Source organism: Chromobacterium amazonense (assembly GCF_001855565.1).
Classification (GTDB): domain Bacteria; phylum Pseudomonadota; class Gammaproteobacteria; order Burkholderiales; family Chromobacteriaceae; genus Chromobacterium; species Chromobacterium amazonense.
The window spans coordinates 57363-167700 of record NZ_MKCR01000006.1; the positions used below are offsets into that span (position 1 = coordinate 57363).

General features: G+C 62.5%; 88 protein-coding genes and 2 pseudogenes (1 of these 90 running past the window's edge). 47 read left to right on the plus strand and 43 right to left on the minus strand.

The features are described from left to right. Positions 1 to 780, plus strand: partial view of an amidohydrolase gene (locus BI343_RS04905; RefSeq protein WP_071108877.1) — the end only. Its footprint begins 1140 nt before the window's first position; 780 of the gene's 1920 nt are visible here — the last part of the coding sequence; its start codon lies beyond the left edge, outside the window; its stop codon occupies positions 778 to 780. Positions 781 to 874: 94 nt separating this feature from the next. Here BI343_RS04905 and BI343_RS20260 read toward each other — a convergent pair whose 3' ends face one another. After that, positions 875 to 2218 (minus strand): peptidylprolyl isomerase, encoded by a 1344-nt coding sequence (locus BI343_RS20260; RefSeq protein WP_244886568.1) that lies wholly within the window; start codon positions 2216 to 2218, stop codon positions 875 to 877. 164 nt (positions 2219 to 2382) lie between these two features. Between BI343_RS20260 and BI343_RS04915 the strand changes: the two genes are divergently transcribed. The 3 genes from BI343_RS04915 (at position 2383) to BI343_RS04925 (ending at position 17476) form a co-directional block, all read left to right on the plus strand. Continuing rightward, positions 2383 to 4512, plus strand: coding sequence for a type I secretion system permease/ATPase (locus BI343_RS04915; protein WP_339375037.1), 2130 nt, complete (start codon positions 2383 to 2385; stop codon positions 4510 to 4512). Continuing rightward, positions 4509 to 5909, plus strand: a complete 1401-nt coding sequence (locus tag BI343_RS04920) for an HlyD family type I secretion periplasmic adaptor subunit (protein ID WP_071108879.1) — start codon at positions 4509 to 4511, stop codon at positions 5907 to 5909. The genes BI343_RS04915 and BI343_RS04920 overlap by 4 nt, the downstream gene beginning before the upstream one ends. A gap of 473 nt (positions 5910 to 6382) precedes the next feature. Next, on the plus strand, positions 6383 to 17476 hold the full coding sequence (locus BI343_RS04925; RefSeq protein ID WP_139165646.1) for a PA14 domain-containing protein: 11094 nt from the start codon (positions 6383 to 6385) through the stop codon (positions 17474 to 17476). A gap of 346 nt (positions 17477 to 17822) precedes the next feature. Here BI343_RS04925 and BI343_RS04930 read toward each other — a convergent pair whose 3' ends face one another. After that, positions 17823 to 19691 (minus strand): bifunctional diguanylate cyclase/phosphodiesterase, encoded by a 1869-nt coding sequence (locus BI343_RS04930; protein ID WP_244886569.1) that lies wholly within the window; start codon positions 19689 to 19691, stop codon positions 17823 to 17825. 61 nt (positions 19692 to 19752) lie between these two features. Beyond that, entirely contained in the window at positions 19753 to 20577 is an 825-nt protein-coding gene (locus BI343_RS04935; RefSeq protein ID WP_244886570.1) for a transglutaminase-like cysteine peptidase, read from the minus strand. Here BI343_RS04935 and BI343_RS04940 point away from each other — a divergent pair. Beyond that, positions 20565 to 22172, plus strand: coding sequence for a TolC family outer membrane protein (locus tag BI343_RS04940; RefSeq protein WP_083340811.1), 1608 nt, complete (start codon positions 20565 to 20567; stop codon positions 22170 to 22172). The genes BI343_RS04935 and BI343_RS04940 overlap by 13 nt on opposite strands. 11 nt (positions 22173 to 22183) lie before the next feature. Here the strand turns inward: BI343_RS04940 and BI343_RS04945 are convergent, their stop codons facing one another. Continuing rightward, on the minus strand, positions 22184 to 22516 hold the full coding sequence (locus tag BI343_RS04945; RefSeq protein WP_043625118.1) for an SMR family transporter: 333 nt from the start codon (positions 22514 to 22516) through the stop codon (positions 22184 to 22186). Positions 22517 to 22519: 3 nt separating this feature from the next. After that, positions 22520 to 22969: a multidrug/biocide efflux PACE transporter gene (locus tag BI343_RS04950; RefSeq protein ID WP_071108883.1), complete on the minus strand. Its 450-nt coding sequence runs from the start codon at positions 22967 to 22969 to the stop codon at positions 22520 to 22522. Positions 22970 to 23059: 90 nt separating this feature from the next. On the opposite strand from BI343_RS04950, the gene BI343_RS04955 reads away from it, so the two are divergent. Together BI343_RS04955 and BI343_RS20540 are read left to right on the plus strand one after the other, a co-directional pair. Next, a complete protein-coding gene (locus BI343_RS04955; RefSeq protein ID WP_071108884.1) occupies positions 23060 to 23959 on the plus strand; it encodes a LysR family transcriptional regulator in 900 nt (299 codons plus the stop codon). Positions 23960 to 24046: 87 nt separating this feature from the next. Then, positions 24047 to 24181, plus strand: coding sequence for a hypothetical protein (locus tag BI343_RS20540; protein WP_280513315.1), 135 nt, complete (start codon positions 24047 to 24049; stop codon positions 24179 to 24181). A 162-nt stretch (positions 24182 to 24343) separates the two neighbouring features. Here the strand turns inward: BI343_RS20540 and BI343_RS04960 are convergent, their stop codons facing one another. From BI343_RS04960 to BI343_RS04975, 4 genes are read right to left on the minus strand one after another with little or no spacing between them, the layout of a single operon-like run. Beyond that, positions 24344 to 26053 (minus strand): ABC transporter ATP-binding protein, encoded by a 1710-nt coding sequence (locus BI343_RS04960; protein ID WP_083340812.1) that lies wholly within the window; start codon positions 26051 to 26053, stop codon positions 24344 to 24346. 22 nt (positions 26054 to 26075) lie between these two features. After that, positions 26076 to 27137 (minus strand): ABC transporter permease, encoded by a 1062-nt coding sequence (locus BI343_RS04965; protein WP_071108886.1) that lies wholly within the window; start codon positions 27135 to 27137, stop codon positions 26076 to 26078. Positions 27138 to 27147: 10 nt separating this feature from the next. Beyond that, entirely contained in the window at positions 27148 to 28089 is a 942-nt protein-coding gene (locus BI343_RS04970) for an ABC transporter permease (protein ID WP_071108946.1), read from the minus strand. A gap of 54 nt (positions 28090 to 28143) precedes the next feature. Further along, on the minus strand, positions 28144 to 29940 hold the full coding sequence (locus BI343_RS04975) for an ABC transporter substrate-binding protein (RefSeq protein WP_071108887.1): 1797 nt from the start codon (positions 29938 to 29940) through the stop codon (positions 28144 to 28146). Positions 29941 to 30233: 293 nt separating this feature from the next. Between BI343_RS04975 and BI343_RS04980 the strand changes: the two genes are divergently transcribed. The 3 genes from BI343_RS04980 to BI343_RS04990 all read left to right on the plus strand — a co-directional run bounded on the left by BI343_RS04980 (position 30234) and on the right by BI343_RS04990 (position 34826). Next, positions 30234 to 33071, plus strand: a complete 2838-nt coding sequence (locus tag BI343_RS04980) for a diguanylate cyclase domain-containing protein (RefSeq protein ID WP_071108888.1) — start codon at positions 30234 to 30236, stop codon at positions 33069 to 33071. Positions 33072 to 33147: 76 nt separating this feature from the next. Next, positions 33148 to 33567 carry a LexA family protein gene (locus BI343_RS04985; RefSeq protein WP_071108889.1) on the plus strand — a complete coding sequence of 140 codons (420 nt, stop codon included), beginning with the start codon at positions 33148 to 33150 and terminating at the stop codon, positions 33565 to 33567. Next, positions 33564 to 34826, plus strand: coding sequence for a Y-family DNA polymerase (locus tag BI343_RS04990; protein ID WP_071108890.1), 1263 nt, complete (start codon positions 33564 to 33566; stop codon positions 34824 to 34826). Before BI343_RS04985 ends, BI343_RS04990 begins: the two co-directional genes overlap by 4 nt. A gap of 5 nt (positions 34827 to 34831) precedes the next feature. Here the strand turns inward: BI343_RS04990 and BI343_RS04995 are convergent, their stop codons facing one another. Beyond that, entirely contained in the window at positions 34832 to 36292 is a 1461-nt protein-coding gene (locus BI343_RS04995) for a cytochrome P450 (protein WP_244886571.1), read from the minus strand. A 163-nt stretch (positions 36293 to 36455) separates the two neighbouring features. Between BI343_RS04995 and BI343_RS05000 the strand changes: the two genes are divergently transcribed. Continuing rightward, positions 36456 to 37295 carry a helix-turn-helix domain-containing protein gene (locus BI343_RS05000; protein ID WP_211269384.1) on the plus strand — a complete coding sequence of 280 codons (840 nt, stop codon included), beginning with the start codon at positions 36456 to 36458 and terminating at the stop codon, positions 37293 to 37295. Positions 37296 to 37302: 7 nt separating this feature from the next. Here the strand turns inward: BI343_RS05000 and BI343_RS05005 are convergent, their stop codons facing one another. Further along, the gene (locus BI343_RS05005; RefSeq protein ID WP_071108893.1) at positions 37303 to 37944 is read right to left on the minus strand and encodes an SOS response-associated peptidase; all 642 of its coding nucleotides are present in this window, start codon (positions 37942 to 37944) and stop codon (positions 37303 to 37305) included. Positions 37945 to 38078: 134 nt separating this feature from the next. Here BI343_RS05005 and BI343_RS05010 point away from each other — a divergent pair, with 134 nt between their 5' ends. Continuing rightward, on the plus strand, positions 38079 to 38780 hold the full coding sequence (locus BI343_RS05010; protein ID WP_071108894.1) for a glutathione binding-like protein: 702 nt from the start codon (positions 38079 to 38081) through the stop codon (positions 38778 to 38780). 55 nt (positions 38781 to 38835) lie between these two features. On the opposite strand, the pseudogene BI343_RS05015 reads toward BI343_RS05010, so the two are convergent. Next, a pseudogene (locus BI343_RS05015) lies at positions 38836 to 40148 on the minus strand (aerolysin family beta-barrel pore-forming toxin). A gap of 503 nt (positions 40149 to 40651) precedes the next feature. Next, positions 40652 to 42154, minus strand: coding sequence for an alanine/glycine:cation symporter family protein (locus tag BI343_RS05025; RefSeq protein ID WP_071108897.1), 1503 nt, complete (start codon positions 42152 to 42154; stop codon positions 40652 to 40654). 262 nt (positions 42155 to 42416) lie between these two features. Here BI343_RS05025 and BI343_RS05030 point away from each other — a divergent pair, with 262 nt between their 5' ends. After that, positions 42417 to 42743: a hypothetical protein gene (locus BI343_RS05030; protein ID WP_071108898.1), complete on the plus strand. Its 327-nt coding sequence runs from the start codon at positions 42417 to 42419 to the stop codon at positions 42741 to 42743. A 15-nt stretch (positions 42744 to 42758) separates the two neighbouring features. Here BI343_RS05030 and BI343_RS05035 read toward each other — a convergent pair whose 3' ends face one another. From BI343_RS05035 to BI343_RS05045, 3 genes are all read right to left on the minus strand, one after another. Continuing rightward, positions 42759 to 43526, minus strand: a complete 768-nt coding sequence (locus BI343_RS05035) for a substrate-binding periplasmic protein (protein WP_083340814.1) — start codon at positions 43524 to 43526, stop codon at positions 42759 to 42761. Beyond that, the gene (locus BI343_RS05040) at positions 43523 to 44464 is read right to left on the minus strand and encodes a substrate-binding domain-containing protein (RefSeq protein WP_071108900.1); all 942 of its coding nucleotides are present in this window, start codon (positions 44462 to 44464) and stop codon (positions 43523 to 43525) included. Before BI343_RS05040 ends, BI343_RS05035 begins: the two co-directional genes overlap by 4 nt. Positions 44465 to 44581: 117 nt before the next feature. Next, complete coding sequence (locus tag BI343_RS05045; protein WP_071108901.1) at positions 44582 to 45376, minus strand: outer membrane protein assembly factor BamD; 795 nt, start codon at positions 45374 to 45376, stop codon at positions 44582 to 44584. On the opposite strand from BI343_RS05045, the gene rluD reads away from it, so the two are divergent. The 9 genes from rluD (at position 45375) to BI343_RS05090 (ending at position 51798) form a co-directional block, all read left to right on the plus strand. Beyond that, a complete protein-coding gene (gene rluD, locus BI343_RS05050; protein WP_071108902.1) occupies positions 45375 to 46469 on the plus strand; it encodes a 23S rRNA pseudouridine(1911/1915/1917) synthase RluD in 1095 nt (364 codons plus the stop codon). The genes BI343_RS05045 and rluD overlap by 2 nt on opposite strands. Then, complete coding sequence (pgeF, locus tag BI343_RS05055) at positions 46459 to 47196, plus strand: peptidoglycan editing factor PgeF (RefSeq protein WP_071108903.1); 738 nt, start codon at positions 46459 to 46461, stop codon at positions 47194 to 47196. Before rluD ends, pgeF begins: the two co-directional genes overlap by 11 nt. Before the next feature lie 139 nt (positions 47197 to 47335). After that, on the plus strand, positions 47336 to 47944 hold the full coding sequence (locus BI343_RS05060) for a type 1 glutamine amidotransferase family protein (protein ID WP_071108904.1): 609 nt from the start codon (positions 47336 to 47338) through the stop codon (positions 47942 to 47944). Further along, on the plus strand, positions 47941 to 48786 hold the full coding sequence (locus BI343_RS05065; protein ID WP_139165647.1) for a GNAT family N-acetyltransferase: 846 nt from the start codon (positions 47941 to 47943) through the stop codon (positions 48784 to 48786). Before BI343_RS05060 ends, BI343_RS05065 begins: the two co-directional genes overlap by 4 nt. Before the next feature lie 78 nt (positions 48787 to 48864). Further along, a complete protein-coding gene (locus tag BI343_RS05070) occupies positions 48865 to 49518 on the plus strand; it encodes an HD domain-containing protein (protein WP_043628084.1) in 654 nt (217 codons plus the stop codon). Between the two features lie 24 nt (positions 49519 to 49542). Further along, entirely contained in the window at positions 49543 to 50265 is a 723-nt protein-coding gene (locus BI343_RS05075) for a metallophosphoesterase (RefSeq protein ID WP_071108906.1), read from the plus strand. Between the two features lie 53 nt (positions 50266 to 50318). Continuing rightward, entirely contained in the window at positions 50319 to 50720 is a 402-nt protein-coding gene (locus BI343_RS05080) for a hypothetical protein (RefSeq protein WP_071108907.1), read from the plus strand. Positions 50721 to 50773: 53 nt separating this feature from the next. After that, positions 50774 to 51172 (plus strand): VOC family protein, encoded by a 399-nt coding sequence (locus BI343_RS05085; protein ID WP_071108908.1) that lies wholly within the window; start codon positions 50774 to 50776, stop codon positions 51170 to 51172. After that, entirely contained in the window at positions 51169 to 51798 is a 630-nt protein-coding gene (locus BI343_RS05090) for a nucleotidyltransferase family protein (RefSeq protein ID WP_244886572.1), read from the plus strand. Before BI343_RS05085 ends, BI343_RS05090 begins: the two co-directional genes overlap by 4 nt. A gap of 185 nt (positions 51799 to 51983) precedes the next feature. Here the strand turns inward: BI343_RS05090 and BI343_RS05095 are convergent, their stop codons facing one another. Both BI343_RS05095 and apaG read right to left on the minus strand, forming a co-directional pair. Next, the gene (locus tag BI343_RS05095) at positions 51984 to 53771 is read right to left on the minus strand and encodes an ABCB family ABC transporter ATP-binding protein/permease (RefSeq protein WP_071108909.1); all 1788 of its coding nucleotides are present in this window, start codon (positions 53769 to 53771) and stop codon (positions 51984 to 51986) included. Between the two features lie 171 nt (positions 53772 to 53942). Continuing rightward, complete coding sequence (apaG, locus tag BI343_RS05100) at positions 53943 to 54323, minus strand: Co2+/Mg2+ efflux protein ApaG (RefSeq protein ID WP_071108910.1); 381 nt, start codon at positions 54321 to 54323, stop codon at positions 53943 to 53945. A gap of 103 nt (positions 54324 to 54426) precedes the next feature. On the opposite strand from apaG, the gene rpe reads away from it, so the two are divergent. The 4 genes from rpe (at position 54427) to trpE (ending at position 58229) form a co-directional block, all read left to right on the plus strand. Further along, a complete protein-coding gene (rpe, locus tag BI343_RS05105) occupies positions 54427 to 55110 on the plus strand; it encodes a ribulose-phosphate 3-epimerase (RefSeq protein WP_071108911.1) in 684 nt (227 codons plus the stop codon). A gap of 40 nt (positions 55111 to 55150) precedes the next feature. Continuing rightward, positions 55151 to 55903, plus strand: a complete 753-nt coding sequence (locus tag BI343_RS05110; RefSeq protein ID WP_071108912.1) for an SDR family oxidoreductase — start codon at positions 55151 to 55153, stop codon at positions 55901 to 55903. 60 nt (positions 55904 to 55963) lie between these two features. Next, positions 55964 to 56632: a phosphoglycolate phosphatase gene (locus BI343_RS05115; protein ID WP_071108913.1), complete on the plus strand. Its 669-nt coding sequence runs from the start codon at positions 55964 to 55966 to the stop codon at positions 56630 to 56632. A gap of 130 nt (positions 56633 to 56762) precedes the next feature. Further along, positions 56763 to 58229 carry an anthranilate synthase component I gene (gene trpE, locus BI343_RS05120; protein WP_071108914.1) on the plus strand — a complete coding sequence of 489 codons (1467 nt, stop codon included), beginning with the start codon at positions 56763 to 56765 and terminating at the stop codon, positions 58227 to 58229. A gap of 83 nt (positions 58230 to 58312) precedes the next feature. Here the strand turns inward: trpE and BI343_RS05125 are convergent, their stop codons facing one another. Further along, positions 58313 to 59521: an MFS transporter gene (locus tag BI343_RS05125; RefSeq protein ID WP_071108915.1), complete on the minus strand. Its 1209-nt coding sequence runs from the start codon at positions 59519 to 59521 to the stop codon at positions 58313 to 58315. A gap of 111 nt (positions 59522 to 59632) precedes the next feature. Continuing rightward, positions 59633 to 59956 carry a hypothetical protein gene (locus BI343_RS19555; RefSeq protein ID WP_139165648.1) on the minus strand — a complete coding sequence of 108 codons (324 nt, stop codon included), beginning with the start codon at positions 59954 to 59956 and terminating at the stop codon, positions 59633 to 59635. A gap of 107 nt (positions 59957 to 60063) precedes the next feature. On the opposite strand from BI343_RS19555, the gene BI343_RS05135 reads away from it, so the two are divergent. The 7 genes from BI343_RS05135 to BI343_RS05165 all read left to right on the plus strand — a co-directional run bounded on the left by BI343_RS05135 (position 60064) and on the right by BI343_RS05165 (position 68400). Continuing rightward, on the plus strand, positions 60064 to 61029 hold the full coding sequence (locus BI343_RS05135) for an IS5 family transposase (protein WP_083340712.1): 966 nt from the start codon (positions 60064 to 60066) through the stop codon (positions 61027 to 61029). 388 nt (positions 61030 to 61417) lie between these two features. After that, the gene (locus tag BI343_RS05140) at positions 61418 to 62317 is read left to right on the plus strand and encodes a sensor domain-containing diguanylate cyclase (protein WP_052246681.1); all 900 of its coding nucleotides are present in this window, start codon (positions 61418 to 61420) and stop codon (positions 62315 to 62317) included. A gap of 26 nt (positions 62318 to 62343) precedes the next feature. After that, positions 62344 to 62715 (plus strand): response regulator, encoded by a 372-nt coding sequence (locus BI343_RS05145; protein ID WP_071108917.1) that lies wholly within the window; start codon positions 62344 to 62346, stop codon positions 62713 to 62715. 32 nt (positions 62716 to 62747) lie between these two features. Further along, complete coding sequence (locus BI343_RS05150) at positions 62748 to 63656, plus strand: substrate-binding periplasmic protein (RefSeq protein WP_071108918.1); 909 nt, start codon at positions 62748 to 62750, stop codon at positions 63654 to 63656. Positions 63657 to 63681: 25 nt separating this feature from the next. Further along, positions 63682 to 64584 carry a transglycosylase SLT domain-containing protein gene (locus tag BI343_RS05155; protein ID WP_083340816.1) on the plus strand — a complete coding sequence of 301 codons (903 nt, stop codon included), beginning with the start codon at positions 63682 to 63684 and terminating at the stop codon, positions 64582 to 64584. A gap of 3 nt (positions 64585 to 64587) precedes the next feature. Next, complete coding sequence (locus tag BI343_RS05160; protein ID WP_083340817.1) at positions 64588 to 67677, plus strand: ATP-binding protein; 3090 nt, start codon at positions 64588 to 64590, stop codon at positions 67675 to 67677. A 543-nt stretch (positions 67678 to 68220) separates the two neighbouring features. Further along, entirely contained in the window at positions 68221 to 68400 is a 180-nt protein-coding gene (locus BI343_RS05165) for a hypothetical protein (RefSeq protein ID WP_071108921.1), read from the plus strand. Positions 68401 to 68537: 137 nt separating this feature from the next. Here the strand turns inward: BI343_RS05165 and BI343_RS05170 are convergent, their stop codons facing one another. From BI343_RS05170 to BI343_RS05195, 6 genes are all read right to left on the minus strand, one after another. After that, positions 68538 to 69962, minus strand: coding sequence for a cytochrome P450 (locus tag BI343_RS05170; protein ID WP_339375038.1), 1425 nt, complete (start codon positions 69960 to 69962; stop codon positions 68538 to 68540). Between the two features lie 206 nt (positions 69963 to 70168). Next, on the minus strand, positions 70169 to 71179 hold the full coding sequence (locus BI343_RS05175; RefSeq protein ID WP_083340818.1) for a BMP family lipoprotein: 1011 nt from the start codon (positions 71177 to 71179) through the stop codon (positions 70169 to 70171). A gap of 244 nt (positions 71180 to 71423) precedes the next feature. Next, complete coding sequence (gene ddlA, locus BI343_RS05180; protein WP_071108923.1) at positions 71424 to 72530, minus strand: D-alanine--D-alanine ligase; 1107 nt, start codon at positions 72528 to 72530, stop codon at positions 71424 to 71426. A gap of 70 nt (positions 72531 to 72600) precedes the next feature. Then, positions 72601 to 74151: a DNA recombination protein RmuC gene (locus BI343_RS05185; RefSeq protein WP_071108924.1), complete on the minus strand. Its 1551-nt coding sequence runs from the start codon at positions 74149 to 74151 to the stop codon at positions 72601 to 72603. 114 nt (positions 74152 to 74265) lie between these two features. Beyond that, the gene (gene recJ, locus BI343_RS05190) at positions 74266 to 75954 is read right to left on the minus strand and encodes a single-stranded-DNA-specific exonuclease RecJ (protein ID WP_071108925.1); all 1689 of its coding nucleotides are present in this window, start codon (positions 75952 to 75954) and stop codon (positions 74266 to 74268) included. A gap of 6 nt (positions 75955 to 75960) precedes the next feature. Further along, positions 75961 to 76959 carry a hypothetical protein gene (locus BI343_RS05195; RefSeq protein ID WP_071108926.1) on the minus strand — a complete coding sequence of 333 codons (999 nt, stop codon included), beginning with the start codon at positions 76957 to 76959 and terminating at the stop codon, positions 75961 to 75963. A 200-nt stretch (positions 76960 to 77159) separates the two neighbouring features. Between BI343_RS05195 and BI343_RS05200 the strand changes: the two genes are divergently transcribed. From BI343_RS05200 to BI343_RS05220, 5 genes are all read left to right on the plus strand, one after another. Continuing rightward, positions 77160 to 78497: a peptidoglycan DD-metalloendopeptidase family protein gene (locus BI343_RS05200; protein WP_071108927.1), complete on the plus strand. Its 1338-nt coding sequence runs from the start codon at positions 77160 to 77162 to the stop codon at positions 78495 to 78497. Next, positions 78497 to 79600 carry an anhydro-N-acetylmuramic acid kinase gene (locus BI343_RS05205; RefSeq protein WP_071108928.1) on the plus strand — a complete coding sequence of 368 codons (1104 nt, stop codon included), beginning with the start codon at positions 78497 to 78499 and terminating at the stop codon, positions 79598 to 79600. The genes BI343_RS05200 and BI343_RS05205 overlap by 1 nt, the downstream gene beginning before the upstream one ends. Positions 79601 to 79657: 57 nt before the next feature. Next, positions 79658 to 81961 carry a DNA translocase FtsK gene (locus BI343_RS05210; RefSeq protein ID WP_071108929.1) on the plus strand — a complete coding sequence of 768 codons (2304 nt, stop codon included), beginning with the start codon at positions 79658 to 79660 and terminating at the stop codon, positions 81959 to 81961. Positions 81962 to 82009: 48 nt separating this feature from the next. Further along, entirely contained in the window at positions 82010 to 83098 is a 1089-nt protein-coding gene (hemH, locus tag BI343_RS05215; RefSeq protein WP_071108949.1) for a ferrochelatase, read from the plus strand. 287 nt (positions 83099 to 83385) lie between these two features. Then, positions 83386 to 84588, plus strand: a complete 1203-nt coding sequence (locus tag BI343_RS05220; protein WP_043623016.1) for a branched-chain amino acid ABC transporter substrate-binding protein — start codon at positions 83386 to 83388, stop codon at positions 84586 to 84588. A 212-nt stretch (positions 84589 to 84800) separates the two neighbouring features. Here BI343_RS05220 and BI343_RS05225 read toward each other — a convergent pair whose 3' ends face one another. Genes BI343_RS05225 through BI343_RS05235 form a run of 3 tightly spaced genes read right to left on the minus strand, consistent with a single transcriptional unit; the run spans position 84801 to position 86740 of the window. Beyond that, positions 84801 to 85616, minus strand: coding sequence for a crotonase/enoyl-CoA hydratase family protein (locus BI343_RS05225; RefSeq protein WP_071108930.1), 816 nt, complete (start codon positions 85614 to 85616; stop codon positions 84801 to 84803). Beyond that, positions 85613 to 86125: a DUF4442 domain-containing protein gene (locus BI343_RS05230; protein WP_043623023.1), complete on the minus strand. Its 513-nt coding sequence runs from the start codon at positions 86123 to 86125 to the stop codon at positions 85613 to 85615. Before BI343_RS05230 ends, BI343_RS05225 begins: the two co-directional genes overlap by 4 nt. Positions 86126 to 86155: 30 nt before the next feature. Next, entirely contained in the window at positions 86156 to 86740 is a 585-nt protein-coding gene (locus BI343_RS05235; RefSeq protein WP_071108931.1) for a TetR/AcrR family transcriptional regulator, read from the minus strand. Positions 86741 to 86884: 144 nt separating this feature from the next. On the opposite strand from BI343_RS05235, the gene BI343_RS05240 reads away from it, so the two are divergent. After that, entirely contained in the window at positions 86885 to 88927 is a 2043-nt protein-coding gene (locus tag BI343_RS05240; RefSeq protein WP_139165649.1) for a site-specific recombinase, read from the plus strand. A gap of 174 nt (positions 88928 to 89101) precedes the next feature. Then, entirely contained in the window at positions 89102 to 89470 is a 369-nt protein-coding gene (locus BI343_RS05245) for a CZB domain-containing protein (RefSeq protein ID WP_071108932.1), read from the plus strand. A gap of 87 nt (positions 89471 to 89557) precedes the next feature. Here BI343_RS05245 and BI343_RS05250 read toward each other — a convergent pair whose 3' ends face one another. Genes BI343_RS05250 through BI343_RS05260 form a run of 3 tightly spaced genes read right to left on the minus strand, consistent with a single transcriptional unit; the run spans position 89558 to position 93115 of the window. Then, a complete protein-coding gene (locus BI343_RS05250) occupies positions 89558 to 91168 on the minus strand; it encodes a GMC family oxidoreductase (RefSeq protein WP_071108933.1) in 1611 nt (536 codons plus the stop codon). Beyond that, on the minus strand, positions 91165 to 91683 hold the full coding sequence (locus BI343_RS05255) for a twin-arginine translocation signal domain-containing protein (protein WP_071108934.1): 519 nt from the start codon (positions 91681 to 91683) through the stop codon (positions 91165 to 91167). The genes BI343_RS05250 and BI343_RS05255 overlap by 4 nt, the downstream gene beginning before the upstream one ends. Before the next feature lies 1 nt (position 91684). After that, on the minus strand, positions 91685 to 93115 hold the full coding sequence (locus tag BI343_RS05260) for a coniferyl aldehyde dehydrogenase (protein ID WP_139165650.1): 1431 nt from the start codon (positions 93113 to 93115) through the stop codon (positions 91685 to 91687). Positions 93116 to 93298: 183 nt separating this feature from the next. Here BI343_RS05260 and BI343_RS05265 point away from each other — a divergent pair, with 183 nt between their 5' ends. The 3 genes from BI343_RS05265 to BI343_RS05270 all read left to right on the plus strand — a co-directional run bounded on the left by BI343_RS05265 (position 93299) and on the right by BI343_RS05270 (position 95422). Next, complete coding sequence (locus BI343_RS05265; RefSeq protein ID WP_071108935.1) at positions 93299 to 94495, plus strand: vWA domain-containing protein; 1197 nt, start codon at positions 93299 to 93301, stop codon at positions 94493 to 94495. Positions 94496 to 94610: 115 nt separating this feature from the next. Then, positions 94611 to 94748 carry a hypothetical protein gene (locus tag BI343_RS19960; protein ID WP_169828984.1) on the plus strand — a complete coding sequence of 46 codons (138 nt, stop codon included), beginning with the start codon at positions 94611 to 94613 and terminating at the stop codon, positions 94746 to 94748. A 194-nt stretch (positions 94749 to 94942) separates the two neighbouring features. Further along, the gene (locus BI343_RS05270) at positions 94943 to 95422 is read left to right on the plus strand and encodes a hypothetical protein (protein WP_211269385.1); all 480 of its coding nucleotides are present in this window, start codon (positions 94943 to 94945) and stop codon (positions 95420 to 95422) included. A 69-nt stretch (positions 95423 to 95491) separates the two neighbouring features. Here the strand turns inward: BI343_RS05270 and BI343_RS05275 are convergent, their stop codons facing one another. The 8 genes from BI343_RS05275 to BI343_RS05310 all read right to left on the minus strand — a co-directional run bounded on the left by BI343_RS05275 (position 95492) and on the right by BI343_RS05310 (position 103801). Then, the gene (locus tag BI343_RS05275) at positions 95492 to 98653 is read right to left on the minus strand and encodes a DNA translocase FtsK (RefSeq protein WP_071108936.1); all 3162 of its coding nucleotides are present in this window, start codon (positions 98651 to 98653) and stop codon (positions 95492 to 95494) included. A gap of 164 nt (positions 98654 to 98817) precedes the next feature. After that, complete coding sequence (locus BI343_RS05280; protein WP_071108937.1) at positions 98818 to 99318, minus strand: phosphatidylglycerophosphatase A family protein; 501 nt, start codon at positions 99316 to 99318, stop codon at positions 98818 to 98820. Next, on the minus strand, positions 99302 to 100252 hold the full coding sequence (gene thiL, locus BI343_RS05285; protein ID WP_071108938.1) for a thiamine-phosphate kinase: 951 nt from the start codon (positions 100250 to 100252) through the stop codon (positions 99302 to 99304). The genes BI343_RS05280 and thiL overlap by 17 nt, the downstream gene beginning before the upstream one ends. Positions 100253 to 100321: 69 nt before the next feature. Continuing rightward, positions 100322 to 100771: a transcription antitermination factor NusB gene (gene nusB, locus BI343_RS05290; RefSeq protein ID WP_043625360.1), complete on the minus strand. Its 450-nt coding sequence runs from the start codon at positions 100769 to 100771 to the stop codon at positions 100322 to 100324. A gap of 71 nt (positions 100772 to 100842) precedes the next feature. Further along, positions 100843 to 101310, minus strand: coding sequence for a 6,7-dimethyl-8-ribityllumazine synthase (gene ribH, locus BI343_RS05295; protein WP_043625362.1), 468 nt, complete (start codon positions 101308 to 101310; stop codon positions 100843 to 100845). 61 nt (positions 101311 to 101371) lie between these two features. Further along, positions 101372 to 102616: a bifunctional 3,4-dihydroxy-2-butanone-4-phosphate synthase/GTP cyclohydrolase II gene (gene ribBA, locus BI343_RS05300; protein ID WP_422614100.1), complete on the minus strand. Its 1245-nt coding sequence runs from the start codon at positions 102614 to 102616 to the stop codon at positions 101372 to 101374. Beyond that, positions 102525 to 103187 (minus strand): Dph6-related ATP pyrophosphatase, encoded by a 663-nt coding sequence (locus tag BI343_RS05305; RefSeq protein ID WP_244886574.1) that lies wholly within the window; start codon positions 103185 to 103187, stop codon positions 102525 to 102527. The genes ribBA and BI343_RS05305 overlap by 92 nt, the downstream gene beginning before the upstream one ends. Then, positions 103184 to 103801, minus strand: coding sequence for a riboflavin synthase (locus BI343_RS05310; RefSeq protein ID WP_071108954.1), 618 nt, complete (start codon positions 103799 to 103801; stop codon positions 103184 to 103186). Before BI343_RS05310 ends, BI343_RS05305 begins: the two co-directional genes overlap by 4 nt. A 170-nt stretch (positions 103802 to 103971) precedes the next feature. Here BI343_RS05310 and BI343_RS05315 point away from each other — a divergent pair, with 170 nt between their 5' ends. From BI343_RS05315 to BI343_RS05325, 3 genes are all read left to right on the plus strand, one after another. Next, positions 103972 to 105582, plus strand: coding sequence for a peptide chain release factor 3 (locus BI343_RS05315; RefSeq protein ID WP_071108940.1), 1611 nt, complete (start codon positions 103972 to 103974; stop codon positions 105580 to 105582). Between the two features lie 6 nt (positions 105583 to 105588). Then, positions 105589 to 106434, plus strand: a complete 846-nt coding sequence (locus BI343_RS05320; RefSeq protein ID WP_071108941.1) for a mechanosensitive ion channel family protein — start codon at positions 105589 to 105591, stop codon at positions 106432 to 106434. A 69-nt stretch (positions 106435 to 106503) separates the two neighbouring features. After that, positions 106504 to 107160: a TetR/AcrR family transcriptional regulator gene (locus BI343_RS05325; protein WP_043625371.1), complete on the plus strand. Its 657-nt coding sequence runs from the start codon at positions 106504 to 106506 to the stop codon at positions 107158 to 107160. Positions 107161 to 107216: 56 nt separating this feature from the next. Here BI343_RS05325 and BI343_RS05330 read toward each other — a convergent pair whose 3' ends face one another. After that, positions 107217 to 107570 (minus strand): hypothetical protein, encoded by a 354-nt coding sequence (locus BI343_RS05330; protein ID WP_071108942.1) that lies wholly within the window; start codon positions 107568 to 107570, stop codon positions 107217 to 107219. A gap of 346 nt (positions 107571 to 107916) precedes the next feature. Then, complete coding sequence (locus BI343_RS05335) at positions 107917 to 109122, minus strand: amino acid aminotransferase (RefSeq protein ID WP_071108943.1); 1206 nt, start codon at positions 109120 to 109122, stop codon at positions 107917 to 107919. A 10-nt stretch (positions 109123 to 109132) separates the two neighbouring features. On the opposite strand from BI343_RS05335, the gene BI343_RS20265 reads away from it, so the two are divergent. Continuing rightward, positions 109133 to 109666 carry a hypothetical protein gene (locus BI343_RS20265; RefSeq protein WP_244886575.1) on the plus strand — a complete coding sequence of 178 codons (534 nt, stop codon included), beginning with the start codon at positions 109133 to 109135 and terminating at the stop codon, positions 109664 to 109666. A 46-nt stretch (positions 109667 to 109712) separates the two neighbouring features. Here the strand turns inward: BI343_RS20265 and BI343_RS05345 are convergent. Next, a pseudogene (locus BI343_RS05345) lies at positions 109713 to 110338 on the minus strand (SLC5/6 family protein); the annotation flags it as partial.

Below are 110338 nucleotides of genomic sequence, written 5' to 3' on the forward strand. Positions count from 1 at the left end.
AAAGACGGCGTCAACCACAGCGTGCCGGGTGTGCCGGACACGGGGCTTTACAACTTCAGGCTGCCGCCAGCGAGCTGCTGCGAAGGCAATCATCAACAAAACAGTCCTTTGAATGCCTATTTGCAGCTAGCCATGAGCCAGGGATGGCCGGTGTTGGTGCATGCAAATGGCGACCAGGGCATGGAGCTGGTGCTCGATAGCTACCAGCAGGCAATCGAAATCACCGGGGCGGATGTGGCGCGGCTGCGCCCCCGCGTGGAGCATGCCTCATTGATGAGCACCTCGACCATTCACCGCATGGCAAAACTGGGCATCTCGCCCAGCTTCCTGATTGGCCATGTCGGCTACTGGGGCTACACTTTCCAGCAAAACGTGCTGGGCGAGGCCCGATCGCAATTGCTTGATCGCTGTAAATCCGCGCTGGAGGCCGGCATGAGAATCAGCCTGCATTCCGACCACTTCGTTTCCCCGCTGGGGCCGCTGCGCATGGCGGAACAGGCAATCTACCGCAAGATGGAAGGCGCCCCTGGCGAGGAAAAACCCGTTTTGAACGAAGAGGAAAGGATTTCACGCCTGCAAGCGTTGAAGGCGGTGACGCTGGATGCCGCTTGGCAGTGCCACATGGATCATCTGATCGGCTCCCTAGAACCTGGCAAACTGGCTGACTTGGTGCTGCTAGCCGGAGATCCTTTGAATGAAACCATAGAAAACGTGCGAGACATTCCGGTGCTGGCCACCTGGCGTGGAGGCACACAGGTTTATGCTTATGATAAGCATTAATGCTTGATCGCCATGAAAAAGCCTGCCCGTCTCCGGGCAGGCTTTTATTCATCCGCCGCGCCGCCAACCATGCGCAGGCAGGGAGGCCCGCCGCTTACTCGACCTTGGCCTTGCCCTTCAAGTCCTGGATCATCTTGTCAAAGGCCGTGCGCTGCATTTCCTGCTGCAGTTGCGGCTTCACGTCTTCAAACTTGGGGCCTTCCGCCTCGCGCACGCCTTCCAGCTTGATGATGTGGTAGCCATATTGGGACTTTACCGGCGTTTGAGTGATTTCGCCTGGCTTCAAAGCGACCATGGCGTCTCCGAACTCCTTCACGTACTGGCCAGGATCGCTCCAACCCAGATCGCCGCCGCTGTTCTTGCTGCCCAGATCGTTGGATTTGGCCTTGGCCAGCGCATCAAACGACTTGCCCTTCTTCAACTGCGCCAGAATGGCGTTGGCTTCTTTTTCGGTTTTCACCAGGATATGGCGCGCGTGGTATTCCTTGGACGGCGTAGCCGCTTTCAGTCGGTCATATTCTGCCTTGAGCTGATCGTCGGAAATCACGTTGCTTTTGAGGAAATTCTGCTGGAAGGCGTTCAACAGCACGCCGCGCTGCGCCATTTCCAGCTCTTGCTTGACCGAATCGCTCTTGTCGATGCCTTGTTTCTTGGCCTCTTGAACCAACACTTCATTGGTGACCAGGAAATCGCGGATCTGCTGGCGCAGCTCCGGGCTGTCCTTGGCGCCGTGCTCTTCCTGCGATTTCAGGATCAGGTCCATTCTGGATTGAGGAATGGCGACGCCGTTTACCGTGGCCACCGGCGCGTCAGCGGCAAAGGCCGCCGGCGCGGCGAAAAGCGCAAGCAGGCAGGCGGTCAGGGCAAGGCGGGAAGGCTTGTGCATGAGTGTTTCCTTGTCTGGATATGCATTTGGATTGTCTTGCAGTAGGTGCATTGTGCCAGAGCCGGCCAACAGCGCAAGTGCGGCTTGGATTGATTGGCCATCCGCTGGCAATACCGCCGTAAATCTACGCGACGGCCATCCGTCCATCATGTTCATCCCGTTGCGATAAAGCAAGCCTGGCCATGCCCGCATACGCAACTCGGCCAAAGCGACAAGCCTCTCCATGCTTTCCTGCCGCCGCATGAAGACGGCGCCGCACGACTCGCGCTGGAGTATCGCGCCGGCGCGCTGCGCGGCTTTATTGGCGGCGCACAGCCCGCGCGCCGATTGGTCCAGTTCCGCATACGGCAGTTGAAAAATTTCTCCTGTCCTGCGCATTCCATACTGTATTGAATTTGGCAGCGCATTTTGCGACCTGCTTGCCATCTCCAAAACTTGAATCCAGATGAAGCGCTTTTTATTGCGCCTTATTTGCCCTCCCTTGTCTTTTTTAAGCGCGCCCGCCTCGGCGACCGCGCCGCATCGCACCATGCCACCGACACGAAGCGCCAATTAAAACAAAGGCATAAGCCGGATCAAAAGAATGTTTCGCCGCGATTCAAACTAGCTATAGTCAGAAAAAGGCTGGACATACTATCTGTCGGGGAGTAGTCACCATGCCGCCCGAGGTGAAAATGCAAAACATTAGTCAAGAAATACCTAATGGGGGATTGCATTTGCAAGCCACCCATCTTGATCCTTTGCTGGACTGCTTGTTCGCATTGGCCAGGCAGTACGGCATCAATGCCACCCGCGAATCGCTGGTGGCAGGGATTCCTTTGCAAAACAACCGGCTGACGCCGTCTATGTTTTCGCGCTCGGCGCGCCGCATCGGCTTGACGTCGCGCGTGGTCAGAAAGCCGTTGCCGCAGCTGCCGCAAGCGCTGCTGCCGGCGGTGCTGCTGCTGAAAAACGAAGAGGCCTGCATCCTGCGCGGCATCGACGTCAAGGCCGGCATTGTTCGCTTCAGCCATTCCGAGCTGCCGGAATCGGAAGAGACACGCTCGCTTGAGGAGTTCGCCGCCTTGTACAGCGGCATCGCCATTCTGGTGCGCCCGCGTTTCCGCTATGACAGGCGGGCGCCGGAAATGGGCAATATCCGCTCCCGCCACTGGTTCTGGCACGCGGTCATCGGCGGACTGCCGCTGTATCGGGATTCCTTGCTCGCCTCTTTGATGATCAATGTGTTCGCCTTGGTGCTGCCGCTGGTTTCGATGAATGTGTACGACCGGGTGGTGCCCAACTTGGCCATTTACACCCTGTGGGTGCTGGCGGCCGGCGCGATTTTGTCCCTGGTGTTCGATTTCCTGCTGAAAATGACGCGCGGCTATATGCTGGACCTGGCGAGCAAGCGCATCGACATCCAGCTGTCTTCTTTGATCATGGAGCGCGTGCTGGGGGTGCGGATGTCCGCCAAGCCGGCGTCAGTAGGCGCTTTTGCCGCCAATCTGCGCTCGTTCGAAACCATACGCGACTTCATCGCCTCCGCCTCCATCACCGCGCTGATCGACCTGCCCTTCGTGCTGATCTTTCTGGCCGCGGTGGCATGGATTCAACCGCTGCTGATGCTGCCCATCCTGATAGGGGGGGCGATGATGCTGATCTTCGCCCTGCTGATACAGGAAAAAATGAAAGCGCTGACGGAGGCGACGCTGCGCTCTACCGCGCAACGCAATGCTCAACTGGTGGAAACCCTGAGCGAGCTGGAAAGCATCAAAATTCTGGCTGCGGAGGGCCAGCAGCAAGGCCGCTGGGAGGAGGCAACCGGCTATTTGGCCCATATCGGCGCCAGGCTGAAGATGCTGGCGGCGTCGGCCAATCATTTTTCCGGCCTGATCCAGCAAAGCGTGACCATCGCCGTGCTGGTGATAGGCGTCTATGCCATCTTCCGCGGCCAGGCCTCGCAGGGCGGCGTCATCGCCGCGGTGATGCTGTCCGGCCGCGCCATGGCGCCGCTGGGCCAACTGGTGGGCCTGCTCACCCAGTACCATAACGCCAAGCTGTCGCTGAAGTCTCTGGACACCTTCATGGAGATGCCGGTGGAGCGGGAAAAGGACGCCAACTTCTTCCACCGCACCAGTTTCAAGGGCGACATCGAATTCCGCAACGTCGATTTCCAATATCCGGACAACCCGGCCAGCGCGCTGCGCAATGTATCGTTCCATATGAAGGCCGGGGAGCGGGTGGGCATCATCGGCCGCATCGGATCAGGCAAGTCAACGCTGCAGCGGCTGATCATGGGCCTGTACCACCCGGACCAAGGCTCGGTGCGGATAGACGGCATCGACATCCACCAGATCGACCCCACCGAACTGCGCCGCAATATCGGCCATGTGCCGCAGGACGCCTCGCTGTTTTACGGCACCCTGCGCCAGAACATCGCCATGGGTTCGCCCCATGCCTACGACGCCAGCATCGAGGCCGCCGTGGAGCTGGCGGGCTTGTCCGAGTTCGTCAACGGCCACCCGCAGGGCTACGACATGATCATAGGCGAGCGTGGCCAGTCCCTGTCGGGCGGACAGCGCAAGGCCGTGACCATCGCCCGCGCCCTGCTCAACGCGCCGCCCATCCTGCTTCTGGATGAACCCACCAGCAATATGGACAGCGGCGCCGAAGCGCATATCAAACAGACCCTGGCCAAGATCATGCCAGGCAAAACAGTGGTGCTGATCACCCACCATGCCGCGCTGCTCGAACTGGTGGACCGGCTCATCATCATCGAAAACGGCGCCATTGTGGCCGACGGCCCGAAAGCGGAGGTTATCCAAGCCCTGCAGCAGGGGCAAGTTTCCAGGGGAAAAGCATGAAGCAGCCGTTCTGGCAACGCTGGGTGGAACAAGGCCAACGCAAAACCTCTCCATACTGGGAGCGGGTCATGGACTGGGCGGAGGCGCGCGACTTGCAGGAGCATGTCGATTTCGCCACCGATGCCGATTGGGCGATTTTGCAGCAAAGCCCAGGCCGCCCCCGCGTCTTCATCTGGACCATGGCCGGCTTGATTCTGGTGGCCTTCATGTGGGCAGCCTTCGCGCAGATAAACGAGGTGACCAAGGGCCAAGGCAAAGTAGTGCCCACTTCGCAGATCCAGCACATCCAAAGCCTGGATGGCGGCGTGGTGGCCAAACTATGGGTGCGCGAGGGGCAGATCGTGCAACAAAACCAGTTGCTGCTGAGCATAGACAACACGCGCTTTGTCTCGTCGCTGCAGGCCAATCAGGCTCAATATCTGGCGCTGCTGGGCAAAGCGGCGCGGCTGGGCGCGATTGCCCACGGCACGCCGCTGGCCATTCCGGCGCAAGTCAGCCAGCAGGCCCCGGACATCGCCCGCCAAGAGACGGCGCTGTATATGGCCAAAAAGCAAGAACTCGACAACAACTTGGCCATCGCCCGAGGCGAGTTGGCTCAACGCGCTCAGGAAATGAACGAAATGAAAGCGCGGCGGCAGCAGGCGGACCAAAGCTTCCAGTTCACCAGCAAGGAGCTGGAGCAAACGCGCCCGCTGCTGGACTCCGGCGCCGCCTCGGATGTGGACTTGCTGCGGCTGGAGCGCGAGGTTTCCCGCTTCAAAGGCGACCGCGACATGGCGCAGGCGCAGATTTCACGCCTGCAAGCCGCCATAGAGGAAGCCAACCGCAAGATTCAGGAAAACGAACTATCGTTCCGCAACCAGGCCAGCGCCGAGCTTTCCGACACCATGGCCAAGATCAACAGCCTGTCCGCCGACACCTCCGGCCTGGCCAATAAGGTAAAACTGTCAGATGTGCGCTCTCCGGTGCACGGACAGGTCAAGCAAATCTACGCCAACACGATAGGCGGCGTGGTGGCGCCGGGCAAAGACATCATGGAGATTGTGCCGCTGGGCGAATCGCTGGTGGTGGAAACGCGCATCCTCCCCCGCGACATCGCCTTCATCCGCCCTGGGCAGCGCGCCACCGTGCGCTTCACCGCCTACGACTACACGATTTACGGCGGCATGGAGGGCGTGGTGCAGGACGTAAGCGCCGATACCGAAACCGACGAGCGCGGCAATTCCTTTTACCTGGCCAAGATAAAAACCAAGCAAGGCACGCTGGGAGAGCGCCATTTGCCCATCATTCCCGGCATGGTGGCCCAAGTGGACATCATGACCGGCACCAAGAGCATTCTGTCCTACCTGTTGAAGCCCGTGCTGCGCGCCAAGTCTGAAGCCTTTACCGAGCGATGAGGCCGCCGATCTACCATAGGTTAACAGGCATCAAAACCCAAAACGCCAGTCCCGCAAGCCTAACGGCAGGCACACGCAAGTCTTTGGCTCGCGGGCTCGATCACCCTGTTCCACATCCATGCGAACACAAGCTCCTCTCATTGCCGGCATCACCAAATGGGATTCGTCACCGCAACCTCATGTTTCAGATAGGTATTTCTAGCAATAACTTTATTAATTGCTACAGTTAAAACTGCCTGTAGTCCATCCATCATATAGAGCCGCTAACCGACCAGGAAGAACCCCGCCGAAGCAGACAGCACATGTCATACGACAAGCGCGCGCAAGGAAGGGCCAAGGTGAGAGCGACTCATAGCGCAGCCTACAAAGCTTGCTTCGCGCTTTTGCAAGGCGCTGAAATCAAGCGGCCGCACTACAAAGAGATGCACGCAGGGACAGGGATTCATGCGCGATGATACGGTCGGGAGATGTCGATGGCTGCCAATACAACACTATCCGGGAAGATCGGCACTCTTAAGGGAACGGTTAAAGTCATCGACTCTCAAGGGCAAGAACATATCCTGAAAGTCGGTGATGTCATCCACCCGAACGATCATCTGATATTCGAACAGGGCGCCTCGCTGCTGCTGAACCAAGACGGCGGGCAACAAGTGGAGCTGTCCGATACGAAGGAAACCGGCGCGCCTGCTGCCGGCAATGCAGCTCCGCAAACGACAACGCCAAGCGACGCCAGCAATCCAGCCGTGCCTGGCTGGAACGTCACGACCAATGGCCAGCCGCCGCAACCCGGCCAAGACGGCAACACCGCCAATGCCAATACCGAGGCGCAATCCGTGCTGGCCAGCTTGGCAAATGGCCAGGATCCGCTGGCGCAGCTGGAATCCGCCGCAGCCGGCCTAACCGACTCCGGCGGCGCCAGCGCAAACATTGATCACACCTTTATCGATCTGACAGGCAACACCAACACAGCAGGGACCTTGGGAACGGGTTTTACCCCCAGTGTCGGCCCCAATGCAACTCACTCCACCTTCACATCAATTTCAACCGCGCCGCTTAACGCATCGTTCACCCCTGCTCCCGCGCCGCCGGTAACGCTGACTTTCAACAATGTAGGCCTGACCAACCATAGCGAACCAATACTCCAGGGCACTGGCTCGCCGGGCCTGACCGTCACCGTTTCCGAGGCGAACGGCACAGTACTGGGCAACACCGTAGTCGGCGCCGATGGCAGCTGGTCGCTCACCCCTAGCCAGCCGCTGTCACAGGGCGCCAGCACGCTGATCGCGACCTCCAGCAATAACGCCGGGCAAAGCACCCAATCCACGGCAACCGTAACGGTAGACACCATTTCACCGCTTACGCCAGCCATCCATATCTCACAACATGCGGACGGAACAGGCAGCGCGGCGATCAGCCAGACGGATCTGGTGAACGGCGCCGTGCGCGCCACGGTGCAACTCGACGCTAATGATTTACAGCAGCAAGGCCTCGCCAGCATCACGCTTACCGAAGGCGGCCAGCCTACCACGTTAACCGTGCATAGCGATGGCAGCATCACCGGCCTGACTGCCGGCATCCAGGCCAGTTACGCCAATGGCTTGGTTACGCTGACCATACAGCCAGCTCGCTCGGGCACACTACTGCAAATCGCGGCCAGCCAGACCGATGCAGCCGGCAATGTTTCCAGTTCGGCCAGCGACCAAGGCATCGTCAGCACTGCGCCGCCGCCGGCGCCGCAAATCACCATCGTGGATCACGCAGGCACTATCGCCAGCGGCGACATCCATAATCAGCAAGTCAGCGTACAGATCGCCTTGAATAATCCTTTATTGCAGGCCGGCACCACACTGACCTTGGCCAGCAATACAGGTGCGGCGTACAACCACGTTTTGACTACCGCCGACTTGCAAAACGGCAGTCTGGCATTGAATATCCCGGCAGCAGCCAACGGTCAAAATCTGACCCTGAACGCGCAATTCACAGACAGCATCGGCAACCCATCTGCCACAAGCACGCTGACAGCAACGGTAAATACCACGCCGCCGGCCACGCCTTCGGTAGCGATCACCGAACACAGCGGCCAGCAAATCGCCAGCGGCGATGTCGCCAATGGCCAGGTATTGGCGACGGTCAGCCTGGATGCCGGCAACCTCGCCAATGGCGGCAGCGCCCAGGTGTCGATCAGCGATGGCGGCGCGAGCAGCAGCGTCACCGTCCATAGCGACGGCTCGGTGAGCAGCAGCAACCCGGCCGTCACCGCCAGCTACGCCAATGGCGTGCTGAGCCTCGGCATTCCGGAGCCGGCCAACGGCCAGGCGGTCAGCGTGTCCGCCACCCAAAGCAACGCCTTGGGCAATGTGTCCTCCACCGGCAGCGCCAGCGGCACGCTGAATCTGACGCCGCCGGATGCGCCCACCGTCGCCATTGTCGAACACAGCGGCCAGCAGATCGGCAGCAGCGATCTGGCGGGCGGCCACGTCCAGGCCACCGTCAACCTCAGCGCCGCCAATCTCAGCGCCGGCGGCAGCGCCCTGGTCACCATCAGCGACGGCAGCGCCAACAGCAGCGTCACCGTGCATAGCAATGGCACCGTCACCAGCAGCAGCGCGGCGGTTTCCGGCCATTACGCCAATGGCGTGCTGAGCCTCGGCATCCCAGAGCCGGCCAATGGCCAGGCGGTCAGCGTGTCGGCTACCCAGACCAATGCGCTGGGTAATGTGTCCAACCCCGGCAGCGCCGGCGGCACCCTGAACCTCACCGCGCCGGCCGTGCCGACAGTTTCCATCACGGAACATGCCGGCCAGCAAATCGCCAGCGGCGATGTCGCCAATGGCCAGGTGCAGGCGACGGTCAGCCTGGATGCCGGAAACCTCGCCAACGGCGGCAGCGCCCAAGTGTCGATCAGCGATGGCGGCGCGAGCAGCACCGTCACCGTCCACAGCGACGGCTCGGTCACCAGCAGCAATCCGGCTGTCACCGCCAGCTACGCGGGTGGCGTGCTGAGCCTCGGTATTCCGGAACCGGCCAATGGCCAGGTCGTCAGCGTCTCCGCCACCCAAACCAATGTCTTGGGCAACACCTCGGCCGCTGGAACGACGGGGGGCACCTTGAACCTCACCGCGCCGGCCGCGCCGACGGTTTCCATCACGGAACATGCCGGCCAGCAAATCGCCAGCGGCGATGTCGCCAATGGCCAGGTGCAGGCGACGGTCAGCCTGGATGCCGGAAACCTCGCCAACGGCGGCAGCGCCCAAGTGTCGATCAGCGACGGCGGCGCCAGCAGCACGGTCAGCGTCCACAGCGACGGCTCGGTCACCAGCAGCAACCCGGCCGTCACCGCCAGCTACGCGGGTGGCGTGCTGAGCCTCGGCATTCCCGAACCGGCCAACGGCCAGGCCGTCAGCGTCTCAGCCACCCAAACCAATGCTTTGGGCAACACCTCGGCCGCTGGAACGACGGGGGGCACCTTGAACCTCACCGCGCCGGCCGCGCCGACGGTTTCCATCACCGAACATGCCGGCCAGCAAATCGCCAGCGGCGATGTCGCCAATGGCCAGGTGCAGGCGACGGTCAGCCTGGATGCCGGAAACCTCGCCAATGGCGGCAGCGCCCAGGTCTCGATCAGCGATGGCGGCGCCAGCAGCACCGTCACCGTGCACAGCAATGGCAGCGTCACCAGCAGCAGCTCCACCGTGTCCGGCCACTATGCCAACGGCGTCTTGACCCTCAGCTTGCCGGAGCCGGCCAACGGCCAGCAGGTCAGCGTGTCGGCGACGCAAACCAATGCGCTCGGCAATGTGTCGAACGCCGGCAGCGCCGGCGGCACCCTGAACCTGACGCCGCCTGACGCGCCGACTGTCTCGATTGTCGAACACAGCGGGCAGCAGATCGGCAGCAGCGATCTCAGCGGCAATCATGTCCAAGCCACCGTCAACCTCAGCGCCAGCAACCTCGCCAGCGGCGGCAGCGCCCTGGTCACCATCCATGACGGCAGCGCCAACAGCACCGTCACCGTGCACAGCAATGGCAGCGTCACCAGCAGCAGCGCCACCGTGTCCGGCCACTACGCCAACGGCGTCTTGACCCTCAGCCTGCCGGAACCGGCCAATGGCCAGCAGGTCAGCGTGTCGGCGACGCAAACCAATGCGCTCGGCAATGTGTCCGCCGCCGGCAGCGCCAGCGGCACCCTGAATCTGACGCCGCCTGACGCGCCGACTGTGTCCATCGTCGAGCACAGCGGCAAGTTGATCTCCAGCCCCGACCTGGCCGGCGGCCACGTCCAGGCCACGGTGAATTTAAGCGATAGCAATCTGAGCAGCGGCGGCATCGCGCTGATCACCATCAAGGATGGCAACGCCAACAGCACGGTCACCGTCCACAGCGACGGCTCGGTCACCAGCAGCAATCCAGCCGTCACCGCCAGCTACGCGGGTGGCGTGCTGAGCCTCGGCATCCCGGAGCCGGCCAATGGCCAGCAGGTCAGCGTGTCGGCGACGCAAACCAACGTCTTGGGCAATGTGTCCGCCGCCGGCAGCGCCAGCGGCACCCTGAACCTGACCGCGCCGGCCGCGCCGACAGTTTCCATCACCGAACATGCCGGCCAGCAGATCGGCAGCAGCGATCTCAGCGGCAATCACGTCCAGGCCAAGGTCAATCTCAACGCCAGCAACCTCGCCAATGGCGGCAGCGCCCAGATTTCGATCAACGATGGCGGCGCCAGCAGCACGGTCACCGTGCACAGCGACGGCTCGGTCACCAGCAGCAATCCGGCTGTCAGCGCCAGCTACGCCAAAGGCGTGCTGACCCTCGGCATTCCGGAGCCGGCCAACGGCCAGCAGGTCAGCGTGTCGGCGACGCAAACCAATGCGCTCGGCAATGTGTCGAACGCCGGCAGCGCCGGCGGCACCCTGAACCTGACGCCGCCTGACGCGCCGACTGTCTCGATTGTCGAACACAGCGGGCAGCAGATCGGCAGCAGCGATCTCAGCGGCAATCACGTCCAGGCCACCGTCAACCTCAGCGCCAGCAACCTCGCCAGCGGCGGCAGCGCCCTGGTCACCATCCATGACGGCAGCGCCAACAGCACCGTCACCGTGCACAGCAATGGCATCGTCACCAGCAGCAGCGCCACCGTGTCCGGCCACTATGCCAACGGCGTCTTGACCCTCAGCTTGCCGGAGCCGGCCAATGGCCAGCAGGTCAGCGTGTCGGCGACGCAAACCAACGTCTTGGGCAATGTGTCCGCCGCCGGCAGCGCCAGCGGCACCCTGAACCTGACGCCGCCTGACGCGCCGACCGTATCCATCGTCGAGCACAGCGGCAAGCTGATCTCCAGCCCCGACCTGGCCGGCGGCCACGTCCAGGCCACGGTGAATTTAAGCGATAGCAATCTGAGCAGCGGCGGCAGCGCGCTGATCACCATCAAAGATGGCAGCGCCAACAGCACGGTCAGCGTCCACAGCGACGGCTCGGTCACCAGCAGCAATCCAGCCGTCACCGCCAGCTACGCGGGTGGCGTGCTGAGCCTCGGCATCCCGGAGCCGGCCAATGGCCAGCAGGTCAGCGTGTCGGCGACGCAAACCAACGTCTTGGGCAATGTGTCCGCCGCCGGCAGCGCCAGCGGCACCCTGAACCTGACCGCGCCGGCCGCGCCGACAGTTTCCATCACCGAACATGCCGGCCAGCAGATCGGCAGCAGCGATCTCAGCGGCAATCACGTCCAGGCCAAGGTCAATCTCAGCGCCAGCAACCTCGCCAATGGCGGCAGCGCCCAGGTCTCGATCAGCGACGGCGGCGCCAGCAGCACGGTCACCGTGCACAGCGACGGCTCGGTCACCAGCAGCAATCCGGCCGTCACCGCCAGCTACGCCAAAGGCGTGCTGACCCTCGGCATTCCGGAGCCGGCCAATGGCCAGCAGGTCAGCGTGTCGGCGACGCAAACCAATGCGCTCGGCAATGTGTCGAACGCCGGCAGCGCCGGCGGCACCCTGAACCTGACGCCGCCTGACGCGCCGACTGTCTCGATTGTCGAACACAGCGGGCAGCAGATCGGCAGCAGCGATCTCAGCGGCAATCACGTCCAGGCCACCGTCAACCTCAGCGCCAGCAACCTCGCCAGCGGCGGCAGCGCCCTGGTCACCATCCATGACGGCAGCGCCAACAGCACCGTCACCGTGCACAGCAATGGCAGCGTCACCAGCAGCAGCTCCACCGTGTCCGGCCACTACGCCAACGGCGTCTTGACCCTCAGCTTGCCGGAGCCGGCCAATGGCCAGCAGGTCAGCGTGTCGGCGACGCAAACCAACGTCTTGGGCAATGTCTCCGCCGCCGGCAGCGCCAGCGGCACCCTGAACCTGACGCCGCCTGACGCGCCGACCGTATCCATCGTCGAGCACAGCGGCAAGCTGATCTCCAGCCCCGACCTGGCCGGCGGCCACGTCCAGGCCACGGTGAATTTAAGCGATAGCAATCTGAGCAGCGGCGGCAGCGCGCTGATCACCATCAAAGATGGCAGCGCCAACAGCACGGTCAGCGTCCACAGCGACGGCTCGGTCACCAGCAGCAACCCGGCCGTCAGCGCCAGCTACGCCGGCGGCGTGCTGAGCCTCGGCATTCCGGAACCGGCCAATGGCCAAACGGTCAGCGTGTCGGCGACGCAAACCAACGTCTTGGGCAATGTCTCCGCCGCCGGATCGGACAGCGGCACGCTGGATGTGGTGCCGCCGGACGCGCCGGCCATCTCCTTCCAGCCCAATGGCCTGACCGCCCTGCTGTACGGTCTCAACGACAGCCACATCTCCAGCCCCGCCAGCGGCCAGACCGCGCTTTCCACCGTGCTGGCAGACCTGACCAACCACAGCCCCACCGCCAGCTTCGTCGCCACCAGCCTGAACTTCGGCGACCAGAACGGCGTCTGGCACGGCAGTACCGACTTCGGCAACAACCTCGGCAATTCGCTGGCCAACCTCAACGCCTTCCTCGGCGGCAATGCCAGCAATCTGCAGCTGGCCAGCGCTTACGGCGTCACCACCCAGTCGATCCTGACCTTGAACGGCGCCTTCAGCGCCGCCGCCGGCAATTACACGCTCAACGTCAATGCCGACGACGGCTTCCAGATCATCGTCGACGGCAAGGTGGTCAGCCAGTTCACCGGCAATGAGGCGCAAACCGAGCATGATGTGGCGCTGACCCTTGGCGCCACCGCCGGCAATCTGCACGCCATCCAGATCGTCTATTGGGATCAGGGCGGCAACGCCGTGCTGCAGGTCGGCCTGACGCCGGCGGGCGCTCCGGCCGGCGCCACGCCGACGCCGCTGACGCTGTCGTCCAACACCCTGGTAGGCAGCGTGACGCTGGACAGCAATGATCAGCAGGCGCTGAGCAACCACGGCAGCCTGACGGTGACGGAAGGGGCCAGCCAGTTGCAGCTGTCGCTGAACGCCAACGGCCAGCTGGTCGACGGCGGCGGCACCGTCTACGCCTATCAGAACGGCGTGGTGTATCTGCCGCTGAGCGGCAACGCCGCCACGCTCGCTGCCACCGTCACCGACAGCGTCGGCAATGTCTCGCTGAACGCCTCCGCCAGTTACGCGCCGCCGCCGGCCCCGACTGTCACCCTGATCGAGCACACGGCCCAAGGCGATCAGATCGGCGCCGGCGACTTGGCCGGCGGCAAAGTGCAGGCTACCGTCGCGCTCGATCCGATCAGCCTGGCCAATAACGGCTTCGCCACGCTGACCATCCACGACGGCGGGGCCAGCAGCACCGTCACCGTCAACAGCGCCGGCGTGGTCAGCAGTTCGTCCAGCGCCGTCAGCGCCAGCTATGCCGACGGCACGGTCACGCTGGCCATCGCCGCGCCGGCCAATGGCCAGGCGGTCAGCATCAGCGCCACCCAGACCGACAGCCTCGGCCATGCTTCCAGCAGCGGCAGCGCCAGCGGCACCCTGAACCTGACGCCTCCCGCCGCGCCCATCGTCACCGTGGCCGAACACTTCGACCCCAATGGCTGGATCGGACCAACCGACCTGGCCCATGGCCAGGTGCAGGCCACCGTCGCGCTGGATTCGAACAGCCTCGGCAACGGCGGCAGCGCCCAGGTTTCGATCAACGATGGCGGCGTGACCAGCAGCGTCACCGTGCACAGCGACGGCTCGGTCACCAGCAGCAATCCAGCCGTCACCGCCAGCTACGCGGGTGGCGTGCTGAGCCTCGGTATTCCGGAACCGGCCAATGGCCAGCAGGTCAGCGTGTCGGCGACGCAAACCAACGCCTTGGGCAATGTCTCCGCCGCCGCGTCGGACAGCGGCACGCTGGATGTGGTGCCGCCGGACGCCCCGGCCATCTCCTTCCAGCCCAATGGCCTGACCGCCCTGCTGTACGGTCTCAACGACAGCCACATCTCCAACCCCGCAAGCGGCCAAACTGCCCTGTCCACCGTGCTGGCCGATCTGACCAACTACAGCCCCACCGCCAGCTTCATCGCCACCAGCCTGAACTTCGGCGACCAGAACGGCGTCTGGCACGGCAGTACCGACTTCGGCAACAACCTCGGCAATTCGCTGGCCAACCTCAACGCCTTCCTCGGCGGCAACGCCAGCAATCTGCAGCTGGCCAGCAGTTACGGCGTCACCACCCAGTCGATCCTGACCCTGAACGGCGCCTTCAGCGCCGCCGCCGGCAATTACACGCTCAACGTCAACGCCGACGACGGCTTCCAGATCATCGTCGACGGCAAGGTGGTCAGCCAGTTCACCGGCAATGAGGCGCAAACCGAGCATGATGTGGCGCTGACGCTCGGCGCCACCGCCGGCAATCTGCACGCCATCCAGATCGTGTTTTGGGATCAGGGCGGCAACGCCGTGCTGCAGGTCGGCCTGACGCCGGCGGGCGCTCCGGCCGGCGCCACGCCGACGCCGCTGACGCTGTCGTCCAACACCCTGGTCGGCAGCGTGACACTGGACAGCAATGATCAGCAGGCGCTGAGCAACCATGGCAGCCTGACGGTGACGGAAGGCGCCAGCCAGATCAGTCTGTCGCTGAACGCCAACGGCCAGTTGGTCGATGGCGGCGGTACCGTCTACGCCTATCAGAACGGCGTGGTGTATCTGCCGCTGAGCGGCAACGCCGCCACCCTCGCCGCCACCGTCACCGACAGCGTCGGCAATGTCTCGCTGAACGCCTCCGCCAGTTACGCGCCGCCGCCGGCCCCGACTGTCACCCTGATCGAGCACACGGCCCAGGGCGATCAGATCGGCGCCGGCGACTTGGCCGGCGGCAAAGTGCAGGCTACCGTCGCGCTCGATCCGATCAGCCTGGCCAATAACGGCTTCGCCACGCTGACCATCCACGACGGCGGGGCCAGCAGCACCGTCACCGTCAACAGCGCCGGCGTGGTCAGCAGTTCGTCCAGCGCCGTCAGCGCCAGCTATGCCGACGGCACGGTCACTCTGGCCATCGCCGCGCCGGCCAATGGCCAGGCGGTCAGCATCAGCGCCACCCAGACCGACAGCCTCGGCCATGCTTCCAGCAGCGGCAACGCCAGCGGCACCCTGAACCTGACGCCTCCCGCCGCGCCCATCGTCACCGTGGCCGAACACTTCGACCCCAATGGCTGGATCGGACCAACCGACCTGGCCCATGGCCAGGTGCAGGCCACCGTCGCGCTGGATTCGAACAGCCTCGGCAACGGCGGCAGCGCCCAGGTTTCGATCAACGATGGCGGCGTGACCAGCAGCGTCACCGTGCACAGCGACGGCTCGGTCACCAGCAGCAATCCGGCCGTCACCGCCAGCTACGCCGGCGGCGTGCTGAGCCTCGGCATTCCGGAACCGGCCAATGGCCAAACGGTCAGCGTGTCGGCGACGCAAACCAACGTCTTGGGCAATGTCTCCGCCGCCGGATCGGACAGCGGCACGCTGGATGTGGCGCCGCCGGACGCGCCGGCCATCTCCTTCCAGCCCAATGGCCTGACCGCCCTGCTGTACGGTCTCAACGACAGCCACATCTCCAGCCCCGCCAGCGGCCAGACCGCGCTTTCCACCGTGCTGGCAGACCTGACCAACCACAGCCCCACCGCCAGCTTCGTCGCCACCAGCCTGAACTTCGGCGACCAGAACGGCGTCTGGCACGGCAGTACCGACTTCGGCAACAACCTCGGCAATTCGCTGGCCAACCTCAACGCCTTCCTCGGCGGCAATGCCAGCAATCTGCAGCTGACCAGCGCTTACGGCGTTACCACCCAATCGATCCTGACCTTGAACGGCGCCTTCAGCGCCGCCGCCGGCAATTACACGCTCAACGTCAATGCCGACGACGGCTTCCAGATCATCGTCGACGGCAAAGTGGTCAGCCAGTTCACCGGCAATGAGGCGCAAACCGAGCACGATGTGGCGCTGACCCTCGGCGCCACCGCCGGCAATCTGCACACCATCCAGATCGTCTATTGGGATCAGGGCGGCAACGCCGTGCTGCAGGTCGGCCTGACGCCGGCGGGCGCTCCGGCCGGCGCCACGCCGACGCCGCTGACGCTGTCGTCCAACACCCTGGTAGGCAGCGTGACGCTGGACAGCAATGATCAGCAGGCGCTGGCCAACCACGGCAGCCTGACGGTGACGGAAGGCGCCAGCCAGTTGCAGCTGTCGTTGAACGCCAACGGCCAGCTGGTCGACGGCGGCGGCACCGTCTACGCCTATCAGAACGGCGTGGTGTATCTGCCGCTTGGGAGCGCCAGCGAAGCGGCCACTGTGGCGGCTACCGTGACGGATGGCGCGGGAAATGTTTCGCTAAATGCCTCGGGCAGTTACACCCCGTTAGGGATGCCGCAAATCACGCTGGGCGAGCCGGGCAACAACCATCAAGAACAGGCTTCGGTGGGGCTCGACGCCAACAGCCTCGCCAATCATGGCTATGCCAGCATCGTCGTCAGCGAAGCCGGCGCCAGCACCACCTTGGCCGTGCATAGCGATGGCAGCATCACCGGCTCGACCGCCTCGGTGACGGCCGCTTATGCCCAGGGCAATGTCAATCTCTCCATCGCCACACCCGCCAATGCGCCGGATGTGACCGTGACCGCTACGGCGACAGACGGCTATGGCCACAGCAACACAGTCAGCCAGATGCAGGTCTTTGCCGCGCACGGCAGCCCGGTGACGGCGATAGCCGGCGTAGAAACCTTCAAATTCGAGGCCTCGTTCAATGGCCACGCTGGCACGCCTTCGGTGGAAACCATCCAGCAATTCAATACCGGGACCACTCCATCCGGCGCCCCCGCTGATGTGCTGGACTTGCGCGATCTACTAGTAGGCGACAGCCACAATGGCGCGGATCCATCATCGATAGGCAATCTGGCCAACTATCTGCACTTCAGCACCGTCAATAACAATGGCACCGTGAGCACGGTGATTCATGTCAATGAGAATGGCGCCATCAACGCCAATAGCCCGACATCCGACACGGCGCAGATCGTGCTGCAGGGAGTGGACCTGACACATTCGGGCAGTACGCTGCTGAGCGACCAGGCCATCATTCAAAAACTACTCGGCAGCGGCCAGCTGCACACGGACTAGGGGCTGTTGACGTTTGGTGAGTGGATCGCGTTTGCGCCGATTTGGGCCGGAAGCAAGGCGCACAGTCCGACGCATAGTCATTCTATGCAAGGACTGGGCAACGTGGCTTCCGGCCCAAAGCGGCCAAACCCGCAGGGCCGGGCGCCTTTCGCGCCGACTCTTCGTTGTTCCGCGCTGGCAGAGAATGACTATGCGGCGCGCGAAACGCCTCGATTCGGCGCGAAATGCCCTCCGGCGCGACCGCCCACCAAACGTCAACAGCCCCTAGAGCCGGCTAAAAACGCAGCGGGGGCGCTCAAGCGCCCCCGTTTTCCTATGCACAAAGCTGACAAATCGTTGATGGCCGTTACTTTACCGCAGGACCCGTCAATAGCTGGACGCCAATCTCGATCAAGGAGGCTTTGTCCTGCAGGGTTGCCACGCCTTTGGCCTCCAACTCCACCACCATCAGGCTTGCCATGCGCAGCATGCCGCGCAATAGAGCCTCCCTCCCCTGGTCCTGATGGATATTGTGGGTCAGCGAGTGATCAAGAACCAGATAATCGATTCCGGCCTCATGCAACCGCGCGACCAGCTCCATATTATGCCCCTGGATTTCCACTGCGACTCGATGCCCAGCCCCCCTGACGCCGCGGGCAAACGCGACAAATGCCTGCCAGTTGTCTGCCAGACCGGCCTCATCGAATTCGAAGTGAATCCTGCGTTTGGGATGCTTGCCCAGCAACTGCTGGGTCTGGGGCAGAAAATCAGCGGCGCTCAAGGAGGCAGGGGAAACATTGATGGCCAGCCGCCCGTCCGGCCCCTCGCGCAGAGCCAGCGCGAGCGTTTTGAGATCCAATGCCGCGCTGCGTCCCAGGCGCAAGGCCTGCGCCACCAGCCTCATCGCGCTCATTTGCGGCAAATGCTCAGTCTGGACCCGATACAACATGCCTTCCTGCCAAGCAAAGGATCCGTCGGCCAGACAAACCGGATACCAGCGCAAGCGCAGGGCATGGTCATCACGGATGCTGTCAAACAGGTTTTGCCAGTTGAAATCCGCCATGCCATCCGGCGCGGCGCCGGCGCGGCTATCCATTTCCCAAGCATTGCCCCCTTTCGCTTCGGCCAGGGAAAGCGTCTGATTGGCCTGAGTCAGCAACTGATGACGGCCATCTCCGCTATGGAACGGCACAATCGCCAGATTGGCCACGCCGGGACGGTCTATCAGATCCATCCCCTGATAACGGCCCCAGCAAGCGCATAGCTCATCGGCCAACTTGCACGCCTCGCGGCTATCGATCTCCGGGCACAACATCGCAAAATCGGCGCCGCGCAAGCGGGTGGCCATCCAACCGGGATGAGGCTGGCAGCGCTGCGACAGATCATCCGCAAGACGCTTGAGCAAGGCGTCGGTCTTGCTGCCGCCCAGCCTCTGGTTCAGCTCCATCAGATTGGCCACCCTGACCAAGAACAGAAAGCCGCGCACCGGGTCTTCCTCTTCTTTCAAAAGCCCCCCCAGGCGCAATTCAAATGCTTCCCTATTGGGCAAACCCGTCGAGTTGTCGGTCAGGATTTTCTGCCGCATCAGGTCCAACTCGTCGCGCAAACCATCCAGATAGCGCTGCAGCCGGTCCACCATATGATTCATCGCCAAGGCCACTTCCGCTAAATCCGGAATGCCGGGGATGGGGATTTTGTGAAAGCGTCTTTCGCTGATGGCCTGAGCCTGCCGCACCACGCTGGCGAGTTGTCGCTTCATCTGACGAATGTCCAACGCGCCAATCAAGGCCGCGACGATCCCGATTGCGCACAACCAGTACACAGTATGCAGCGCGCCTCGCCACAACGAGAGGTAGGCGTAGTTGGGCTGAGATTGCACGATGATCCGCCCGGCTTGCATCCAGCCATTGGAAACCTGAGCCGTGCCAGGAGAAGGCTCCAGCGGCAAAAGGCCGCGAAACCATGCCGGCACCTCGCTTTCGGGGCGGGGCGACGCCAAATTCACCAGCGGCTTGTGATCCACCCCCTCCCAACGGACCAGGGAAAAATGCCCTTGGTCGAAGCTGGAATTCAGCAAGGTTTGCGCCATGACCGGGTCGGCGTGATATTGGGTCAACATCAGCGCCAGGCCATGCGCGGTATCGACGCTTTGGGCATTCAGCTGTTGTTCCAAATAGCTGCGGGCATGCAGCAGATTGGCGATCAGAGCGCCCCCAATCGAAAGGAATACAACCAATCCGATCAATGCGGATAGCCGCTGTATCAATGATAATTTTTTTTTGCTCACGGGCATTGCCTCAAAATTCAAAGCCTTCAGCTTTTAATTTAGTCAACAACTGTTTCCACCGTCCAAGTCTATCCACCTCATTGCTGGTCTTGCCGCCCACTACGATATTTTCCATATTGAAACTGAAAACCGGGATCAAATCCGGGCGCCGCGAAGCCGGCTCTATGCTATCGATCAAATTATCCAGAATCAGCGGCTCTGACGTCGGCGTCGGGTAATAAGCCAGCACCATATGCGCCTGGGTGATATGGCTGGCTCCGCCGCCTATCTGGGCTTTGACATACACCAGGCGCAGCTTTTGCGGCGCGATGCCCAATAAGCGGAAAGACACGTATTTATTGATGACGAAGCTTTTGCAGTCTCCGGCTCCCTTGCCGAAGGTCTCCAATGGCGTTGCCCAATAATCGGCCTGATTCCATACCGATTCGTTCTCGGCGTACTGAATGCGCCGATTGAAAAACACATTGATGTTTTTCAACGCCTCGGCATCCGGATGATTGGCCAGGGATTGCAGCAGAGACTGCCATTGATGAAACAGCCGTTGCGCCTTGGGCCCATAGCGGGCGACCGTCTGCTCCGAAGGAAGGGTGCTGGCGGACAGGAAAGGCTGCGCCAGCAAACAGCAGGCCAGAAACAGACATCGGAGCCAAGCCATCACTCTGGAGAATTTGAAGGACCGCGCAGGGGCCGGAGGAGTCAGGACGTCGACCGATGCCATCTGTCCTCCTCCAGAAAGGGAATCGTCTACTATTCCTTTAGAAGGATAGTAGGACGCAAAAAAAATGCATTTGCGGCAGTTACATAATTTAGGGGCAGTGACCGATGAACCAGACAATGCGCATCATCCGTCTATCACTGGCAATGACAGCAGCTGCCGCTTGGTCTGGCGCCTGCCAGGCTTACACCCTGCGGGAAGCTGTGGGCCTGGCGGTATTGAACAACCCGGAAGTGCTGTCCAAACTGCACGATTACAGATCGTCGGAAGACGATGTGCGCGCCGCGAAAGCGAACTACTACCCAACGGTCGACCTAAACTACGAAAGAAACCGGCAAGTTTTCGACTATCCCCCCAATACCGTCGCCTCACAGCGCTATACGACCAAGGGCTGGACCGTAAACCTCAATCAAAGCCTGTTCAGCGGCCTGCAAACCTATAATCAGGTCAAAGAGCAAGGCTATGGCAGCCTGGCCCGCTATTTCGACTTTCTGCAAACCTCGGAAAACATCGCGCTGCAAACCACTCAAGCCTACGCCGATGTGTTGATGTACCGGCAATTCGTACAGATCGCCAAGGATAACTATGCCTTGCACAAGGGCATTCTCGGCCAGATTCTGCAACGGGTTCAGTCCGGCGTGGGACGACGGGTGGACCTGGAACAGGCCAATGGACGGATGGCCGAGGCCGAATCCAACCTGATTGTCGACAACACCAATCTGCTGACCGCCACCTCGCGCCTGGCTCGGTTGATCGGCCCCTTGCCGCAGGAGGACATGGCGGACTTGCCCAGCCTGGATGGCGCGCTGCCGCCGCCCCAGCAACTGATGCAGCAGGCCATCGGGCACAGTCCGGCCTTTCTGGGTGCCCTGGCCTCGCTCGACGCGGCCCATGCCGAAGTCAATGCGCGCCGAGGCGCTTTCTCACCTACCGTATCGCTGCAGCTGAGCAAAGCGCCCACCGAGAATTACGATGGCTATCCGGGCACCACCCATCAGTCTTCTGTCGCCATCATTTTCGGCATCAACCTGTTCCGTGGCGGCGCGGACCGCGCCCAGTTGGCGTCCGCATCGGAAAAATACAATTCGGCGCTGGACCAGACCGAGCTGGCCTGCCGCAACCTGCGGCAGAACCTCGAGCAATCCTATGCGACGCTGGTGCGCTATCGCGCGCAGCTCTCCCCGCTATTGCAGCACCAGCTGTCCACGGAAAAAGCGCGGAATGCCTATCGCAAACAATTCGACATCGGCCAGCGCACGCTGCTGGATGTGCTGGATAGCGAGAACGAGCTATTCAGCGCGCGCCGCAACTACATCAACGCGCAAATCCAGCTTTCCGTCGCCCAGGCATCGGTATTGGCCTATTCCGGCGCGCTGCTCGACGCGCTTCAGTTGAAGGCCATGGATGACCGCGCCGACAAGGACTTGCTGCGACATATGAGCAGGCAGGAATGCGGCGGCGGCATGCAAACGCCGACGCCGGTTGACGTCAACGCCATTCCCGGGAAATTGATCTTCGATCCGCCCTCCGGCTCAAGCATTCGCATGCCGGCCACCATGAGTTCGGATCAAGCGCAGCAGCCGGATCAATCGGCAAGCAAAAAGCCGGGATGGCAGGCCGCCGCTCCCGCGCAGGACCCCGCCCGCAAAAACAATGACAACGCGCCCGCCCAGACGGACGCGGCGCCGCGCGTCATCATCCGCCAGGCGCCGTGAACGCCGCGGGCTCAATGCGCCGCGCTGTTGGAAAACAGATTGATCACCGCCACGCCGGCGATGATCAACCCCATGCCGACGATTGCCGCCAGGTCCAGCTTTTGGCCGTATAGCAGCCAGGCGATCAGCGAGATCAGCACGATGCCGATGCCGGACCACAAGGCATAAGCGATGCCCACCGGGATGTGCCGCAGCGTCTGCGACAACAAGTAGAAAGCCACCATATAGCCGCCCGCGGTCAGCAGCGACGGCCACAGCCGGGAAAAACCGTCCGACGCCTTCAGCGCCGAGGTGGCCACCACCTCGGACAGGATGGCCCCCATCAGAAACAACCATACTTTCATTGATTACTCCATGGCCGCCGCCAGCGCGCGCCGCTCGATGAGCCTGGCGCGCAGATGGTCATACAGCCAGTTGAATACATAGGTGTAAGGCAGGAAAAACGCGAAGAAGCCCAAATCCAACAAGAACGCCTGCCAGTAGCTCACATTCAGCCACCAGGCTGCCAAGGGCACCAGCATCACGACCAAGCCGCCCTCAAACAGCAAAGCGTGCGCGCAACGCACCACCACCGTGCGCTTCAGGCCCCTGGCGCGTTCAAAACGGTCGAATAAAGCGTTGAACAGCATATTCCACAACATGGCCGCAGTAGACATCATCAGCGCCAGCGCCCCCATGTGCAGCACGCTTTCGTTCATCAGCAATGAGGCCAGCGGCACCAGCAGGGCCATCGCGCAGGCCTCATACAGCACGGCATGCAATACCCGTTCGCCCAGTTTTTTATCTGTCGCGTTCATAGACGTCTCTCATCAGCAAAAAGTGCAATGCACGCGATTATGATTGGGAAATCGGATACGATAAAAATATCATCAATCGGAAATACCGATATGTCTATCTCGCTCGACGCGCTCACCGCCTTCGTCTACGCCGCCGACCTCGGCTCCTTCTCCGCCGCCGCGCGCCGGCTGGGCAAAAGCCAGTCCACCATCAGCGAAGCCATCGCCAACCTGGAAATCGATCTGGGCAGCAGCCTGTTCGACCGAACCGCCCGTCAACCTAGCCTGACGCCTGCCGGCCAATTGCTGCTGCCGCAGGCGCGCCAAATCATGTCCGCCAGCCAGGCCATGCAGCAACAGGCGGCGCAATTGAGCGCCGGCGTGGAAACCCGGCTCACCCTGGTGCTGTCCGACACCTTCCAGTCCCACACGCTGGAAAACGTGGCCAGCCGCCTGGAAGCGCGCTATCCGCTGCTGGAACTGGAGTGCCTGGTCGGCGAGCAGGAAGACGTGTTGGACCTGATTTTGTCCGGCCGCGCCCAATTGGGCCTGGCGGGCGCCATGGAGGGCTATCCGCCCGACATCGCCCACCGGCGCCAGCGCGACTCCAGCGAGCTGGCGCTATTCGCCGCCCACCGCCATCCGCTGGCCACGCAGAGCGCCATCGACGAAACGCAGCTGAGCCAGCATCGCCAACTGCGGCTCAATACCTATGGCGACAAAACGCCGCCGCGCTGCGGCCAGCGCCAATGGTATGCGCCCAGCTACCTGATGCTGCTGGACATGGCGCGCCTGGGGGTGGGTTGGGCCGAACTGCCATGCTGGCTGGTCAAAAGCTTTGGCGGCGGCGAACTGAAGCAATTGGACGTAGCCGGTTGGCCCAAGCGCATGCCGGTCGATTTGGTGTGGGCGGCGCGCCGGCCGCTGGGCGCCGCTGCGGGGTGGTTGCTGGAGCAGCTGGCTGGCACCGGCTCCGTCCACTCTGCGCCCTCACCAATCAATACTGACTAAAAGATCAGTCCAAGCCGCTGATCCAAATAAATTTTCCTATGCCTCCCGGGCCGGACCACCATCAGGCCCCAACCGCAGGAGAGCGATATGAGCCATCCCGTCGTGACAGTAAAAAATCACTCCAGCCGCCACGTCTATATCGAAGGCGATCCCAATTGGGACGACCAAGTGCTGCTGGCGGGGGCAGATCAAAGTCACAAAAAAAAACCGGCCTCGCGGTAATGCCGTTCACTTAAGAGAAAAGCACCGTCTCCATGCATGGGAAACGGTGCTTTTTTTGTGGATTCCTGTGCTCTCAAGGCCAGAAAAGTCGCCCGAAAATCCTTAAGTGAACGGCATTAGGCCTCGCGGGCCGGTTTGCCTTGATGCCGATCAGACTTGCGCTCAGGCCAGCGCCAGGGCCGGGTTCCACCCCTGCGGAATCGCCCCCAGCAGCTTCTTGGTGTAGCTGTCCTGCGGCGCGCGGTAGATCACATCCGCGTCCGCCTGCTCCACCACCTGGCCTTTGTTCATCACCAGCACCTGGTCGGAGATGTGCTTCACCACCGCCAGGTCGTGCGAGATGAACAAATAGGACAGCTTGAACTCGTCCTGCAGGTCCTGCAGCAGGTTCAGCACCTGCGCCTGCACCGACACGTCCAGCGCCGACACCGATTCGTCGCAGATCAGCACTTCCGGCTTCAGCGTCAGGCAGCGCGCGATGGCGATGCGCTGGCGCTGGCCGCCGGAGAACTCATGCGGATACTTGGCCAAGGCGCCGGCCGGCAGTCCCACCTTGTCCAGCAGGTCTTGCGCCAGGCGGCGCCGTTGCCCGGCGTCCTGGCCGATGCCGTGCAGCTGCATCGGCTCGGTCAGGATCTGCTCCACGGTGAAGCGCGGGTTCAGCGACGCGTACGGGTTCTGGAAGATGATCTGGATGCGCTTTTTGTAGGCGTGGAATGCCTTGGCGCTCATCCCGATCAGGTCTTGGCCGTGGAACAGCGCGCGGCCGGCGGTGGCCTGGTGCAGCCGCACCAGGGTCAGCCCCACCGTGGTCTTGCCGGAGCCGGATTCGCCCACGATGCCCAGGGTCTTGCCCCGCGCCAGCTTGAACGAGACGTCCTTCACCGCATGGAACTGGCGCTTGCCGAACAGCCCTTCGCGGATGTCGAAACTTTTGCACAGGCCCTGTACGTCCAGCACGATCTCGTCGTCCGCCGCGTAGCCGCGCTGGCGGTGCGGCGGCTCGGCATACGGCTCCGGCTTGAGGAAGTCGTCGATCACCGCCAGCCGCGCCGGGCGGCGGTCCAAGTGCGGCCGGCACGACAGCAGCGCCTTGGTGTAGGCGTCCTGCGGGTCTTCGAAGATCTGCTTCACCGTGCCCTGCTCGCGGATCACGCCGTGGCGCATCACGATGACTTCATCGGCGAATTCGCCCACCACCCCCAGGTCGTGGGTGATAAACAGCACCGACATGCCGTGTTTCTTCTGCAGATCGGCGATCAGCTGCAGGATCTGCTTTTGTATCGTGACGTCGAGCGCGGTGGTCGGCTCGTCGGCGATCAACAGCTTCGGTTCGCAGGCGATGGCGATGGCGATCATCACCCGCTGCTGCTGGCCGCCGGACAGTTCGTGCGGGTAGGCCTTGATCCGCTTCTCCGGCTCCGGCAGCCCCACTTCGCGCAGCAGCTCCACCGCGCGCTTCCACGCCGCGCTCCGGCTCAGCCCGGCGTGCAGCGTCAGCGTCTCGACGATCTGCTCGCCCACGCTGAACACCGGGTTCAGGGAACTCATCGGCTCCTGGAAGATCATCGCGATGTCCTTGCCGCGCAGCCGGCGCAGCTCGGCCGGGCTCAGCTTCAGCAGGTCGCGCCCGTCGAAGCGCAATTCAGACGCCGGATCGATCTCGCTCGATTGCGGCGGCAGCAGCTGCATAATGGCCATCGACGTCACCGATTTGCCGGAGCCGGACTCGCCCACCAGCGCCACCGTGCGGTGGGCCGGGATATCGAAACTGACGCCCTTCAGCGCCTCGAAACGGCCGCCGTCTTCCTGGCGGAAACGCACGCGCAGGTTGCGCACCGACAGCAAGGTATTGTGGTTTGGATTGCTCATGATTGGTTTCTCCTCGTCCCGCTCACTTCGCCGCCGCGCGCGGATCCAGCGCGTCGCGCAGGGCGTCGGTCAGCATGCTGAAGGCGGTGACTAGCACGGACATGAACACCACCACCATGGCCAGTTGCCACCAATAACCCTGCAGCAACTCTTCCGGCACCTCGGCCAGCATGGAGCCCCAGCTCACCTGGCGCACGTCGACGCCGAAGCCGAGGAAGGACAGGATCACTTCATACTTGATCAGGCCCACCATCAACAGGGAAAACTGCACCAGCAGCAGGTGGGAGATATTGGGCAGGATATGGACGAACATCCGGCGCGCGCTGCTGGCGTCGATGGCGTCGGCAGCCAGTACGAACTCGCGCGAACGCAACTTGATGAACTCGGCGCGCACCAAGCGGAACGTGCCAGGCCAACTGGTCAGCGACAGCACCAGAATCACCGTGCCCAGGCCACGGCCGGCCACCGCGGCGAAGGCCAGCAGCAGCAGCATGTCCGGCATGGCGGTGAACACGCTGTAGAACCACATCAGGAAGTCGTCGATCTTGCGGCCAAAGAAACCTGCGCAGGCTCCCAAGGCGGCGCCTATCACTACCGACAACAAAGCGCCAAAGAATCCGACTGACAAAGATGTGGAAGTGCCTTTGATCACTTTATCCAGCAAGTCGCGGCCACGGATATCCGCGCCAAAAGTCAGCGATGACTCTTTTTTCACCTCCGGCACAACATACTTGTCTCGGTTCTTGTAGGCTGCTTTGGTTTCCGCCCAAATCGGATCTTCCTGAGGCAGCAGACGCTGCGCTTTGGATTCGCTCGACGCTTGATTCGCCGAAGCCGGTGCCAACTTATGCTCTTGCTGATAAAGAAAGGTGGGCGGTGCATAAGACACGGCGATCTCATCGTTCCAGCCGCGCCCAACCAAGCCAGCCCAGCTGGCCAGGGCCAGGGCGATAAAGCCCGCCACAATCCACAGGCAAGCAAACCCGATGCGGTCTCGCTTCAGGCGTTGCCATCCCAATTGCCACAGGCTGCGGGAAGAAGTGGCTGCCTGCGCAACGCTGGCGGTATTTTGCAAAGTCGTCATCACATCTCCCTTATTTCAACTGAACGCGCGGATCGATCTGCTTGTACAGCAAATCGGCCAACAAGTTGAACACCATGGCAGCAGCGGCAATGGTGATGGTAATGGCCTTGATCACCGGGAAATCACTCTTGTCCACAGCATTCAGCAGCTCATTGCCCATGCCGGGAATGCCGAAGAAGCGTTCCAGCAGCATAGAGCCCAGCATCAGGAAAGGCAGCGACATGGTGATGTTGGTGACCACAGGAATTAGCGCATTACGCAGCACATGCTTGAAGAGAATCTTGGGCTCGGACAAACCCTTGGCTCGAGCAGTGCGCACATAGTCGTGATTGAGCTCTTCCACTACAAAACTGCGGTAGAAGCGCACACTGGGTGCCAACGCCACCAATAGACCCAGCAGCAGTGGCAGTGGCAGATAGACCAGAAGATTGGTCAGACCGCTGTTGTCGTCCCAACCCATTACAGGGAACAAATCCCAGGCAAATGCCAGTTGATATTGGCCGACGATGATGTAAACCAGAGAACTGATGGACATAGCTACGGTGCAGATCATCGTGACCAGACGATCAGTCAAGCCACCGCGAAAGTAAGCTACAGCTACGGCGATAGGCAGTGCGGTCAACAACTCCAGCAGCAGCAGGCTGCCAGCCAGCATCACCGAAGGCCCAACGCGGTTGGCCAGGGTGGCGCTCACCGACTGCTGGGTTGCCCAAGAGTTGCCAAAGTCATAAGTAAGGACCTGTTTGACGAATAGCAGAAACTGCTCCGGCAGGCTCTTATCCAACCCGAGCTGAACCCTGATGTTGGCCAACATTTCCGGCGTCAGCCTCTTGCCTTCTAGAATGAAAGTTGGGTCGCCACCCACCCAATTGAACAGCACGAACACCAGCAGCATCACCCCTAGCATAGTAGGAATCATCTGCCACAGGCGACGAATAAAATATGCAATCATGATCATCCTTCCTTCGCATCCAAACACCAAAAGCGAAGCTGTATGAGGTGAGGCCTAATGTTTGTTCACGTCTACGTAACGCCAGAATCCGCCTATTGAATAAATGGGATGGCGCTTGAAGCCGACCACATAGCCTTGGGTCAGTTCGTTGTACATGCGAGTCACGTTGAAAATCACCGGCTGATAGGCAGCGATCACACGGTTCATTTTCTCAAACTTAGCCTCACGTTCTGGCCCGTCGGGTAGTAGACGCGACTCCTCGAAAGCACGATCGAATTCGGGACGGCTGAATGCGGGTAGATTGCTACCACTTGGAATAGATTTGGACCATAACTCCACCATGCTGTCATCCCCATCGGGCATGGAGGCAGAGCCGCCAAGTGACCACATTTGTAACTTGTGGGCATAGGCGCTTTTCAAATTTTCGCTCCATTTGGCCACTTTGAATTGAACGCGTATCTTCAAACTGTCAAAGGTTTTCTGCCAAACTTGGTTGAATTGTTTATCCAGCGCTGATGCTTGAGTCGCCTGCACGATGACCAGCGGCTTGCCATCGGGCAAGGTACGATAGCCGTCGGGGCCGATCTTATATCCGAATTCGTCCAGTAAGGCATTTCCCAGTGCAGGATCAAACTTGACCCGGCCGTCAAAATTCGGACTAGAGCCTGGGATGCCTTGCGTGACATAAGTTTGCATTGGAATCGCCTGATTGGCATACAACAGTGGAATTACTTCCTTTTCCACCGGATACGCTAGGGCGATGGCGCGGCGCAGGGCGATTTTATCCTTGGTATACCCGCCCACAACGGGGTCAAGCATATTGAAGAATGCATAGGTGACATCTAACGCCTGAGTATGAGATAACTGGATGCCGCGCTGAAGCAGCGCCGGGTTCAATTTGGCAACTTTTGGATTGTCACTATCCACATGCAATGCCGTCTTCACCGCCGATTTCGGCAGTACAATCCAATCCTGCTGCTTGTTAAGGAAAGACAACCAGCGTGGCTGCTCTTCCTCAATAATGCGAACTTCTACCCGCCCCACCTGCGGCAGTGTTTTGCCAGCCAAGAGCTTAGCGATTTTCTGATCTTCCGGATTGTCACCCGGCTCGCCATCAAATACTTCCTTGCGATAATTTGGATTGGCCGCCAGCACGATCTTATTGCCTGGTTTCCATTCTTTCAGGATGAATGGACCTGTGCCAACTGGATGCGACATGGTGTCTTTGCTATAAGCCTCGACCACCTCGCGCGCCACTGCGCCGAACTGCTTGGCAGCTAGCGTGTAATTGAAAATGTAATTGGGTTTGACCAGCGTCAGCCGCAATGTATAGCGATCCAGCACTTGGAGACCCGGAATCGGCGCTTCGTAATCGAACTTGCCGGTTTTGCCCGCTTTTTTACCCGCTTCCTCCAGACCAGCAATCCAATCCGTCATCATATTAGCAACTGGCGAGTTGACCACAGGATCAGCAAATCGCTTGAAGCTATAGGCGTAATCGGCAGCAATCAGCTCGCGTTTCTTGCCTTTGAAAGCCGGATCATCGGAGAAGTAAATGCCAGGCTTGATCTTGATGGTATAGACCTTGCCATCTGCCGAAACTTCAGGCATGGCGGCTGCAGTGCCAGGTTTCACCTTCAGGGGCCTAGCCAGGTAGTCATACCTAAGTAGCGTGTCAAAAATGTTCTCGTTTACAGCCAACGAGTAGACATCATTCACTTTGGCTGGGTCGAAGCCGGTTTCTGCGATAGGAAAGGCCACCCTCAGCACTTTAGCCGGGTCCGCCCCATGCGCAAAAGGCATGAGCGAGGCGCCCACCAGCAGCATGGGCAACCATTTGAGGTGCTTCATCTTGTTCTGTTCTCCTTCGTAGCCGGAAGGCCTGCGTGGGCCTTCCCTTGTTCTCCTCGCCATGGTCATGAGCCATGACGGGCGGGAATGAATGTAAGGCCAATCGGCCACCAGGATCAACAAGAAAATATCAAGACGGCATCAAAAAAATGAAATTGTCCGCCGCGCCGGTTTGCCGCGCCGCCGCAAATGCCATGGGCACGTGAAGATACGGATATTTGTCCTAACATGGGAAATAAGGACTTTCCACTTTTCTTGGCAGAACGTGGCCTGTGCAAAACAACCATTCCGTGATGTCCCAATATTCGTCCCGCCTCTTTCGCAGCCGCTACAGGCTGCTGACGGGGCTGGCCAGCCTGGTCTTGCTGGCTCTGGGATGCGATGTGCTGGCCGGCTGGCTGTGGCATGTCGAATCGGCCGTGCCGGAAAACATCCATATGGTGATTTCCACGGCCGCCTGCCTGGCTCTGTATGGGGCGGCGCTGGCGCTGGCCTTGTGGCGTCCGCGGGGGCAGACTTATCGCCTGCTGGCCGTGATGGTGATCGGCATAGCCTGCCTGGCATTGCTGGAGCACGCCACCGGCCAGAGCACCGGAGTAGACTTCCCCAATCTGCACGCTTGGCGGCACGACATGCTGCCCAATTCAGGACGGATGGCGGCTCTGACCGCGACCGCGCTGCTCGCGCTGGGCGTGGGCATGTGTTGGCTGCCGGCCGCCACGCCAGCCAGAACGCGAATCGTCCAGGTTTGCGCCGCGATTCCCTTGCTATGCGGCCTGCTGGGGGGCATAGCGTATCTGGTGGACTTGGAGCTGCTGTATAGCTGGGGCGCCGCGGTGCGCATGGCGCTCTCCACCGCGGTGGGGCTGCTGACAGCCAGCGCCGGCTTGTATGGATTGGCCGCGCGCGACCAGTCGCGCCGCCTGCGCTCTCAGGACATGGCAAACTCGGTCTTCGCCACCGCATGCATTCTGCTGATCGTCATCGCCGGAACAACCGGACTGTTGATCTATCGCCTGGCCAGCCACGCGCATGAGCAGAGCCTGCAAACGGTGATGTCCTACAGCGCCCGGCAACGCGCCGCGCTGCTCAGCGCGCAGTTCGATATCAGCAACGACACGGCTCGCCAGCTTTACCAGCACCCGGCGATGCAATCGCTGCTGGAGGCGGCTTCCCATGGGCAGTTGAAGCAGGCCGATGCCGCCGCGGTGCTGAGCATGCAGAACAACCGCAGCTTCAATGGCATGGCGATCCAGGATGGCGCGGGCAGGACCTTGGTGCAGGTCGGTTATTTCGTCAACCGGCCGCTGCAGGCCGTTGCCTTGCGCTCCCCGCCTGGCGCGATCTTGCTATGGGATGGCAGCTATTCGTACCGGACTACCCATGTCTACCGGACATCGGCAGGCTCGGCCCGGCTGCTGCTGGAGCAAAGGCTGGACATGTTCAACCGAATTGTCCAGGACACTGCGCCGCATGATGGCTTGAGCGGCATCTACTCGCTCTGCGGCCATGATGAGCGATACCTGCATTGTTTCTCGCAATCGCCGCAGGACAAGGGTTCCACCATCCCCCTGGCGGGCAATATCCATCATTTCACCGTGTGGCCGGCCTTTTCCGGCCAGCGCGGCACCATGCATACCATAGACTTCTCGCACCGCAACGTGATCGGCGCCTACGAGCCGGTGCCCGACACCGGCCTGGCCTTCAGCTACAAGATAGAAGTCGGCAAACTGCTGGCGCCCATCCGCCGCGATCTGGAAGTGGGCCTGTTCGTCATGTCGGTGGTCATCGCCCTCGGCGCCCTGCTATTGCGTTGGCGCACCTACCCCCTGCTGCGCGAGGTGCAGCAGTCCAACCTGATGGCGGAGCTGGCGGCGGAACGATTCCGCAACGCTGCCGAGGCCAATATGGACGCCTTTGCCATCATGGAAGCCCTGCGCGGCGGCGATGGCCGAATCGAGGACTTCCGCGTGGTCTATATCAACGCCGAAGCCGAGCGCATGTGGCAGATCAGCCGCCGCGAGGCCATCGGCAGCCCGTTCCGGCAACTCGGCATTGCCCTGCAAATACCGGATTTTTTCGACAGCTGCCGCCGCGTGGTGGAAAACGGCCAGGCGATATCCGAAGAAATTCCCATGGCCTTCAATATCGATCACCCTTCCTGGATGCATCATGAAATCGTCAAGGCCGGCGACGGCGTCAGCGTCAGCATGCGCGACATCACCCAACGCAAGTTGGCGGAGCTGGACCTGGCCTTGCGCGAGGCGCTGCTGAAAACCGTAACCGATTCCATCCCGGCGCTGGTGGCCTTCATCGACCGCGAGGAACGCTACCGTTACTGCAACAAGTCCTATATGCGGCTGTTCGGCATCCGGCCGGAACAGATCATCGGCGTGCATATGCGCGACTTCCTGGGCGACGAGGCCTATCAGCAGCAGCGCCCGGAAGTCGAGCAAGCCTTGTCCGGACAACCGTCATCGTTTGAACGCGACATGTCGGTGCGCGGCGAGAATCGTTACGTAGAGGGGCGTTATATTCCTCAGCAACATGCCGATGGCTCGGTTTCCGGCTTTTACGTGATGATCTGGGACATTACCCAATCCCGGGCGCGCGAGCTCGAGCTGCGCAACAAGATCACGCTGGACGGCATGACCGGCTTGCTGAACCGCTCCGCCTTCATGGATATGCTGGACGACGAAATCAAGCACCACTATGTGAAACGGCTGGCGGTGGCGCTGCTGTTTCTGGACATCGACCACTTCAAGCAGGTGAACGATACCCTGGGCCACGCCGCCGGCGATGAACTGATCCGGGAGTTCGCCCGCCGTCTGCGCAGCCAGGTGCGCGCCACCGATCACGTGGCGCGGCTGGGCGGCGACGAGTTCGTCATTCTGCTGGCCGGGCTGGAATCGGAACACACCGCCGCCGGCGTGGCGGAAAAGCTGCTGGAAGCGGCGTCTCATGACGTCGAGCTGGCCGGGCAGCGACGCAAGCTGTCCACCAGCATAGGCGTGGCCTACGCCGCCGTGCCAGACATCACTCCTGAACGCCTGCTGCAAATCGCAGACGAGGCGCTGTACCAGGCCAAAGCCGCAGGGCGCAATACCTACCGCCTGCATCGCGTGGGATAAAAACGGCTTGCCGCGGCATCGCCTATCCGGGCAAAATGGCCTATCTTGAATTTGTACCATTTCAAAAAAACGCATCATGATTTCTGCCCACGCCTCCGGCCTCGCGCCGCCCATCCTGCCGCTGGCGCTATCGCCCGTCCGCGCCGGTTTCCCCTCGCCGGCGGAAGACCGCATGGAGGCCGGCATCGACTTGCAGGCCTATCTGGTGGCGGATCCGTTGGCCACGTTTCTGGTTCGGGTAGCCGGCGATTCGATGCGCGACGCCGCCATTCAGGAGGGAGACATCCTGGTCGTCGACAAGGGCCTGGCGCCGCGTCACGGCGACATCGTGATCGCGGCGATAGATGGCGAATTCACCGTCAAGCGGCTGCATGTCCAAGGGAGACGCTGCATGCTGCTGGCGGCCAATCCAGACTATCCGCCCATCGTGCCGGCCGGCGATCAGGAGCTGCAAATCTGGGGCGTGGTGACGGCCTGTGTGAGGAAATTCCGGTGACAACCTATGCGCTGGTGGACGGCAACAATTTCTACGCCAGCTGCGAGCGTGTGTTCCGGCCGGACCTGGAAGGCCGGCCCATCGTGGTGCTCAGCAATAACGATGGCTGCGTGGTGGCGGCCAGCGCGGAAGCCAAGGCGCTGAACCTGAAAATGTTCGGACCGTTCTTCGAGATCGCCGGCCTGTGCCGCCGGCATGGCGTAACGGTTTTCTCCAGCAACTACACGCTGTACGGCGACATGAGCCGGCGCATGATGGCCATCCTGGCCGAATATGCGCCGGGCCAGGAAGTGTATTCGATTGACGAATGCTTTCTCGATCTGAGCGGCGTGAGCGACATCGAGACGCTGGCGCGGCGCATGCGCGACGACGTGCGGCGGCGCATCGGCATTCCGGTCAGCGTCGGCATCGGCCCCAGCAAGACCCTGGCCAAGCTGGCCAACCATGTCGCCAAGCGGGTGCCGGGCTGGGACAGCGGCGTCTTCGACTGGAGCTGGCTGTCCGAGACGGAGCGCGACTCGCTGCTGGGGAAGCTGGCCGTCGGCAAGATTTGGGGCGTGGGGCGCAAGCTGGCGGTCCAGCTGGAAAAAATGGAAATCGACACCGCGCTGAAGCTGAAGCGGGCCGATCCGCGCGCCATCCGGCGCCAGTTCAGCGTGATGCTGGAACGCACCGTGGCCGAGCTCAACGGCGTCAATTGCCTGGAGCTGGACGACGCCGCGCCGGAACGGCAGCAAATCATCGCCAGCCGCTCCTTCGGCGAAAAGCCGCGAGACTTCAACGTGCTGGCGGCCGCCATCAGCCATCACATCAGCACCGCCGCGGAAAAGCTGCGCAAGCAAAACGGCGCGGCAAGGCTGGTGGGCGTCAGCATCCGCACCAGCCCCTTCATCGACGACGGCTACCACGGCTACACCGTCGTGCCTTTGGCGCAAGCCAGCGACGATACGCGGACGCTGGCGCAAGCCGCGCTTGCCGGCCTGCGCGCCGTCTACCGCCGCGGCCCGCTCTACCAAAAAGCCGGGGTCATCCTGATGGAAATTTCGCCGCGCGACGTCAGCCAGGCCGACCTGTTCGCCGCGCCGCCAGACCCGCGCCGGCAAAAGCTGATGCAGACCATGGATGCCATCAACCGCGAATTCGGCCGCGGCCGGGTCAAGCTGGCGGCGGAGGCGCTGACCAATAACTGGGAAATGCGCCAGGACCAGCGCTCGCCATGCTACACCACCCGGTTGACAGACCTGCTGGCGGTCAAGTAACGGTGTCAAGGCGCGCGGCGCAATGCAAGGCGCAGCGGCTGCGCTGGCCGCTGGGTGACATGCAGAACGGCCTGCGGCGGCGTCATGCCATCCGGCACAGACAGATAGAAACGCTGCAGCAACATCGCGGCAGCCAGCGTCATTTCGGTCTGCGCCAGATGCTGCCCCAAGCAGACGCGAGGACCGCTGCCGAAAGGCTGGCAGGCCCCCGCCACCTTGCTGTCGCCATCCAAGCGAAAGCGTTCCGGCCGAAACGCCCGCGGCTCGGGGAACCAGCGCGCATCATGATGCATCAGCTGGACAGGCACCAAAAACAGGGTGCCTGCCGGAAAACGCCAATGTCCCAGCGTCACCGGGCACGATGCCCTGCGGCTGATCAGAACCGGCGCGGCCGGATACAGACGCATTGTTTCCTGCAAAGTTTGGCTCAGATAGCGCAGCGCGGGCAGCTCACTCGCCGCGGGAGGCGCGTCCCCCAAAGTCTCGACCACTTCCGCGCGCGCGGCGTGTTGCGCGTCGGGATGGGACGCCATGCACCAGGCCCACCACGTCAATGTGCTGGCAACCGTCTCATGGCCGGCCAGAAAGGCCGTCTTGCATTCGGCGCGTACGGCCGACAGCGGCCAGTTGGCCTGATCATCGTTGTGCAGCCGCAGCAACCGGCTCAGTAAATCGTCCGGGCGGTTTGCCAGCGGCATGGCCAAGCGCTGCAGCAGACGCCGCTCGATCAACTGGTCCAATTGAGCCTGCGCCTGCCGCCTGGCGCGTTGCCACGGCATCCAGTCCGGCCAGGACCATGGATGATAAAACTCGGCATCGGCCTGGGCCATCAAGGCGCGGCACGCCTGTTCAGTCCTCCGCGCCTCGTCTCTCTCCATGCCATCGGAAAACGCCATGCCCACAATCAGTTCCATCCCCAGCGAGGTAAACGCTTGTTCAATGGGCCAATTCGCATCGGTCTGCGGCCACGCGGCATAGGCCCGATCCATGATTTCCGTCAGCGCGGGCACAAAGGAGTGAGCGGCCTGACGCGAGAATTCCGGGTGCAGCGCCATGCGCTTGCGTTGCCACGCTTCCCCTTCCGCCACCAGCACGCTATCGCCGTGCATCCGCCGGAAAACCGTTCTGGCCCGCTCCCAGCGAGTCAGCTTGTCGCGGTTGCCAACCAACAATTCGCGCGCCAGCGTGGGATCAGCCACCACAATCTGATGCTCCGGCCACGTGCGCAGATGCACCACATCGCCGAACTCGCGCTGCCAAGCGGCCAGGGCTTCGGGCATACCACGCGCCATCCGCCAGAGCAGCCCCCAGCCGGTGAGCCCCGATGGCGGCCCCGGCGGCCAAGCGTCAAGCGGTGCTTGAGGCGGGACATTCCCGCTATGGAAGGGGCAAGGGGAAGAATTCGGTGTTGTGTTCATGGTGACAAGATTCCGTGCTTTGCCGATGCCAGCAGTATCCATCGGCATGCATAGGCCATCTTGTACGCAAACGACATCCCAGAGGCGGCACGCCGCGCTTTTGCTTATACTCGCAGCCATGACATTCGATTCACATCTGAGACATGCGGCTTGCCCACCGCCACAGGCCAGAGCCGCCCTCGCCCACGGCGCACGCGACAGGGACTGCCTGTTGCCGATTCCCCCAGACCTACGCGGCGCGCTGGCGGCAATTGTGCGGCGCGATACCCGCGGCTTGATGCTGAGCGATGCGCAGCGCTTGAGCCATTTTCCCGCCTCGCCGCTGCTCAGCCTGTCATGGTTTCAGGAGATGCAGTCTGGAATCGTGATGGCAAGCCCGCAGGGATATGCCTGGCAGCCATTCGAAACCCAAGCGGTCTTGTCCGGCAGCCAGTCGCAGCCCTTGGCCAGCTGGTCTTCCTCCAATGGGCGCGGCATCATGCTGTGCTTCACTGCGGATATCGCGCGACAATTGTTCGATGTGGACGTTGTCCGGCTGCGCGACCGCATCGCTCCCGCCTTAGACGCACTGGGAAGCGAGTGGCAGCCTTTTTTGGACGCCATGCAACAGGCAAACAGCGACGTGGAAACGCTGGCTGCGCTGGAAGCGCATCTGGCCCCATGTTGGCGCAAGCGGCAAAGCCAAGTTTCGCCTGCAGGCTCGCTGCGCCAATTGGGCCGCCGGTGGGTAGGGAGCCTGGCGCAGCAGGCAAGGCAATGGGGACTGACTCACAGCCAGCGCCAGGTGGAACGCCGAATCAAGGCGCATAGCGGCCGCTCGCTGCGCGAGTGGCAAACGCTGGTAAAAACCGAAGGGGTATTTTTCAGCGCCCGCGAACGGCATGCTTCCGGCCAGGCGCTGGATTGGGCCGACCTGGCCCTGCAAGAGGGTTTCGTGGACCAGGCGCACCTCAGCCGCGCCAGCAAACGGATCACCGGCTTCGCGCCGGGTGAGTTCGCTCGGCGCTTCGTGGAAGATGAGTCCTTCTGGCTATACCGGTTATGGGTATGAGGCCCGCCTAGAACAGCGAACCCTGAACCGGCGGATCAGGCGTTTCCGGCTCCGCAGCCATGAATGCGGCGGGCCAGGCCGCCAGAAAGGCGCGCGCCGTCTCCGGGTTGCGGCAATTGAGCCAGGCATCGTATTGCGACGGCGAGACGATGACCAGCGTGCGCTTTTCATCTCCAGGCCGGTGCATGCGCTTCATCAGCGGGTGATGGTCGGCATTGATGGTGATCTGTGTGAAAGCCGCGCTGACCGAACCATCGGCCTCGCGCCACTCCCGCCACAATCCGGCCACGGCGAAGGGGGCGCCGTCCGCCAACCCGATGCGCATTCGCACGGCGCGGCCGCTCTCATAGCTCGGCTCGAAAAACGCCCGCATCGGCACCAGACAAAACTGACCGTTGCGCCAGGCATCGCGGTAGCTGCGCAACTGGCCTATGGTTTCTGCGCGCGCGTTCATGGTGGACAACCGCACCCCGGCTGGCTGATGGCGCTTGGGGATGAAGCCGTAGGACGCCAGCCGCACGCCGTCGCGGGTAATAATCGGCGCCAGATAGTCCTGCCAAACCTCGTCCTGCCATTGCCCCTCTCCGGGCTCAACCGCAAAGAATGCCCGCAACTGGTTTGGCGATGGAGTCTGAAAATTTACGCACATCGTGGCATTATCCAGCGATGGCGGACAACGCGCCACCGCATCATCCACTCCAAGATTCGACGCACCAAGGCGCGCCGACGCAGAAAGCACCAGCTGCAGCGCGGCTTAACGGCTCTCCCCACGGAAAGGCAGCCATGATAGACCTGTACTACTGGACCACGCCCAACGGCCACAAGATCACGATCTTCCTGGAAGAGGCCGGCCTCCCCCATCGCATCGTCCCGGTCAATATCGGCCAGGGAGAACAATTCCAGCCTGACTTTCTGCGCATCGCGCCGAACAACCGCATCCCGGCCATCGTCGATCACGCGCCGGCCGATGGCGGCGAGCCGCTCAGCGTATTTGAATCCGGCGCCATCCTGCTGTATCTGGCGGACAAGATCGGACGCTTCATCCCGCAGACGCTGCGCGGCCGCAACGAAACGCTGCAATGGCTGTTCTGGCAGATGGCCGGCCTGGGGCCGATGGCGGGCCAGAATCACCACTTTACGCAGTACGCGCCGGAGCAACTGCCGTATGCGATAGACCGCTACGTGCGCGAAACCGCCCGTCTCTACCGCGTACTGGACACGCAATTGGCCGACGGCCGCAACTACATCGCCGGCGCGTACTCCATCGCCGACATGGCATGCTATCCGTGGATCGTGCCGCATGAACGGCAGCGGCAGAATCTGGACGACTTCCCGGCGCTTAAGCGCTGGTTCGATCGCATGGCCGCCAGACCTGCCGTGCAGCGCGCCTATGCCCGCGCAGCGGAAATCAATAGCGCGCCGACAGTGGACGAGAAATCGAGGGCGTTTCTGTTTGGCCAGGACGGCCGGCCACGACAAGGTTGAGCAAACTAAAAAAAACCCGGCGAAAGCCGGGTTTGTCGTTTCATGGCAGGCACGCTTACCGCAACGGCGACGCAGCGGACGGCGCGGCCTTGGGCTTGTCCACGCTGATGCGCAAATTCTTGATCTTGCCCGGCACATCCTTCAGATCGCCTCCCACCACGCGGTACTGGATGCCTCCGGCAGCCGCTGCGCCCAGATTGGCGGAGCGCGCGGTCAACGCCTGGGAGCTTAGCGGCTCCACCGGCCCGGCGGTAACGGTGTAGGCCGTGGAATCCACCGCGGTGAACACGCCGGTGAATTGCTGCTTGAACTTGCGCTTGGAGATGGAGCCGATGTAGTACTCGATGGTGCTGCGCGAGTACTGGTTCACCGCCCACGGCCAATCCCACTTCGAGGTTGCCGGGTTCAGGTACTGCGACAGCAGATCCTGCGCCCCGTTGAGGCCGTCCTTGCCGCCGAACTTGGCCAGGTAGTACGGACGATTGGACGGATGGCCGTTCAGCGCGTTGTCGCTGTAGCGCAGGAAGTTGTAAAGCTCGGCCTCGTAGGTCAGATACATCTTGGAGGTATAAGGGATGTTGGCTTTCTGCTCGAACAGCGTCAGCGTGATCATGCGCTTGCTCTTGGGCGGCAGCACCGCACGGTATTCCGCGGTTTGCGACGTGGTGTTGCTGGTGCCGTTGGTGGTGGTCCAATCCGCGCCGGAAGCGATCTCCACCGCCACCGACGACTCGGCGCCGCCGATCAGCGGCAAGCCCGCGCTGAACTTATTGGTCACCGTGACCTTGCCGCTGACGCTGATCTTGTCCGCCTTGGACCAGCTGACAGTGGAGTCGTACTTGATATTGGCCACCCCGGTATCGGACTGATCGCTGAAATTCTCCAGCAGCACATTCACCACTTTCAGCGGTTTCTTGTTATACAGCTCCGGCGTGCCTAATTTCATATCGTCCGGCTCCATCATCCACTGGATATTGGAGAAAGCCATGCGAAACGCTTGTCGGCCCAATAACCGCCCGGTCCTTTCGGATCGTATTTGGCGTTCATCATGTAGCGGTATTTATTGTCCGGCATCGACAAATTATCGAGCATGGTGTCGATGCGGCGATATTCAAACTCTTTACCTACCGCAGTATTGCCATTGGTATTGCCGCCCACCCAGCCGTAGCCCATATAATGCGCCAGATAGGCCCAGGGTTTGAAAAACGCGTCCGATGTGACGATTTTCTGGATGGTGGATTCATTGTCCGGAGACATTTCGGTATAAATCACATCACTGAATTGCGGAACCGTATCCGCCGCCCATGCCGGCTGTTGATGCGCAACCAGCAATACAGCGACGGGAAGGATGGTTTTTATCGACTTCATGTTTTATCCCTTCGTAGGTAACAAGATGAATAATTGCAATAACCGTCTCGTTCTGTCCTAAAAACACATCAGACGGAGCAATTTTCGAACGCCATCACGAAATAGAGCAAAAACTCCACAGCGCAAGATCATCGTAATCACCTCCCCTTACTTATCGCAACAATCATTAACGGCATATTTGTAAATAAATACATTGAATTATTTACATTTATTTTGATTATATTTAATAAGTAGAAATGCTTACGTCGTATCTCTAGAAATAGCAAAGCGATACCCTGGAGTCTTATCGGCACCAATGGCTTATATCAATGCGACCAACACGGCATGCATCGCGTCGAATCCGTTCTTTTGGACAGGTGTTTAGCGCACAACAAATCAAATCGCACGCGCACAGAACCAGATTCGCGCGCGACACATCGCAAAAAGCCCTCCGAGTAGGGAGGGCTTGTAAATCGCTTTGTCAGCCTGCCGGCAATCATCCTGCGCGCGCCAGCGCCGACATCTCAAGTGACCTGGCTGGCGGCGGGCTTGCCCTCCAGAGTCTGTCCATCTTGCTCTGCCGCCAGATTCTCCTCGGCGCGGCGGCCCTCCCAATAGGCTGCATTGGCGATGCCTAGCCTCTCCGGATGAAACACCGGATCCGAACCTAGCGCCTGCTGCGCCTCGTAATCGCGCAGGCAAGCCAGCGCCGGCTTCTGCAGCAAAATGATGGCCACGATGTTGAGCCAGGCCATCAGGCCCACGCCGATGTCGCCCAGCCCCCAGGCCAGATCGGCCGTCTTGACCGTGCCGTAAACGGTGGCCGCCATCAGCGCCAGCTTCAAGACGAACGCCAGCCAGGGGCGGCGTTGCTTGCGGGTCAGATAGGCGATATTGGTTTCGGCGATGTAGTAGTAGGCGATGATGGTCGTGAAGGCGAAGAACAGCAGCGCCAGCGCCACGAAGGCGGAGCCGAAGCCCGGCATGATGCTTTCCATCGCCGTCTGCACATAGCCTGGCCCTGCCGCCACCCCGGCAATGCCGGTGAAAACCGCCTGGCCATCTGGCCTCTGCACATTGTATTGCCCGGTGATCAGCAGCATGAAAGCCGTGGCGGAACAGACAAACAAGGTATCGATATAGACCGAAAATGCTTGCACCAAGCCCTGTTTGGCCGGATGGCTGACTGCCGCGGCGCTGGACGCATGCGGTCCGGTGCCCTGCCCGGCCTCGTTGGAATAGATGCCCCGCTTGACGCCCCACTGGATGGCGAAACCCAGCATGGCGCCCATGCCGGCCTCCAGCCCGAAGGCGCTCTTGAAGATCAGCGCCACCACGCCAGGCAATTGCTCGATGTTCAGCGCGATCACCACGCAGGCGACGATGATGTAGCCCAGCGCCATGAACGGCACCACCGCGCCGGCGAATACCGCAATGCGCTTGACGCCGCCGAAGATGATGAAACCGAGCAGAATGGCCAGCAGCGCGGCGGTGACGGTGGGCGCCACGCCGAAGGCAGACTCCATCGATGCGGCAATCGAGTTGGACTGGATGCCCGGCAACAGCACGCCGGTCGCCACCACGGTGGTAATGGCGAACAGCCAGGCATACCACTTCATGCCCAAGCCCTTCTCGATATAGAACGCCGGTCCGCCGCGATACTGGCCGTCAATCTTTTCCTTGTACACCTGGCCCAAGGTGGACTCGACGAAGGCGGAGCTGGCGCCCAGGAAGGCCACCAGCCACATCCAGAACATCGCGCCGGGGCCGCCGAAGGTAATGGCGGTGGCCACGCCGGCAATGTTCCCGGTGCCGACGCGCCCAGCCAGCGTCATCGCCAGCGCCTGGAACGACGACACGCCGGCACTGCTGCTCTGCCGGTTGAACATGAGCCGCAACATCGCCTTGAAATGCCGCAGCTGCAAAAATCGGGTGCGAATCGAAAAATACAGGCCGGCGCCCAGGCACAGATAAATCAGTGCCGGACTCCAGACCACGCCGTTGATGGCGTTGACCAGCTGATCCATGGTTTCTCCTTTGTCTGCGAAGGTTCGCAACCGGCTTTATCATTGCCTTACATGCCGATTGTCGGACTGCAAACCGAAAGATAAGGAGCAAACCCCTGTCAACTCCAGTAAACAGAGTGTAAAAACTCTAAATTGCAACAAAAAATAGCCATGCGCTTTGCCAAGCGCAAGAAATCATGCCGGCATATAAAGGCCCGAAAAACCCAACCAGGCCCATGATATAGTGACGGCCCACGCAATCAGAACACGGGAACGTTAAGCCATGCCCACTCACGCCCGACTCGCGACCTGCCTGATCGCCGCCGCGCTGTGTGCCTGCCAGCCGCCGCAGCGCATCCAAGCCAGCTACCACTGCGATCAGCAGATACAGTTCCGCTTCGACCGCCGCGGGCAGACCGTTGAGTTGAAACAAGGGAAAGCGACCCATCAGGGGTTCATGGATGAGAAGGGGCTGCTGACCTGGCCCAAGGACAAGGCCGGCACGGGCTTGCCTGACAGCTTTTACATTTCGCGCAAGACGCCCGACCAGATGAAATTGTACGGCGGACTGGCCGGTACCGGATTGGCCTGCCGGCTGGACCCTCAATAACGCAGTCAGCCCGGCTTACGACGTTTTCAGCCAGTTATTGCGCGTTTCTCGGTAATAGTCGAGCATGCCGTAGCGCTTCCATACCGGCGCGGTATCCTCGGCGAACAGTCCCTGCTTCAGCACCGCGCGCATGCGCCCCTGCAAGGCAGGCGGCACCCGAGGACCGCAGGCCAGCCAGCGCTCGACCTGAGCCACCACAAACAGTTTGACGACCTGCTTGTCGCCGGACAATGGGCCAGGAGGCAGGTCGCTGACCAGCACTTGAAATCGGCCGGCGTTCAGCATCAGAAAACCCGTGGCTGAATTTTTTACCGCCGTGAACGGCATGCCGGCGCTGCTGAGGATATCGCGCACTTCGGCCATGTCCACCGCCCCCACCGAATATCCTTTCAGCCCGCCCAGATTAGTCAGTTGGCTCTTGTTGTCGCCACGTTTGTAGGCCGTCAACGTAATCGGCGCGATGACGCTGATGAAATTGACGGTTTCACTCTCTCCCTGATCAAAATTGACCGCCAGCGCGCAAGTATTGTCCTGGTTGGCGAGGCTTAGGAAGGCCCGCTTGAAAGGCACGCTCTGAAAAACCACTTCGATGCCCGCCTTGCGCATCAGCAAACGGAAGACGTCGGCATAAGGGCCGGAAAGCCCCCCGGCAGACTTCAGCAGGAATGGCGGATAGTCATCCGCCAGAACCCGGATGGTGGCCGGCGAAGCGGCCTCGGCGCGCGATAGCCCAAAAAAGAGAAAAATCGCTGCCAGCCAGTGCAATCGGCTCAGACCCATCATGTCGCGGTTCTTTTAATCAGCTCCACCGGCGTTTGCACGATCGATTGCAGTTCGGCTTGCGCTACGTGCTTGGACAAGGCCTGCAATACCAGATCCAGCGCATATTGCATCTGCAGCGCCGGGTGCTGGTCGGCGGTCGCATAGATGGCGCCGCTAGCGATATACGGCGCCGCAGCGGGGATATTATCGTAACCGCCTATCAGCACCTTGCCGGTCTTATGCCGTTCCGTTACGGCCTTGACTGCGCCTATCGCCATATTGTCGTTGCCGCACAGCAGCGCCGACAGGTCCGGAACGGCATCCAGCAGCGACAGCGCAGCCTGGTAGCCCTTGTCGGTCTCCCAGTCTCCCCAGCGCATCCCGGCCAGCTCCATGCCGGCGATGCGTATCGATTCGCGGAAACCATCGCTACGCGATTTGGCGTTGATCGCCTGTGGAAGGCCTTCGATGATGCCGACCTTGCTGCCCGGCTTCAGCGCCGCCAGCACATAATCGCCCACCTTACGCGCGCCGCTGAAATTGCTTGGCCCCACAAAGGGAATGTTCACGTTCTCATGCGCCAGCACACGCTCATCAAGCTTGTTGTCGATATTGACCACCAACATCCCCTGCGCGATGGCCTTCAACAACAAAGGCATCACCGCCCGCGAATCGGCCGGCGCGACAATCAAGGCATCGTCCCGGCGGTCTATCGCGCGTTGCAGCATCGCCACCTGCGCCTTGACATCGCCTTCGCTCTGCAAGCCTTCCAGCCGCAGCTGATACTCTGCGGCATGATCGGCATGATGCTTGCGCGCGCCGTCCAGCATGATGGTGAAAAACTGATTGCGCAGCGATTTGACCACCACCGTCACAGCAAACTTGCGGCTGCCCGCCGCCGCCCAGCGCCAGGCGCCGGCACTCGCCAGCACGGCCAACAGGAATTGACGCCGCCTCATCGCCCTCTCCCCTCATTCAGATCACTTGAAACTATAGCCAAGTTCAAGCCGGGAGCACGCCGCGCCACGTCAAACAAAAAGCCGCCCATCGGCGGCTTTCTGGCTAGGTTGCTGGCGTTATTTCCACAGCTTCCACCATGGCATCTCCTCCGTCTGCCAGGGTTTGGCCAGATATTGGCTCTGCGGATAGTTCAACGACAGGACGCGGCGGGCGTCGTCGCGCAGTTGCGGCATCTGCAATTTGTCGTAGGCGCTCACCATGATGGCCAGCGCCTCTTCCGGATACTTGGTGTTGGAAAAGTCCTTCACCACGCCTTGGGCGCGGTTGGCGGCCGCCAGGTAGGCGCCGCGCTTCATGTAGTAGCGGGCCACATGCATCTCGTTGCCGCCCAGCGCATCGACCAGACGGGTCATCTTGGCGCGGGCGTCCGGCGCGTAGGTGCTGTTGGGGAAGCGGGTGGTCAGCTCGCGGAAGGCGGCGAAGGCCTCGCGCGCGGCGCGCGGATCGCGTTCGCTCATGTCCTGGCCGGCCCATTTGGCGAGCAGGCCGGAATCGTCGTTGTAATACACCAAACCTTTCAGATAATAGATGTAATCGAGGTTGGGATGCGTCGGATGCAGCTTGATGAAGCGATCCGCCGAGGCGATGGCCTGCTCCGGCTCCCCATCCTTGTAATGGGTGTAGGCGAGGTCCATCTGCGCCTGTTGCGCATAGCGGCCATACGGGAATCGCGACTCCAGCGTTTCGTAGAGCTTGACTGCGCGAGTATAATTGCCGCTGTTCAACTCGTCGTGAGCTTCCGCATACAGTTTCTCCACGGTCCAGCCGCGCGTTTCGTCGTAGGTTTCCGTGGAGGCGCACCCGGCAAGCCCCACCATCACCAACATTGCAGCAACAACGTATCTTTTCATGACTGATCCTTACATTGACCCGGACGATTATAGCGACATCTCGGAAAACGAGGTATCCACCACGCAACATCTTGAAGTCCCGCTGACGCTATGCGGTGACCGGCTGGACGCAGTGCTGGCCAAACTGTTGCCGGATTACTCCCGCAGCCGGCTGACGCAATGGATCAAGGACGGCCTGGTTTTGGTGGACGGCAAGGTGGTGGCGCCCAAGACCAAGATGCTGGGCGGCGAGAAGCTGGACGTCACTTTGCAGCTGACGCATGAGGAAATGGCCTTCCAGCCGGAAGCCATGGACCTGCCCATCGTATTCGAGGACAACCACATCCTCGTCATCAACAAGCCGGCCGGCCTGGTGGTGCACCCCGCCGCCGGCAACTGGAGCGGCACGCTGCTGAACGGCCTGCTGCACCACTGCCCGGCGCTGGCCAATGTGCCGCGCGCCGGCATCGTCCACCGCCTAGACAAGGACACCTCCGGCCTGATGGTGGTGGCCAAAACCCTGCCGGCGCAGACCGAGCTGGTGCGCCAGTTGCAGGCGCGCACCGTCAAACGGATCTACCGGGCCATCACCGACGGCGTGGTGCCGTTCGACGGCACCATCGAAGCCAATATCGGCCGCGACCCGAACAACCGCCTGAAAATGGCGGTGCTGAAGTTCGGCGGCAAGCCGGCCATCACCCATATCCGGGTGCTGGAGCGCTTCGCCAGCCATTCCCACATCGAGTGCAAGCTGGAAACCGGCCGCACCCACCAGATTCGCGTCCACATGCGCGAGGCCGGCCATCCGCTGGCTGGCGACCCGGTATATGGCAATGTGCGGCACAAAATGGACGAAGAGATCGCGGCAGCCGTGAAGGCGCTGGGCCGCCAGGCGCTGCACGCCTACGCGCTGGCTCTGATCCACCCCGCCACCGGCGAGGAGCGCAGCTGGAAGGCGCCGCTGCCGGATGATTTCCGCGCCCTGCTGGATGTGCTGCGCGGCGATGGCGCCGTGGCCGACGAAGAAGCCTTCGCCCACGGCGAAGGCGAGGACGATGAAGACTGGGACGACGAAGACGACGATGGCGACGTCGAGGTGATCTATGCCCGCTAAGGACTGGATCGAAGCCGACTGGCCCGCGCCGCCCAAGGTGCGCACGCTGATCACCACGCGCGCCGGCGGCGTCAGCCAAGGGCCTTACGCCAGCCTGAATCTGGGCGCGCATGTCGGCGACGCGCCGGAAGCCGTCACAGCCAACCGCGCCCTGCTGCGCGACGAACTGCCGGCCGAGCCCGCCTGGCTCAATCAGGTGCATGGCGTGGCGGTGGCGGACGCGGCCAGCGCAGGCGCGATTCCGCCCGATGCCGACGCCAGCTTCGCCCGCGCGCCGGGCGCAGTCTGCGCGGTGATGACCGCGGACTGCCTGCCGGTGCTGCTATGCGAGGAGCAGGGCCAGGCCGTGGCCGCCGCACATGCCGGCTGGCGCGGACTATGCGATGGCGTGATCGAGGCCACCGTAGCGGCGATGGGCCTGCCGCCGACGCGGCTGATGGCCTGGCTGGGCCCGGCCATCGGCCCGGACGCGTTCGAGGTCGGCGCCGAAGTGCGGCAAGCCTTTGTCGAAAAAGACGCGGCGGCCGCTGCCGCCTTCGTCGAAATCGACCATGGCAAATACCTGGCCGACATCTATGCCCTGGCCCGGCTGCGCCTGGAAAAACTGGGCGTCTCGCGCACTTACGGCGGCGACTTCTGCACCGTGATAGACCGCGAGCGTTTCTTCTCCTACCGCCGCGACCGCACCACCGGCCGCATGGCCTCGTTGATCTGGCTGGAAGCCTGACCCCCGCCCCGCCGCCCGGCGGGGTGTTTGTTTTTACCCACTCGCCATCCCGCTTTCCTGCTGGCGATCGCCGTCGCGTTGACCCGCCGCCGTTACGCGGACATCATGGTTTTTCACTTATCCGTCAGGTACGCCTCCCATGCAGATCGCCATCGTCACCCTGGACTGTTTCAACGAACTCGATTCCTTCATCGCTTCCGGCATCCTGGGACGGATGACGCCGCACGGCTGGACGGTGCGCATCTGCGCGCCTGCGCCGATTGTGCAATCGCGCTCCGGCGCCCGCGTCGAACGCCAGGAAGACCTGTCCTACGCCACGCACGCCGACGCGGTGCTGATCGGCAGCGGCTGGCGCACGCGAGACTGGGTGGCCGACGATACCATCATGAGCCAGCTGCGGTTGGATCCATCGCGCCAGCTGATAGGCTCGCAATGCTCCGGAGCGCTGGTGCTGCATAAGCTGGGGCTGCTCAGCGACGGCATCGCCTGTACCGACGGCATGACCCGCCCCATGCTGGAACAGCTGGGCATCGCCGTCGCGCCAGACGCTTTCCGCGCGGTTGGCAATATCGCCACCGCCGGCGGCTGCCTAGCCTCACAATACCTGGCGGCCTGGGTGCTGCTGCGGCTGGCCGGCGAGGCGCGCACGCGCGAGGTGCTCTCGCATGTCGCGCCGGTGGGCGAAGAGCGCGACTACGTCGAGCGCGCCCTCTCCCTAGTCTCCACGCCTGCATTCGCCCTGTCATGAAGATTGCGCCGTTATCCCAGCTTAGCCCAGCCGACTTGCACCCCTGCTTTCTGGCCGCCTTCAGCGACTACGTCATTCCTGCCCAGCCGACGCTGGAGCAAATGTCAGCCATGCTGAGGCGGCGCGGCTGGCAGCCGGAATTGAGCGCCGGCGTCTGGCTGGACGGCAAGCTGGCGGGGTTCTGGCTGACCGCAGCGCCGGATATCGACGGCCAGCGGGAAGGCTATTGCATCGCCGCCGGCGTCGCCCCGGACGGCCGCCGCCGCCACGCGCTGACCGGCATGGCGGCCTTGGCGACCGCGTTGCTGGCCGAACATGGCATTAAAAAGCAAAGACTGGAAGTCATAGACGGCAACACGCGCGCGCAACAGGCTTATGAACGGCAGGGCTTCTCCGCCCTGCGCCGGCTGGATTGCTATCAAATTCTCGAAGCCGTCGCCGCGCGCGGATTCTGGCCCATCACCGCCCATGCGGTTCACGATCCCGCGTATTGGCCAGCCGAGGCGCTGGCCTATCCGCCGGCCGTGCCCAACCGCCGCGAATCGCTGCTGCGCGCCGAGCCGCCGCTGCGTTGGCTGACGATTCGCAGCGGCGGCGATCTCCAAGGCTCGCTGCTGATGTCGCGCGACGGCGAGGTGGCGGAGCTTCAGGTCGCCCCGGCCAGCCGCCGGCGCGGCATGGCCGCCAGCCTGCTGCGCGCCGGACAACAGCTGGCGTCGGATGGACGGCTGAGCTTCAATAATGTCGACAGCCGCGATCTGGCGCTGATCAGCCTGCTGCTGAAGCACCAGGCCAGCTATCGGCTATCGCAATGGGAGCTGGTCAAGACAAGCGACGATTGAAAAGCGGCCTGCCAAGGCGATGTTAAAATGAGAGTATGGCCGCCCCGCCGCGGCGGCTCTCAAACAAGGCCTTCCCCGATGGACCCGCAATTGCAAAACGAATGGCAGCACAGGCTGATCGCCCTGCTGGAACAACAACCGCCGGACAACGACGGCGCCCATGATCTGAGCCACTTGCACCGCGTATGGGCGGTGGCGCGCCAGCTGCTGCAGCATTACCCCGAAGCTGACCCCGTCGTGGTGATGGCCGGCAGTTATCTGCACGATCTGGTCAATCTGCCCAAGAACCACCCGCAACGCCAGCTGGCCTCGCATTGGTCTGCCGAGCGCGCGCGACAATTGCTGGCGGACAGCGGCCTGACGCCGGCGCAACTGGACAATCTCGCGCATGCCATCGAGGCGCACAGCTATTCCGCCGCCATCGAGCCGCGCACGCTGGAGGCCCGCATCGTGCAGGACGCCGACCGCATGGACGCGCTGGGTCCGGTGGGGCTGGCCCGCATGTTCTATGTTTCCGGCCGCATGGGCCGCGCGCTGGCCCACCCGCTGGACCCGCTGGCCGAACATCGCGGCCTGGACGACCAGGCTTGGGCGATCGACCATATCGACGTCAAGCTCGCCAAGCTGCCGGGCATGATGCAAACGGAAGCCGGACGCGCCTTGGCGGAACGCAAGCTGCAATGGCTGCTCAGCTTCCGCGACGAGTTCTGCCAAGACTGGATGGCCCGCTAAGCCGAGAAAGGACAGGTCGCCGCCATGATGATCAAGAAGCTTCCGCGCAATCGCGCGGGACGAGACTGGGTGGTAGGCGACCTGCATGGCTGTTTCGAACTATTGCAGCGTTTGATGAAAACCATCGGCTTCAATCCGCAAACCGACCGGTTGATCTCGGTGGGCGATTTGGTGGATCGCGGACCGGACAGCCATCTAGTCGGCGAATGGCTGGCCCAGCCCTGGTTTCATGCGGTGCGCGGCAACCATGAACAAATGGCGCTGGACGCGATGCGCAATCCGCTGGAGGACTTGGACCGCCATCTGCGCAACGGCGGGCGCTGGCTCAGCGAAATGCCGCCCGCCGAACGCGATGCCTGCGTCGCCGCCCTCGCGCAATTGCCGCTGGCGATAGAGATAGACAGCGAAGTCGGCAAGATAGGCGTGGTCCACGCCGACTGCCCCGGCAACGACTGGAGCGCGCTGGCCGAGCGGCTGGCGGCCAACTGCCCCCGCGCAGAAGACTACGATGCGCTGCTGTGGTCGCGCGAGCGCGTGTTCGACCGCGGCGCCGGCCACGTCAACGGCGTGGCGCTGCTGCTGGTGGGCCACACGCCGCAAGACCACGCCGTCCGCTACGACAATGTGATGCACCTGGACACTGGCGCGGTTTATGGCGGCAAACTGACGCTGTTCTGCCTGGACGATTTCGTCGAAGTCTCGCTGCCGGCAGGCTCTGAGCATGCGGCGCGCTACCAACTGCATTAGACGCTGCCGGCCTGCGCCGCTAGAATGCGCGCTCCCCCACGCAAGGAAAAACCATGGCCGAGCCCAAGAAAAAGACCGCAAACAAACCGGGCCAGCAAGACAGGCGCGCTCAGGAACAGCGCTTCGCCCAGGCCGAACAAGCCTGCCGCCAACTGGTGAGCCTGCTGGAAACCATGGCCGCTGCCGGCGGGCTGGACGGCAGCGAAACCGCCGCCCAATATCTGAACTCCACCCGCGCCTACTACCGCCGCATCCGCAACGGCAAGGTGATGGGCCCGGCCGATTTCACCGCCGCGGCCGAAGTGTGCGCCTGCTCGCGCCGCGCGCTGGCTGCGCTGGACCCGACATTGGCCTTTGACGATTTGCCGCAGGCCGATGCGCTGCGCCAGGCCCTGCGCCAAGGCGACCTGGTCATCGAGCAGATGCGTCAGATCAAGGCCGGCAAAGCTAGCTGAATCTCCAAGCGCATGGCATGATGAGGACACCCCCACCTCGCGCCGACATCGCCATGTACAAGCAGACTCCCCACCTCCGCGTCGCGCGCCCGGTCAGCAGCCTGGGCCTGAGCAAAGCCATGTATTGCGAGGGCTTGAATCTGCAGCTGCTGGGCAGTTTCAAGGATCATGATGGTTTCGACGGCGTGATGCTGGGGCTGCCCGGCGCGGGATTCCATCTGGAATTCGTCGTCAGCCACCGTCATCCGATCAGACCCGCGCCGACGGCGGAAGACCTGTTGGTGCTGTATCTGCCGGATCATCCCGAATGGGAAGCGGCTTGCGCCTGCATGCGCGCGGCCGGCTTCGCTCAGGTGCCATCGGCCAATCCCTACTGGGACGTCCACGGCGCCACCTTCATCGACCACGACGGCTATCGCACCGTGCTGCAGAACGCCAAGAGCCCGGTGTGAGGCCTCCGTTCGGCACCGCCGGCGACGCCACTGCGCAGCCTGACGAACAAGCCCTGCGCGACATCGTCCGCCAGACGCCCTGGCTGATGCATGCCTTGCGCATCGCGCGCAGCCTGGGCCTGGCGTCGTGGTGCATAGGCGCGGGCGCGCTGCGCAACGCGGTATGGGACCATCTGCACGGTTACCCTGCCCCGTCCCGGTTGGCGGATATCGACCTCGCCTACTTCGACCCAGAGAACCTCACGCAACAGCAGGATGACGCGCTGCTGGCCACGCTGCAAAGCATGGCGCCGGACCTGCCATGGGAAGTCACCAACCAGGCGGCAGTCCATCTATGGTTCGGCAGCCATTTCGGCTATGCCGTCGAGCCGCTGCGCTCGCTGGCGGAGGCCATCGCTACCTGGCCGGAGTACGCCACCGCTGTGGGCATCTATCTGGACGACGCAGACCGGCTGCGCATCATCGCGCCGCATGGCCTGCAAGATCTGCTGCAGATGCGAATCCGGCACAATCCTGTGCGCGCCAGCGCGGAGACCTACCGCCAGCGCACCTTGCAAAAACGCTATCAGGAACGCTGGCCCGATGTGGTGGTCGATGCCGCCCCCTCCACTCCGCCGACGCCATAGCACATCGACAGCGCGTTCTCACCAATTGCCAGCCACTCCTATGCCGCAATCGACGTCAACCGAAAGCACGGGGGCGCATCGAAAACGTGTTTTCCACAAGCAAGGGGCTATTGACGCTGCCAAGCGACAACCCTGCGCGCACGACGCGACAACGCGCCAAAGCCTAGACCTTGCGCAGCGCCCCGCTACTCCGCCACGGCTTCCCGCTCCTGCTGCAAGCGCCACATCTCGGCGTAGCGGCCACCCAGTTCCAGCAGCTCGCGGTGGCTGCCGTGCTCCACCACCCGTCCCGCGTCCAGCACCAGGATGCGGTCGGCGTCGACGATGGTGGACAGGCGGTGGGCGATGATCAGCGTGGTGCGGTTGGCGGAAATCGCGGTCAGTTCGCGCTGGATGGCCTTCTCGGTGCGCGAATCCAGCGCGCTGGTGGCCTCGTCGAAGATCAGGATGGGCGGGTTTTTCAGGATGGTGCGCGCGATGGCCACGCGCTGCTTCTCGCCGCCCGACAGCTTCAGTCCGCGCTCGCCCACCAGGGTATCGTAGCCGTCCGGCAGACTGCTGACAAAATCGTGGATATGCGCCGACCGGGCCGCCTCGATGATTTCCTCCCTCGTCGCGCCGGGTTTGCCATAGGCAATGTTGTAGTAGACGCTGTCATTGAACAGCACGGTGTCCTGCGGCACGATGCCGATGTGGGCGCGCAGCGAATCCTGCGTCAATTGGCGGATGTCATGGCCGTTGATCTTCACCGCGCCGGCCGTGACGTCATAGAAACGGAACATCAGCCGCGACAACGTCGATTTGCCGGCGCCGCTGGCGCCGACCACCGCCAGCGTCTGGCCGGCCGGGATGGTGAAGTCGACGTCGTGCAGGATCTGCCGCTTGGACTCATAGGCGAATCCCACGCGCTCGAAGCGCACCGTCGCGCTGCGAGTGTCCAGGGTGTGCGCATCCGACGCATCGGCCACTTCCAGATTCACGCCCAAGAGCTTGAACATGCGTTCGATATCGGCCAGCGAATGCTTGATCTCCCGGTAGACGAAGCCCAGGAAATTCAACGGCGCATACAGCTGAGTGATGAAGGTCGCCACCAGCACCACATCGCCCACCGTCATCTTGTGCGCCACCACGTCGCGCGCCGCCAGCACCATCACCAGGGTGACGCCGACAGCGATGATGGCGGCCTGGCCGGCATTCAACAGCGACAGCGACACCTGATTCTTGATCGCCGACGACTCCCAGGCTTCCAGATTGCGGTCGTAGCGCTTGGACTCGTACTCCTCGTTATTGAAGTACTTCACCGTTTCGTAGTTCAGCAAGGCGTCTATCGCCTTGGAATTGGCCTTGGAGTCCAGGTCGTTCATGGTCCGGCGATAGACGGTGCGCCATTCCGTGACCAGCAGCGTAAAGGCGATGTAGATAGCGATGGTGCCCAGCGTCACAACCGCGAAAGTCCAGGAATAGCGGTGCAGCAGGATGCCGGTGACCATGGCGATTTCCAGCAGCGTGGGCAAAATGTTGAACACCGTGAAGTTCAGCAGAAAGCCTATGCCCTTGGTGCCGCGCTCGATGTCGCGGCTCATGCCGCCGGTGTGGCGCTCCAGGTGAAAGCGCAGCGACAGCCTGAACAGATGGCGGAACACATTGCGCGCCACGCTGCGCACCGCGCCCTGGATCACCCGGGCGAAGATCGCGTCGCGAAACTCGCCCAGCACGCCGGACAGCAGCCGCGCCACGCCGTAGCCGGTCAGGGCCATCACTGGGATGGCCAACAAGGTGGCCGGCACGGACAACTGGTCGACGATGTCCTTCAGATACAGCGGCACCGTCACCGCCGCCACCTTGGCCAGCACCATGCACGCCAGCGCCAGCGTCACCCGCCACTTGAAGGCCCATAGATACGGGAACAGCGTTTTAAGGGTCTGCCAGTCGTTGCGGTCTGTCGGCGCCGGGCCGGTATGGGTAATGCGCATAAAAGCTTGCCTGTGGCTGGGGTCTGGCCCAGAGTGAAAAGGCTACACTCGCAAAGGGGCAGACATCATGTGGATTCTATTGCTGGAAGCGCTGGGCGCCGGAGCGCTGGCCTCTTTCATTGTCTGGTGGACCTGGCCGCGCAAGGACGAGGACCCGTCCTGTAAACGCGATTAGTGCAGCACGCGCGGCGCCACCAGCGTCATCTCGGGAATGTCGGCCTCGAAGCGCTGGCCGTCGTCCGCCACCATCTGGTAGCTGCCCTTCATGCTGCCGTACGGCGTCTTCAGATGGGTGGCGCTGGTGTATTCGAAAGCCTGCCCAGGCTCCAGATGCGGCTGCTCGCCCACCACCCCCATGCCGCGCACTTCCTGCACCTGCTGGTTGGCGTCGGTGATGATCCAGTGGCGGCTCACCAGTTGAGCAGGCTCGCTGCCGGTATTGACGATGCGGACGCGATAGCCGAAGACATAGATGTCGTTGGCCATATTGGACTGTTCGGCGATGTATTGCGGCTCCGCCTCCACTTCGACTTGATAGACTTTCTCGGCCATTTCGGCTCCTCCGGATCAATATGTCTTTCATTTTATCCGGCCAAAGCGCTTTTGGCGCGGTAGAATGCCCGGCATTCCTTGTTTTTCGTTCCCGAGCCTCGCCATGCGCACTTTCCGTATCGCCCCCAGCATTCTGTCCGCCGATTTTGCCCGCCTGAGCCAGGAAGTCAGCGATGTCATCGCCGCCGGCGCCGACATCATCCACTTCGACGTCATGGACAACCACTACGTCCCCAATCTGACCATGGGCCCGATGTTCTGCGAGGCCATCCGCCCGCACAGCAGCGCGCCGATCGATGTGCACCTGATGGTGAAGCCGGTGGATGCGCTGGCAGCCGCCTTCGCCAAGGCCGGCGCAGACATCATCACCTTCCACCCGGAAGGCTCGGAGCATATCGACCGCACGCTGGGCCTGATCAAGGACGCCGGCTGCAAGGCCGGCCTGGTGTTCAACCCGGCCACGCCGCTTTCCTATCTGGACCACGTGATGGACAAGCTGGACATGATTCTGATCATGTCGGTGAACCCAGGTTTCGGCGGACAATCGTTCATTCCGCACGCGCTGGAGAAGATCAAGCTGGCGCGCCAGCGCATCGACGCCCACACCGCGAAGCATGGCGGCGAAATCTGGCTGGAGGTGGATGGCGGCATCAAGGTGGACAATATCGCCCAAGTGGCCGCCGCCGGCGCAGACACCTTCGTGGCCGGCTCCGCCATTTACGGCCAGAAGGACTACAAGGCCGTGATCGACGCCATGCGCGCCGAACTGGCGCGCGCGCAAGGATAAGTACGCAGCCGTTTCATTCCAATCATCGAGGGCTTAAGCAATGCACGCATTCATCGTCACCGGCGCCTCCCGCGGCCTGGGCTTCGCCATCTGCGAAGCGCTGTTGAACGACGGCTATTTCGTGGTCGGCATCGCCCGCAACGCCGGCCCGGCGCTGGAAGGCCTGGCCGGCCGCCACCCGGAGCGCTTGCTGGCCGTCAACGCCGATCTGTCCGACGCCGCCCAGGCAGCCGCCTCGGTTCACACCGCGCTGCAGCAGCTGCCCCTGCCCGAGTGCGCGACCATCACGCTGATCAACAACGCCGGCGTGGTGACCCCTATCGCCCAGGCCGGCCACTATCCGACCGATCAGCTGGTGCAAGCGATTGCCATCAACGTCACCGCGCCGATGCTGGCCACCAATGCGCTGCTGTCGGCGACGGACCATCTGCCGGCGCGCCGCCGCATCCTGAACATCTCCTCCGGCGCCGCCGCCAAGGCCTACCCGGGATGGAGCGTGTACTGCGCCACCAAGGCCGGGCTGGACCTCTTCAGCCGCTGCGTGGCGCTGGAACAGCAGGACAAGGCCAATCCGGCGCAAATCGTCGCGCTGTATCCGGGCGTGGTGGACACCGACATGCAGGGCAATATCCGCGGCAGCGATGAAGCCCAGTTTCCGCAGAAGGGCCGTTTCGACGCTTACAAGGCCGAAGGCGCGCTGGCCTCGCCGGCCGCCGCCGCCCGCCAAATCGTCGATTACTTGGTCTCGCCGGCCTTCGGCCAGCTGCAAGTCGTCGATATCCGCGAACTGTAAGCGCCTTTATCCATCACCTTTTCGCCGCGGCCGCCAGGCCGCGGCCAACGAAGCAAGCACATGAATCTCAAGCATATCCAAGCCGTCGCCTTCGATCTGGACGGCACTCTGGTCGATTCCATCCCTGATCTGGCCAATGCCGCCAACGCCATGCGCGAACACCTGGGCCTGCCGCCGCTCGCCGCCGAACGCATTCAGAGCCATGTCGGCGACGGCATCGCCAGCCTGGTGCACCGCGCCATCACCGACGAGCGCCACGCCGAGGCCGACGGCCCGGAATGGGAGCGCGGCTACCTCTACTTCATCCAGCACTACCGCGAGCACCTGACCGACCACACCACCGTCTATCCCGGCGTGCGCGACGGCCTCGCCCTGTTGCGCGCGCGCCAGTTGCCGCTGGTGCTGATCACCAATAAATCGGAACGGCTGGCGGTGCCGCTGGTGGAAGAACTGGGCCTGCGCGACCACTTCAGCCTGATTCTGGGCGGCGACACGCTGCCGGAGAAGAAGCCGTCCGCGCTGCCGCTGCTGCACGCCTGCCAAGTGCTGGGCATCCCGCCGCAGGATTTGGCCATGGTGGGCGACTCCGCCAACGACGTGGCGGCCGCGCGCGCGGCAGGCTGCGCGGCCATCGCCGTCCGCTACGGTTATGCCGACGCCGCCACGCTGGGCGCGGACCTGACGCTGGGCAGTATTGCCGAGCTATACGATTTGATGAAGAATGACTGAACCGCTTCAACGCTAAAAGGAATGCACGCACCCATGGCTTTTCTTCCCTGCCCCGCCAGCTGGCGATGGCGTCGCCCGCATCACGCTTCGCACGCCCACGCCCCAACTGACACCCTCAAGGAAGAATCCCATGCACGCGCAAGACTTTGATCGCCTGGCCGCCGCCGGCTACAACCGCATCCCAGTCGTCCAGGAACTGCTGGCCGACCTGGACAGCCCGCTGTCCATCTATCTCAAGCTGGCGAACCGCCCCTACAGCTACCTGATGGAATCGGTGGTCGGCGGCGAGCGCCACGGCCGCTATTCCATCGTCGGCCTGCCGGCCGACACCCGCTTGCGCGTCAATGGCCACCGGGTGCAGGTGGAGTGCGGCGACAAGGTGATCGAGCGCCACGATGGCGACCCGCTGGCCTTCATCGAGGCGTTCCAGCACCGTTTCCGCATCCCCGAGCTGCCCGGCCTGCCGCGCTACTCCGGCGGCTTGGTCGGTTATTTCGGCTACGACACCATACGTTACGTGGAAAAACGGCTGGCGGACACCCAGAAACCGGACCCGGTGGGCACGCCGGACATCCTGCTGATGCTGTCGGAAGAAATCGCCGTGGTGGACAATCTGTCCGGCAAGCTCTATCTGGTGGTGTACGCCGACCCCGAAGTGCCCAACGCGCTGCAAAAAGCGCAAGCGCGGCTGGCCCAACTGCGCGCCATGCTGCGCGAGCCGCTGGCCATTCCGCTGTCGCTGCCGCTGGACGGAAACGGCGAAGCGGTGTCCGAATACGGCGAAGACGCTTTCAAGCAGGCCGTCACCGCCTGTCAGCGCTACATCCACGAAGGCGACATCATGCAAGTGGTGCTGGCCCAGCGCATGCGGCAGCCGTTCGGCGGCTCGCCCATCGCGCTGTACCGCGCGCTGCGCAATCTGAACCCGTCGCCGTATATGTTCTTCTACCACTTCGACGATTTCCACGTGGTGGGCGCGTCGCCGGAAATCCTGGTGCGCCGCGACGGCGAAACCGTGACGGTGCGCCCCATCGCCGGCACCCGTCCGCGTGGCCAGACCCGCGAGCAGGACGAAGCCCTGGCGGCCGAGTTGCTGGCGGACCCGAAGGAAATCGCCGAACACGTGATGCTGATGGACCTGGGCCGCAACGACATCGGCCGCGTGGCGGACATCGGAACGGTGAAGATCACCGACAATATGGCCATCGAGCGCTACTCCCACGTCATGCACATCGTGTCCAATGTGGAAGGCACGGTGGATAGACAGATCAGCAATATCGACGTGATCAAGGCTACCTTCCCGGCCGGCACGCTGTCCGGCGCGCCCAAGGTGCGGGCGATGCAAATCATCGACGAGTTCGAACCGACCAAGCGCGGCATCTATGGCGGCGCCGTGGGCTATCTGGGCTTCAACGGCGATATGGACCTGGCCATCGCCATCCGCACTGCGGTGCTGAAGAACGGCATGCTCTACGTCCAGTCAGGCGCCGGCATCGTCGCCGACTCGGTGCCGCAATCGGAATGGCAGGAAACGCAGAACAAAGCCCGCGCCGTGCTGCGCGCCGCGCAAATGGTGCGCGACGGGCTGGATGCCTGACGCCTTGCCAGGCAGGCAAAAACGCCTCCAGCCGTAATGGCTGGAGGCGTTTTTCGTTTTCGCCGGTTTCGAATCAACAAAACCTAGCGCGCGTCCAATCCTCGCTGCACCCGCCACGACAGCGGCAGGGTCAGCAGCAGGATAGCCGCCAAGGCCAGCAACGCCGCCGTCACGCCAGCCGCGTCGCCCAAGCGGCCAAACAGCACCGGCGACAGCGCCCCGCCGCCTATCGTGCCGGTGTAGAACAAGGCGAAGGCGTGCTCGCGCCGGCCGGCGCCCGCCAGTTCCGCCACCGTGCCATACAACACCGATGAAGTGCCGTTCAGCGCCAGGCCCAGCAGCGGCAGCATCGCCATCACGCCCGCCAGCGGCAAGGCCAGCCCGGCCATGATCAGCAGCGAGGTCATGGATTCGGTCAGCCACACGGTTTTCATCATGCCGATGCGCGCGCCCAGATAGCCGCAAAACAGTTTTCCGAACGCCCCGCCGACGAACAGCAGCGACAAGGCAAGGCCGATGCCGGCGCTGCCGGTGCCCTTGCTCCGCAACACAAAGGGCAAGAAAGTCAGAAAACCCATGCGCACCGCGCTATCGATGGCGCCGGTGGCCAACAGCGCGCGCAGGCCGCCGGCCGATCCCTGGCCCGCGCCCCCGTCCGGCGCTTTCTTGTCGACGGCGCCGCCCAGCGAGGCCGGCACCCAGCGCCATAGCGCCCCCGCCGCGGCCAAGCCCAGCAGGCCAGCCAGCGTCACGCTCAGACGCCAGCTCGCCACCGTCAGCAACAGCCCCACCACAGCAGGGATCAGCATCTTGCCGATATCGCCGGCAAAGTTGTACTGCGCCAGCGCTTGCTTGACGCCGCCGCCGGCCTCGTGGCTGTCGGCCACCAGCGACGACGCCAAGGGATGCTGCGCGCTGGCGCCCAGGCCGCCCAGCATCAGCGCCGGCAACAACACCGCCAGGCCACCAGCCTGCCCGGCCAGCAGATAAGCGGCACCGGCCAAGGCCGTGCCTCCAACCAGCAGCCGCTTGCGCCCCCAACGCCGTGCCAGCCGGCAGGCCAAAAGCTGGAAGCCTGCCATCATGCCGGAATAGCTGCCGCGCAGCAGCCCCACCATGGCGTAGCTGATGACGAACTGCGCTTGCCAGATCGGCAGCATCACATAGATCAGATCGGTCAGGCCATCGTGGACGGCATGCGCGCCGCAGGCGGCCCACAAGGCGCGGCGGGGCGAGGCCTCTTTGGAAGCAGGCAACGACTCCGGCAAGCTAAAGCCTTTTGCTTCGGACATGACAGCTTTGCGTAGGGATGGGAGTGGGCGAATACTAAACAAACGTCATGAAAATGTCACGACTTGGCTCTGTACGCCCCGCCCCGCTGTCGGCACACCCGCGCCACTCACTTATGCAAAAGCCGCCTGCCGCATTTCAGACGCAAGGCCCGACACCACCAGCTCCTGCTCATCGTTCGAGGCGTTGAGAAATCGGTAGATGGAGCCTCCCGGCGCAGCGACCGCTTCTTTGGGCAACTGGCAGCGATTGCCCATGCAAACGATTTCCGCCGACGCCGCTTCCTCGGCGGCAAGCGGCGGCATGCCCTGTTGAGAAACCGCCGCGCCAGGACTGCCATCTTGGCGGGAATCGGAACCGCCGCCCCCTCCTCCGCCACAAGCCGCCAATGCCAGAGTGAGTGTCGTTATCAGGAAAGGCGCTGTCTTCTTATTCATACAAATTTACTTATGAAACAATTATTAACAAAGTCTAGGGAAGGTCTGAACAAGTCTCCAATCTTCCCGTAAACTGACTCCCCCTCAGTCAGATCCAGGACGCCAGCATGCGACAGCAGATGACCTTCACCGATCTCGAACTCGCCGCTAAGAAGAAGCGCACCCGCCGCGAAATCTTTCTGACAGAGATGGATCAGGTCATGCCTTGGGCGCAGCTCGAAGCCGTCATCGATCCAGTGTATCCCAAGCCTGGCAACGGTCGCCGCCCCTACCCGTTGTCCGCCATGCTGCGCGTCTACTGCCTGCAGCACTGGTACAGCCTGTCCGATCCCGCCATGGAAGAAAGCCTGTACGAGATCGCCTCCATGCGCCAGTTCGCCGGCCTCTCCCTGGACGCCGTCCCGGACGAAACCACCCTGCTGAACTTCCGCCATCTGCTGGAAAAGCACCAGCTGACCCACGCTCTGTTTACCGCCATCCACCAGCATCTCTGCGACAAAGGGCTGATGTTGAAGCAAGGCACCATCGTCGATGCCACCCTGATCCACGCGCCCAGCTCCACCAAAAACGCTCAGGGCGAGCGCGATCCGGACATGCATCAAACCAAGAAGGGCAATCAGTGGTACTTCGGCATGAAGGCCCATATCGGCGTCGACGCCCAGTCCGGCTTGGTGCATCACGTGGCCGGCACCCCCGCCAATGTGGCGGATGTCACGATGGTCGATCAGTTGTTGCACGGCGAGGAAATCGATGTGTTTGGCGACGCCGGCTTTGCTGGCGTGCACAAGCGAGCCGAACACCAATCGCGAGCGGTGCGTTGGTGGATTGCGATGAGGCCCGGCCAGCGCAAAGCGCTGACCGATTCAGCCGACGACCGGCAGATCCAGCTGGGCGAAATGGTCAAAGCCAAGATTCGGGCCAAAGTGGAGCATCCGTTTCGGGTCATCAAGCAGCAGTTTGGCTACCTGAAAACACGCTACCGCGGTTTGAAGAAGAACACCGCGCAACTGATGACGCTGTTTGGGCTGGCCAACATCTGGCTGGCGCGAAAGGCCTTGCTGGCGGCGAGTTAAAAGGCCGGATGACCGGAAGCACCCGGTCATCCTCATGGCGGGCGATCTGGAATTGGTGGGTGAAATGCAACCGAAGCCCCGCGAGAAATTGCATTTCTGTTTGCGTGGCAGGTTGTTCAGACCTTCCCTAATACTAGAAGCAAAAGCACAACTTGTGGAGAAAACTGTCCGAATCCGCTCGCTCATTTCTTGAGCTGTTACTTTAATGCAACAAAATATCATTTAGCATTTGTCCATGAGCATATCTCATTCACCCCTCCTTCTCTTGCCCATGCTTATCCTCGCTCGCTACGCGCCAAGCTCAGGATGCGCTTCCCAGCCATACTTTTGATCCGTTGCCTATAGTGAAGCCATGCTCTATGGCCCATGGACTCACTCGGAATTCGCCATGCAGGACTTCGACCGCTTTCTGCTGACCGTCGTCTATGACCTTGCCAACCTGATCTTCGTGGTGGATCAAGGCGACGGCACTATCGTCTACGCCAATCAATACATGCGGGACACGCTGGGGGCAGACTGCGTGGGCCGCCGCTTCGCAGAGCAATTCTCCGGCGCCGGCGGGGCGCATCATTTCATCAGCTACAACCAGCAGCACGGCGCAGAAACGGCGCCGCCTCTGCAATCGGAGTACTACGACGATGAATCCGAAAACTGGTATCACGTGCAACAGCGCCAGATCGCCTGGATAGACGGATCGCCCAAGATCGTCTTCGTGCTCAGCGAAATCAACGCGTTGAAGCGGCTGCAGAAAGATCTGACCGAGGCCCATGCCACGCTGGCCTTCAAAAATCGCGAACTGGAAATCTCGGCCCGCACGGACCGGCTCACCAGCCTGTACAACCGTCATCAACTGGATCAGGTGATCACCAGCGAATTCCAACGCTTTCGCCGCTATGGCAAGCCTTTTTCGGTGCTGCTGGCCGACTGCGACCAGTTCAAGCAAGTCAACGACACCTATGGCCATCCTGCCGGCGACGCGGTGCTGATCGACCTTGCCCGCCTGCTGCAGTCCAATATCCGCGCCACCGACACGCTCGGCCGCTGGGGCGGCGAGGAGTTCCTGGCCATCCTGCCGGAAACCGGGCTGGACAATGCCTCGCAATTGGCGGAGAAACTGCGCGCGACCATTTCCGCCTACGTCTTCCCCGTGGTAGGCCACAAGACGGCCAGTTTCGGCATCGCGCAGATCCGGCAGGACGAAAACATCAAGGACCTGGTGGCGCGCGCGGACCAGGCGCTATACCTGGCGAAGGCCAATGGCCGCAATCGCGTCGAAGCCCTGGCCTAGCCTGGCCCTATCTTTGGAAACGAAGCATGCGCAAGAAAAGCTTCCTGATCGTCGATGACTCCCCCGCCGTGGTCAAACGACTGAGCCTGATTCTGGAATCCCTCGGCCATCAGGTGGTCGGTTCCGCCGCCAACGGGCTGGAAGCGATAGACAAAGCCAGATCGCTGCGGCCGGATGCCATCACCATGGATATCCAGATGCCGGAAATGGGCGGGCTGGAAGCCACCCGCCACATCCTGCATGAGCAACCAGACAAACCGGTCATCATCATTACCGCCCATGGCCAGGAAAGTACGGTGGTGGACGCCATCGCCGCCGGCGCCAAATACTTCATCTGCAAGCCTATCGAGAAGGAGAAGGTGGAGGATGTGCTGAACAAGGTATTTCGGGACGATTGAGCATAACGCCGCGCCCCACAGAGGATAACCCCATGAAACCGCCTGTTGACTTGCCCACCCCCGCCCTGCGTCGCGCCTCGGCGCTGCTGGCCGCTTGCCTGCTGGCCATGCCCGCGCAGGGGCGTTCCCTGGCGGATATCCTCAAAACCCATCAGCTCAGAGTCTGCATTGCGCCGCTTCACCCAGCGGTGGCGCAGGCCGCGCCCAAGGATTGCCGCGAACAGTGCGTTTTTTCCGGCCCTGTCTATGAAGAGGCGCTGGCTTTCACGCACTACCTGGGCAATGGCGTGCGAATCAAGGCGTTGCGCGTGGGATGGGATGAGCAGTTCTTCGACAAGACCGGCAAGACCGAGCTGGAAGCCAGCTATACCCCGCAGCTGATGGCCTCGGGCGCTTGCGATATTTATCCCAACCACCTCACCAAAACAGCCTGGCGGCAGAAAAAGCTCGATTTCGTCACCATGTTTCCCAGCCGCATGATGGTGATCGCCAATGCCAACCTGCGCGAACAACTGCATGGCAGCGCGCAACTGGCTGGACTGCGCGCCGGCACCACCAAGGACACGTCTTACCATACCTGGCTGCAGGAGCAGAACCGGGGGGCCTTCTCGTCCAACCCGATCAAAATTGAATTGATGACTTCGGACGAAGCGCTGCAGGCGGTCAATGCCGGCAAAGTGGATTTCATATTGATGGATGCCGACGTGGCGATCTGGCATACCCATCATCAATTGCAGAACACCTATGTGGCGTTTCCGGTGGGTCCCAAGGACGAGATAGGCTGGGCCTTCCGCAAAGACGACAAGGACTTGCAAGCCGCGGCGGCCAAATTCTTCGCCGAGCAACGCCAGCGGCCCGATTCAGAACTGAACCGGATATGGCTGCATTATCACGGCCACTCGCTGACCGACTTCATCGCGCTGGTGGCGGCGGTGCACTGAGCGCGGGCGCGACGAGAATACCAACATGGCAAGCCGCCCCCGCCCGAGCCAGTTGCCGTCAGTATCGGCATGCATCGCCATGCTGTGCTTGGCGGCGCCCGCGCCAGCCCGATCGCTGGCGGAAATTGTCAGGACGCATGAGCTGCGCGCCTGCATCGTGGCTTTCCACCCCGCGGCCGCCACCGCAACACCGCCCGACTGCCGCGAAAACTGCCATTTCTCCGGACCGGTATACGACGAAGTGCAAAGCTTCTCCCGTTATCTGGGCAAAGCCATCCGGCTCAGAACGCTGCGCGTGGAATGGGATGAGCAGTTCTTCAACCAGCATGATCAAACCGACCGGGAAGCCAGCTATACACCGAAGCTGCTGGCCGATGGCAGCTGCGACGTCTTCCCCAACCGATTGACCAAGAATGCATGGCGTCTGAAGAAAATGGACTTTGTCACCTTGTTCTCCAGCCGGCTGATGGTGGTGGCGCACGCTTCGCAGCAAGGCAGGCCGCTATCCGCCGATCAATTGGCCGGCAGGCGCGCCGCGGTTCTGAAGAACAGCACTTATTACACCTGGCTGCTGGAGCAGAACGCATCGCGCTACCGCGCCAACCCGGTGCGCCTGCGATTGATGAGCGTGGAAGACAGCCTGCGCGCGGTAGACGATGGCCAAGTGGATTTCACGCTGCTGGATTCCGATATCGCCATCTGGAGCACCCGCCATCAGTTCAAACACGCCTATGTGGCGTTTCCGGTGGGCGGCAAGGACGAGATAGGCTGGGCCATGCGCAAGGAGGACAAGGACCTGCAGGCCACCGTGGCGGAATTTTTCGCGCAACAGCGAAAATCCGAGCACTCCGATCTGAATCGGATATGGACTCGCTACTATGGCCTGAGCCTGAACAAAATGATCACGCTGGTGAATTCTACCGAATAAGCCATGCCCTTCCCGACCCATGCGCTACGCGCCCGGCTACGCCATTCCATCCGCGCCCGACTGATCGCGATGACCTGCCTCATCGTGGTAGGCGTCGTCTCGGCGCTGACGCTGGTCTTTGCCATGGCAGCGGCCAGCATGCTGCGCCAAGCGTCGGAACGCCAACTGGCCCAAGGCTTGGAGCAAAGCGCCGCCTTGATGTCCAACTTCCTCGCCGTGCGCGAATCGAATCTGACCCTGTGGGCCGCCAATCCGCTATCCGAAGCCATGTTCAACGATCCCGCCCTGGCGGCGGTGTTCGCGCCCAGCCTGCGCAACTATTTTGCGAACGCGCGGGCGCATGAGCCTTGGATCGCGCACATCCTGCTGCTGCGAAACAATCAGCTGGTTTATGACGACAGCGGGACCCTCCAGTACACCCCCGGCGCCCCCTCCGTAGCGAGCTGGCTGCGCGGCCTGCCGGATGGCGGAGTCTCCGTCCTGAACCTGAAGCGGCTGGATGGCGGATCGGACCGCTACGCCCTGGTGCTCAAGCGCCCGCTGCTCAAGGAGGGCTCTGCCTCGCAGGGGGCATTCATCGCCCTGGTGCTGGACCTGGACCAAGTGCAGCGCGCCCTGTTCGAAAGAATGCATATCGGCGGCCATGGCTTCGTCGCCATCTCCGCCTCGCTGCCGGATGGCGGCGTCGCGGTCCCCACCCGCATCGCTGGCAATGCGGAATCGCTTGCCGATTTCCATGCCGTCACGTCACAGCTGCGGCGCGCCGCCGATTTGCCAGAGCAGTTCCGCTCGCTGGTCATCCGCCGCCACCCGCTGCAAACCGGGCCGCTGACCCTGATCGGCGTCGCCTCCCGCGATGACATTCGGGAGCCCGTCGCCCAACTGATTCTGTACTCAGGCCTGTTTGGCCTGCTTGCTCTGGCCATCGGCACGCTGGGCGCCATACTCTACTCGGAGCGGCTAACCAAACCGATACTCGATCTGGCCCGCGCCGCGCTGGCGCTGAAGCAAGGCAATCTGACCGATCCGATTGCCTGCGCCAGCGAGGACGAGATCGGCCAGTTGGCGCAGAGTCTGGAATCCAGCCGCCAAGCGCTGGCCGGCCAGGTCGAGGCGTTGGAGTCTCGCGTGCGGCAACGCACGCGCGATTTGTTGCAAAAGAGCGAAGAAGTCGCCCGATTGCTGGACAACTCCGGGCAGGGCTTCTTGTCCTTCGGCGCAGATTTAACCGTCCACCCAGGCTACAGCCGCGAATGCACCCGCATCTTCGGCCGTGAAATCCAGGGCTTGCCGCTGCCCGAGCTGCTGGCGCCGGACGACGCCGGGCAGCGGGAATTCGTCGCCAAGACCTTGCGCCTGGCCCTGGACAGCGTTGACAACGATCTGCGCCGCGACGCCTATCTCAATCTATTGCCTGCCGAATATCAGCTGGGCGAGCAAGTTTTCCGAGCGGAATACCGTTTGCTGAGCGGCGATCAGATGATGCTGATCCTCACTGACGTCAGCGCCCAGAAAAAACTGCAAGCGCGTTTGGCCAGCGAGCAATTGCGGCTGGCCTTCATCGTCAACGCGCTGGAAAATCGCGATGACCTGCTGGAAATGCTGCGCGACTTCGATGACTTCCGACGCTGCGCGCTGCCCAATCTGCTCAATTTCCAGCCCGATGCCAAGGCCTTGCTCGCCGAGCTGTTTCGCCGCGTCCATACCTTCAAAGGCCTGTTCGCCCAAGCCTGCCTGCCCACGCTGCCGCGCGCCCTGCATGAGCTGGAGTCCCGCTTGGGTCCCTTGCGGGAGCGGGAAACGGACGTCAACGACATCAAGCTCGTCCTGGGGCAGACCGATCTGGGCGCGGCGCTTGAGGCGGACTTGGCAGTGTTGCGTGAAAAACTCGGCCCCGACTATCTGGATTCAGAGCGTCTGATCCAGGTGCCCGCTCCGGTTCTGGACGATCTGCAAGCCGAAGTCCGCCAGACCTGCGGGCCAGACTCCCGCCTGGCCACGCTGGTCCGGCAATTGCGCTTCGCGCCTATCAGCCGGATGATCGCGCCGCATTTCAAGGCGGCAGAGGAGCTTGCCCTGCGGCAAGGCAAGCCATTGGCCCCGCTGGCGTGCGAGGGCGACGACCCCTTGGTGGACCCGCTGCGCTACGGCGCATTCTGCAAAACGCTGATCCATGTGTTCCGCAATGCGGTTGACCACGGCATAGAAGACGCCGATACCCGCCTGCTGGCCGATAAGAGCGAACTTGCCGCCATACGCTGCCATATCTCGGCATCGGCCGAGACGCTGACGATCGCCATCTCGGATGATGGGCAAGGCATCGATCCGGCTGCGGTGCGCGCCGCCGCCATCGACAAGGGCCTGATCAGCAGCGCAGACGCCTGCAATATGAACGATCAGGAAGCGCTGAGGCTGGTGCTTGCGGATGGATTGTCCACCGTCTCCGCCGCCAACGCCGTATCCGGCCGTGGCGTGGGCCTGTCCGCCGCGTATCAGGCGCTGCTGCGCCTGGGCGGCGAACTGCGCATTGAATCCTCCATAGGCCAAGGCACCCGCATGAGCTTCATCCTGCCCTATGAAGCCGCGCTGCGGCCGCAGCCCCCTCCGCGGTCGGCTGGCGCCGGCGGCGAGCTGTTGCCAACGCTTGCGCAGCTTACCGCAGACTTTTGCCGCGGCCATTTGGACATGGCCGTGGCGCTGGATGGCGATAGCCGTCGACTGGCCGCCGCGGACCTCCTAGAATTCACCGCCATGGTGCCCTTGCGCAGCGGCGTCGACATCGCCATGGGCATTTCGGTTGACCGCCCGCTGCTGCTGGAAATGGCGCGACGCTTTGAGCCTGACTGCGCTGACGAGGAAATCGCCGGGCTCGCCGACAGCGTGGGCGCGGAAATCGCCAATACCATAGTCGGCAAGATCACGCCGTATCTGACCCACCTGTCCCGCCATGTGGACATGGGCACTCCGGAAGTCGTGGACGGCGCAGCGCGCGGCCGCTTCAATCACATGGATTGCCGAGGCATTTCCGGCCATGGCGCGGCCGGGCGCTTCATCGTGTTATGTCTGCCGCTGACGGCAGCTGACGTTTGCTGAGAGGTAGCGCCGGCGCAACGCAGAAGGCCGTTGAAGGGGCGTGACAAATCAGCATGAAGCTATGGCGAGCCGCCGCCCCGACGGAGCCATATTGACAAGTGATATTTTTTCCTTGATAATCAATAAGCTGCGTGCAACGTCTCGCAAAGACAAGCTGCATAGCCCCGTCCGCTGACATCCTCTTAGGAGTTGATCATCGGACCAAGTACCCGCCTTGTTCCTGCCTGTGAATTTCGTTTGAAATTCTGTCAAAACAATAATGGCGCTGAGATTTTGAATAGTCTCACCACCATGTCTTGTCTTTCATGCAGCAGCTGGCTCAGCACTTGCTGCAACCCAATTTCGCTCTCGTCTGCCATCTTGAAAACAAGATGCCGTCGCGGCAATACAGCGATTATCCAAAGATAGATTGAAGCAGCAAGAAACCATTACTCGATCCCATATGGATTCCGATTCCATAAGCCATAGCCATGGCATTTCTCACCATGCTTTTTGCGAGGATCATCATCAAGGGCCATCAATATGGCCCGCAGGAAATATGAAATGAAAATCCAAGAACTAAAACAGGGCGACAAAATCACCCAACATCTGGACAACGCCACCATATTGTTTGAAGTGCTGTCCATCAAGCAAATCGGCCGCCGCTTTCTGGTGACTTTCCGCTCCGCCTATGGCATCGCCACAGCAAGCTATCAAGGCGATTCATTCATTACGGCGATATAAGAAAAATCATTTTCAAGCTAGCAGGGCAATACAGAAACGCGCGGCTGCGCATATTGCCTAACATGCCATCGGCAGCCATTGCCCCTACGCAAGCAGCAAAGCGAATGCCCACCCGTTGCCGAGCAGGCATGCAATTCTCAGATCCGCTCGATATGCAGCCTCAATGGCTGATCAGGCCGTTGCGACACATGAAACACCGGCTTGGGCGGCAAAGCGCCATCGGGTATGGACAGTCGGTAGCGACGCAATAGCTGCGCCGCCACCAGCGTCATCTCCGCCAAAGCCAGGTGCTGGCCTAGACACACGCGCGGCCCGCCGCCAAAGGGCAGGTAAGACCCCAAGGGCGGCTTGGCCGCGTCCGGATCGAATCGCTCCGGACGATAGGCCAGCGGCTCCGGAAACCAGCGCGCGTCATGCTGCATCAATTGCATGGGCACCATAAAAACGGTCCCGGCCGGGAAAGTCCACGCTCCCAGCGTTACCGGCTTGACTGCGCGCCGGCTCATCAGCAGCGGCACCGCCGGATGCAAGCGCATGGACTCCAGCAGCGTCTGGCTGACGTATTGCAGCGCGGACATCTCCACCGCGTCGTCTTCAGCCACAGGCCAAGCCGCCTGCGCCTCGGCGCGAGCCCGCTCCTGAATCTCCGGGTGGGCAGCCATGCTCCATGACCACCAGACCAAGGAGGCGGCAACGGTTTCATGCCCAGCCAGAAAAGCCGTCTTGCACTCGTCCCGCACCGCTTGCAAAGGCCAGTCTTGCGGGTGCTGTCGATGCAGGCGCAGCAGCCGGCCCAGCAAATCATCCGGCCAGGCGTCCTGCGGCATTGCCAGCCGAGCCTGCAAGTGCCGTTCGATCAATCCATTCAGCAGCAGGCGCGCGCGGCGTCTCTTATGCTGCCACGGCATCCAATCCGGCAAGCTGGCCGGCCGCCATAATTCGGCGGTGGAGGCCACCATCAAGGTATGCACCGCCTCCTCCGCCTGCTGGGCCTCATCGCCCACGCCGCTGGAAAACATCATGCGGAGAATCACCTCCATCGTCAGCGAAGTCAGTTCGCTCTCGATGGGCCAGGCCTTGTCGCCCGCCGGCCACTTGGCGAAAGCGAGGCGCGCCGCCTCGACGATAGACGGCGCAAAAGCCTGGACGGATTTGCGCGTGAAATCGGGTTGCAGAGCCTGCCGCTTATCGCGCCAGGCCTGGCCTTCCGCAATCAGCACGCTATGGCCGTGCACCCGCCCGTACACGCTCAAGGCGCGCTCCCAGCGCTGCAGCGCATCGGCCTGATTGACCAGCAACTCCCGCGCCAACTGGGGATCAGCAACGATGATTTGATGCTCAGGCCAGGTCCGGACATGCACCAAGTCGCCAAACTCGCGCTGCCAAGCCGCCAGGGTACCCATCAAATCGCGCGACATCTGCCCAAGCAGCCCCCAGCCGGTCAAGCCAGACCTAGGCCCGGGCGGCCAGCGGCCAATCGGATGCTGAGTGGAGACAGGCGGCTGACCGCCGGCATGAAAGGGGCAGGAAGAATGAGATGACGGTTTCATGGGCAAAATCATATCACTCCCATTGCAAATCGTGCGCAGTGAAAACCACAAACAACCACCCAATTCGCCAATAAAATGGATATCAAATAAAGTGGCTGTATTTGGCGCGCGGGCGCCGCGCGAAACATGATCCGCGAGACGTCAAAAAAATGCCGCTCACTTGCTTAAGTGAACGGCACGGCCCCCTCACGGGGTTAATTGTCTGACGCGGCTACTGATCAGTTGACCGGGCAGCTGTTGTTGGCGCGGTAGTCCACCACCTTGATCTTGCCGGCGACGATGTCCTGGCGCGCGGCAACGATCTTCTTTTCCATTTCCGGCGTGATCAGCGCGCGGTTGTACTTGTCCAAGGCCCAATCCACACCGTTTTCCTTCAGGCCCATCAGCTTGACGCTGGGCTTCCAGGTGCCGTTCTTGGCGTCGCGCATGGTTTCATACACAGCGTTGTCCACGCGCTTGACCATGGAGGTCAGCACCGTGCCCGGCTGCATGTAGTTCTGGTTGCTGTCCACGCCGATGTAGAACTTGCCGGCGCCCTTCGCGGCCTGGATCACGCCCACATTGGACAGCGCGGCGGCAGCGAAAATCACGTCGGCGCCGCGATCAAACTGGCTCTTGGCCAGTTCGTTGCCGCGGGACGGATCGTTGAAGGCGGTGTGGGTGGTGCCCAGCATGTTCTGCAGCACGACGGCCTTGGGATTCACATAGCGGGCGCCCTGCGCGTAGCCGCAGCCAAACGCGCGGATCAGCGGCACATCCATGCCGCCCAGGTAGCCCACCTTGCCGGTTTTGGACTTCAGCGCGGCGGCCATGCCCACCAGGAAGGAGCCTTCCTGCTCCTTGAAGGCGATGCTCTGCACATTCGGCCCCTTGGCCACGGCATCCACCAGGGTGAACTTGGTGTTGGGGAATTCCTTGGCCACAGTCTCGATGGACTGGGTGTAAGCAAAGCCGACCGCCACTACCAGATCGGCGCCTTTTCGCGCCATATTGCGCAGCACTTGATCCTTCTGCGCGTCGTTGGTGGGCTGACCTTCGCGGTAATCAATCTTGAACTCTTTCTTGAAGCGTTCCGCGCCGGTGTAGGCGGCTTCGTTGAAGCTCTTGTCGAACTTGCCGGCCTGGTCGTAGACCACGGCGACGGAGAAGTCCTTGGCCAGCGCCGGGCCGGCCACCAGAGCAGCGGCTACGGCGCAAGCTGCGGTCTTGATCGCAAATGTCATTTTCATCAACTTTTCTAGTAGTAGTTTTGAGATGGGCTGCCGGCCAACCAGGTCGAACCGGCGCTTCAACGAGGCGCGCGTCGCGTCGCAAACTCCCCGGAGCGCGGCGAACGGGACAGATGGCATATGCAAAGCGCCGCCCGCGGGCGGCGCATACAACTCGCCAATTGAAGCGGCGAGATTCTACCCAGCGCCACCCCTCGTGTAAACAAATATAGATAAGATTGTCTGAAAATCTAAAAACAAGCGCTCAATCCGGCAGCGCCGCGCTGCGGCATAATGCCGCGACCTGCCGGGCTTTTTCCAAGGCCAGCTCGATCAAGGCGCTGATGAGGTCGCGGTAAGACAAGCCGGCGGCCTGCCACAGCTTCGGGTACATGCTGATATTGGTGAAGCCGGGCAAAGTGTTCAACTCATTGATCACCACCTCGCCATCCGGCGTCAAAAACACGTCGACACGAGCCATGCCGCTGCATTCCAGCGCCTGGAAAGCCTCAATGGCGATGCGGCGGATGCGTTGGCTGGCTTGATCCGGGATATCTGCCGGCACCGCCACCCTCGCGCCATCCTCGTTCAGATACTTGGTATCGTAGGCATAGAACTCATCGCTCAGTACGATTTCGCCGCAGCCGCTGGCTTGCGGATGCGCGTTACCCAGCACCGCGCATTCGATCTCTCGACCGACTACGGCCTGCTCCACCAGCACTTTGTGATCAAAACGCAGCGCATGCGCCAGCGCCGCATAGAACTCGCCCTCGTCGCGCGCCTTGCTCACGCCGACGGACGAGCCCTGATTGGCAGGCTTGACGAACAGCGGCAGCCCCAATTGAGCGACGATGGCGGCAAAGTCCGCCTGACCAGCCTTGGCGCGCGTCAGCGTGACGAACGGCGCCACCTTGAGGCCGGCGTCCCGCAGCAGCCGCTTGGCCACGTCCTTGTCCATGCAGATGGCTGAACCGAGCACATCCGCGCCGACGAAGGGGATATTGGCCATGGTCAACAAGCCTTGCAGCGAACCGTCTTCGCCCAAGGTGCCGTGAACAATGGGAAACGCCACGTCGATCTGCGCCAGCGGATGCGCGTCGGCGGCGGCCACCAGTTGCTGCTCGCTCTGCCCCGGCACCAGGGCCACGCCATCACCGGACTGGCGCAGCGCGATCCGCGCCGGGTCGTCAGCATTCAGCAGGAAATTGGCCGGCTGGCTGACATGCCATTGCCCATGTTTGTCGATGCCGATCAGCGATGCTTCAAACTTGTCTTTATCCAGCGCATCCAGAATGTTTCTGGCCGACTGCAGCGACACCTCATGCTCGGACGACTGCCCGCCGAAAATCAAACCCACCCGTATCTTGCCCATGCGCTATCGCCTGTGTGCTCCAAAACGCTCATCTTAAGCGGACTGCGCCCAAAATGACATGGGCAAACGGCTAGTCGTCGCCATCTTCTTCCAGCTGCAGCGGGGCAGTCAGCTGCTTGTTGTTGCGTATGCCCAGCTTGCGCAGCTTTTCCGCGCTGGTCATCAAGTTGCCGCGGCCGCTGGACAGCTGTTTCATCGCGTCGGCAAAGGTGTCGCGACCGGCATCCAGCTGCTTGCCCAGCTTTTCCATATTGCCGACGAAGCCTACGAATTTGTCGTACATAGCCCCGCCCTGGCGCGCGATCTCCTGCGCGTTCTGGTTCTGGTATTCATAGCGCCAGATGCTGGCGACCGTGCGCAGCGTGGCCAGCAGCGTGCTGGGGCCGACGATCATGATGCGGCGCTCGAAGGCCTCGTTGAACAGGCTCATGTCGTGCTGCACCGCCAGCAGATAGGCCGGCTCCACCGGGATGAACATGAACACGAAATCCAGCGTGTTCAGCTTGTACAGGTCCTGGTAGCGCTTTTCCGACAAGGCACGGATATGGGCGCGGATGGCGGCGATATGGCCTTTCAGCTCCGCCTCGCGCGCGGCGTCGCTGTCGGCGGCGGTGTAGCGGACATAAGCGTTCAGCGACACCTTGGAATCCACCACCAGCTGCTTGCCTTCCGGCAGGTCTATCACCACGTCCGGCTGGTAACGCTTGCTGCCGTCCTCGGTTTCCAGCGTGTCGGACACCTGCACCCGATACTCGCGGTCCTTGGTCAGGCCAGAGGTCTCCAGCACCTTCTCCAGCACCATTTCACCCCAGGTGCCCTGAGCCTTGCTGCTGGCGCCGGTCAGCGCGTTGGTCAACGCCACCGCGTCGTCGCCCAGGCGCGTATTCAGCTCATGCAAGCGTTTCAGCTCGGCTTCCAGCGTCAGCCGCTCCTTGCTGTCCTTGTCATAGGTGTCCTGCACCAGCTTGCCGAAGTTCTGGATGCGCTCGTGCAGCGGCGTCAGCAACGCGCCCAGGTTTTGCTGATTCTGCTCGGTGAAGCGCTTGGATTTTTCTTCCAGAATATCGCCGGCCAGGGCTTTGAACTGGTCGGACAGGGTCTGGCGCGCCTCCATCAGCAAAGCCAGCTTCTCCTGATTCTGCTGACGCTCCTGCTGCAGCGTGGTGGCCAGCTCCTGCTCGCGCGCGGTCAGGCGCACGATGTCCTGCCCCTGCTGCAGACTGCGCGCCTCCAAAGCCTCCAGCACCCGGCCCTGCTCCTCGCGCGCCGCGAGTTGCGACGCCAGCTCGCGCAACTCGCGCTGAGCCGAAGCCAGCGCCTGCTCGCGATCTTGCAGTTGCTTCTCCAGTTCCGGCACGCGTTGGGCGCGGGCAATGTACGCGCCAAGCTGGGTCTGGCTGTCGGCCAATTGCTGGCTCTGCGCCTGCTGAGCGCGGACCGCCTCCTGCTCGCGCGCCCTCGCCTCATCCAGTTGCATGCGCAGCCCCTGGCATTGCGCGTCCAACTGAGCCGCCTGCTGACTGATGTGCGCCAGTTCCCTGGCCGCCCGGCCGCGCGCGGCGAACCAGGCCGCGCCGCCACCCATCAAACCGACCAGCAGGCCGATAATCAACATTTCCATTCAATTTTCCCCATCGATGCCAGGCGTAGGGCGGATGCCCAAAGGGCGATCCACCATGTATCGCTTGCCATAAACATGGCGGAACGCCTGGCTTTGCCGGGCTTCCGCCCTACGTCACGCCGCCGCCCAATGCTGCAGATAGACCTGCAGCTCCTTGCGCCCCTGCCATTCGTTGGCGATCAGCTGATATACCGCTTGGATGCGCTCTGGCAGCCAGTCGGCGTGATTGAACAGCATGGCGTCGAACTCGCAGCCTTCACGCGCCAGCCGCAGCTTCAGGTGCTTGTCGCCCACCAGCTTCTGGTTGACCACTATGAACTGGTCGTGAAAGTACGGCACGGGGAAGCCCTGGCCCCATACCTCGGCCGCCAAGGTCTCCGCCAGATTCAGGCTCAGTTCGCGCGCCGGCAGACTGCCGTCGGTTTCAATGGTGCGGGTCAGCTGCTTCTCGTCCATCAATTCGCGCGCCACCGCCTCGAAAGCCTGCTGGAATTCGCCGAAGCGGCTTTCATCCAGGCTCAGGCCGGCCGCCATCGCATGGCCGCCAAACTTCAGGATCAGCCCCGGATTGCGCTTATACACCAGATCCAGCGCGTCGCGCAGGTGGAAGCCGGGGATCGAGCGGCCGGAGCCCTTGATCTCGCCTTCGTCGCCGGGCGCGAAAACGATGGATGGCCGATGGAAGCGCTCCTTCAAGCGGGAAGCCACAATTCCCACCACGCCCTGGTGCCAGTCATCGCGGTACAGGCTGAGCGTGTAGCGATTGCCGGCATCGACGCCGGACAGCGCGGCCAGCGCCTCGTCCTGCATGCCGGCCTCGATGCCGCGCCGCTCGCGGTTCAACTTGTCCAGTTCCTGCGCAAGCCTCATCGCCTGCTCTTCATTGCTGGACAACAGACAAGCGATGCCCAGGCTCATATCGTCCAGCCGGCCGGCCGCGTTGAGCCGCGGCCCCAGGGTGAAGCCCAGATCGAAGGTATTGGCCTTGAAGTGGGCGCGGCCGGCCACGCGGAACAAGGCGGCGATGCCGGGCGCCATCCGGCCGGCGCGCATGCGCTTGAGACCGTTTTCCACCAGCGTGCGGTTGTTGCGGTCCAGACGCACCACGTCGGCCACCGTCCCCAGCGCCACCAGGTCCAGCAACTCGCCCAGATTGGGTTCCGGTTTGGCGGCAAACGACCCGCGCGCGCGCATTTCGGCGCGCAGCGCCATCAGCACGTAGAACATCACGCCGACGCCGGCCAGATTCTTGGACGGAAACGCGCAGCCGGGTTGATTGGGATTGACGATCAGCGCGTCCGGCAGAGTATCGCCCGGCAAGTGGTGGTCGGTCACCAGCACTTCGATGCCGCGCGCCTTGGCCGCCTCGACGCCGGCCACGCTGGCTATGCCGTTGTCCACGGTGACGATGATGTCCGGCCGCTTCTGCGCGGCCAGTTCGACGATTTCCGGCGTCAGGCCGTAGCCGTACTCGAAGCGGTTGGGGACGATGTAGCTTATGGTCGCGCCCAGGGCGGACAGCCCCTTCACCGCCACCGCGCAAGCGGTGGCGCCGTCGGCGTCATAGTCGGCCACCACCAGCAGCCTTTGGCCGGCGGCGATAGCGTCGGCCAGGCGGCGCGCCATCGTCTCGGCGTTTTTCAGCGTTTGATAAGGCAGCAAGCCTTTCAGGCCATAATTCAGTTCCGTGCTGTCGGCGATGCCGCGGGCGGCGTACAGCCGCGCCTGCAGCGGCGTCAGGCCTTGCCCCAGCAATTTCTGCTGCAGCTCGGCGGGGACTTCTCGGGTAACGATTTGCGACATGGTCTCTCAATACAGCGCCGCCAGCGGCCGCGCGCGTTTCCAGAATTTCCACAGATCCGCCGGCGCGATGTTCAGCTCAAAACCGGCCGGACCGGTGGCGATAATCGTCAGTTGCGCCAGCTTCCCGCGACGCGAAGCCTGCAACAGCGGGGCAAACCAGTCGCGCTCCAGGCGCTCCAGCGCCTCGCGCCAGCCCCAGGCGTCGCGGTATTGCGCCGCCGCCTGCAAGGCGTCCAGCACCAGCAGGCTGTCCGCCCCGCCTTCCATGCCATCGAAGGCGAACGGCGCGCCGTCCGCCTGCATGCCGGTCTCAGCGGCCAACCAGTGCAAAGCCTCGTCGTCGGCCAGCAGCCGCGGCGCCGGCGCGCGCCACGCGGCCGGCTTACCCTCGCCCCACAGCCACACGCTGTTGATGGCGAGTTCGCCGCGCATTTCGCGCTCGTCGTTGACTGGCTGGGTGTACAGCAGCATCTGCAGCTCGTTCAACATGCGGCTCCAGGCCAGGCCGGCCTCGCCCTGCGGCAGATGATGGTTGATGTCCTCACCCACCACGTCCCACAAGGGCGTGAAGCCGGCGGCCAGCGGCTTGGCGGCATGCAGCAGCCAGCGCCCGGGCTGCAGCGGATGGAAAGTCAGGCCATCCTCGCCGAAGTGCCTGTTCAGCGCGTCGGTCAGCTTGACGGCCTCGTCGCGCGCCACCTGCATCACGCCGACGTCCGCCAGCAGCGCGCGGTCGCGGTCTATGCGCAGATGCACTGGATCGGCCAGCAGCCACTCGCCCGCGCCCGCGTCCAGGCCGGCCTGGCGCGCGGCCAGCCGGGCCAGGCCAGCCGGCGGCGCGCCCCACAGGCCGGCGATGCTGGCCGAAAAGCCCTGCTCGCGGCGCTGCAGGGTTCCCCGGCCCAGCAGCCGCTGCAGAGCAGGCAGGCTCAGCCCCTTGCTGACTTCCGCGCCGTCGTGCGCATCCAGCCAACACAGGCCGGGCAATAACAGAGTCAGTTTCATCTTCTTGCCAAACGATTGAAAGCAAAGGCCATTTTGGCCGATAGGAATTAGGCGGGGACCATGATATCAGGCAAACTGTCGCCTCTAGCTGGAACTATCGCCCCGGCCGCTCGCCAAACACGCTTTGGCATTCGCCGCCGCGGCGCCCAACCTCGTCAATATCTTGCATCAAGGCGGGCAGCCGCCCGCCTGGAAAAGTGATGGATTATCGCAAACTGCTACACATCCCGCAAAAATGCGCCAACCGCTTGATCAACCACCACCTGAGCTGGCTGGGCGCGGCCGCCTGCCTGCCGCTTCTGGGCACCGCCACCGCCTTCGCTGTGGCCAACGGCGCTGAGGAAACCCTGCCGCCGCCGATCCTACAGCAACAGGTGGTGGAGCGGCTGGCTCTGCCCGAGTTCCGCTTTGTGGACAGCCAAACCCGATACTGGCGCGACGAGTCCGTCAAACGCGGCGACACCATCGCCCGCGTGCTGAACCGCGTAGGCATACGCGCCAACGAGGTGCGCGCCCTGCTCTATGGCGACAACGCGCAAGCCAAGAATCTGCTGAAGCTGAAGGTCGGCGCGACGCTGTCGGTGCAGACCAACGATGCCGGTGAGTTGTTCGGCCTGCGCTTCCTGCAGGATGACGACAACGGCGAGCAAAACCTGGTGGCGCTGGAGCAACGCGACGGCAAATGGCAGGCCAGCGCCGATCCGGTGGCGGCCGACAGCATGGAAACCGTGCGCTCCCTCACCATTAAACGCAACGCGGCCAGCGAATTGGCCGCCGCCCGCGTCCCGGCCGACATCCGCAATCAACTGGCCGAAGTGTTCTCCGACCAGTTCGAGCTATCCAGCCTGAAAGCGGGCGACAGCATCAATCTGGTATACGAGACCATGGTCTATGCCGGCACCCCCATCGCCAGCGGCAACCTGCTGGCGGTTTCCATCCAGCGCGCGGGGCAACTGTACCAGGCCTTTTACTTTGCCCACGACAGCGAAAGCGGCGCCTTCTACGACGCCGCCGGCAAGCCGGTGAAAAAGGGCTTCAGCCGGCAGCCTGTGGCCGGCGCCCGCATCAGCTCTGGCTTCGGCCTGCGCAAGCATCCCATCTTGCGCACGCTGCGCATGCACTCCGGCATCGACTACGCCGCCAGCGCCGGCACCCCCATCGTGGCGCCAGCCGACGGCGAGCTGGTGAAGGCGCAACGCGAAAGCGGCTACGGCAATGTGGCGATGATACGCCACAACGGCAGGCTGACCACGCTGTACGCCCACATGAGCGCTTTCGGCAAGGGCATGAAGCCGGGGGCCAAGGTCAAGGCCGGCGACATCATCGGCTATGTCGGCAGCACGGGGCGCTCCACCGGCGCGCATCTGCATTTTGAGGTTAGAATCAATGATCAGCCGGTGGATCCGGCCACCAACGCCCTGCCCACGCCGGGGCTAAGCCAGACCCAGCTAGCCCAGTTCGGCGCCAAACACGTCGCGCTGAGCGCCAAGCTGAATCTGCTGCAGAGCATCCCGGCCAACGTTGCCATGATCGATTGATGAACGACCTCTATATTGGAATGATGTCCGGCACCAGCCTGGACGGGGTGGACGCCGTGCTGGTGCGCTTTGACGAGGCCGGCCGCCCCGAGCTGTTGGCCGACCACGCCCTGCCCTATCCGGCCCGGATCAAGGCCGACGTCCTGGCGCTGCAGCCGCGCGGCCACGATGAACTGCACCGCAGCGAAACGCTGGCCAACAGCCTGGCCGACATCTACGCCCAGACCGTTGGCGAATTGCTGGCCAAATCCGGCCTGCAAGCCGACGCCATCCGCGCCATTGCCTGCCACGGCCAGACCATACGCCACGCGCCGCAAGACGGCTACACGATACAGCTGGGCAATATGTCGCGGCTGGCGGAACTCTCCGGCATCGATGTGATAGCGGACTTCCGCAGCCGCGATGTGGCAGCCGGCGGCCATGGCGCGCCGCTGGTGCCGGCCTTCCAGCAAAGCGTGTTCGCGTCGCCCGATGAAAAACGGGTGATCCTGAATATCGGCGGCATCAGCAACCTCGCCCGGCTACACCGCGGCCAGCCCGCCATCGGCTTCGACTGCGGCCCCGGCAATATGCTGATGGATGCCTGGTGCCTGCGCCATACCGGCCAGCCGTTTGACAAAGATGGCCGCTGGGCCGCTGGCGGCAATATTCACGTGCCCCTGCTGGCCGCGATGCTGGCCGAGCCGTATCTGCAACAGCCCCCGCCCAAGAGCACCGGCCGGGACCTGTTCGACGACGCCTGGCTGGCAGCCAAGCTGGCGGCGCAGCAATCCATGCCGGCGGCGCAAGACGTGCAGGCTACGCTGCTCGCCTTCAGCGCGCGCTGCATCGCCGACGCCATCCTGGCGCACTGTCCCGGCAATCAGGCGGTCTACGTCTGCGGCGGCGGCGCGCGCAACAGCGCGCTGCTGGCGCAGATCGCGCGATTGCTGGATGGCCAGCGCGTCTTGCCGATCGAGACGCTGGGCATGCCGGCGCAATTGATCGAAGCCATCGCCTTCGCCTGGCTGGGCTGGCGCTTCGTCCACCGCCAGCCGGGCAACCTGCCGGCGGTGACCGGCGCGCAAGGCCCGCGCATTCTTGGCGTGTTGCATCCGCGGTGAGCTGAAAACGGCACATCAGGCTATAATCAGCAGCTGTCATAGCCAAACATGAAAAAAATGCGATTTTTCAAGCGCAAGGCAGTAGTCAAGAATAATCAAACACCGCTGCCGCCGCAGCTGGTCTCCCTGCTCCGCGAGGCATGGTGGCTGCTGATGGCGGTGGCGGCTGTCTATCTGGTTCTGGTGCTGGCCAGCTATTCGCCGCTTGACCCGTCCTGGTCGCACAGCTCGTCAGACCCCACCGTGCGCAATTACGGCGGTTCGTTCGGCGCCTGGCTGTCGGACATGCTGCTGTATGTCTTCGGCTTCTCCGCTTGGTGGCTGGTGGTGTTCTGCCTGGTAGCCATAGGCTGGGGCTACCGCCGCATCGAAAGCCTGGGCTTCAAGTTCAATCCCATCACCGCCGCCGCCGTCGGCGGCTTCTTCCTGTTGCTGCTTTCCAGCGCCAGCTTCGAGGCCATTGTGCTGGATGGCAAATTGGTGACGCTGCCGCTGGACGCCGGCGGCATGCTCGGCCATTACCTGGGCAAGCACATCGCACACGGTCTTGGACTGTCCGGCGCGTATTTGTTGCTGGGCGTGCTGTCCGCTATCGGCTTTTCGCTGTTCACCGGCCTATCCTGGCTGGACCTGATGGAAAAGATAGGCGGCTCGATCGAAGACGGCGTCATCAATCTTTGGCGGAACTGGCAAGCGAAAAAAGACCGCGAAATCGGCAAGGAAACCGCGCAGAAGCGCGAAGAGAAGGTTTCCGTCGCCAAGAAAAAGATTGAAGAGGCCGCGCCGGTTCGCATCGAACCGCCGGTGTTGGACGTGCCGGTATCGGCCAAAGCGCAGAAGCCGGTGCAGCAATCGCTGTTCGCCGACCCCAAGGACGCCGCCCTGCCGGGCCTGAGCCTGCTCGACGCGCCCAAGGAGCAGCAGGAGCCGGTATCGCAGGAAACCGTGGAGTACACGTCGCGGCTGATCGAGCGCAAGCTGGCCGACTTCGGCGTGGAAGTGAAGGTCATCGCGGCCTACCCCGGCCCGGTGATCACCCGCTACGAGATCGAACCCGCTGTCGGCGTCAAGGGCGCGCAGATCGTCAATTTGATGAAGGACTTGGCGCGCGCGCTGTCGCTGGTCTCCATCCGGGTGGTGGAAACCATACCGGGCAAGACCTATATGGGCCTGGAGCTGCCGAACCCCAAACGCCAGATCGTCCGCCTGACCGAGATCATCGGCTCGGACAGCTACCAGAACATGGCGTCCAAGCTCACCATCGCCTTCGGCAAGGACATCGCCGGCCAGCCGGTATCGGCCGATTTGGCCAAAATGCCGCACGTGCTGGTGGCCGGCACCACCGGCTCCGGCAAATCGGTGGCGATCAACGCCATGATTCTGTCGCTGCTGTACAAGGCCACGCCCAAGGAAGTGCGGCTGATCATGGTAGACCCGAAAATGCTGGAACTGTCGGTCTACGAAGGCATCCCGCACCTGCTGGCGCCGGTGGTGACCGATATGAAGCAGGCAGCCAACGCGCTGAACTGGTGCGTGGGCGAGATGGAGCGCCGCTACAAGCTGATGTCCAAGCTCGGCGTGCGCAATCTGGCGGGCTTCAACCAAAAGATCAAGGACGCCGAAAAGAGCGGCGAGAAGATTCCCAATCCATTCAGCCTTACGCCGGAAACGCCCGAGCCGCTGGACACCCTGCCGCTGGTGGTGGTGGTGATTGACGAGCTGGCCGACCTGATGATGGTGGCCGGCAAGAAGATCGAGGAGTTGATAGCCCGCCTGGCGCAGAAGGCCCGCGCCGCCGGCATCCACCTGATTCTGGCCACCCAGCGGCCATCGGTCGACGTCATCACCGGCCTGATCAAGGCCAATATCCCGACGCGGATCGCCTTCCAGGTATCCAGCAAGATAGACAGCCGCACCATTCTGGACCAGATGGGCGCGGAAGCCTTGCTGGGCCAGGGCGATATGTTGTTCCTGCCGCCGGGCACCGGCTATCCCAACCGCGTGCACGGCGCCTTCGTATCCGACGAGGAAGTCCACCACGTGGTCGAGTTCCTGAAGACAACCGGCGAACCGGACTACATCGAAGGCATCCTCACCGGCCAGGCCGACGGAGACGACAGCGCCGCCGGCGCCGGCATCGACGGCGAAAGCGATGCCGAGTCCGACCCGCTGTACGACGAAGCCGTCGCCATCGTGGTCAAAACGCGCAAAGCATCGATCTCCTCGGTGCAGCGCCATCTGCGCATAGGCTATAACCGCGCGGCGCGGCTGATCGAGCAGATGGAAAGCGCCGGCCTGGTGTCGCCGATGGAAAGCAATGGCAACCGCACCGTGCTGGCGCCGGCCCGGCAAGACGATTAAGCCCTCGGGGCGCCGCGCGCCCTTTCTTCGATATCAATAAGGATGGCCATGCCCCGCTATCTGCCCGAACCCGCATTCCGCCACGATTACACGCCCAAAATCGGCGTGCTGCTGATGAACCTGGGCACGCCAGACGCGCCCACCCCGCAGGCGCTGCGCCCGTATCTGAAGCAATTTCTGTCCGATCCGCGCGTGATCGAGATTCCGCGCCTGCCATGGTGGCTGATCCTCAACGGCATCATCCTCAACACCCGGCCCAAGCAATCGGCCAAGAAGTACGCCAGCATCTGGACCAAGGATGGCTCGCCGCTGCTGCTGCATACCCGCAACATGGCCAAACTGCTGAAAGGCCAGCTGGGAGAAATGGGGTTGCGCGACTTGGTGGTGGATTACGCGATGCGCTATGGCAATCCGTCCATCGAAAGCGTCATCGGCAAGATGCGCGAGCAAGGTGTGGAAAAGCTGCTGCTGCTGCCGCTGTATCCGCAATACGCCGCCTCGTCCAGCGCCACCGCCCTGGATGAGGCCTTCCGCGTCTTGATGCGGCTGCGCAATATGCCGGAAGTCCGCACCGTGCGGCATTTTCACGACGATCCGGGCTATATCGCCGCCCTGGCTGCGCAAGTGCGCAAGCACTGGCAATACGGCCAACAGCCGGACAAGCTGGTGATGAGCTTCCACGGCGTGCCGCGCTTCACGCGCGACAAGGGCGATCCGTATCACTGCGAATGCCAGAAAACCGGCCGCCTGCTGGCCGAGGCCCTCCAACTGCGGCCGGATCAATACGTCATCACTTTCCAGAGCCGCTTCGGCCGCACCGAATGGCTCAAACCGTATACCAGCGAAGTGCTGGCCCAGCTAGGCAAGGATAAAACCGGAAGCGTGGATGTCATCTGTCCGGGCTTTGTCGGCGATTGTCTGGAAACGCTGGAAGAAATCGCCATGGAAGGCAAGGAAACCTTTCTCAGCAACGGCGGTGGCGAATTCCGCTACATCCCCTGCCTGAACGAAGACCCGCAATGGATCACCGGCTTGGCGGCAATTGTAAAAAACAATCTGTCGGGCTGGCTGGAAAAACCGGCAGAAGATGGCCGCGCCCGCGCCGCCCGCGCCCATGACATGGGGGCAGCACGCTGACATCAAGCGCGCTGCGGCCGCGCTCCTCATTCTGACAAGCCCTTACAAATCAAAGACAAAAAACCGTCATCGGGCATATTGCGATTTTCGCGATATGCCCGTTTTCAATTTGTTTTGCGCAAAATGTAAATAATGATCCTATATTCACTAGGTCTGCGGCATTCCACATTGACACCCCGATAAACTGGTCACCATAATCAGTTGCAACTGACCACCGTAAAAAGGTGTAGTTGGTTTACCGAAAGAGATCATCAAAGTCTACACAGAAAGATTCAGGGGAAATCTCTATGAATAAATATGCTCGCCTCAGCCTGATCGCCACCGCCGCGCTCGCCATGGTTGCCTGCAGCAAACAGGAACAGCCGGCCTCGGGACAGGCCGCCTCCGCTCCTGCCCAAGCCGCTTCCGGCGGCGACAGCGCCACCGTCAAGATCGGCCAGGTTTCGCCGATGTCGGGTCCGATCTCCCACCTTGGCAAGGACAACGAATACGGCGCCAAGCTGGCCATCGAAGACCTGAACGCCCAAGGCGTCGAGATCGGCGGCAAGAAGGTCAAGTTCGAACTGGTGTCGGAAGACGATCAGGGCGACCCGAAAATCGGCACGCAAGTCGCGCAGCGCCTGGTTGACGCCGGCGTAGTGGGCGTCGTCGGCCACTTGAACTCCGGCACCACCATCCCGGCTTCCAAGATCTACTCCGATGCCGGCATTCCGCAAATCTCCCCGTCCGCCACCAACCCGGACTACACCAAGCAGGGCTTCAAGACCACCTTCCGCGTGATCGCCAACGACGTGCAGCAAGGCAAGGCGCTGGGCGAGTTCGCCACCAAGGAGCTGAAGGCCAAGAAGATCGCCATCATTGATGATCGCACCGCCTACGGCCAAGGCCTGGCCGACCAGTTCGAAGGTTCGGTCAAGGCCAATGGCGCGGAAGTGGTCAAGCGCGAGTTCACCAACAACACCGCCACCGACTTCAACGCCATCCTGACCTCGATCAAGTCCACCAAACCTGACCTGGTATTCTACGGCGGCATGGACGCGCAGGCCGGCCCGCTGGCCAAGCAGATGCAGCGCCTGGGCATCAAGGCCAAGCTGATGGGCGGCGACGGCTGGCAGACTCCGGAGTTCATCAAGCTGGCCGGCGACGCATCCGACGGCCAATACGCGTCCAGCTGCGGGATTTCCCGCGACAAGATGCCGGGCTTCAAGGCCTTCGACGACAAGTTCAAGAAGGAATTCAACACCGACGTGCAGATCTACGCGCCGTTTGAATACGACGCCGTGATGGTGCTGGTTGACGCGATGAAGCGCGCCAAGTCCTCCGACCCGAAAGTCTATCTGCCGGAAGTGGGCAAGACCGACTACCAAGGCGTGACTGGCAAGATTGCGTTCGACGATAAGGGCGACATCAAGAACGGCGCCGTCACCGTTTACCAGGTGAAGAACGGCAAGTGGGAAGTGGTGTCCACCGTAGGCGGCGAAACCAAGTAAGCCCAGAGATGGAAACAGAAAGAGGCGCCAAAGGCGTAATGCCGTTCACTTAAGGATTTTCGGGCGACTTTTCTGGCCTTGAGAGCACAGGAATCCACAAAAAAAGCACCGCTTCCCATGCATGGAGACGGTGCTTTTCTCTTAAGTGAACGGCATTAGCGCCAAAGGCGCCTCTTTTTTGTTCCGACCGATCCAGCGGCCATGTCCGACCATCAATCGCGGAAGCTGACCTGCTGCTTCATCATCGCCGCCATCGCGGCTTTCTGAATGTCTTCCGAAATCAGCATCGCCGCATTCCATCCCGCGACAAACTGCAGCCCATCGGCCACGCTGCGATCGCGGCTGTAATTCATCACTTCTTTGGTGCCGCGCACCGCCAGCGGGGACTTGCCGGCAATCAGCCAGGCGCTTTGCATGGCGGCGGCGAGCAGAGCCTCTTCGTCCGCCAGCACCCGATTGACCAAGCCGACATCCAGCGCTTCGTCCGCCACCATGTCGCGCCCGGTCAACGCCAGCTCGCGCGCCACGCCTTCGCCGACGACACGCGGCAGCCGCTGCAAAGAGCCGACATCGGCCACCATGCCGATATCGACTTCGCGCACGCCGAATACCGCATCTTTGGCCGCCAGGCGGAAATCCGCTGCCAGCGCGATATCCAACCCGCCGCCCAGACAGGCCCCGTGAATCGCCGCGATCACCGGCTTGCGGCAACGCTCCAGGCTGTTGACGCAGTCCTGCAAATCGATGATCAAGCGGCGCAGCTTGTCGCGCTTGCGCGCCTCGCATTTGTCGTCGATCTGCGACTGCAGCCCCGCCATCATGGCCAGATCGATGCCGGAGCAGAAATGCTTGCCTTGGCCCGCCAACACCACTACCCGCACCGAAGGCTCGCCGTCAGCCCAGTCCATGGCGCTGCGCAAGTCCTGCCACATCTGCCAATTCAAGGCATTGGCCTTGTCGGCGCGATTGAAGCGGATCAGCGCCGCCTTGTCATCAAGCTCAACCGTCAGCGTTTGCAAAGTAATCATGCCGCGCTTACCTCGGGACGTTTTTTGGGAATCCAGGCCCACAGCATCTCGCAGATGATGGGCGACTCGCCGGATTCGTCGGTGACCGCCACTTCGACCAGCACCTCGCCCTTGTCCTGATCGTACATGGACTGGATCTGCTGCGGGGTCAGCGTGGCCACGGCCCGCATATCGCCCTGCGCGCGCTTGATGTAGTTGACCTTCATCGATTTGAGCAGCATCAGCTTGTCGTCGGGCATATTCATCCCCACCACAAATCCGGTGGAGGTTTCCGCCAGCAAGGCCATCGCCGCGGCGTGGACGCCGCGGATATGGTTCTGCACTTTCTTGCGGTTGCGGATCGATACCGTCAGCCGGTCATGGCCGACTTCCTCGAAGCGCAGGCCCGCGGTGGCCAGGAACGGGACGATCTTGCCGAACATCATCGACAGCACAGGCCGGCGCCAGCCCACCGGCAACTTGCCGACCTTGTCCGCGATGCGGCTCATGCTGTTTTTGCGATACTCCATGCTACCCCCTCTATTATGGTTCTCGTGTCGTTATATTTGTTTCAGGCCCAGCATCGCCCTTGCCTGCTCCTTCAGCAGCGGCAAGGCGTTCTCGTCGATGCGCGCCAACTGCAAGCCGCCCTGCAGCGCGGCGAACAGCAGCATGCCCGCCGCTTCCGGGGTGCCGGCATAGCGCATCGCGCCGGCTTCGAGGCCACGCCGCACGATGGCCACCGCCCACTGCCTCATCTCGTCGATGAAGGCGGCGGCTTCCTGCCGCATGTCTTCCGGCAGCGTTTGGAATTCGGTGCTGAATATTCCGCTGGGGCAAATCTGCTTGCGTTGCTGGTAGTACTGGTCCGACAGTCCGAAATAGCTCTCCAACTGCTCGGCGGCGCTCCAGTCGGCCTGCTGCTCGATGAAGCGTTGAAAACGCCGGCGATAGCGTTGAATCAGCGCCACGCCAAGATCGTTTTTTTTGGGGAAGTGGTAATGGATGGCCGCATTGCGCACCCCCAGCTCGCTGCTGATGTGCTGATAACTGAAACCGTTGAAGCCGCGCGTCAGCAGCAATTCCTCGGCCAGGTCGAGAATGCGCTTGCGGGTGTCGGTTTTGCTGTCGGAACCATTATGCATCAAAGCACTCTACTTACTGGTTAGTAAGGTGTCAATCGCCGCCCTGCTGCGGCCACCCTCTGTCCGGAGCGGCGCCACATAAACTAAAATGATGGCAGCTCCCTTTCCCGAAACGCGCGCTCCGCGCGCCCATTCTGGCAAAACATGACCGAACACATTGCTCCCGATCTGGAATCCGCCCTGCGCCGTCTGTGCCGCGAACCCGGCCAGACCGAAGCCCTGGCGGGGCTGATCGCCGCGCTGCGACCCGATAAACGACAAGCGCCGCAACAGGCCACCATCAGCCTGCAGGCGCTGTCCTTCCTGCTGGAACATCACGCCGACTACCGCCAAGCATTGCGGCAGTCGCTCAGCACGCTGCTGGCGGAAAGCCGGCAGATTCCGCTGTACACCGAGGCCGGCATTCTGGCCAATGACGGCTTCGGCTCTACCCTGCTGCACCGCCTGGGCGAACGCATGCTGCCCATGCCCTACAACCCCGACTCCCTGCGCGACCGCTTCGGCCTGCTCTTCAACCGTCAGGATGATTACCAGTGGCTGGGTGCGGTGCCGGACACCACCTGGCACGCCCTGTGGCGCGCCATGGCTTGGCACGAAGCGCCGCGCCAGGACAGCGAGCGCCAGACCCGCCTGCAGTTGCTGGAATCGGTGCAGGTGCTGTCGGCGCGCATCACCGCCATCGGCCTGGAGCCGGAACTGGTGCGGGTGTGTCCGGAAGTGGAACGCTTCGCCTCGCCTTTCATGCACCTGAACGCCGAAGTGCAGCGTTACGTCGACAGCTACCGGCAAGCGCTGGTGGATGGCGTGCCGCCGCCGGAAGACGAAAAACAGGTGCTGGTGCTGCTGGAGCAGTGCGAGGCCATTCTGGGCCGGGTACGCAAAAACGCGGCGCGCTACGGCATTTCCGTCAACCTGACCTACCACAGCCTGCGCCTGGCGCAAAGCATCGCGCGCCTGCGCGCGTTGCTGGAGCTGTTGTCCCCGGAGCATGATCCGGCGCAGCGGCCGCAGCTGTTCCGCCTGCTGGTGGATTTCGCCCGCGCCGAAAACCGCAAGTACAGCGTGCGCGACCTGTTCAAATCCAATACCGAGCTGTTGGCGCTGCAGGTGACCGAGCACGCCGGCCGCCACGGCGAGCATTACATCGCGGAAGACCGCCGCGACTGGTCGAAGATGGGCAAGGCGGCGATGGGCGCCGGCTTCATCGTCGGCTTCATGGCCTTGATCAAGCTGATGCTGGCGCGCGGCCATCTTCCGCTGCTGTGGGAAGGCATAGGCTTTGGCCTGAACTACGCCATCGGCTTCATCATCGTGCAGATCCTGCACTTCACCATCGCCACCAAGCAGCCGGCCATGACGGCGGCCCGGCTGGCCGCGGTCTTGCACGAACAGCACGGCCGCAAGAAGCAGCTGGAGCAATTGGCGGATCTGATCGTCAAGGTGGTGCGCACCCAGTTCGTCGCCATCATGGGCAACGTGATGCTGGCCATCCCGACGGCGGCGCTGATCGCGCTGGGCTGGAACGCGCTGTTCGGCGCGCCGGTGGTCGACGCGGCCAAGGCGCAAAAGCTGCTGCACGAGATTGACCCCATCCACAGCCTGGCGCTGCCGCACGCCGCCATCGCCGGGATATTCCTGTTCCTGTCAGGCCTGATCGCCGGCTACTACGACAACAAGGCCATCTACCGTCGCATTCCGGAGCGGATCGCGGGCCACCGCTTGCTGCGCAAGGTGCTGGGCGAGAACCGCGCCTGGCGGCTTGGGCATTACATCGAGCATAATCTGGGCGCGCTGGCCGGCAATTTCTACTTCGGCATGCTCCTGGGGCTGACCGGCACCATAGGCACCATCCTGGGTCTGCCGCTGGACATCCGCCACATCACCTTTTCGTCGGCCAATCTTGCCTTCGCCACCGTGGCGCTGGATTTCCAGGTGCCGCTGACCGTCGTGCTGCTGGGCGTCGCCGGGGTAGCCTTGATCGGCGTGGTCAACCTGGCAGTCAGCTTCTTCCTCGCGCTATGGGTGGCGCTGCGCTCGCGCAAGCTGTCCGGTTCGCTGCTGCTGCCGCTGATTCCCATGTTGGCCAAAAGCTTCCTGCGCCAGCCGCTGCGCTTCTTCATCCCTCCCGCCTCAGTGGCGCCGGCCGCGGAGGCCGAAACCGCGCCAGCCGACACCACCAAGAGCTGACCCGCGCCAAGCGCTAGCGCACGCGCTGGCGCTTGACTCCTCATGCCAAAATCCAGGTTCTAACACAGACAATCGGCGATCTTCTAGTTATAAATACCTAGGATACTGATCTCTCGAACCCGGCGAGTTGCGCAGGATGGCTCGCCCGGTCGCCACCGGCCTGCCGAGGTAGCCATGGATTTGGAACAAGAACTAGCCAACCACGCCGAGTTGAAACAATGCCTGAAAGAAGCGTTGTCCAGGCAGAGCGGCCTGGATGCTGAGGTAGTCTCGCGCGACGACCGCTGCGAACTGGGCCAATGGCTGCACAGTCATGCCAAAGGCGCCCATGGCGGCCTGGGCATCCTGCAGACCTGCATCAGCCGCCACGCCATGCTCCATCGCGAAGCCGGCCAGATCGCCCGCTTGATCAATCAGCGCCGGTTTCAAGAAGCGGCGCGCGCCTTGGACGATGATGCCCTGGATGTAGCGATCAGCGCGGCCGCTTCGTCAATCCACCTGCTGCGGCAGGCGATAGACGAAGACAAGCCAGCGTCTACATGAACTTTATGCCGCGTTTGGACGTAGCCTCCCTGAATCGATGCCGCAACCAATGCGCCTTGCGTCATTAAGCCTGGCGAGCGAGCCGCCCTAACTTCGGCTCGCCAGCTGCGCAGACAAGGCCGTCGCCGCCCGCCAGGCAAAGGCATAGATGGAAAGTTGCGGATTGGCGCCTATGCTGGTGGGAAATATCGAGCCATCCGCCACCGTCAGATTGCGCCATGACCAGTGGCGTCCATGATCATCCACCACGCTGCGCGCCGGATCGTCGCCCATCGCCATGCCGCCCATGACATGGGCGCTGACCAGCTTGGCCTGCAGCGCCTGCAAGGGCAATGCCTCTATCATCGCCTTGGCCTGGCCAAGTCGGCTTGCCGGATTGGACTGTTCGTGCAAGGGCAGCACGATTTTCGCGCCGGCGGCGAACTGTATCTCCGCCATCGCCAGCCAACTGCGCCGCACGCCGTCCCACAGCACGTCATTCAGCGGATAATCCAGCAACGGGGAGCCATCGCCGCGCAGCCTCACTTCGCCGCCGACGCTGTTTTCATTAAAGCCATCACGCAGCAGCGCCAAGGTGGCATGCAGATGCGGAAACTTGCGCCACAGCCCCGCCTGCTCCGGGCCGAAGCCCGGAAACGTCACGCTGGCGAGCAGGGGATGAATAGGCGGCACTTCCAGCTTGAAGCCAAGCGGGCCATCAAGCGGCTGGGTATGCATGTAATGGTCGGAATAGACGGTTTGCGGCGCGCCATTGTAAGGCTCCACCCGCTCCGGCATCAGCGCTGCCGACAACGCCACCGGATGCAGAAAGGTGCGCTTTCCGGTCAAGCCGGACGGGTCGGCCAGTCCGCTGCGCAACATGATGGCGGGCGTGCCGATCGCGCCGGCCGCCAACACCACATGGCGCGCGCGCACCGACAAGGCGCGCCCGCTGGGCGTCACCCCGTCGGCCGACAGCAGGCTGCCCCGCACTTCGGCGATGCGGCCCTGCGCTTGGTCAGGCTGCAAGCGGTCTACCCGAGCCCGCGTCAACAGCCGCGCGCCCTTGTCCAGCGCGGCCGGAATACAGGTCACCAGCATGGACTGCTTAGCGTTGGTCGGGCAACCCATGCCGCAATACCCCAAATTCCAGCAACCGCGCACATTGCGGCGGATGCGGGCATGGCGCAGCCCCAGCGCCAGGCAGCCGCGCTCCAGCACCTGATTGTTGGCGTTCGGCTCCCCCTCCCAAGGCCCGATGCCCAGCCGCTGCTCGACTTTGTCGAACCACGGCCGCATGGCCTCTTCGCTGAGCGCCGTCAGACCGTGCTGATCCCGCCACCAGCGCAGGGTATCGCCCGGCGTACGGAACGAACTGGTCCAATTGACCGTGGTGCCGCCGCCAACCGCGCGCCCCTGCAGGATCGATATGCCCTTGTCCGCCGTCTGGCGCGCGGCGGACTCCTGATACAACTGCGGATAGGCTTTCGCCTCGCTCAAGCGGAAATCGGTCGAACTATACAGGCCGCCTTCTTCCAGAATCAGCACATCCAACCCGGCCTGGCTCAGCACCTCGGCGGCGATGCCGCCGCCGGCGCCGCTGCCTATGATCACCACATCGGCTTCCAGCTTGAGATCCTCGCGCTGCGCCGCGCCATCGATGACCTTCCAGCCTCCCGCGATGCCCTGCAGTATGGGATCGACTATTTTACCGCTCACGGCAAACGCTCCATCACCATGGCCGGCTGCTGGTAGCCGATGGCGGCCCAGCTTGCCGGATTCCCATACCAGGCGGCATTGATCAATTGATGGAGTCCTTGATAGGCGCTACGCAGCAGCAGAAAACGGCTGTTGCGCCAGCTTTGCAGAAAGCGGGCCAGCGCATCCGGCTCAGCCTGCCCCCACGGCGCGGACACGCCGGCCAGCCAACGCCTTGCCCACCGATTGCCCAACAGATCAAACAGCTGCCGCACCTCGTCGCGGCTGGCCGGCGGCAGTCCGGCCACCGCCTGGTCCACGCCCGCGACGACGGCGGCCAGCGGCAGATCACGCAGCCCCAGCATCACCGGGGCCAGCGCGGCGATGATCTGCGCATCGGCAGGCTGCAGCCAACGCAGCGCTCCCGATTCCGCCGGGGCCGAGCTGTCCACTGCCGGCGCCGCCAGATAGCCTGCCAGCGCCAAGGCCGCCGCGCCCAGCGCGCCCGCCTGCAAGAACTGTCGTCTACTTGGCATGTCAGCGCCGCAGCATCAACTTCAACATCCACTCCACCAGGCGGCCATAAGGCGGCCGTGTCATCCAAGTGCCGGCCAGACGGCTCTGCCGGAATACCGGCTTGAGCTTGGAAAAGGTCAGAAAACCCTCGCGCCCGTGGTAATGCCCCATGCCGGAAGGGCCGACGCCGCCGAACGGCAAGTTCTCCTGCACCACATGCAACAGGGTATCATTGACGCTGACACCGCCTGAAACCGTTTCTTTCAGCACCCGCTCGATGCGCAAAGCGTCGTCGTCGAACAAATACAAGGCCAGCGGCCGCGGCCGGGCGTTGATATAGGCCAGCGCCTCGTCGAACTTGTCGTAGCTGACCACCGGCAGGATGGGGCCGAAAATCTCCTCGCGCATCAATTCGCAGTCATCCGGGCAGTCTTGCACCAGCGTCAACGGCAGCTTGCGGCTGTCCGCAGCCGCCTCCCCGTCAGGATTCAGGCTCTCGATGCGGGCGCCGGCCTGGCGGGCGACATCCAACCAGCCTTGCAGCCGGCTGTAATGCCGTTGGTTGACGATGGCGCTGCAATCCGGGTTGCCCGCCAGCGTCGGGTACATGCGCTTGGCGGCGGCGCGGATCTCCTCGAGCAGCGCCTCGCAATCCTTGGCATTGACCAGCAGATAATCCGGCGCCACGCAAGTCTGCCCGGCATTCAGCATCTTGCCGGCGACGATGGCTTCCGCCGCGCGTTTGAGATTGGCGCCGCGCGCCACCAGCGCCGGCGACTTGCCTCCAAGCTCCAGCGTCACCGGCGTCAGGTTTTCCGCCGCCGCGCGCATCACATGGCGGCCTACCGCGGTGGAACCGGTGAACAGCAGATGATCGAACGGCAGCCGGGTGAAGGCCTGGGCCAGATCGGCATCGCCGTTCACCACCGTCAGCAGATCATCGCCGAAATACTGCCGCGCCAATGTTTGAAGCAACTCGCCTGTGGCGGGCGTGTATTCGGACATCTTGACCATGACCCGGTTGCCCGCCGCCAGCGCGGCGGCGACAGGACCAAAAGACAGAAACAGCGGATAATTCCACGGCACCACCACGCCGACCACGCCCAGCGGCTGCGGAATCACGCTGGCGCTGGCCGGTTGGAACCAGATGGAAACACTGCGGCGGCGAGGCTTCATCCAGTTTCGCAGATGGCGTCGGGCATGGCGCGCGCCTTCCAGCGAAGGAAAGAGCTCGGCCAGACGGGTTTCCACATCGCTGCGATGGCCGAAATCGCGGCTGACGGCGTCAACCAGCGCCTGGCGGTTTTCCTGCATCAAGCGTTCCAATGCGGCCAGCCAGGCGCGCCGGGTTTCCGCCGATGGATACGGCGCCGCCCGCGCGACGGCCTTGAGCCGGGAAAACGACTCGAGCAGCGCGCTCTCGGCTTCTGTGGGCATTTTGATGGCGTCCATGTATGATCCTTCTTGCTTGCTAGAGCCGAACAACCGTTTAGAGTTCGCGCTCTAGCCTAGATTAGCACCAGCCCCCTCGCCTGTCACTATGCCGGCTGCTTATGTCTCAGTCCAAACAGCCACGCCGCCTCGTCCGTAGTATCATCGTCGGCAGTACCGCCACTCTAGCCATCGCCTGACTCCATGCTGATCGATTTCTTTTACGCGCTGCGCAATGCCGGCCTGCCGGTCACCCTGAAGGAATTTCTGCTGCTGCTGGAGGCGCTGCAACGCAATGTCGCCTTCGGCAATCTGGATGAGTTTTACTATCTGTCGCGGACCGCCCTGGTCAAGGACGAAAAATACTTCGACCGTTTCGACCAAGTGTTCGGCCATCACTTCCAAGGACTGGAAATGGCGCTGGACGACCTGCAGCGCGCCATTCCCGAGGACTGGCTGCGCAAGCAGGTGGAAAAATATCTCAGCGAAGAAGAAAAGCAGAAGCTGCAGGCCATGGGCTGGGACAAGCTGATGGAAACCCTGCGCCAGCGGCTGGAGGAGCAAAAGGAACGCCATCAGGGCGGCAATAAGTGGATAGGCACCGGCGGCACCAGCCCGTTCGGCGCCTATGGCTACAATCCGGAAGGCGTGCGCATCGGTCAGGATCAATCGCGCCACCGCCGCGCGGTCAAGGTGTGGGACCAGCGCGAATTCCGCAACTTCGACGACAAGGTGGAGCTGGGCACCCGCAACATCAAGCTGGCGCTGCGCCGGCTGCGCGAGTTTGCCCGCGACGGCGCCGAAGAAGTGCTGGATCTCGACGCCACCATCGCCGCCACCGCGCGCAAGGCGGGCATGCTGGATTTGAAAATGCAGCGCGAGCAGCATAATAGCGCCAAAGTGCTGGTGCTGTTCGACGTGGGCGGCTCCATGGACGACCACATCCGCGCCTGCGAGGAACTGTTTTCCGCCGTAAAGACCGAATTCAAGCACCTGGAGTACTTCTACTTCCACAACTGCGTCTACGAATCGGTATGGAAGGACAACAACCGGCGCCACAGCCAGCGTTTCCCCACCTGGGATCTGATCCACACCTTCGGCCGCGACTACAAGCTGATCATCGTCGGCGACGCCAGCATGAGTCCGTACGAAATCACCTTCCCAGGCGGCAGCGTCGAGCACATGAACGAGGAGTCCGGCGAAGTCTGGCTGCGCCGGCTGCTGGAGCACTTCAAGCACGCCGTCTGGCTCAACCCCTTGGCCGAAGAAGCCTGGCCTTACACCCAGTCCGTAAGCATGCTGAAGCAGTTGATGGGAGAACGAATGCATCCGCTAACGCTGGCCGGACTGGACCAAGCGATGCGCGATCTGAAAAAAACCGCCGCTCCGGTCAAAAATTAACGTCGGCACACAATTTTTTGCTTGAGTCCCAAGCAAGTTGTAGCCCAGAATGAATTCAGAGGCGGCCACACATGATCCGAAACCCGCCTCGGATTCAGCCACGGGGAGTCATACCATGCAAATCCTTCTTTTAGCCGCCCTGTTCATTGCGGTGATCGCTGTCGCCAAATTGCTGGCTACCCCGGTACAACAGCAAGGCAAGCTGGTGCCCATCCGCATCCGGACCGACGAGGAAACCCGTCGCCGCCGCTGATCCCATCATGTCTTGTTCCGCAAAAGCGCGCCTCTGGCGCGCTTTTTTGTTGTCGCAGCCTCCGCCATGCATTGCAAATTGCTTGAAATACAAATTCACAGGTCTTCTTAAAGCTGCAACACAGCCATGATCGATTGCCACTAGAATGGCCGCGCAATAAAACAACGTCATTCATAACTGCAAAGGATCCTGTCGTGAAGAAACTCGTTCTGGCCGCCTGTCTGCTTGCCCTGCCCCTGGCCGCCCTGGCCGATGCCAAAGCCGATTGCCGCGCCGCCGCCGGCAGCTACCTCACCGGCACCGTGGTGAGCGGCCCCAGCTTCGCCAACGGCCAAATCTTGAACGGCGTAGAGCTGTCGCACACCCATGTTCGCCTGCGCGCCGACCAGGATGGCCACACCTACGATGTAGCGATGGACAATGTATTCGCCTCCGGTTACGACTCCGCCGGCGAAGACGTGCCCTACCCGCTGAACACCATCCAGGCCGGCGACCGCCTGCAACTATGCGGTCAACTGTATACCAGCGGCGTCGGCATCCACTGGGTACATACCAATTGCGGCGCGCAGCCGACTCGCCGCCAACCCAACGGCTGGGTCAAGAAAATCAATGCCGATGGTTCGGTCAGCGGCAACTACGAAGCGAATACCGAATACTGCCAGCTGTGGCCGTAAGCCGGTTGTTGCGGCGATCATGAAAAAAGCGCACCCGCGGGTGCGCTTTTGCTTGGCCAGCCAGATCGTTTAGAAGTCCCGTTGCGGCACCAGCACCGTGCGGTTGCCGTTGCTTTCCATAGGGCTGACGATGCCGGCGGCTTCCATCTCCTCTATCAGCCGCGCCGCGCGGTTGTAGCCGATGCGCAGATGGCGCTGCACGCCGGAAATCGACGGCTTGCGCGTGCGCAGCACGATCTCCACCGCTTCATCGTACAGCGGGTCGGTTTCCGTCGCCGCCTGCGCCTTGGCGGTGGCGGCGGCCGACTCCTCGTCCGCTTCGCTCTCGCCGGTCAGCAGGCCTTCCACGTAATCCGGCTCGCCAAACTGCTTCAAGTGCTCCACCACGGCATGCACTTCGTCGTCGGTGACGAAGGCGCCATGCACGCGCTGCGGATAGCCCGTGCCAGGCGGCAGGAACAGCATGTCGCCCTGGCCCAGCAGCGATTCGGCGCCCATCTGGTCCAGAATGGTCCGGCTATCCACCTTGCTAGACACCTGGAAGGCGATCCGAGTCGGGATATTGGCTTTGATCAAGCCGGTAATGACGTCGACCGATGGCCGCTGGGTGGCTAGAATCAGGTGGATGCCGGCGGCGCGCGCCTTCTGCGCCAGGCGGGCGATCAACTCCTCGATCTTCTTGCCGGCCACCATCATCAAGTCGGCGAATTCGTCCACCACCACCACGATGAAAGGCAGCTTGTCCAATGGCTCCGGCGTTTCCGGCGTCAGGCTGAACGGATTGGCGATGCGCCGCCCGGCCGCCGCGGCTTCCGCCACCTTCAGGTTGTAGCCGGCCAGATTGCGCACGCCCATGGCGCTCATCAGCCGATAGCGGCGCTCCATCTCGCCCACGCACCAATTGAGCGCGTTGGCGGCCAGCTTCATATCGGTCACCACCGGCGCCAGCAGATGGGGAATATCGTTGTAGACCGATAGTTCCAGCATCTTCGGGTCGATCATGATGAAGCGCACTTCATCCGGGGTGGCCTTGTACAACATGGACAGAATCATCGCGTTGACGCCCACCGACTTGCCGGAGCCGGTGGTGCCCGCCACCAGCAGGTGAGGCGCCTTGGCCAGGTCCATCACCACCGGTTCGCCGGTGATGTCCTTGCCCAGCGCCAAGGTCAAGCGCGAGGCGTTCTGCTGGAACACGTCGGCGCAGAAGATTTCCGACAGGCGGATCATCTGCCGCTTGGGATTCGGCAACTCCAACCCCATGCAAGTCTTGCCCGGTATGGTTTCCACCACGCGGATCGAAGCCAGGCCCAGCGCGCGCGACAGGTCTTTCATCAGGTTCACCACCTGATTGCCGCGCACGCCCACCGCCGGCTCCACCTCGTAACGGGTGATCACCGGGCCGGCGTAAGCGTCGACCACGCTCACCTTGACCTTGAACTCAGCGCATTTCTCCTCGATCACGATGCCGCGCTCGATCAATTCATCCTGGCTGCACGCTTCCTGCACGCCATCGGCCGGCCGCAGCAAATCCAAGCCTGGCAGCATGGAGTCATCGTAGCTGTGCCGCGCGGCCGGCTCCGCCGCAAGCGCCGACTCCGATTGCGGCGCGTTGGCGGCGACTGGCGCCGGCATGGCAGCAGCCGGCTTGTCGATCAAGACCCAGGGCAAAGAAACAGCGGACTCAGCTTCAGCCGCTTGGGCAGGCGCCTTCTCTTCGGCCGATGTGGCGATAGGAAGCGGTTGCGGCGCGAACTCCGTGACAAGCTCAGCCCCCGCCGCCTCCGGCGTCATGACCGTGGGCACGGCCCGCGGCGACGGAGCGTCCGCTTCAGGCTCCGATGCCGGCTCAACTACCGGCACCTCCATCAGCACCCACGGCATGGGCGTGGCAGCCAGACTGGCAGCAGCAGCAGCCAGGGTCGGGGTGGCGGGTTCGATACCCGCGGGCGCGGGGGCTTTCCGCTCACTTTCCGGCTTGACGTCAGATGGCGACGGCAACACCTCGCGGGTCTGCGGCCAGCGCCACGGCGTGCGCATGGCCGTCGTCTCGACGCGCTCCGACGCCACAGGCGCCGGCAGCGGTGCCAGTTCCGGAGCCACCGATGGCTCAAACGTCGTCGGCTCGAGCGCGGCCTCAACATCACCGTCCATACGGGCAACGGCCTCCGATGCGGCGGGCTGCGGCTCCGCCGCCTGCCCTTGAACAGAGGATTCATCAATCGCGCCCAACACCGGCCAAGGCTCGGCGGAGGCGCCGTCTGCCTCGACCTGGAGGGGCATCGGCGACTGCAGCGCTGGCTCGGCTCCACTTTCAGCCTGCGGCGTTGCGTTGACTACAATCGGCTCTCGAGGAGCGGCATCTCCGGGAGCGGCCTGCGCCGCTTTGGCAGGCTGTGGCGGCGTCTCGGTCGGCGTGATACGCCATATAGGGTCTGCGCTGATTCTCGGCGCCGCCGGCTCCGGCTTGCGCAAGTGCTCCAACACCACCAGGGGCCGGACCGGCTCCGGCTTGGCCTCCGGTTTGGATCGCGGAATCGGCACCAGCTCCACCGGCGGCAGCGGCCTGGGGGCAGGTTCGGGAGCGCGCCGATGCGCATGCAGATTGGCCACGGCGGCGCGCACTTCCTGGCTGGCTATCGTCGGCAAGGGTTTCTCATCCTTGCCCGCCGGCTCGATGCCGCGCACGCGTTGGCGGCGTCGATAATCCTGCCGCATATTGCTTTGCATTTCAGACAGGCCGATTACCGGCAGATCACTGGCCGCTGGCTGGCGCGGCTGCTGACGTAGCTTCTTGCGGTGCTCGCGGGACAGCTCCAGCGTCGGCAGATCCGCCGGCGGAGCGCTGGAGTGCGGCGGCTGCCGCTTAGGCAAGGTGATGGTCTCGCGCGGCTTTTCCGCGCTGGCATGGAATGGGGCCGGACGCTGACGGGGAGCGGGCCGCGGCGTGGCGAGCGGCGACTCAGGCGTAGCGGGCGCGGCGGGTGACGGCTCCGCAGCCGCGACCTGCGCCGCTGGCTCGCGGGGAGGCTTCGGCGCCATGGCAGACTCATCTTCCGACGGGCGCTCGGCTTCTTCTGCGAAATAATCCGGCTCGTAACGCTCGGCGCGCCCCTCCACGCCGAGCACACTATCCAGCTTTTGCTTGAAGCGATCCAGCGGCATCCGGCCGCTCTTGATCAGCCAGCCGGCCAGCCCCAGCAATACCAACACAATGACTACAAACCACACAATCGCAAACCCCGAATCGAATCCGCCCGCGCCAGGCGCGCGGCAGTATTATTCATGGCAGCCTGATGATGGGATGCATCCGTCAAGCCATCTGTCACTTTATGTCCGAATTGTAACGGTTTTACCGGCGCGGCGGCAGCGGGCATGCCTAGCCCCACGCCAAATCAGCGCCAGATCAGCGCCTGCACGGCAATCGCGAACAAAGCGGCGATCACATCGTCGATCATCACGCCGAAACCGCCGCCGACACGCTGATCAAACCAGCGGATCGGCCATGGCTTGACGATGTCGAATAACCGGAACAGCGCGAAAGCCAGCAACCAGCCCGCCCAGGTGGCTGGCGCAAAGGCCAGCACCAGCAGCATGCCCACCACTTCGTCCCAAACGATGCCGCCATAGTCATGCACGCCCAGCGCTTTGCCGGTGACATCGCAAACGTAGACGCCGATCAGAAACAGCGGCAGGCACAACGCGGCCAGGGTCCAGCCATTTATGCCCAAGGCGTGCAGCGGAAAGAACAGGGGATACGCCACCAGCGTGCCCCACGTGCCGGGCGCCTTGCGCATCAGGCCGCTGCCGAAGCCGAAAGCCAGCAAGTGAGCCGGATTGCGCAGCAGAAAACGCCAGTCCGGCGTAATGTTCAGCGTTTCAGCCGAAGTGGTCATAACCATCCTTGTCCAATTTGATTTCCACGCCGGCCGAATCCAGCAGCCGCGCGCCCTTCCCCGCCACAATCCGTCCGATGCGGCTGACGCGGCAGCCGGGCGCCGCTGCGGCCGCTTCAATGGCGGCGCGTTTGGCTGGCGCGGCAGTGAACACCAATTCGTAATCGTCGCCGCCGGCCGCCAGGCAGGCCAGAAACTCGCCGCGCCGCGCTTCCAGCGCAGGATGCGACGGCAACGCATCGGCCCAAACCTCGGCAGCGACGGCGGATTCGTCGAGAATATGTCCCAAGTCCGCCATCAAACCGTCGGACACGTCGGCCGCGGCATGAGCCAGCGGCAGCAAGACCGCGCCCAGCGCCAAACGCGGCTCGGGGTATTCGAGTTTGTAACGAGCGGCGGCCAACAGTTCCGCGTCATTTACATTCAGCCAACCCAAGCGCTGCCGCACCGACAAGGCGCCCAAGCCCAATTCGCCGGAGACCCAGATGTCGTCGCCGGCTTTTGCGGCGGCGCGGCGCAAGGCCTGTCCGGCAGGCGCCTCGCCCAATATCGTGACCGAAAGCGTCAACGGACCGCAGGTGGTGTCGCCGCCTATCAGCTCTACGCCATGCGACTCGGCCAGCGCCAGGAAGCCGGCGGCGAACTCGGCCACCCAAGCCTCATCGGCCTTGGGCAGCGCCAGAGACAGCAAAGCCCAGCGCGGTCGCGCGCCCATTGCCGCCAGATCGGACAGATTGACCGCCAGTGCCTTGTGGCCCAGCGCGCGCGGCGCGACGTCGGCGAAGAAATGCCGCCCCTCCACCAGCATGTCCACCGACATGTGCAGATCATGGCCCGGCGTCGGCCGCACGATGGCGGCGTCGTCGCCGACACCCAGCAACGCCGATGGCGTCGGCCGCTTGAAATAGCGGCCTATCAGTTCAAACTCGTTCATGGCCCCTCACGCAAAAACACCCGCCGGCGGCGGGTGTCGTCGATGGCGGCACGCCGCGAGGCGCTGCGCTCAGTCCTGTTTGCGGCGCTGCTTCTGCGCCAGCACTTCGTCGCCACGCACATCGGCGGCCAGCTTGTCCAGCACGCCGTTGACGAATTTGTGGCCATCGGTGCCGCCAAAAGTCTTGGTGATTTCAATGGCTTCATTGATGATCACCGGGTACGGCGTTTCCGGGCTTTGCGTCAATTCCAGCGCGGCCATCAGCAGCACGGCGCGCTCCACCGGGCTGACTTCGTCGTCGGCGCGCTCGTAGTAGCGGCTGACCTGGGCAGACAGCGTTTCCACATCCTTCAACACGCCGTACAGGATGCCGCGAAACAGCGCCTCGTCGGCCTTGACGAAGTATTCGTTCTCGCGCAGGTGTTTTTCGATCAGCGAAGCCGGGCGATCCGGATTCAGCTCCCATTCGTAGATGCCTTGCACGGCGAATTCGCGTGCGCGGCGGCGAGCGGTTTTCATGGTGGCGATTCCTTGGAAAGAACAAGGGAAGCGCTTGTTGCGCCTCCCTGTAATGGCTGGCGGCGACTGGCTCAGCCGCGCAGCGTCTTGTGCAGATTGGCCATCTCCACCGCGACGCGGGCGGCGTCGCCGCCCTTTTCCTGCATGCGGACTTCCGCCTGCTCGTCGGTCTCGGTGGTCAGGATGGCATTGGCTACCGGGATGTCGAAATCCAGGCCGACGCGAGTGACGCCGGCGCCGGATTCGTTCGATACCAGTTCAAAATGATAGGTTTCGCCGCGGATCACCGCGCCCAACGCCACCAGCGCGTCAAAACGGCCGGTCTTGGCCATGGTCTGCAGCACCAGGGGCACTTCCAGCGCGCCCGGCACGGTAGCCAGGGTGATGTCCTGCTCGGACACGCCCAGCTTGCTCAGCTCGGACAGGCAGGCATCGCGCAGGCCGTGGCACACCGGCGTGTTGAAACGCGCCATCACGATGCCGATTTTCAGGCCCTGGCCGGACAGATTGGGTTCAATACGCTGGATAGCTTCAAGCATCGGAAAGTCCTCGCGGCGAAAACACTAAGGAAAGCCGGCAATTGTAGCGCAAACGCGGCGATTAAGCCACGCCCGGACCGCCCTCGCCATCGACATGAAAATGGTGCGGCTGGCAGAAACTGGTCACCTCCAGCTCGAAACCGGTCATCGACGGCAGACTGACCGGACTGGACATCAGCCGCATCTTGCCGACGCCCAGCGCCTTCAGCATCTGCGCGCCGATGCCGAAAGTCTTGCTGTCCCACTTCTGCCGCGGCGCCTCTTGGCCCAGGGCGCGCTGCGCCAAGTCGGCGCCGGTTTCGTCGCGGTACAACAGCACCACCACGCCGCATCCCTCTTCTTCTATGGTTTCCAGCGCATTGGGCAGCGTCCACGAATGACGGCTGCACAGCGGAGCCAGCATATCGATCACCGACAGCGGCTCGTGGACGCGCACCAGGGTGTCATGGCCGGCGCGGATCTTGCCCTTGCTCAGCGCCAGATGGGTGGCCGAGGTGGTGATGTCGCGGAACACGTGCAGATCGAAACAGCCGAACGGGGTATCGACCTCGCGCTGGCCCACTTTCTCCACCAGCGATTCGGTGCGGCTGCGGTACTGGATCAGGTCGGCGATGGTGCCGATCTTCAAGCCATGCTCCTCGGCGAACTTCAACAGCTCCGGCAGACGCGCCATGGTGCCGTCGTCATTCATGATTTCGCAGATCACGCCGGCAGGCTCGGCGCCCGCCAGCATGGCCAGATCACAGCCGGCCTCGGTATGGCCGGCGCGCACCAGCACGCCGCCGTTCTGCGCTTTCAGCGGGAACACGTGGCCCGGCTGCACCAGGTCGCTGGCCTTGGCCAGCCGCGCCACGGCGGTCTTGATGGTATGGGCGCGATCGGCGGCGGAGATGCCAGTGGTGACGCCCTCGGCCGCCTCGATGGACACGGTGAAGTTGGTGCCGAAACTGGTGCCGTTGTTGCCAGTCATCATCGGTAGGTTCAGCAGCTTGCAGCGCTCCTCGCTCAGCGTCAGGCAGATCAGGCCGCGGCCATGCTTGGCCATGAAATTGATCGCCTCCGGCGTGACATGCTCCGCCGCCATCACCAGGTCGCCTTCGTTCTCGCGGTCTTCCGCGTCCATCAGCACCACCATCTTGCCGGCCTTGATGTCGGCGATGATGTCTTGAATCGGGGATATGGCCATGCTCTCTTCCTTTGTCGGTTCGCCCGTTCTACGCGGGCAGCAGATCCAGCGCCCGGTATTCGCCGAGCTTCGCCACTTCGCCATCGCGCAGCGCCAGCGGCCGATTGAACAGCGGCCCATCCACCACCAGCGTGTGGAACTCGCCCGCTTCGCCGCAGGGATCGACGCCCTCGGCCAGCATTTCTTCGATCAGAGCCGCGTCGAACACGCGGCCCAGCCATTTTTCATCCGCCAATGCCGTATTGACCATCACGATGCGGGCGACAAAGCCGGCGGCGACGAATTCGCGTGCCAGGTCGGCCCGCTGCTGTTGCCACAACGGCAGCACTGCGCGCAAGCCAGCCTCGGCGCACACCCGCTCTTCCCATTCGCGATGCGCGTCAAGATCGATGTCGCCAAACACCGCCAGCCTGACGCCGTCGTCGGCGGCGCGGCGCAAGACTTCGACGAACACCTCGCGATAATCGCCCCAGCTCGCCCGCCCCAGGCGCTGCGGCAAACCCAGCGCCGCCGCCTGCATCGCCAGCACTTCCGGTCGCACGCCATGAGAGCGCGAGCGTTCTCCGCTTTCATCGCACATGGTCAGCAGCAGGACGGGCTTGACGCCTAGCCGCACCGCGCGCCATAAGGCGAGGCAGCTATCCTTGCCGCCGCTCCAAGACGCCAGCGCCGGCTCGCCGGCCAGCGTCACACCGCGCCTCCGCGCTGCGCCAGCACCCGCTCCACGGTGTCGACGATGGCCTGGGTTTGCGGATCGATCTCGATATTGATCCGGTCGCCCGGCGCCCGTCCGGTGATATTGGTGCGGGTCAGCGTTTCCGGGATCAGATGGACGCAGAAGCGGCGGTTTTCAACCGCGCCTATGGTGAGGCTGATGCCGTCTATGCCGATATAGCCCTTGGCGAACACGTATTTTTCCAGGCCGGCCGGCAGCTCGAACCACACGGTGCGGTTGTTCGGCGATTCGATTACCTCCACCACCGTAGCCAGCCCCATCACATGGCCGGACATCGCATGACCGCCGATATCGTCGCCAAAACGCGCCGCGCGCTCGACATTGACCCCGTCGCCCACCTTCAGCGCGCCCAGATTGGTGACGCGCAGCGTTTCCCGCATCAGATCGAAGTGAACCCGATCGCCGTCAACGCGGGTAACGGTGAGACAGCAGCCGTTGTGCGCCACCGAGGCCCCCAACTGCAAGCCGGGCAGCATGGCTTGCGGCAAACGTACGATGTGGGTCCGGAAATCCTGCTTTTCTTCGATGGCGACCACTTCGGCCACACCCTGGACAATGCCGGTGAACACGGAACGCTCCTTCAATCTGCTTAAGTACCGTCATTGTACCCCGCTATCGCGTAGGCCGTCGCCATATTCTCAGCCTGAAATCCGCCGAAAAAGCCGCGACAACAGGATTTCCGTGGGACGGCAAGTCCGGTAAAATAGTCGGCTTTATCGAATTCCAAGCAAGTCACTCCATGTCCGTCGAACTCGCCCGCATCGCCGAAGAAGTTGCGCATCGCCGCACCTTCGCCATCATCTCCCACCCCGACGCCGGTAAAACCACGCTGACGGAAAAGCTGCTGCTGTTCTCGGGCGCCATCCAGATGGCCGGCACCGTGAAGGGCAAGAAAGGCGGCAAGTTCGCCACCTCCGACTGGATGGAGATCGAAAAACAGCGCGGCATTTCGGTGGCGTCGTCGGTGATGCAGTTCGACTATCGCGAGCACACGGTCAACCTGCTGGACACCCCGGGCCACCAGGACTTCTCCGAAGATACCTATCGCGTGCTGACCGCCGTGGACAGCGCGCTGATGGTGATCGACGCGGCCAAGGGCGTGGAAGAGCAGACCATCAAGCTGCTGAATGTCTGCCGCCTGCGCAACACCCCCATCGTCACCTTCATGAACAAGTGCGACCGCGAAGTCCGCGATAGCCTGGAACTGCTGGACGAAGTGGAAAACGTGCTGAAGATCCGCTGCTCGCCCATCACTTGGCCCATCGGCATGGGCAAGACCTTCCGCGGCGTGTACAGCCTGTTGAACGACGAGGTCATCCTATTCGAGGCCGGCACCGAGAAGCTGGTATCCGACATCGAAGTGATCCAAGGCATAGACAACCCGCGCCTGGACGAACTGTTCCCGCTGGAAATGGAACAGCTGCGCATGGAGATCGAACTGGTCAAGGGCGCCTCCAACGAGTGGAATCTGGACGAATTCCTGGCCGGCGAGCTGACGCCGGTCTTCTTCGGCTCCGCCATCAACAACTTCGGCGTGCGCGAGATCCTCAACGCGCTGATCGACTGGGCGCCGGCCCCGCAACAGCGCGACGCCACCGTGCGCAGCGTGGATCCCAAGGAAGCCAAGTTCTCTGGCTTCGTGTTCAAGATCCAGGCCAATATGGACCCGAAGCACCGCGACCGCATCGCCTTCCTGCGTGTCTGCTCCGGCCAGTTCGAGCGCGGCATGAAGATGAAGCATCTGCGCCTGAACCGCGAGATCTCCGCCAGCTCGGTGGCGACCTTCATGTCGCACGACCGCGAGATCGTGGAAGAAGCGTTTGCCGGCGACATCATCGGCATCCCCAACCACGGCAACATCCAGATCGGCGACAGCTTTTCCGAAGGCGAAGAGCTGGCCTTCACCGGCATCCCGTTCTTCGCGCCGGAAATGTTCCGCTCGGTGCGCATCAAGAACCCGCTGAAGCTGAAACAGCTGCAGAAAGGCTTGCAACAGCTGGGCGAAGAAGGCGCGGTGCAAGTGTTCAAGCCGCACAGCGGCGGCGATTTGATCCTGGGCGCGGTCGGCGTGCTGCAGTTTGAGGTGGTAGCCAGCCGCCTGGCGGCCGAATACGGCGTGGACGCGATTTTTGAATCGGCCAGCATCTGGTCGGCGCGTTGGTTCACCTGCGACGACCGCAAGAAGCTGGATGAATTCGTCAAGACGCTGCAGATGAATATCGCCACCGACGCCGGCGGCAACCTGGCCTATCTGGCGCCCAACCGCGTCAATCTGCAGCTGACGCAGGAACGCTGGCCGGACATCGTGTTCCACGAGACGCGCGAGCACGCGGTCAAACTGAACGACTAAGCATCCATGCGCACCTTCCTCGACCTGATCGCCTTCCTGCGGGAAAACTACTCGCACGAGATTACCCGCTCGCTGCTGCTGATTCTGACGCTGCTGATCATCCGCATCGTAGTCGACCGGCTGCTGGCGGCGAATCAGGGCGTGCCGGTCGAGGAGCGCCGCCGCTGGTCGGTCAACACCCGCAACGGCCTGTTTCTGGCAGGTCTGGCCGGCATCGGCTTCATCTGGGCCAATGAGCTGCAAACGCTGGCCGTTTCCATGCTGGCCTTCGCCGCGGCGCTGATCCTGGCCACCAAGGAATTGATCATGTGCCTGTCCGGCGGCGTCGTCCGCCAGATGTCCGACAGCTATGGCCTGGGCGATCACATCGAGATCGGCACGGTGCGCGGACGGGTGGTCGACATCGGCCTATTGTCGACCACCGTGATGGAAATCGGCCCCAATCACAGCTCGCATCAAATGACCGGCCGCGCCCTCACCTTCCCCAACAGTCTGCTGCTGTCCACGCCGGTGATACGGGAAAACTATATGGGCGAATACGTGATGCATATCATCAATGTGCCGCTCGCCTACACCGTGCCGCCCGCCCAGGCCGAGCGCCTGCTGATGGCGGCCGCGGAAAACACCTGCCTGCCGCATATGGAATTGGCGCGGCAGCACATGGAAGAAATGGCCAAACGCTACCTGGTGGACATCCCGTCGGTGGAGCCGCGCATTTCCATTCAGCCATTCGACGAAAAGCGCTATCAATTGATCTTGCGCATCGCCATCCCCGCCCGCGAAAGGCAACGTATCGAGCAGGCCATCCTGCATCAGTTCATGGCCGCCTGCTATCCGGCAGCCGCCGACTAAGAAATAGAGCAAGAACTCCAAACATCGTATACAATTGCGCTACGCGAAGCCCTCACCAGCCGGTGGATCATGAGTAAAACCAGAATCAAAACCTACGACCGCATCATCCAGGAAAGCCTCAAGCTGTTTAACGAACAGGGCGAGCGCAGCATCACCACCAACCATATCGCAGCCCATCTTGGCATCAGCCCGGGCAATCTGTATTACCATTTCCGCAACAAAGAGGAAATCGTATATCAGATATTCATAATGTACAGAGAGTTCATCAACCAGCGCCTGGCCGTGCCGGAAGACCGCAAAATGACGGTCGATGATCTGGTGAACTATCTGGACACAGCCTTCCTGGCGATGTGGCAGTTCCGCTTCATGTTCTACGACTTGCCGGGCCTGCTGGCGCGCAATCCGCAGATGCAGTCGGAGTACCACCAGTTCGTCAATACCGAGCTGAAGAACATACTGGGCGAACACTTCCGCGAATTCATCCGGCTGGGCCTGCTGAAAATGGATGAAGAGGATATCGAGGCGGTCAGCATCAATATCTGGCTGGTGGTGAAATTCTGGTTCGCCTTCGAGCAGACATCCCGCCCCAAGGCGCCCATCACCGAGGAGTCCGGCCATCGCGGCGTGCTGCAGGTGCTGGCCCTGCTCAAACCCTATGTGCAGCCGGAATACATGCACGCCTTCCGGTCTTTGTACGAAAGACACACTGCGCAAAAAGCGTCTTGACCAAAGCAACAAAGCCACCCTGGGGTGGCTTTGTTGTTTATGCCCTGCCGCATGCGTCAGGCCGCCTGAGCTGCCCCCGGCACCAGGTAATCGCCCAGCTCGCCGGCAGCCAACAGCTCGCGCAAATAATTGCCCGGTTTTGTGCCGATGTACTCAAGCTGACGCCCGCCCAGCCGCGCCACCGCGCCATCCGCGCACACTTCCATCTCCGCCTCCAGATTCCACAGCGTCGACGGCGCATCCGGGTCCGCCGGCTCCAAGGACACCGTCAAACGGAAACGGCCATCGCGGGAATACACATCCAGCAATCCCAGCAGCCCCAAGTTGTTGCGGACATCGGCATCGTCCGCGTCGAAAGCACCTGCAGTCAAAGCCTGCAGGACCAACACTTCAGGAAAAGTTGTAGTCATGGCTCTACCCCGAGGGTTTCCCCTCATAAACAAGCTATTGGATTATTGTGACTGCCTGGCGCAAGGCTTGTGGCCCAGGGTCGGCAATCCGACATTCACTGATGTCTACCCTCATCATGCGGACAATTGACTGCCGAGACAATGCCCGCCTAGGGAAAACCCATACGCGGGGGATTAGAACTGTACTTTTGGACACTGACGACATGGCGCGCATGTCACACTCTCAGGCAAATCATGACAAAAATAATATAAATTCATAAAAAAATTCCATTCGTTTACTGAAGCAAGGCGGACGCAAAAAAACCCGGCAAGCCGGGTTTTTCATCCACCACTCAAGCGACAAACCTCAGGCAAGCACCTTGGCGATCGCAGAGGCGACGTAATCGACATTCTTGCTGTTCAACGCAGCCAGACAGATCCGGCCGGTGGACACGGCATAGATGCCAAACTCCTCGCGCAAACGCTCGACTTGCGCCGCAGTCAGGCCGGTATACGAGAACATGCCGCGCTGCGCCGTGATAAAGGAGAAATCGGCGGCCACGCCATGGGCCTTGATCGCCTCCAACAAAGCCAGGCGCATGGCACGGATGCGGTCACGCATGCCCGCCAGCTCCTCCTCCCACTGGCGACGCAGCTCAGGACTGGACAGCACCGTCGCCACAATCGCCGCGCCATGTATAGGCGGATTGGAGTAGTTGGTGCGGATCACGCGCTTGAGCTGCGACAGCACGCGAGACGACTCATCCTTGCCGGACGTCACGATCGACAAGGCGCCCACGCGCTCGCCATACAGCGAAAAGCTCTTGGAGAAGGAGCTGGCGATGAAGAATTGCAGGCCGGACATAGCGAACAGGCGAACCGCCAGCGCATCGGCGTCGATGCCGTCGGCGAAGCCTTGATAAGCCATGTCCAGGAACGGCACCAGGCCGCGCTCGCGGCAAACGGACACCACCTCCTCCCATTGCGCGGCGGACAGATCGGCGCCGGTCGGATTGTGGCAGCAGGCGTGCAGCACGATGACGGAGCCGGCGGCCAGCAATGCCAGACGCGCCTTCATCGCGGCGAAATCGACGCCGCGCGTCGCCGCTTCGTAGTACGGATAGTTTTCCACTTCAAAGCCGGCAGACTCGAACAAGGCGCGATGGTTCTCCCACGACGGGTCGCTGATGTAAACCTTGGCAGCGGGGTTCAGCCGCTTCAGGAAGTCCGCGCCTATCTTCAAGGCACCGGTGCCGCCCAAGGCCTGCGCAGTCACCACCCGGCCAGCCGACAGCAGCTCGCTGTCGGCGCCGAACAGCAGCTTCTGCACTGCCACGTCGTAAGCGGCCGAGCCTTCGATAGGCTGATAGCCGCGCGCGGGCAGCGCCTCCAGCCTAGCCTTTTCCGCCGTCTGCACCGCCGCCAGCAGCGGAATCTTGCCGTCATCATTGGAATAGACGCCCACGCCAAGATTCACCTTGGTGCCGCGGGTATCGGCGTTGAAAGCTTCATTCAGACCAAGAATGGGGTCGCGGGGCGCCAGCTCCACGCCGGCGAAGATCGAAGAGGTCATATCAGACTCCATGAATTTGCAGATGGGCCGACACGCTTCAGTCGACCATGAAAAACGGATTGCGTTGTTGCCTTGCGAAGGCACGTTGTTCGCTGTCGAACAACAGTCTAACACGTCCAGGGCCGGCGCCGACAGGCCCGACGCCTGGCCGGCGCGGCAGGATATTGCGCCGCTCGGCGTCCAAATCGCCTATGATGGCAAAATCAACAAGCCAAAAGCCCTATCCGTCGTCATCCTGCCGATTTCACGCCACATGGAGACAAACATGAGAAAAGGCATTCTGTTGTTCTGGCCCTCATTCATCATCGCCGTGCTCGTAACCGTCGTCTTCTACTCCGTATTCGACCCCGCCGAGCTCACCCTGCACGGGCACGCGCTGTTCGCCGACAAGCTGACGGCCTATTCCGTCTTCATGCTGATCAGCTGGGCCTTCGGCGCGCTGAACACCTCCATCGTACTGCTGCTGGAGAAAAGCGCCCGCGACATCAACGGCTTCGCGCCGCCGCCCGTCATCAGCGGCGACGAAGACGGCTCCCCGACTTGAATCCGCCAAGAAAAAGGCCGGACAGCATGGTCCGGCCCTTGTTTTTTTAGATCACTTTCAAGCCCTTCAACATCACCACCAGAATCAAGGCCGGCGATACGAAGCGCAACACGACGAACAGCACCCGGAGCAGGCCCTCGTTATTCAGCTTGCCGCCATTGCTCAACGCGTCGCGGAAGCGGTCATAGCCCCACACCCAACCAGTGAACAGGCAGAGGAAGATCCCGCCCAAGGGCATCAGCACATTCGATGTGACAAAGTCGAACAGATCGAACATGGTCATGCCATGCAGCTTGAAATCGGCCGCCAAACTATTGGACAAGGCGCAGCCCGAGCCCACCACGGCCAACAACAGCAGATTGATCACGGTCGCCTTGACGCGACTGATGCCGAAACGCTCGCTCAGCACCGACACCGGCACCTCCAGAATGGACAGCATCGCGCCGGTGGCGGCGATCGCAGTCAGCACAAAAAACACCACCATGAAGACGTGGCCCAGCGGCATGCTGGCGAACACCGCAGGAATGGTGATGAACAGCAGCGACGACCCGGCCGCCGGCTGGAAGCCAAAAGCGAATACCGCCGGGAAGATGGCGATGCCGGCCAGCAGCGACACGAACAAGTCGGCGCACATCACGCGGAAGGTGGTGGCTGGAATGTTCTGATCATCGC

Excerpts from the sequence above, each read along its gene's own strand:
- BI343_RS04920 (WP_071108879.1), top strand. The coding sequence starts at position 4,509 with ATGAAGCAGCCGTTCTGGCAACGCTGGGTGGAACAAGGCCAACGCAAA.
- BI343_RS04925 (WP_139165646.1), top strand. The coding sequence starts at position 6,383 with ATGGCTGCCAATACAACACTATCCGGGAAGATCGGCACTCTTAAGGGA.
- BI343_RS04940 (WP_083340811.1), top strand. The coding sequence starts at position 20,565 with ATGAACCAGACAATGCGCATCATCCGTCTATCACTGGCAATGACAGCA.
- BI343_RS04945 (WP_043625118.1), bottom strand. The coding sequence starts at position 22,516 with ATGAAAGTATGGTTGTTTCTGATGGGGGCCATCCTGTCCGAGGTGGTG.
- BI343_RS04950 (WP_071108883.1), bottom strand. The coding sequence starts at position 22,969 with ATGAACGCGACAGATAAAAAACTGGGCGAACGGGTATTGCATGCCGTG.
- BI343_RS04955 (WP_071108884.1), top strand. The coding sequence starts at position 23,060 with ATGTCTATCTCGCTCGACGCGCTCACCGCCTTCGTCTACGCCGCCGAC.
- BI343_RS20540 (WP_280513315.1), top strand. The coding sequence starts at position 24,047 with ATGAGCCATCCCGTCGTGACAGTAAAAAATCACTCCAGCCGCCACGTC.
- BI343_RS04960 (WP_083340812.1), bottom strand. The coding sequence starts at position 26,053 with ATGAGCAATCCAAACCACAATACCTTGCTGTCGGTGCGCAACCTGCGC.
- BI343_RS04965 (WP_071108886.1), bottom strand. The coding sequence starts at position 27,137 with ATGACGACTTTGCAAAATACCGCCAGCGTTGCGCAGGCAGCCACTTCT.
- BI343_RS04970 (WP_071108946.1), bottom strand. The coding sequence starts at position 28,089 with ATGATTGCATATTTTATTCGTCGCCTGTGGCAGATGATTCCTACTATG.
- BI343_RS04975 (WP_071108887.1), bottom strand. The coding sequence starts at position 29,940 with ATGAAGCACCTCAAATGGTTGCCCATGCTGCTGGTGGGCGCCTCGCTC.
- BI343_RS04980 (WP_071108888.1), top strand. The coding sequence starts at position 30,234 with ATGTCCCAATATTCGTCCCGCCTCTTTCGCAGCCGCTACAGGCTGCTG.
- BI343_RS04985 (WP_071108889.1), top strand. The coding sequence starts at position 33,148 with ATGATTTCTGCCCACGCCTCCGGCCTCGCGCCGCCCATCCTGCCGCTG.
- BI343_RS04995 (WP_244886571.1), bottom strand. The coding sequence starts at position 36,292 with ATGCCGATGGATACTGCTGGCATCGGCAAAGCACGGAATCTTGTCACC.
- BI343_RS05005 (WP_071108893.1), bottom strand. The coding sequence starts at position 37,944 with ATGTGCGTAAATTTTCAGACTCCATCGCCAAACCAGTTGCGGGCATTC.
- BI343_RS05010 (WP_071108894.1), top strand. The coding sequence starts at position 38,079 with ATGATAGACCTGTACTACTGGACCACGCCCAACGGCCACAAGATCACG.
- BI343_RS05025 (WP_071108897.1), bottom strand. The coding sequence starts at position 42,154 with ATGGATCAGCTGGTCAACGCCATCAACGGCGTGGTCTGGAGTCCGGCA.
- BI343_RS05030 (WP_071108898.1), top strand. The coding sequence starts at position 42,417 with ATGCCCACTCACGCCCGACTCGCGACCTGCCTGATCGCCGCCGCGCTG.
- BI343_RS05035 (WP_083340814.1), bottom strand. The coding sequence starts at position 43,526 with ATGATGGGTCTGAGCCGATTGCACTGGCTGGCAGCGATTTTTCTCTTT.
- BI343_RS05040 (WP_071108900.1), bottom strand. The coding sequence starts at position 44,464 with ATGAGGCGGCGTCAATTCCTGTTGGCCGTGCTGGCGAGTGCCGGCGCC.
- rluD (WP_071108902.1), top strand. The coding sequence starts at position 45,375 with ATGACTGATCCTTACATTGACCCGGACGATTATAGCGACATCTCGGAA.
- BI343_RS05045 (WP_071108901.1), bottom strand. The coding sequence starts at position 45,376 with ATGAAAAGATACGTTGTTGCTGCAATGTTGGTGATGGTGGGGCTTGCC.
- pgeF (WP_071108903.1), top strand. The coding sequence starts at position 46,459 with ATGCCCGCTAAGGACTGGATCGAAGCCGACTGGCCCGCGCCGCCCAAG.
- BI343_RS05060 (WP_071108904.1), top strand. The coding sequence starts at position 47,336 with ATGCAGATCGCCATCGTCACCCTGGACTGTTTCAACGAACTCGATTCC.
- BI343_RS05065 (WP_139165647.1), top strand. The coding sequence starts at position 47,941 with ATGAAGATTGCGCCGTTATCCCAGCTTAGCCCAGCCGACTTGCACCCC.
- BI343_RS05070 (WP_043628084.1), top strand. The coding sequence starts at position 48,865 with ATGGACCCGCAATTGCAAAACGAATGGCAGCACAGGCTGATCGCCCTG.
- BI343_RS05075 (WP_071108906.1), top strand. The coding sequence starts at position 49,543 with ATGATGATCAAGAAGCTTCCGCGCAATCGCGCGGGACGAGACTGGGTG.
- BI343_RS05080 (WP_071108907.1), top strand. The coding sequence starts at position 50,319 with ATGGCCGAGCCCAAGAAAAAGACCGCAAACAAACCGGGCCAGCAAGAC.
- BI343_RS05085 (WP_071108908.1), top strand. The coding sequence starts at position 50,774 with ATGTACAAGCAGACTCCCCACCTCCGCGTCGCGCGCCCGGTCAGCAGC.
- BI343_RS05095 (WP_071108909.1), bottom strand. The coding sequence starts at position 53,771 with ATGCGCATTACCCATACCGGCCCGGCGCCGACAGACCGCAACGACTGG.
- apaG (WP_071108910.1), bottom strand. The coding sequence starts at position 54,323 with ATGGCCGAGAAAGTCTATCAAGTCGAAGTGGAGGCGGAGCCGCAATAC.
- rpe (WP_071108911.1), top strand. The coding sequence starts at position 54,427 with ATGCGCACTTTCCGTATCGCCCCCAGCATTCTGTCCGCCGATTTTGCC.
- BI343_RS05110 (WP_071108912.1), top strand. The coding sequence starts at position 55,151 with ATGCACGCATTCATCGTCACCGGCGCCTCCCGCGGCCTGGGCTTCGCC.
- BI343_RS05115 (WP_071108913.1), top strand. The coding sequence starts at position 55,964 with ATGAATCTCAAGCATATCCAAGCCGTCGCCTTCGATCTGGACGGCACT.
- trpE (WP_071108914.1), top strand. The coding sequence starts at position 56,763 with ATGCACGCGCAAGACTTTGATCGCCTGGCCGCCGCCGGCTACAACCGC.
- BI343_RS05125 (WP_071108915.1), bottom strand. The coding sequence starts at position 59,521 with ATGTCCGAAGCAAAAGGCTTTAGCTTGCCGGAGTCGTTGCCTGCTTCC.
- BI343_RS19555 (WP_139165648.1), bottom strand. The coding sequence starts at position 59,956 with ATGAATAAGAAGACAGCGCCTTTCCTGATAACGACACTCACTCTGGCA.
- BI343_RS05135 (WP_083340712.1), top strand. The coding sequence starts at position 60,064 with ATGCGACAGCAGATGACCTTCACCGATCTCGAACTCGCCGCTAAGAAG.
- BI343_RS05140 (WP_052246681.1), top strand. The coding sequence starts at position 61,418 with ATGCAGGACTTCGACCGCTTTCTGCTGACCGTCGTCTATGACCTTGCC.
- BI343_RS05145 (WP_071108917.1), top strand. The coding sequence starts at position 62,344 with ATGCGCAAGAAAAGCTTCCTGATCGTCGATGACTCCCCCGCCGTGGTC.
- BI343_RS05150 (WP_071108918.1), top strand. The coding sequence starts at position 62,748 with ATGAAACCGCCTGTTGACTTGCCCACCCCCGCCCTGCGTCGCGCCTCG.
- BI343_RS05155 (WP_083340816.1), top strand. The coding sequence starts at position 63,682 with ATGGCAAGCCGCCCCCGCCCGAGCCAGTTGCCGTCAGTATCGGCATGC.
- BI343_RS05160 (WP_083340817.1), top strand. The coding sequence starts at position 64,588 with ATGCCCTTCCCGACCCATGCGCTACGCGCCCGGCTACGCCATTCCATC.
- BI343_RS05165 (WP_071108921.1), top strand. The coding sequence starts at position 68,221 with ATGAAAATCCAAGAACTAAAACAGGGCGACAAAATCACCCAACATCTG.
- BI343_RS05170 (WP_339375038.1), bottom strand. The coding sequence starts at position 69,962 with ATGATTTTGCCCATGAAACCGTCATCTCATTCTTCCTGCCCCTTTCAT.
- BI343_RS05175 (WP_083340818.1), bottom strand. The coding sequence starts at position 71,179 with ATGAAAATGACATTTGCGATCAAGACCGCAGCTTGCGCCGTAGCCGCT.
- ddlA (WP_071108923.1), bottom strand. The coding sequence starts at position 72,530 with ATGGGCAAGATACGGGTGGGTTTGATTTTCGGCGGGCAGTCGTCCGAG.
- BI343_RS05185 (WP_071108924.1), bottom strand. The coding sequence starts at position 74,151 with ATGGAAATGTTGATTATCGGCCTGCTGGTCGGTTTGATGGGTGGCGGC.
- recJ (WP_071108925.1), bottom strand. The coding sequence starts at position 75,954 with ATGTCGCAAATCGTTACCCGAGAAGTCCCCGCCGAGCTGCAGCAGAAA.
- BI343_RS05195 (WP_071108926.1), bottom strand. The coding sequence starts at position 76,959 with ATGAAACTGACTCTGTTATTGCCCGGCCTGTGTTGGCTGGATGCGCAC.
- BI343_RS05200 (WP_071108927.1), top strand. The coding sequence starts at position 77,160 with ATGGATTATCGCAAACTGCTACACATCCCGCAAAAATGCGCCAACCGC.
- BI343_RS05205 (WP_071108928.1), top strand. The coding sequence starts at position 78,497 with ATGAACGACCTCTATATTGGAATGATGTCCGGCACCAGCCTGGACGGG.
- BI343_RS05210 (WP_071108929.1), top strand. The coding sequence starts at position 79,658 with ATGCGATTTTTCAAGCGCAAGGCAGTAGTCAAGAATAATCAAACACCG.
- hemH (WP_071108949.1), top strand. The coding sequence starts at position 82,010 with ATGCCCCGCTATCTGCCCGAACCCGCATTCCGCCACGATTACACGCCC.
- BI343_RS05220 (WP_043623016.1), top strand. The coding sequence starts at position 83,386 with ATGAATAAATATGCTCGCCTCAGCCTGATCGCCACCGCCGCGCTCGCC.
- BI343_RS05225 (WP_071108930.1), bottom strand. The coding sequence starts at position 85,616 with ATGATTACTTTGCAAACGCTGACGGTTGAGCTTGATGACAAGGCGGCG.
- BI343_RS05230 (WP_043623023.1), bottom strand. The coding sequence starts at position 86,125 with ATGGAGTATCGCAAAAACAGCATGAGCCGCATCGCGGACAAGGTCGGC.
- BI343_RS05235 (WP_071108931.1), bottom strand. The coding sequence starts at position 86,740 with ATGCATAATGGTTCCGACAGCAAAACCGACACCCGCAAGCGCATTCTC.
- BI343_RS05240 (WP_139165649.1), top strand. The coding sequence starts at position 86,885 with ATGACCGAACACATTGCTCCCGATCTGGAATCCGCCCTGCGCCGTCTG.
- BI343_RS05245 (WP_071108932.1), top strand. The coding sequence starts at position 89,102 with ATGGATTTGGAACAAGAACTAGCCAACCACGCCGAGTTGAAACAATGC.
- BI343_RS05255 (WP_071108934.1), bottom strand. The coding sequence starts at position 91,683 with ATGCCAAGTAGACGACAGTTCTTGCAGGCGGGCGCGCTGGGCGCGGCG.
- BI343_RS05260 (WP_139165650.1), bottom strand. The coding sequence starts at position 93,115 with ATGGACGCCATCAAAATGCCCACAGAAGCCGAGAGCGCGCTGCTCGAG.
- BI343_RS05265 (WP_071108935.1), top strand. The coding sequence starts at position 93,299 with ATGCTGATCGATTTCTTTTACGCGCTGCGCAATGCCGGCCTGCCGGTC.
- BI343_RS19960 (WP_169828984.1), top strand. The coding sequence starts at position 94,611 with ATGCAAATCCTTCTTTTAGCCGCCCTGTTCATTGCGGTGATCGCTGTC.
- BI343_RS05280 (WP_071108937.1), bottom strand. The coding sequence starts at position 99,318 with ATGACCACTTCGGCTGAAACGCTGAACATTACGCCGGACTGGCGTTTT.
- thiL (WP_071108938.1), bottom strand. The coding sequence starts at position 100,252 with ATGAACGAGTTTGAACTGATAGGCCGCTATTTCAAGCGGCCGACGCCA.
- nusB (WP_043625360.1), bottom strand. The coding sequence starts at position 100,771 with ATGAAAACCGCTCGCCGCCGCGCACGCGAATTCGCCGTGCAAGGCATC.
- ribH (WP_043625362.1), bottom strand. The coding sequence starts at position 101,310 with ATGCTTGAAGCTATCCAGCGTATTGAACCCAATCTGTCCGGCCAGGGC.
- ribBA (WP_422614100.1), bottom strand. The coding sequence starts at position 102,616 with ATGGGCCGCTGTTCAATCGGCCGCTGGCGCTGCGCGATGGCGAAGTGG.
- BI343_RS05315 (WP_071108940.1), top strand. The coding sequence starts at position 103,972 with ATGTCCGTCGAACTCGCCCGCATCGCCGAAGAAGTTGCGCATCGCCGC.
- BI343_RS05320 (WP_071108941.1), top strand. The coding sequence starts at position 105,589 with ATGCGCACCTTCCTCGACCTGATCGCCTTCCTGCGGGAAAACTACTCG.
- BI343_RS05325 (WP_043625371.1), top strand. The coding sequence starts at position 106,504 with ATGAGTAAAACCAGAATCAAAACCTACGACCGCATCATCCAGGAAAGC.
- BI343_RS05330 (WP_071108942.1), bottom strand. The coding sequence starts at position 107,570 with ATGACTACAACTTTTCCTGAAGTGTTGGTCCTGCAGGCTTTGACTGCA.
- BI343_RS05335 (WP_071108943.1), bottom strand. The coding sequence starts at position 109,122 with ATGACCTCTTCGATCTTCGCCGGCGTGGAGCTGGCGCCCCGCGACCCC.
- BI343_RS20265 (WP_244886575.1), top strand. The coding sequence starts at position 109,133 with ATGAATTTGCAGATGGGCCGACACGCTTCAGTCGACCATGAAAAACGG.